At 70.2% G+C, this 112366-nt stretch carries 93 protein-coding genes and 5 pseudogenes; 50 read left to right on the forward strand and 48 right to left on the reverse strand.

Annotated features, from left to right (window positions below):
- Positions 1-348: 348 nt before the first annotated feature.
- The 7 genes from ACWCPM_RS18225 to ACWCPM_RS18255 all read left to right on the forward strand — a co-directional run bounded on the left by ACWCPM_RS18225 (position 349) and on the right by ACWCPM_RS18255 (position 9548).
- A complete protein-coding gene (locus tag ACWCPM_RS18225) occupies positions 349-1356 on the forward strand; it encodes a LacI family DNA-binding transcriptional regulator (protein ID WP_450977205.1) in 1008 nt (335 codons plus the stop codon).
- Between the two features lie 200 nt (positions 1357-1556).
- Positions 1557-2651, forward strand: coding sequence for an ABC transporter substrate-binding protein (locus ACWCPM_RS18230; RefSeq protein ID WP_450977206.1), 1095 nt, complete (start codon positions 1557-1559; stop codon positions 2649-2651).
- 71 nt (positions 2652-2722) lie between these two features.
- A complete protein-coding gene (locus tag ACWCPM_RS18235; protein WP_450977207.1) occupies positions 2723-4285 on the forward strand; it encodes a sugar ABC transporter ATP-binding protein in 1563 nt (520 codons plus the stop codon).
- Positions 4278-5240 carry an ABC transporter permease gene (locus ACWCPM_RS18240; protein ID WP_450977208.1) on the forward strand — a complete coding sequence of 321 codons (963 nt, stop codon included), beginning with the start codon at positions 4278-4280 and terminating at the stop codon, positions 5238-5240. The genes ACWCPM_RS18235 and ACWCPM_RS18240 overlap by 8 nt, the downstream gene beginning before the upstream one ends.
- A gap of 52 nt (positions 5241-5292) precedes the next feature.
- On the forward strand, positions 5293-6327 hold the full coding sequence (locus tag ACWCPM_RS18245) for an ABC transporter permease (protein ID WP_450977209.1): 1035 nt from the start codon (positions 5293-5295) through the stop codon (positions 6325-6327).
- 135 nt (positions 6328-6462) lie between these two features.
- A complete protein-coding gene (locus ACWCPM_RS18250) occupies positions 6463-8829 on the forward strand; it encodes an AbfB domain-containing protein (RefSeq protein WP_450977210.1) in 2367 nt (788 codons plus the stop codon).
- Between the two features lie 140 nt (positions 8830-8969).
- Complete coding sequence (locus tag ACWCPM_RS18255; protein ID WP_450977211.1) at positions 8970-9548, forward strand: peroxiredoxin; 579 nt, start codon at positions 8970-8972, stop codon at positions 9546-9548.
- 271 nt (positions 9549-9819) lie between these two features.
- Here the strand turns inward: ACWCPM_RS18255 and ACWCPM_RS18260 are convergent, their stop codons facing one another.
- Positions 9820-13110, reverse strand: a complete 3291-nt coding sequence (locus ACWCPM_RS18260; protein ID WP_450977212.1) for a LamG-like jellyroll fold domain-containing protein — start codon at positions 13108-13110, stop codon at positions 9820-9822.
- Positions 13111-13568: 458 nt separating this feature from the next.
- On the opposite strand from ACWCPM_RS18260, the gene ACWCPM_RS18265 reads away from it, so the two are divergent.
- Positions 13569-13997 carry a VOC family protein gene (locus ACWCPM_RS18265; RefSeq protein WP_450977213.1) on the forward strand — a complete coding sequence of 143 codons (429 nt, stop codon included), beginning with the start codon at positions 13569-13571 and terminating at the stop codon, positions 13995-13997.
- A 25-nt stretch (positions 13998-14022) separates the two neighbouring features.
- On the opposite strand, the gene ACWCPM_RS18270 is transcribed toward ACWCPM_RS18265, so the two are convergent.
- The gene (locus ACWCPM_RS18270; RefSeq protein WP_450977214.1) at positions 14023-14646 is read right to left on the reverse strand and encodes a LysE family translocator; all 624 of its coding nucleotides are present in this window, start codon (positions 14644-14646) and stop codon (positions 14023-14025) included.
- A 188-nt stretch (positions 14647-14834) separates the two neighbouring features.
- Here ACWCPM_RS18270 and ACWCPM_RS18275 point away from each other — a divergent pair, with 188 nt between their 5' ends.
- Positions 14835-16061: a cytochrome P450 gene (locus tag ACWCPM_RS18275; protein ID WP_450977215.1), complete on the forward strand. Its 1227-nt coding sequence runs from the start codon at positions 14835-14837 to the stop codon at positions 16059-16061.
- A 79-nt stretch (positions 16062-16140) separates the two neighbouring features.
- Here ACWCPM_RS18275 and ACWCPM_RS18280 read toward each other — a convergent pair whose 3' ends face one another.
- The 5 genes from ACWCPM_RS18280 to ACWCPM_RS18300 form a co-directional block, all read right to left on the reverse strand.
- Complete coding sequence (locus ACWCPM_RS18280; protein ID WP_450977216.1) at positions 16141-17403, reverse strand: cytochrome P450; 1263 nt, start codon at positions 17401-17403, stop codon at positions 16141-16143.
- The gene (locus ACWCPM_RS18285) at positions 17400-18017 is read right to left on the reverse strand and encodes a GTP-binding protein (protein ID WP_450977217.1); all 618 of its coding nucleotides are present in this window, start codon (positions 18015-18017) and stop codon (positions 17400-17402) included. Before ACWCPM_RS18285 ends, ACWCPM_RS18280 begins: the two co-directional genes overlap by 4 nt.
- Positions 17998-18354 (reverse strand): DUF742 domain-containing protein, encoded by a 357-nt coding sequence (locus ACWCPM_RS18290; protein ID WP_450977218.1) that lies wholly within the window; start codon positions 18352-18354, stop codon positions 17998-18000. Before ACWCPM_RS18290 ends, ACWCPM_RS18285 begins: the two co-directional genes overlap by 20 nt.
- The gene (locus tag ACWCPM_RS18295; RefSeq protein WP_450977219.1) at positions 18351-18770 is read right to left on the reverse strand and encodes a roadblock/LC7 domain-containing protein; all 420 of its coding nucleotides are present in this window, start codon (positions 18768-18770) and stop codon (positions 18351-18353) included. The genes ACWCPM_RS18290 and ACWCPM_RS18295 overlap by 4 nt, the downstream gene beginning before the upstream one ends.
- Before the next feature lie 123 nt (positions 18771-18893).
- A complete protein-coding gene (locus ACWCPM_RS18300) occupies positions 18894-20630 on the reverse strand; it encodes a sensor histidine kinase (protein ID WP_450977220.1) in 1737 nt (578 codons plus the stop codon).
- A gap of 960 nt (positions 20631-21590) precedes the next feature.
- Here ACWCPM_RS18300 and ACWCPM_RS18305 point away from each other — a divergent pair.
- Positions 21591-22070, forward strand: coding sequence for a lamin tail domain-containing protein (locus ACWCPM_RS18305; protein WP_450977221.1), 480 nt, complete (start codon positions 21591-21593; stop codon positions 22068-22070).
- A gap of 85 nt (positions 22071-22155) precedes the next feature.
- Here ACWCPM_RS18305 and ACWCPM_RS18310 read toward each other — a convergent pair whose 3' ends face one another.
- On the reverse strand, positions 22156-24261 hold the full coding sequence (locus ACWCPM_RS18310; protein ID WP_450977222.1) for a SpoIIE family protein phosphatase: 2106 nt from the start codon (positions 24259-24261) through the stop codon (positions 22156-22158).
- Between the two features lie 483 nt (positions 24262-24744).
- Between ACWCPM_RS18310 and ACWCPM_RS18315 the strand changes: the two genes are divergently transcribed.
- Complete coding sequence (locus tag ACWCPM_RS18315) at positions 24745-25338, forward strand: hypothetical protein (protein WP_450977223.1); 594 nt, start codon at positions 24745-24747, stop codon at positions 25336-25338.
- A gap of 60 nt (positions 25339-25398) precedes the next feature.
- Here ACWCPM_RS18315 and ACWCPM_RS18320 read toward each other — a convergent pair whose 3' ends face one another.
- The gene (locus ACWCPM_RS18320) at positions 25399-26028 is read right to left on the reverse strand and encodes a hypothetical protein (RefSeq protein ID WP_450977224.1); all 630 of its coding nucleotides are present in this window, start codon (positions 26026-26028) and stop codon (positions 25399-25401) included.
- A 412-nt stretch (positions 26029-26440) separates the two neighbouring features.
- Here ACWCPM_RS18320 and ACWCPM_RS18325 point away from each other — a divergent pair, with 412 nt between their 5' ends.
- Positions 26441-26923 carry an N-acetyltransferase family protein gene (locus tag ACWCPM_RS18325; RefSeq protein WP_450977225.1) on the forward strand — a complete coding sequence of 161 codons (483 nt, stop codon included), beginning with the start codon at positions 26441-26443 and terminating at the stop codon, positions 26921-26923.
- Positions 26924-27257: 334 nt separating this feature from the next.
- Here the strand turns inward: ACWCPM_RS18325 and ACWCPM_RS18330 are convergent, their stop codons facing one another.
- Both ACWCPM_RS18330 and ACWCPM_RS18335 read right to left on the reverse strand, forming a co-directional pair.
- Entirely contained in the window at positions 27258-27935 is a 678-nt protein-coding gene (locus ACWCPM_RS18330) for a type 1 glutamine amidotransferase (RefSeq protein WP_450977226.1), read from the reverse strand.
- 124 nt (positions 27936-28059) lie between these two features.
- A complete protein-coding gene (locus tag ACWCPM_RS18335; RefSeq protein ID WP_450977227.1) occupies positions 28060-28221 on the reverse strand; it encodes a hypothetical protein in 162 nt (53 codons plus the stop codon).
- 50 nt (positions 28222-28271) lie between these two features.
- Here ACWCPM_RS18335 and ACWCPM_RS18340 point away from each other — a divergent pair.
- Positions 28272-28709 (forward strand): annotated as a pseudogene (locus tag ACWCPM_RS18340) (MarR family winged helix-turn-helix transcriptional regulator); the annotation flags it as partial.
- Positions 28710-29107: 398 nt separating this feature from the next.
- Entirely contained in the window at positions 29108-29599 is a 492-nt protein-coding gene (locus ACWCPM_RS18345; RefSeq protein WP_450977228.1) for a TIGR04222 domain-containing membrane protein, read from the forward strand.
- Positions 29600-30488: 889 nt separating this feature from the next.
- On the opposite strand, the pseudogene ACWCPM_RS18350 reads toward ACWCPM_RS18345, so the two are convergent.
- The 3 genes and pseudogenes from ACWCPM_RS18350 to ACWCPM_RS18360 form a co-directional block, all read right to left on the reverse strand.
- A pseudogene (locus tag ACWCPM_RS18350) lies at positions 30489-30848 on the reverse strand (S1 RNA-binding domain-containing protein); the annotation flags it as partial.
- Positions 30849-31329: 481 nt separating this feature from the next.
- Entirely contained in the window at positions 31330-31797 is a 468-nt protein-coding gene (locus tag ACWCPM_RS18355) for a hypothetical protein (RefSeq protein ID WP_450977229.1), read from the reverse strand.
- Between the two features lie 287 nt (positions 31798-32084).
- On the reverse strand, positions 32085-33062 hold the full coding sequence (locus ACWCPM_RS18360) for a helix-turn-helix transcriptional regulator (protein WP_450977230.1): 978 nt from the start codon (positions 33060-33062) through the stop codon (positions 32085-32087).
- Positions 33063-33181: 119 nt separating this feature from the next.
- Here ACWCPM_RS18360 and ACWCPM_RS18365 point away from each other — a divergent pair, with 119 nt between their 5' ends.
- Positions 33182-33922, forward strand: coding sequence for a putative quinol monooxygenase (locus ACWCPM_RS18365; RefSeq protein WP_450977231.1), 741 nt, complete (start codon positions 33182-33184; stop codon positions 33920-33922).
- An 8-nt stretch (positions 33923-33930) separates the two neighbouring features.
- On the opposite strand, the gene ACWCPM_RS18370 is transcribed toward ACWCPM_RS18365, so the two are convergent.
- Positions 33931-36321, reverse strand: coding sequence for an RICIN domain-containing protein (locus ACWCPM_RS18370; RefSeq protein ID WP_450977232.1), 2391 nt, complete (start codon positions 36319-36321; stop codon positions 33931-33933).
- Positions 36322-36511: 190 nt separating this feature from the next.
- Between ACWCPM_RS18370 and ACWCPM_RS18375 the strand changes: the two genes are divergently transcribed.
- The 6 genes from ACWCPM_RS18375 to ACWCPM_RS18400 all read left to right on the forward strand — a co-directional run bounded on the left by ACWCPM_RS18375 (position 36512) and on the right by ACWCPM_RS18400 (position 42428).
- Complete coding sequence (locus ACWCPM_RS18375; RefSeq protein WP_450977233.1) at positions 36512-37420, forward strand: LysR family transcriptional regulator; 909 nt, start codon at positions 36512-36514, stop codon at positions 37418-37420.
- A 133-nt stretch (positions 37421-37553) separates the two neighbouring features.
- Positions 37554-38714 (forward strand): CaiB/BaiF CoA transferase family protein, encoded by a 1161-nt coding sequence (locus ACWCPM_RS18380; RefSeq protein ID WP_450977234.1) that lies wholly within the window; start codon positions 37554-37556, stop codon positions 38712-38714.
- Between the two features lie 26 nt (positions 38715-38740).
- A complete protein-coding gene (locus tag ACWCPM_RS18385; RefSeq protein WP_450977235.1) occupies positions 38741-39508 on the forward strand; it encodes a crotonase/enoyl-CoA hydratase family protein in 768 nt (255 codons plus the stop codon).
- Between the two features lies 1 nt (position 39509).
- Positions 39510-40256: an acetoacetate decarboxylase gene (locus tag ACWCPM_RS18390; protein WP_450977236.1), complete on the forward strand. Its 747-nt coding sequence runs from the start codon at positions 39510-39512 to the stop codon at positions 40254-40256.
- Positions 40253-41224, forward strand: a complete 972-nt coding sequence (locus ACWCPM_RS18395) for a 3-hydroxyacyl-CoA dehydrogenase NAD-binding domain-containing protein (RefSeq protein WP_450977237.1) — start codon at positions 40253-40255, stop codon at positions 41222-41224. The genes ACWCPM_RS18390 and ACWCPM_RS18395 overlap by 4 nt, the downstream gene beginning before the upstream one ends.
- Position 41225: 1 nt before the next feature.
- Positions 41226-42428: an acyl-CoA dehydrogenase family protein gene (locus ACWCPM_RS18400; RefSeq protein WP_450977238.1), complete on the forward strand. Its 1203-nt coding sequence runs from the start codon at positions 41226-41228 to the stop codon at positions 42426-42428.
- Between the two features lie 94 nt (positions 42429-42522).
- Here the strand turns inward: ACWCPM_RS18400 and ACWCPM_RS18405 are convergent, their stop codons facing one another.
- Entirely contained in the window at positions 42523-43131 is a 609-nt protein-coding gene (locus ACWCPM_RS18405; protein ID WP_450977239.1) for a DJ-1/PfpI family protein, read from the reverse strand.
- Between the two features lie 122 nt (positions 43132-43253).
- Positions 43254-43655, reverse strand: coding sequence for a tautomerase family protein (locus tag ACWCPM_RS18410; protein WP_450977240.1), 402 nt, complete (start codon positions 43653-43655; stop codon positions 43254-43256).
- A gap of 264 nt (positions 43656-43919) precedes the next feature.
- Between ACWCPM_RS18410 and ACWCPM_RS18415 the strand changes: the two genes are divergently transcribed.
- Positions 43920-44810 carry an alpha/beta hydrolase gene (locus ACWCPM_RS18415; RefSeq protein ID WP_450977241.1) on the forward strand — a complete coding sequence of 297 codons (891 nt, stop codon included), beginning with the start codon at positions 43920-43922 and terminating at the stop codon, positions 44808-44810.
- A 30-nt stretch (positions 44811-44840) separates the two neighbouring features.
- Here ACWCPM_RS18415 and ACWCPM_RS18420 read toward each other — a convergent pair whose 3' ends face one another.
- A complete protein-coding gene (locus ACWCPM_RS18420; RefSeq protein ID WP_450977242.1) occupies positions 44841-45506 on the reverse strand; it encodes a CBS domain-containing protein in 666 nt (221 codons plus the stop codon).
- A 276-nt stretch (positions 45507-45782) separates the two neighbouring features.
- On the opposite strand from ACWCPM_RS18420, the gene ACWCPM_RS18425 reads away from it, so the two are divergent.
- Positions 45783-46007, forward strand: a complete 225-nt coding sequence (locus ACWCPM_RS18425; protein ID WP_450977243.1) for a hypothetical protein — start codon at positions 45783-45785, stop codon at positions 46005-46007.
- 126 nt (positions 46008-46133) lie between these two features.
- On the opposite strand, the gene ACWCPM_RS18430 is transcribed toward ACWCPM_RS18425, so the two are convergent.
- Entirely contained in the window at positions 46134-46835 is a 702-nt protein-coding gene (locus tag ACWCPM_RS18430) for a YoaK family protein (protein ID WP_450977244.1), read from the reverse strand.
- A gap of 51 nt (positions 46836-46886) precedes the next feature.
- A complete protein-coding gene (locus ACWCPM_RS18435) occupies positions 46887-48983 on the reverse strand; it encodes a SpoIIE family protein phosphatase (protein WP_450977245.1) in 2097 nt (698 codons plus the stop codon).
- 216 nt (positions 48984-49199) lie between these two features.
- On the opposite strand from ACWCPM_RS18435, the gene ACWCPM_RS18440 reads away from it, so the two are divergent.
- A complete protein-coding gene (locus ACWCPM_RS18440; protein ID WP_450977246.1) occupies positions 49200-50711 on the forward strand; it encodes a cryptochrome/photolyase family protein in 1512 nt (503 codons plus the stop codon).
- Positions 50712-50826: 115 nt separating this feature from the next.
- Positions 50827-51524: pseudogene (locus ACWCPM_RS18445) on the forward strand (ABC transporter ATP-binding protein).
- Positions 51525-51619: 95 nt separating this feature from the next.
- Here ACWCPM_RS18445 and ACWCPM_RS18450 read toward each other — a convergent pair.
- A complete protein-coding gene (locus ACWCPM_RS18450) occupies positions 51620-53986 on the reverse strand; it encodes a SpoIIE family protein phosphatase (RefSeq protein WP_450977247.1) in 2367 nt (788 codons plus the stop codon).
- A gap of 189 nt (positions 53987-54175) precedes the next feature.
- Between ACWCPM_RS18450 and ACWCPM_RS18455 the strand changes: the two genes are divergently transcribed.
- The gene (locus tag ACWCPM_RS18455) at positions 54176-54448 is read left to right on the forward strand and encodes a hypothetical protein (protein ID WP_450977248.1); all 273 of its coding nucleotides are present in this window, start codon (positions 54176-54178) and stop codon (positions 54446-54448) included.
- A gap of 62 nt (positions 54449-54510) precedes the next feature.
- Here ACWCPM_RS18455 and ACWCPM_RS18460 read toward each other — a convergent pair whose 3' ends face one another.
- The 5 genes from ACWCPM_RS18460 to ACWCPM_RS18480 form a co-directional block, all read right to left on the reverse strand.
- Positions 54511-55203 carry a hypothetical protein gene (locus tag ACWCPM_RS18460; protein ID WP_450977249.1) on the reverse strand — a complete coding sequence of 231 codons (693 nt, stop codon included), beginning with the start codon at positions 55201-55203 and terminating at the stop codon, positions 54511-54513.
- Positions 55196-55771 carry a SigE family RNA polymerase sigma factor gene (locus tag ACWCPM_RS18465; protein ID WP_450977250.1) on the reverse strand — a complete coding sequence of 192 codons (576 nt, stop codon included), beginning with the start codon at positions 55769-55771 and terminating at the stop codon, positions 55196-55198. The genes ACWCPM_RS18460 and ACWCPM_RS18465 overlap by 8 nt, the downstream gene beginning before the upstream one ends.
- Positions 55772-55878: 107 nt before the next feature.
- Positions 55879-56520, reverse strand: coding sequence for a hypothetical protein (locus tag ACWCPM_RS18470; protein ID WP_450977251.1), 642 nt, complete (start codon positions 56518-56520; stop codon positions 55879-55881).
- Between the two features lie 176 nt (positions 56521-56696).
- Entirely contained in the window at positions 56697-57230 is a 534-nt protein-coding gene (locus ACWCPM_RS18475) for a GNAT family N-acetyltransferase (protein ID WP_450977252.1), read from the reverse strand.
- 54 nt (positions 57231-57284) lie between these two features.
- On the reverse strand, positions 57285-57857 hold the full coding sequence (locus ACWCPM_RS18480; RefSeq protein ID WP_450977253.1) for a hypothetical protein: 573 nt from the start codon (positions 57855-57857) through the stop codon (positions 57285-57287).
- Between the two features lie 198 nt (positions 57858-58055).
- Between ACWCPM_RS18480 and ACWCPM_RS18485 the strand changes: the two genes are divergently transcribed.
- Both ACWCPM_RS18485 and ACWCPM_RS18490 read left to right on the forward strand, forming a co-directional pair.
- Positions 58056-58856: an SGNH/GDSL hydrolase family protein gene (locus ACWCPM_RS18485; protein ID WP_450977254.1), complete on the forward strand. Its 801-nt coding sequence runs from the start codon at positions 58056-58058 to the stop codon at positions 58854-58856.
- Between the two features lie 131 nt (positions 58857-58987).
- A pseudogene (locus tag ACWCPM_RS18490) lies at positions 58988-59815 on the forward strand (alpha/beta fold hydrolase); the annotation flags it as partial.
- 216 nt (positions 59816-60031) lie between these two features.
- On the opposite strand, the gene ACWCPM_RS18495 reads toward ACWCPM_RS18490, so the two are convergent.
- The 4 genes from ACWCPM_RS18495 to ACWCPM_RS18510 form a co-directional block, all read right to left on the reverse strand.
- A complete protein-coding gene (locus ACWCPM_RS18495; protein ID WP_450977255.1) occupies positions 60032-61237 on the reverse strand; it encodes a globin domain-containing protein in 1206 nt (401 codons plus the stop codon).
- A gap of 138 nt (positions 61238-61375) precedes the next feature.
- The gene (locus tag ACWCPM_RS18500; protein WP_450977256.1) at positions 61376-61816 is read right to left on the reverse strand and encodes an RrF2 family transcriptional regulator; all 441 of its coding nucleotides are present in this window, start codon (positions 61814-61816) and stop codon (positions 61376-61378) included.
- 131 nt (positions 61817-61947) lie between these two features.
- Positions 61948-62892 carry an ornithine cyclodeaminase family protein gene (locus ACWCPM_RS18505; protein ID WP_450977257.1) on the reverse strand — a complete coding sequence of 315 codons (945 nt, stop codon included), beginning with the start codon at positions 62890-62892 and terminating at the stop codon, positions 61948-61950.
- An 84-nt stretch (positions 62893-62976) separates the two neighbouring features.
- Positions 62977-63471 carry a MarR family winged helix-turn-helix transcriptional regulator gene (locus tag ACWCPM_RS18510; RefSeq protein ID WP_450977258.1) on the reverse strand — a complete coding sequence of 165 codons (495 nt, stop codon included), beginning with the start codon at positions 63469-63471 and terminating at the stop codon, positions 62977-62979.
- A gap of 139 nt (positions 63472-63610) precedes the next feature.
- Here ACWCPM_RS18510 and ACWCPM_RS18515 point away from each other — a divergent pair, with 139 nt between their 5' ends.
- From ACWCPM_RS18515 to ACWCPM_RS18530, 4 genes are all read left to right on the forward strand, one after another.
- Positions 63611-64174: an NADPH-dependent FMN reductase gene (locus ACWCPM_RS18515; protein ID WP_450977259.1), complete on the forward strand. Its 564-nt coding sequence runs from the start codon at positions 63611-63613 to the stop codon at positions 64172-64174.
- 369 nt (positions 64175-64543) lie between these two features.
- Entirely contained in the window at positions 64544-66073 is a 1530-nt protein-coding gene (locus ACWCPM_RS18520) for an MFS transporter (protein ID WP_450977260.1), read from the forward strand.
- A gap of 109 nt (positions 66074-66182) precedes the next feature.
- Positions 66183-67115 carry a mycothiol conjugate amidase Mca gene (gene mca / locus ACWCPM_RS18525; protein ID WP_450977261.1) on the forward strand — a complete coding sequence of 311 codons (933 nt, stop codon included), beginning with the start codon at positions 66183-66185 and terminating at the stop codon, positions 67113-67115.
- 150 nt (positions 67116-67265) lie between these two features.
- Positions 67266-70049, forward strand: coding sequence for a glycoside hydrolase family 2 protein (locus ACWCPM_RS18530; RefSeq protein WP_450977262.1), 2784 nt, complete (start codon positions 67266-67268; stop codon positions 70047-70049).
- 144 nt (positions 70050-70193) lie between these two features.
- Here ACWCPM_RS18530 and ACWCPM_RS18535 read toward each other — a convergent pair whose 3' ends face one another.
- Genes ACWCPM_RS18535 through ACWCPM_RS18550 form a run of 4 tightly spaced genes read right to left on the reverse strand, consistent with a single transcriptional unit; the run spans position 70194 to position 74333 of the window.
- On the reverse strand, positions 70194-71063 hold the full coding sequence (locus ACWCPM_RS18535; protein WP_450977263.1) for a carbohydrate ABC transporter permease: 870 nt from the start codon (positions 71061-71063) through the stop codon (positions 70194-70196).
- Positions 71060-72022, reverse strand: coding sequence for a carbohydrate ABC transporter permease (locus tag ACWCPM_RS18540; protein WP_450977264.1), 963 nt, complete (start codon positions 72020-72022; stop codon positions 71060-71062). Before ACWCPM_RS18540 ends, ACWCPM_RS18535 begins: the two co-directional genes overlap by 4 nt.
- Positions 72016-73356, reverse strand: a complete 1341-nt coding sequence (locus tag ACWCPM_RS18545) for an ABC transporter substrate-binding protein (protein ID WP_450977265.1) — start codon at positions 73354-73356, stop codon at positions 72016-72018. Before ACWCPM_RS18545 ends, ACWCPM_RS18540 begins: the two co-directional genes overlap by 7 nt.
- Positions 73353-74333: a GNAT family N-acetyltransferase gene (locus ACWCPM_RS18550; RefSeq protein WP_450977266.1), complete on the reverse strand. Its 981-nt coding sequence runs from the start codon at positions 74331-74333 to the stop codon at positions 73353-73355. The genes ACWCPM_RS18545 and ACWCPM_RS18550 overlap by 4 nt, the downstream gene beginning before the upstream one ends.
- Before the next feature lie 480 nt (positions 74334-74813).
- On the opposite strand from ACWCPM_RS18550, the gene ACWCPM_RS18555 reads away from it, so the two are divergent.
- A complete protein-coding gene (locus tag ACWCPM_RS18555; RefSeq protein WP_450977267.1) occupies positions 74814-75284 on the forward strand; it encodes a nuclear transport factor 2 family protein in 471 nt (156 codons plus the stop codon).
- A gap of 211 nt (positions 75285-75495) precedes the next feature.
- On the opposite strand, the gene ACWCPM_RS18560 is transcribed toward ACWCPM_RS18555, so the two are convergent.
- Both ACWCPM_RS18560 and ACWCPM_RS18565 read right to left on the reverse strand, forming a co-directional pair.
- Positions 75496-75822 (reverse strand): carboxymuconolactone decarboxylase family protein, encoded by a 327-nt coding sequence (locus tag ACWCPM_RS18560; RefSeq protein WP_450977268.1) that lies wholly within the window; start codon positions 75820-75822, stop codon positions 75496-75498.
- A 422-nt stretch (positions 75823-76244) separates the two neighbouring features.
- A complete protein-coding gene (locus tag ACWCPM_RS18565) occupies positions 76245-76874 on the reverse strand; it encodes a sigma-70 family RNA polymerase sigma factor (RefSeq protein ID WP_450977269.1) in 630 nt (209 codons plus the stop codon).
- A gap of 169 nt (positions 76875-77043) precedes the next feature.
- Between ACWCPM_RS18565 and ACWCPM_RS18570 the strand changes: the two genes are divergently transcribed.
- Positions 77044-78024 carry a MerR family transcriptional regulator gene (locus ACWCPM_RS18570; RefSeq protein WP_450977270.1) on the forward strand — a complete coding sequence of 327 codons (981 nt, stop codon included), beginning with the start codon at positions 77044-77046 and terminating at the stop codon, positions 78022-78024.
- A 74-nt stretch (positions 78025-78098) separates the two neighbouring features.
- Here ACWCPM_RS18570 and ACWCPM_RS18575 read toward each other — a convergent pair whose 3' ends face one another.
- Positions 78099-78779: a DUF4397 domain-containing protein gene (locus ACWCPM_RS18575; protein WP_450977271.1), complete on the reverse strand. Its 681-nt coding sequence runs from the start codon at positions 78777-78779 to the stop codon at positions 78099-78101.
- 121 nt (positions 78780-78900) lie between these two features.
- Between ACWCPM_RS18575 and ACWCPM_RS18580 the strand changes: the two genes are divergently transcribed.
- A complete protein-coding gene (locus ACWCPM_RS18580; RefSeq protein WP_450977272.1) occupies positions 78901-79236 on the forward strand; it encodes a UBP-type zinc finger domain-containing protein in 336 nt (111 codons plus the stop codon).
- 218 nt (positions 79237-79454) lie between these two features.
- Positions 79455-79634, forward strand: coding sequence for a DUF6480 family protein (locus ACWCPM_RS18585; RefSeq protein WP_450977273.1), 180 nt, complete (start codon positions 79455-79457; stop codon positions 79632-79634).
- An 80-nt stretch (positions 79635-79714) separates the two neighbouring features.
- Here ACWCPM_RS18585 and ACWCPM_RS18590 read toward each other — a convergent pair whose 3' ends face one another.
- Complete coding sequence (locus ACWCPM_RS18590; protein WP_450977274.1) at positions 79715-80446, reverse strand: MerR family transcriptional regulator; 732 nt, start codon at positions 80444-80446, stop codon at positions 79715-79717.
- A 54-nt stretch (positions 80447-80500) separates the two neighbouring features.
- Between ACWCPM_RS18590 and ACWCPM_RS18595 the strand changes: the two genes are divergently transcribed.
- Positions 80501-80803 carry a hypothetical protein gene (locus ACWCPM_RS18595; RefSeq protein ID WP_450977275.1) on the forward strand — a complete coding sequence of 101 codons (303 nt, stop codon included), beginning with the start codon at positions 80501-80503 and terminating at the stop codon, positions 80801-80803.
- A gap of 294 nt (positions 80804-81097) precedes the next feature.
- On the opposite strand, the gene ACWCPM_RS18600 is transcribed toward ACWCPM_RS18595, so the two are convergent.
- From ACWCPM_RS18600 to ACWCPM_RS18610, 3 genes and pseudogenes are all read right to left on the reverse strand, one after another.
- Positions 81098-81274, reverse strand: coding sequence for a hypothetical protein (locus ACWCPM_RS18600; protein WP_450977276.1), 177 nt, complete (start codon positions 81272-81274; stop codon positions 81098-81100).
- A 333-nt stretch (positions 81275-81607) separates the two neighbouring features.
- A complete protein-coding gene (locus ACWCPM_RS18605) occupies positions 81608-81811 on the reverse strand; it encodes a cold-shock protein (RefSeq protein WP_386644927.1) in 204 nt (67 codons plus the stop codon).
- Between the two features lie 194 nt (positions 81812-82005).
- Positions 82006-82159, reverse strand: a pseudogene (locus ACWCPM_RS18610) (tRNA (adenosine(37)-N6)-threonylcarbamoyltransferase complex transferase subunit TsaD); the annotation flags it as partial.
- Between the two features lie 81 nt (positions 82160-82240).
- Here ACWCPM_RS18610 and cbiE point away from each other — a divergent pair.
- Positions 82241-83515, forward strand: a complete 1275-nt coding sequence (gene cbiE, locus ACWCPM_RS18615; RefSeq protein WP_450977277.1) for a precorrin-6y C5,15-methyltransferase (decarboxylating) subunit CbiE — start codon at positions 82241-82243, stop codon at positions 83513-83515.
- Between the two features lie 131 nt (positions 83516-83646).
- Here cbiE and ACWCPM_RS18620 read toward each other — a convergent pair whose 3' ends face one another.
- Positions 83647-84120, reverse strand: a complete 474-nt coding sequence (locus ACWCPM_RS18620; RefSeq protein ID WP_450977278.1) for a nuclear transport factor 2 family protein — start codon at positions 84118-84120, stop codon at positions 83647-83649.
- A 136-nt stretch (positions 84121-84256) separates the two neighbouring features.
- Between ACWCPM_RS18620 and ACWCPM_RS18625 the strand changes: the two genes are divergently transcribed.
- Positions 84257-85024: a cobalt-precorrin-6A reductase gene (locus tag ACWCPM_RS18625; RefSeq protein ID WP_450977279.1), complete on the forward strand. Its 768-nt coding sequence runs from the start codon at positions 84257-84259 to the stop codon at positions 85022-85024.
- A gap of 253 nt (positions 85025-85277) precedes the next feature.
- On the opposite strand, the gene ACWCPM_RS18630 is transcribed toward ACWCPM_RS18625, so the two are convergent.
- Positions 85278-85910 carry a precorrin-8X methylmutase gene (locus ACWCPM_RS18630; RefSeq protein WP_450977280.1) on the reverse strand — a complete coding sequence of 211 codons (633 nt, stop codon included), beginning with the start codon at positions 85908-85910 and terminating at the stop codon, positions 85278-85280.
- 515 nt (positions 85911-86425) lie between these two features.
- Between ACWCPM_RS18630 and ACWCPM_RS18635 the strand changes: the two genes are divergently transcribed.
- Positions 86426-87067 (forward strand): superoxide dismutase, encoded by a 642-nt coding sequence (locus ACWCPM_RS18635; protein WP_450977281.1) that lies wholly within the window; start codon positions 86426-86428, stop codon positions 87065-87067.
- A 427-nt stretch (positions 87068-87494) separates the two neighbouring features.
- On the opposite strand, the gene ACWCPM_RS18640 is transcribed toward ACWCPM_RS18635, so the two are convergent.
- The 3 genes from ACWCPM_RS18640 to ACWCPM_RS18650 all read right to left on the reverse strand — a co-directional run bounded on the left by ACWCPM_RS18640 (position 87495) and on the right by ACWCPM_RS18650 (position 90121).
- The gene (locus tag ACWCPM_RS18640) at positions 87495-88037 is read right to left on the reverse strand and encodes a DUF1707 SHOCT-like domain-containing protein (RefSeq protein WP_450977282.1); all 543 of its coding nucleotides are present in this window, start codon (positions 88035-88037) and stop codon (positions 87495-87497) included.
- A 144-nt stretch (positions 88038-88181) separates the two neighbouring features.
- Positions 88182-88847 carry a maleylpyruvate isomerase family mycothiol-dependent enzyme gene (locus tag ACWCPM_RS18645; RefSeq protein ID WP_450977283.1) on the reverse strand — a complete coding sequence of 222 codons (666 nt, stop codon included), beginning with the start codon at positions 88845-88847 and terminating at the stop codon, positions 88182-88184.
- A 266-nt stretch (positions 88848-89113) separates the two neighbouring features.
- Entirely contained in the window at positions 89114-90121 is a 1008-nt protein-coding gene (locus ACWCPM_RS18650) for an ArsR/SmtB family transcription factor (protein WP_450977284.1), read from the reverse strand.
- 60 nt (positions 90122-90181) lie between these two features.
- Between ACWCPM_RS18650 and ACWCPM_RS18655 the strand changes: the two genes are divergently transcribed.
- The 3 genes from ACWCPM_RS18655 to ACWCPM_RS18665 all read left to right on the forward strand — a co-directional run bounded on the left by ACWCPM_RS18655 (position 90182) and on the right by ACWCPM_RS18665 (position 96710).
- On the forward strand, positions 90182-91360 hold the full coding sequence (locus tag ACWCPM_RS18655; protein WP_450977285.1) for an MFS transporter: 1179 nt from the start codon (positions 90182-90184) through the stop codon (positions 91358-91360).
- A 360-nt stretch (positions 91361-91720) separates the two neighbouring features.
- On the forward strand, positions 91721-94561 hold the full coding sequence (locus ACWCPM_RS18660; RefSeq protein ID WP_450977286.1) for a carbohydrate-binding protein: 2841 nt from the start codon (positions 91721-91723) through the stop codon (positions 94559-94561).
- Positions 94562-94565: 4 nt separating this feature from the next.
- A complete protein-coding gene (locus ACWCPM_RS18665) occupies positions 94566-96710 on the forward strand; it encodes a ThuA domain-containing protein (RefSeq protein WP_450977287.1) in 2145 nt (714 codons plus the stop codon).
- Positions 96711-96884: 174 nt separating this feature from the next.
- Here the strand turns inward: ACWCPM_RS18665 and ACWCPM_RS18670 are convergent, their stop codons facing one another.
- Positions 96885-97535 carry an FMN-dependent NADH-azoreductase gene (locus ACWCPM_RS18670; protein WP_450977288.1) on the reverse strand — a complete coding sequence of 217 codons (651 nt, stop codon included), beginning with the start codon at positions 97533-97535 and terminating at the stop codon, positions 96885-96887.
- Between the two features lie 144 nt (positions 97536-97679).
- Between ACWCPM_RS18670 and ACWCPM_RS18675 the strand changes: the two genes are divergently transcribed.
- The 5 genes from ACWCPM_RS18675 to ACWCPM_RS18695 all read left to right on the forward strand — a co-directional run bounded on the left by ACWCPM_RS18675 (position 97680) and on the right by ACWCPM_RS18695 (position 103928).
- Positions 97680-98348: a nitroreductase gene (locus tag ACWCPM_RS18675; protein ID WP_450977295.1), complete on the forward strand. Its 669-nt coding sequence runs from the start codon at positions 97680-97682 to the stop codon at positions 98346-98348.
- Between the two features lie 439 nt (positions 98349-98787).
- A complete protein-coding gene (locus ACWCPM_RS18680) occupies positions 98788-99561 on the forward strand; it encodes a hypothetical protein (protein WP_450977289.1) in 774 nt (257 codons plus the stop codon).
- Between the two features lie 801 nt (positions 99562-100362).
- Positions 100363-101445, forward strand: coding sequence for an alpha/beta hydrolase (locus ACWCPM_RS18685; RefSeq protein WP_450977290.1), 1083 nt, complete (start codon positions 100363-100365; stop codon positions 101443-101445).
- A 429-nt stretch (positions 101446-101874) separates the two neighbouring features.
- On the forward strand, positions 101875-102633 hold the full coding sequence (locus ACWCPM_RS18690) for a thioesterase II family protein (protein ID WP_450977296.1): 759 nt from the start codon (positions 101875-101877) through the stop codon (positions 102631-102633).
- A gap of 752 nt (positions 102634-103385) precedes the next feature.
- Entirely contained in the window at positions 103386-103928 is a 543-nt protein-coding gene (locus ACWCPM_RS18695) for an MOSC domain-containing protein (RefSeq protein ID WP_450977291.1), read from the forward strand.
- Between the two features lie 31 nt (positions 103929-103959).
- Here ACWCPM_RS18695 and snpA read toward each other — a convergent pair whose 3' ends face one another.
- Complete coding sequence (snpA, locus tag ACWCPM_RS18700) at positions 103960-104721, reverse strand: snapalysin (RefSeq protein WP_450977292.1); 762 nt, start codon at positions 104719-104721, stop codon at positions 103960-103962.
- Positions 104722-105338: 617 nt separating this feature from the next.
- Between snpA and ACWCPM_RS18705 the strand changes: the two genes are divergently transcribed.
- Both ACWCPM_RS18705 and ACWCPM_RS18710 read left to right on the forward strand, forming a co-directional pair.
- Positions 105339-105467, forward strand: a complete 129-nt coding sequence (locus ACWCPM_RS18705; protein WP_450977293.1) for a hypothetical protein — start codon at positions 105339-105341, stop codon at positions 105465-105467.
- Positions 105468-105869: 402 nt separating this feature from the next.
- Positions 105870-112366: amino acid adenylation domain-containing protein (locus ACWCPM_RS18710; RefSeq protein WP_450977294.1), on the forward strand; the 6497-nt coding region annotated here is incomplete at its 3' end.

Raw genomic sequence — 112366 nt, forward strand, 5'->3', positions numbered from 1 at the left:
CGCCACGCGCTGCACCGCCACGCGCTGCACCGCCACGCGCTGCACCGCCACGCGCTGCACCGCCACGCGCTGCACCGCCACGCGCTGCACCGCCACGCGCTGCACCGCCAAGCGACCGACGGTCGAGCGACAGACGGTCGAGCGCCGCACCGGCGACAGTGACGCCGCAAAGAGAGACACCGTCCCGGCCCGCCCCCTCCGGAAGGTGCCGTCCGCTGCCTTGTCAGTACGCCGATCCCGGATATATAACGTTGTAAAGATCACCCAAAGGGACTCGGCGCACGGCTCACGGTGGCGACACGGCACCCGCACCGACCACCCGAGTCGGGCCACTTCGAAGGGAATGCCGTGCGGGTCAGCCTCAAGGACGTCGCCGCGCACGCTGGGGTCTCCATCAAGACCGTCTCCAACGTGGTGAACAACTATCAGCACGTCACACCGGCCATGCGTGAGCGCGTCCAACGGTCCATCGATGCTCTCGGCTACCAGCCCAACCTGACCGCCCGGCATCTGCGCAAGGGCCGCACGGGCATCATCGCCCTCGCCCTGCCCGAGCTGGGCAACCCGTACTTCGCCGAGCTCACCGCCGCCGTCATCAACGCCGCCGCCGCGCACGACTACATCGTGCTGCTCGACCACACCGGCGGCCGCCGTGAACAGGAGGTGCTGGTCAGCCAGGGATTCCGGGCCCGTGTCATCGACGGTCTCATCCTCAGCCCCATCGAGCTGGAGACCGACGACCTGCGCGACCGCACGGAGCAGGTGCCGCTCGTACTGCTCGGCGAGCGGGAGTACGACCTGCCCTACGACCACATCGCCATCGACAACGTCGCCGCGGCCCGCGCCGCCGTCCGGCACCTGATCGGGCTCGGGCGCCGCGAGGTGGCCTTCATCGGCGCCCGGCGCGGGCGCAGCGAGCCGGCCCAACTGCGCGTACGCGGCTGGCGCGAGGAGCTCACCGCGGCCGGACTCCCGGCCGACGACGGGCTCGTGGCCGAGACCGTCGGCTGGGGGCACGCGGACGGCGCGGCGGCCCTGACCCGCATCCTGGACAGCGGGCGACGTCCCGACGCGGTGTTCGCCTACAACGACCCGATGGCCATCGGCGCCATGCGGGCCCTGCATGAGCGAGGGCTGCGGATTCCCGGCGACATCGCGGTCGTCGGCTTCGACGACGTCGTCGAGGGGCGATTCGGCGCGGTGACCCTCACCTCCGTGTCGCCCGACAAGGCGGCCATCGGCAGGCTCGCCGTCGAGTCGGTGCTCTCGCGGCTCAACGGCGCCGCTCCCGAACCACGGCGCATCTGGGCCGACCACAGCCTGGTGGAGCGGGAGAGCACCTTGGGGCGCCGGTAAGTCGGCCCTATATGCGGCGGGTTGCGCTTCCTCACCGTCCAAGTGCCCTCGTGCAGAGGGGGTTTACAGCATCCTTCCAACGATGTAAAAACCTCTTTGCGGCGGACCTGCCAACCAATTCCGCCGGAGGGGGAGCAGTGTTCGCGCACTGTGCCGCACCTCCCCAGTTCCCTTTCAGCGTCGCCCGGATCGGGGTCACCATGCAGCGCACAACTGACCGTCCTCGCCTCCTCGCCCGACCCACGGTCGTGGCCCTGGCCGCCGCGGTGGCCCTGACCGCCACCGCCTGCGCCAAGTCGGAGGACGACGCGTCGAAGGACACCAAGTCCCCGCCCGCCGCCGGTGCCGAGCAGAAGGTCGCCTCGCCCGAGCCGGGCGGCAAGACCTGCACCGTCGACGCCTACGGCGGCGAGAAGCTCGACCTCAAGAACGCGACCGTCGGCTTCTCCCAGTCGGAGAAGGAGGCCAACCCGTTCCGCATCGCGGAGACCCAGTCCATCAAGGACGAGGCGGAGAAGCGGGGCGTCAAGCTGCTGACGGCCAACGCCCAGTCCCAGTTCTCCAAGCAGATCAGCGACGTCCAGGACCTGCTCGCCAAGGGCGCCGACCTGCTGGTCATCGCCCCGCTCAACTCCGACGGCTGGGACCCGGTGCTGCAGGCCGCGGCGGCCAAGAAGGTCCCGATCGTCACCATCGACCGCAAGATCAACGCCACCGCCTGCGAGGACTATGTCTCCTTCATCGCCTCGGACTTCGTCGAGCAGGGCCGGCGCGCCGCCGACCAGATGATCGAGGCCACGGGCGGCAAGGGCGAGGTCGCGATCCTGCTCGGTTCTGCCGGCAACAACGTCACCACCGAACGCACCAAGGGCTTCAAGGACCAGATCGCCGCCGAAGCCCCCGGCCTGAAGGTGGTGTTCGAGCAGACCGGTGACTTCGCCCGGGAGAAGGGGCAGCAGGTCACCGAGCAGCTCATCCAGTCCAAGCCCGGCATCAAGGGCATCTACGCGGAGAACGACGAGATGGGCCTCGGCGCCGTGGCCGCGCTCAAGGGCGCCGGGAAGAAGCCGGGCGACGTCAAGATCGTCACCGTCGACGGCACCCGCAACGCCGTCCAGGGCATCGTCGACGGCTGGATCAGCGGCGTCATCGAGTCCAACCCGCGCTTCGGGCCGCTGGCGTTCCAGACGCTGGACACCTTCACCAAGGGCGAGGAAGTCGCGCAGGACATCGTCATCGAGGACGGTGCCTACACCGCTGACAACGCCAAGTCGGAGATCGGCAAGGCCTACTGATCCTCCCCGGGGCCCGGACGCGCCGTCCTGGCCCCATCGCACCTTCTCGATCACTTCTCCTGGAGGCACAGGTGGCGGCACCACCCGCCGAAGTCCTCGCCGTCCGCGGCCTGAGCAAGAGCTTCCCCGGCGTCCGGGCCCTGGACGACGTGGACCTCACCCTGCACGCGGGTGAGGTGCACGCCCTCATCGGCGAGAACGGCGCCGGCAAGTCGACCCTCATCAAGCTCCTGACCGGCGTGTACCGGGCCGACGCCGGCGAGATCACCTTCCAGGGCCGCAAAGTCTCCTTCGCCACCCCCCTGGAGGCGCAGAAGGCGGGGATCTCGACGATCTACCAAGAGGTCAACCTGATCCCGCTGCTCAGCGTGGCCCGCAACCTCTTCCTGGGCCGGGAGCCGCGCAACCGCCTCGGCGTGCTGGACATCGCCCGCATGAACCGCGAGGCCGAGGATGTCCTGCGCGCCTACGGCGTCCGGGTCGACGTCCGCCGGCCGCTGCGCACCCTCGGCGTCGGTGCCCAGCAGATGGTGGCCCTGGCCCGCGCCGTGGCCACCGACGCGCGGATCGTCGTCATGGACGAGCCGACCTCCTCGCTCGAACCGCGCGAGGTGGAGACCCTCTTCTCGGTGATCCGGCGCCTGCGCGACGCCGGCATCGCGGTCGTCTACGTCAGCCACCGCCTCGACGAGCTCTACGCCGTCTGCGGCACCGTCACCGTGCTGCGCGACGGCCGTCGGGTCCACCACGGCCGGCTGGCCGACCTGGACCGGCTCACCCTGGTGTCCACCATGCTCGGCAGGGACCTGGGCGAGGTCCGCGCCGAGGGACTGACGAAGTTCACCGGCGACCACGGTGCGATCGACACCCAACCGGTTCTGGAGGCACGGGAACTGACGGTCCCACACCAGCTGCACGGCGTCTCCCTGAGCATCCGGCCGGGTGAGGTAGTCGGCCTCGGCGGCCTGCTCGGCTCCGGACGCACCGAGACGGCGAAGGCCATCTCCGGTGCCCTGCAGCCGAGTTCCGGCCGTGTGACCGTGGCCGGAGTCCCCCTGCGCGGCGGCTCGACGCCGGCCGCCATCCGGGCGGGCGTCAGCCTGCTGCCCGAGGACCGCAAGAGCGAGGGCATCGTCCCCGGTCTCTCGGTCCGCGAGAACATCGCGCTCGCCGTCCTGCCCCGCCTGTCGCGCTTCGGCCTGGTCTCCGAGTCCCGCGTCGACGGCATCGTCGACACCTTCATGAAGCGGCTGCGCATCAAGGCGTCCTCGCCGCAGCAGAAGGTCGGCGAACTGTCCGGCGGCAACCAGCAGAAGGTGCTGCTCGCCCGCTGGCTGGCGATGAACCCCAAGGTGCTGCTCCTGGACGAGCCCACCCGTGGCATCGACGTCGGCGCCAAGGCCGAGGTGCAGAAACTGGTCGACGAACTCGCCGCCGACGGCCTGGGCGTCCTGCTCATCTCCTCCGACCTGGAGGAACTGATCGAAGGGTCCGACCGCGTGGTCGTACTGAAGGACGGCGCCGTCGTCGGCGAGCTGAACGGCGACGACGTCACCGAGGACAAGCTGATGCGGACCATCGCCGGGGACGCCCCCGCGCCGGACCTGGCGAAGGAGGCGGCGACCGATGGCTGAGGCCGCCCTGCGCACCGTCCCCTTGGACAAGGCCCGCGTCCTGCAATGGCTGCAGACCTACGGCGTCTACGCCGGAGTGGCCGTCCTGCTCGTCGTCAACATCGTCATCACCCCGTACTTCCTGTCCGCGGAGAACTTCCGCACCCAGGCCGTGCAGGTCGCGCCGGTCATCATCGTCGCCCTCGGCATGGCACTGGTCATCGGCACCGAGGGCGTCGACCTGTCGGTCGGCGCCGTGATGGCGCTGGCGGCCTCCGTCACCGCCCTCTACCTCGGCTACGGCCTGCTGCCCGCGCTGCTGGTGGTGGCCGTCTTCGCCGCTGCCGTCGGTCTGGCCAACGGCGCGCTGGTCGCGTTCGTCGGGGTGCAGCCGATCGTCGCCACCCTGGCGCTCATGGTCGGCGGCCGGGGCCTGGCGCTGGTCCTGCTGCCGCAGCTGGAGGACCTGCGCAACCCCGCACTGGCCTCCCTCGGCTCCGGCGACCTCCTCGGCATCCCGTATCTGATCCTGATCGCTGCCGGCCTGGCACTGCTGCTGGCCTTCGTGGTCCGCCGCACCACCTTCGGCCGCCAACTTCTCGCGATCGGCGACAGCCGCCCCGCGGCACAGCTCGCCGGACTGCCCGTACGCCGCGTACTGATCATCGTGTACGTCGTCTGCGCCCTGCTCGCCGCAGTCGCCGGAGTGCTCGCCACCGCGCGCCTCCAGGCCAGCGACCCGACCTCCCTCGGCAACCTGATGGAGCTCTCCGCCATCACCGCGGTCGTCGTCGGCGGCACCCCGCTGACCGGCGGCCGGGTCAACATCGCCGGCACCGTGGCGGGCGCCGTCCTGATCCAGCTGCTGACGGCCACCCTCATCAAGCACGATCTGCCGCCCTCCTGGACCCAGATCGCCCAGGCCATAGTGATCGTCGCCGCCGTGTACGCGGCACGGGGACGGGGGAAGCGATGACGACCACGGGAACGGGCGCGTCCGTGACCATGGCGAGCGAGCGGGGGAAGCGATGACCGCCACGAGGACGGAGGCACCCGTGACCACCGCGAGCAAGCAGCCGTCGGGGGAGACCGAACCGGTCGGCTCCGCCCGCTCCGAACGGCTCAGCGCCCTGATCCAGCAGCACGGCGCACTGGCCGTGCTGGTGCTCGTCTGCCTGGTGGCGTCGTTCAGCTTCGACTCCTTCGCCACCGGCGACAACATCGGCAACATGGCCACCAGTTCGGCGTTCCTCGCGATCGTCGCCCTCGGCATGACCTTCGTGATCATCACCGGTGGCATCGACCTCTCGGTCGGGTCCCTGTTCGCGCTCGGCGGGGTCCTGGCCGCCTGGGGATCACGCCACGGCACCCTGGTCGCCCTGTTGCTGCCCCTCGCGGTCTGCGGCCTGATCGGCGTGGTCAACGGGCTGCTCGTGGCCCGCTCCCGGCTGGCCCCCTTCATCGTCACCCTGGCCGCGATGCTCGGCGCGCGCGGCCTGATGCTGGCCATCACGGACGAGGGCGCGGACACCTTCCTGATCGGCAAGGGCTCCTTCCTCGCAGAACTGGGCCAGGGCACCACCCTCGGCCTCGGAAACCCCGTGTGGATCACGCTCGGCCTGTTCGCCGCCGGAGCGGTGGTGCTGCGCCGCACCCGCTTCGGGCAGCACGTCTACGCCGTCGGCGGCAACGAGGACGCGGCAGCCCTGATGGGAGCCCCGGTCGCCCGGACCAAGATCCTCGTCTACACCCTGTCCGGACTGCTGGCCGGGCTGGCCGGAGCCCTCAACGCCGCCTGGCTCGCCTCCGGCGTGACCATCCTCGGCAACGGCATGGAACTCGAGGCCATCTCCGCCGTGGTCATCGGCGGCACCCTGCTCACCGGCGGCCTCGGCTACGTCAGCGGCTCGCTGGTCGGCGTCCTGCTGCTCAAGGTCATCCAGAACGTCATCAACCAGATCGGCTCCCTCGACTCCTCGTATCAGCAGGTCGTCAGCGGCGCCTTCCTGGCGGTGGTCGTCGTCGCCCAGACCTGGCTGGGCCGACGAAGGCAACTCATGTGAGAACGCCGGACGTGGCGGCCGCGCGACACGCGATCCCGGCCGCCTCGTCCGGATCCAGGCAGGCCGGGGTGTCTCAGCGCCCGGCCGCCGTCCGCACACGCACGTCTCCGCATCCCCACCAGCGAAGGAGTCACGATGCGTCCCACGTCACCCGCACCGCGCCGCCCGAGTGCCTGGCTCAGACGGACGGCGCGGTGGGCCACCACCGCGCTGGCCGCGCTGACCCTCGTCGGCGGTACGGGCCTCACGGCCACCGGCACCGCCACCGCCGCGCCCCGGGCGTGGACCCCCAAACCGTCCCCCATGACCACCCCCTGGACGAACCAGGTGCCCACCGACACGCCCCTGCCGGAGTACCCGCGCCCCCAGCTCGCCCGGCCCGACTGGGCCAACCTCAACGGCATCTGGGACTTCGCCGTCACCGCCGCGAACGCCGGCCAGCCCGCGTCCTTCGCCGAGCAGATCCGCGTCCCGTTCGCCGCCGAGTCCGCCCTCTCCGGCATCCAGCGCCGCATCACCCAGAACGACAAGCTCTGGTACAAGCGCACCTTCACGGTCCCGGCCGGCTGGAACGGCCGCCGCGTCCAGCTCCACTTCGGCGCCAGCGACTGGCGCACCACCGTGTGGGTCAACGGCCGCCAGGCGGGAGCCGTCCACAGCGGAGGCTTCGACGCCTTCACCCACGACATCACCGACCTCCTCAACGGCGGCACCAATACCCTCGTCGTCTCCGTGTGGGACCCCAGCGAGACCGGCAGCCAGGCGGTCGGCAAGCAGCGCATCCGTGACGTCGCCCCACACCCCGGCGGCGGCATCTTCTACACCGCCGCGTCCGGCATCTGGCAGACGGTCTGGCTCGAACCCACGGCGCCCGCGCACATCGCGCGCCTCGACATGGTCCCGGACCTGGCGAACAACCGCCTCAAGGTCACCGTCCGCGGCGCCGGCACCAGCGGCCACCAGGCCCGTGTCACCGTCTCCACCGGCGGTACCACCATCGGCACGGCCACCGGCCCTGTCGGCACCGAGTTCACCGTCCCGGTCCCCAGCCCCCGCCTGTGGACCCCCGAGGACCCGTTCCTCTACGACGTGAAGGCCGACCTGCTCTCCGGCGGCACGACCGTCGACTCCGTCGGCAGCTACACCGGCATGCGCTCCGTCGGCCTCGCCCGCGTCGACGGCCTGCTGCGGCCCGTCCTCAACGGGCGGTTCGTCTTCCAGACCGGCACGCTGGACCAGGGCTACTGGCCCGACGGCATCTACACCGCGCCCACCGACGCGGCCCTGCGCCACGACCTCCAGAAACACAAGGACCTCGGCTTCAACATGGTCCGCAAGCACATCAAGGTCGAACCTCAACGCTGGTTCCACTGGGCCGACCGGCTCGGCCTGCTGGTCTGGCAGGACATGCCCTCCATGGACCTGCGCACCCCCGACGCCGCCGCCCGCACCCAGTGGGAGGCCGAGTACGACCGCGTCATCGACCAGCACCGCAGCTCACCCTCACTGGTCATGTGGGTCAACCAGAACGAGGGCTGGGGCCAGTACGACCAGGCCCGTATCGCCACCGAGGTGAAGGCGTACGACCCCTCCCGCCTGGTGAACAACATGAGCGGCGTCAACTGCTGCGGTGCCGTCGACGGCGGCAACGGCGACGTCGTCGACCACCACGTCTACGTCGGGCCGGGCACCACCGTGCCCAGCGCCACCCGGGCGGCCGTGCTCGGCGAGTTCGGCGGCCTCGGCTTCAAGGTCGCGGGCCACGAGTGGTACCCCGGCGGCGGCTTCAGCTACGAGGACCAGCCGAGCCTCGCCCACCTGAACAACCGCTTCACCGGCCTGATCGACGCCATCCGCGAGGTGCGCATGCCGCGCGGCCTGTCCGCCTCGGTCTACACCGAGATCACCGACGTCGAGAACGAGGCCAACGGCCTGCTCACCTACGACCGCCAGGTCGTCAAGGTCGACGAGGCCAGGATCAGGGCCGCCAACCGCGCGCTCATCGACGCCTCCCGCGGCTCCACCACCCCGCTCACCCTGCCCGCCGGCCAGTACAGGTCACTGCGCGTGACCACACCCGGCCACACCGACCGCTACGTGCGCCACAAGGATGGCGCGGCCTTCACGGAGGTCGTCGGCAGCGGCAGCGACGCCCTGCTGAAGAACGACGCCACCTGGAAGATCGTCCCCGGCCTCGCCGACAACACCTGCTACAGCTTCGAGTCGCGCAACTACCCCGGCGAGTACCTGCGGCACCGCGAGTACCGCGTGTACAAGGAGGCGGGCAGCGGCGATCTCTTCCGGGCCGACGCCACCTTCTGCCCGGTCCGGGGTGCGAACGGGGGAGTGCGGCTGTCGGCGTACAACTTCCCGGAGCAGTATCTGCGCCACTACGACGCCCAGTTGTGGCTCGCCACCCCGGGCGGCACGCACACCTGGGACAACCCCGCGCTGTTCACGGAGGACACCACGTGGACGGTGGAGGCACCGTGGGCCCCGTGATCCGGGCGTAGGGCACAGGGCCGAGCGGGCGGCGGCGCGTCGTGGAACGCGCCGCCGCTTCGGCACGCCCCGCCCCGTGCACCAGGAGCGTGGGTCGGCATCGGTCGGCGGGACGGCCGGGTCGTGTATAGCATCGGCATATGCCTCATGATCCGACTGTTCTTCCCCCGGATCTGCCTGTGCCGGTCGACGACGGGGCGTGCGCGGGTCTGCCGGGTACCGCGATGCCCGAGCTGAGCCTGATGTCGACGGACGGGCGGCCGGTCAGGGTCGATCGGGCGAGGGGGCAGAGTGAGCGCCTTGTCCTCTTCGCCTATCCGCGGACCGGACGTCCGGACAGAGATCCGCTTGTTCCGCACTGGGACCTCATCCCGGGCGCCCGTGGCTGCACACCGGAGTCCTGCGCCTTCCGTGACCTTGCCGAAGACCTGCGAGCGGCCGGCGCCGAGGTCATGGGCCTGTCCACTCAGGACAGCGCCTACCAGCGGGAAGCCGTTCAGCGGCTCCACCTGCCCTACCCGCTGCTCAGCGACGCGGACCTGGAACTGACCCGGACTCTTCGTCTGCCCACCTTCGAAGCCGCCGGACAGACCCTGCTGCGCCGCTTCACGCTCGTGATCCGCGACGGATCGATCGAGCACTGCTTCTACCCGGTCTTCCCGCCTGACCGGCACCCCGAGGAAGTCCTCGCCTGGCTGCGAGCGCACAGCGTGGGATGACTCCGGTCCGGGTGATCGGGGGAATCTTCGCATCAGAGGTCCGGGAATGTGGTGCCTGGCCCATCGCCATCGCCATCGCCGGCGCCGGCGGCAGGCAAGGGGCGTGGGCGTGCCGGAGTGCGCCGACGGCGGCTGGACCAAGCCGGGTACACGCCAACCGGCCATCAGGACATGCTCGTTCGCCGAGGTCGCGGTCTCGCCCCGGCGCCACGACAACGCGAAGGGCCCCGGCGCGGGTGCTTCCCGCCGGGGCCCTCGCCTCACCGCTCCGCTACGGCTTCTCGTCCGTGTGGAGCGCGCTCACCTCCTCGGCGGTGAGCGCCTTGTCGAAGGCGTGTACCTCGTCGACAGAGCCGTTCCAGTAGTCCGTCCTGTTCCCGTCCCACTGGGCGCGGCCCAGCGTCAGGGCACCGGTGCTGGGGTAGACCGCACCGCCGGTGACGGTCGCCGCCGGCTTCCCGTCGACGTACAGCGTGATGGTGTCGTCCGTGCCGTCGCGGACGCCGACGAGGTGGTACCAGCGCCCCTTGTCCGGGGTGGTCACCAGCCGGGCCCGGTTGCCTCCCGGGGTGCTGAAGGCGAACGCGCCCTGCCCGTACTGGAGGTAGAACGGGCTGGCCTGGCGCCGGGTGTCCTGGCTGACCGCGGTCGCGTAGTTGCCCGGCAGCTCGTCCAGCCGCACCCAGGCGGACACCGAGTAGCTCCCGGTGGTGTCGAGCACCGGCCCGTCCGTCTCGGCGTATTGGCCCTGGCCGTCGAACTTCAGCGCGCTGCCGCTGACGCCCGGTGTCCAGGCGGTGCCCTCGGTGAGGGTCAGGGACCTCGCGTTAGGGCCGTCGTCCTTCGCGGTGGTCCCGGTGCCCTCGTCGAGAGCCCAGTGCCCGCCGCCCGTCAGTGGCTGCCGCTCGCCCGCGGCGGCGCCGGCGGCGACGACCTCACGGTTGATCTCACGGACCCTGACCGGGTCGACCTTGATCTCCCGGCGGTCGTACGTGTACAGGCCGTTGAGCTCGTTCTCCAGGTCGGTGATCTGGGTGTAGACCGAGCCGGACAGCTCGGCCCCGGCCTGGTCGAGATAGAACTCCTCGGTGTTCTCGACGTACTTGCGCGTCAGCGCCTCCTTGTCGGCGACACCGCTGTAGATCACCGTCGGAGCGCCGGGCCACATGTGTCCCGGGGTGCGCAGGACGAAGCCGCCGTGCTCGCCGTCCATCGCGGCCCGGTGGTCGGGGAACGGCGGGTCCTCGTTGTTGTAGTCGTGGTGGTCGATGATGTCGCCCTTGCCCGAATCGCCCTTCGAGTTGCAGCAGTTGACACCGCTGTGGGCGTTCACGACGCGGGAGGGGTCGGCCTGCTTCACGGACTCGGCGATCCGGCCGGTCTCCGCGCGATCCCACTCGCCCCAGCCCTCGTTGAAGACGATCCAGCTGATCACGGAGGGCGAGTTGTGGTGCTCCCGCATCACCTCCCTGCCCTGGTCGACGAAGGCGCGCCGCCCGGTCTCGTTGGTGATGTTGCCGGAGACGAAGTCCTGCCAGACCAGCAGACCGAGCCGGTCCGCGTGGTAGAACCAGCGCGGCGACTCCACCTTGATGTGCTTGCGGACGGCGTTGAAGCCCAGCCGCTTGTGCGCCTCGAGGTCGAACGCGAGGGCCTCGTCGCTCGGCGCCGTGTACAGACCGTCCGGCCAGAAACCCTGGTCGAGCGTCGCCAGCGAGAAGATCGGCTTCCCGTTCAGCACCAGCTTCTGGAACCCGCCGACCTTCTCGACCCCTATCTCGCGCATCCCGAAGTAGCTGCCGACCCTGTCGCTCGACCTGCCGTCGGTGAGCCTGACGTCGAGGTCGTAGAGGTAGGGGTCGTCCGGGCTCCACAGGTGCCGGCCGGCCACCGGCAGCCGCAGCCGCTCGTTGGCCGGCCCGCTGACCTTGCCGACCACCTTGCCGCGCCTGTCGCGGGCGACGGCCTCCACCCGGGCGCCCGCGGACGCCTTGTCCGACTCCACCGTCACGGCGAGGCTGCTCGTGTCGATGTCCGGGGTGGTGACAACGTTATCGATGGCAGTCGTGGCCACCGGTTCCATCCAGACGGTCTGCCAGATGCCCGACGACTGGGTGTAGAAGATGCCGCCGGGGTTGACCGACTGCTTGCCCATCGGCTGGTCGGCGCCGCCGGTGTCGGTGACGGCGACGACGACCTCCTGCGGGCCGGTGCCCTTGAGCGCGTCCGTGATGTCGGCGCTGAAGGCGTCGTAACCGCCGGTGTGCCGGGCGACCTGTGTGCCGTTGACCCAGACCCGCGCGTGGTAGTCGACGGCGCCGAAGTTGAGCTTCAGCCGGTTGCCGTCGCCCGCCTTGCCGACCTTCCAGTCCTTTGGCACGTTCACCAGCTTGCGGTAGAACATGTGGTCCTCGTGCCGCTCCAGCCCGGAGAGCTGCGACTCGACCGGGAACGGCACGACGATCTTCTCGTCGAGGTCCTTGCCGAACACGGGCTGTTCGCCGGCCGTGGCGCCGCTGAACTGCCAGGAGCCGTTCAGGTTCTTCCACTTGGCGCGCACCTGCTGAGGGCGCGGGTACTCCGGCAGCGGGTTCTTCTCGTCGAGCCGGTCGCCCCAGGTCGTGGTGAGCCGGTGCGTGGAGGCGTTCTCGGCGTAGCGGATGACCTTCGGCACGGTCTCGCCGCCGGCCGTCAGGCCGCCCTCGCCGTCGTAGGTGACCCGCACCTGCTGGTTCTTCTGGATGGGCTCGGCCAGCGTCACGAGCAGCGAGTCGCGGTCACCGGGAGCGGCGGTCACCGACTTCAGGGGCATCGCGGTGGTGTCCACCTCGACCTTCAGGTGGTCCTTCACCGAGCGCAGATCACCGACCCGGCCCTCGAACCGGGCCCGCAGCCGGCGTCCGTCCGCCCCGACGGACATCTCCACCGGGTAGACCTCGAAGCCCTCCGGCGGGGTGAACGCGGACATGGGCACGAGCTGCTTGGGCTGGTCCGGGGTCGACCAGCGCAGGAACATGTTGGCGCCGCCGAAGTCCTGGAACATCTCCAGCCGGAAGTCGTGCTTCTCTCCGGCCGTCAGTCTGATCGGCGCGCTCGTCTGTTCCCGGTCCCAGTCCGGTTCCCAGTGGTCGATGACCGGCTCGCCGTCGAGGAAGAGACGGAAGCCGTTGTCGCCGATGGCGTGGAAGGTGTAGTCACCGGTGGCCGGTGCCTCGATCCGCCCTGTCCAGCGGGCCGTCGTGTGTTCCGTCCTGCCGTTCAGCTCCTGGAACGTGCCGGTCAGGCCGGAGAAGTTGATCTGCGGCTCGAGCAGCGTGCCCCCGAGCTGGGCGAAGTCCCGGGCGCCGGGCGCGGACATGCTGAAGTACTCGCCCTTCAGACCGTGCACCTCGACGTCGGACTGTCCGGCGGCGGACTGTCCGGCGGCGGGGGGCGCCGACGTGGGGCCGGCCGGCTGCGCGGCGGTGGCGGTGGCGGCCAGGCCGCCGGGAGGCAGCACCAGGGCCGCCGCGGTCAGCAGCGCCCACATTCCGGCTCGCGGGCGGATGTGTTGTCTTGTCATCGAACCTTTCCTCGCACGAAGGCCCTCGACCTCGACCGGTCACAGGCGAACGCCGGTACGGGTGCGGTCAGACGGCTCTTTCAACGTTGGAAATCCTGCGACAGCGGAATGACAACACGCTCTCGGGTGGCTGTCCAGACCTCGCGCGTCCCGGGGCCGACATGACGTCACGGGCAGTCGGAAGCAGAGGAGTTGGGCGCGGCGCGCCCGTCTGCGGAAGAGGAGGAGGTCAACGAGGGGTGGGACATGAGGATTTCATCCGATGTACCGCAGGAACGCCCCGGTCGGCCCGCCGGCCCTCGCACTGCGCCCGTGTGGTGCGAGGGAGAGGCGCACCCTCGTCCTGTGCACAGCGCTGCTGATCGGGATCGGCCCGCGCCTGACCTGAGCCCTCAAGCAGCGATTCCGTGGCGAAAACACCGCCGCCGCGGAGTGGCTGCTCCTGTTATGGTGCGCCGATGTCCTCGATCAAGCAGGTCCAAGTCACCTTCGACTGCGCGGAACCCGAGCGCGTCGCGCGATTCTGGTGCGAGGTGCTGGGGTACGTCGTACCGCCACCGCCGGAAGGGTTCGCCACATGGGACGACTTCGACCGCTCCCAGGCTCCCGACGAGCGTGGCGCGTGGTTCGCCTGCGTCGATCCCTCGGGTGCGGACCCGCGCCTGTTCTTCCAGCGTGTCCCCGAAGGCAAGGTCGTCAAGAATCGGGTGCACCTCGATGTGAGGGTCGGTACCGGCCTGGTGGGTGAGGAGCGCCTCGCCAAGCTCGAGGCCGAGTGCACACGACTGGTCGCGCTCGGCGCGGTACGCGTGCGGCTCCTGTACGACGGCCATGACGCGTGCATCGTCATGCAGGACATCGAGGGCAACGAGTTCTGTCTCGACTGAGCGTTCGGCGGTCGAGAGGGTTGTTTCAGGACTCGACGGCCAGACGCGCCCCGATCCCGACCAGCAACGCCCCGGAGAGCTGTTCCGTCCGGCGGCGGACGGACTGCCGCTGGAGCACCCCCGCGGCACGTCCGGCGAGCCACACCAAGGGGAGGTACCAGAGCAGATCGACCACGGCCCAGATCACGGAGAGGGCGAGCAGCGTCGGAAGCACCGGCGCGCCGTGCGGCACGAACTGCGGCAGGAAGGAGACGGCGAACACGCCGGCCTTCGGATTGGCGCAGTTGGTGACCAGCCCCTGCCTGTACGCCTTCCCCAGCGACACCGCGGCTGTCTCCGCGGGCCCGCCGTCCGCCCTGCGGGTCCGCCTCGCCTGCCACAGGGCACGCGCGCCCATCCACACGAGCACCCCGGCACCGGTGATCCGGATGACGTCGTAGGCGACCTGCGAGGCCAGCAGCAGGGCGGAGAGCCCGAAGGCCGCGGCGAGGCCCCACAGCAGGACGCCGCACTCGTTGCCCCCGACCGTGGCCATCCCGCTCCTTCGGCCGTTCAGCACCGTTCTGCGCAGGATCACGACCGTGCTCGGCCCGGGGACCATGGCGATCAGGAGCGCGGCACCCGCGAACGCAACGACGGAAGTCATCATCCGCTCAGCATCCCCAGGCGTGCCGACGTTCCACAAGGCCGCAGGACGCCCGGCTTCGGCCGCCGGACCCGGCAGCCACTGCTCCAAGATCGATAACGTTTTCAACTATGACCAGGAGTAACCTGTTTGAGCCAGGGAAAGATCATTAACCTGCTGTGCGACGGCATGCGTCCATTCAGAGGAGTTCCGTGTCCACTGCCCAGCAAGCCCCCGACATCCTGTCCCCCGAGTTCGCCGCGAACCCCTATCCCGCGTACGCGGTGATGCGCGAGAAAGAACCGCTGATCTGGCACGAAGCCACCCAGAGCTACATCATCTCCCGCTACGAGGACGTCGAACGTGTCTTCAAGGACAAGCAGTCCGAGTTCACGACCGACAACTACAACTGGCAGCTGGAGCCCGTCCACGGTAAGACGATCCTCCAGCTCAGTGGCCGGGAACATGCGGTGCGGCGCGCCCTCGTCGCCCCCGCGTTCCGGGGCAGCGACCTCCAGGAGAAGTTCCTGCCCGTGATCGAGCGGAACTCCCGTGAACTCATCGACGCCTTCCGGCAGTCCGGCTCCGCGGACATCGTCAGCGACTACGCCACCCGGTTCCCGGTCAATGTGATCGCGGACATGCTCGGCCTGGACAAGGCCGACCACGCCCGCTTCCACCGCTGGTACACCGCGGTGATCGCGTTCCTCGGCAACCTGTCCGGCGACGCCGAGGTGACCGCCGCCGGCGAGCGCACGCGGGTGGAGTTCGCCGAGTACATGATTCCGATCATCCAGGAGCGGCGCGACAACCTCGGCGACGACCTGCTGTCCGCCCTGTGCGCCGCCGAGGTCGACGGTGTGCGGATGAGCGACGAGGACATCAAGGCGTTCTGCAGCCTCCTGCTGGCCGCCGGCGGCGAGACCACCGACAAGGCGATAGCGAGCATCCTCGCCAACCTGCTGATGAACCCGGACCAGTTGGCCGCCGTCCGTGAGGACCGCAGCCTCATATCGGCCGCCTTCGCCGAGACGCTGCGCTTCACCCCGCCGGTGCACATGATCATGCGGCAGGCGGCCACCGACGTCGAGGTCTCCGGCGGCACCATCCCGAAGGGCTCCACGGTGACCTGCCTGATCGGGTCGGCGAACCGGGACGAGCGTCGTTACCGCGAGCCGGACCGGTTCGACATCTTCCGTGACGACCTCTCCACGACGTCCGCGTTCTCGGCCGCGGCCGACCACCTGGCCTTCGCGCTCGGCCGGCACTTCTGCGTCGGTGCGCTGCTGGCCAAGGCGGAGGTCGAGACCGGCGTGAACCAACTGCTCGACGCCATGCCCGACCTCCGCCTCGCCGACGGGTTCGACCCGGCCGAGCAGGGAGTATTCACCCGCGGACCACAGTCGCTGCCGGTGCGCTTCACCCCGGTCGCGGGCTGATCGCGGGCCCGACAACCGCACGCGTGCCCTCCGCGGGCCGGGGATCGTCCAGGATCACGCCGGCCCGCGGAGGGTGCGGTCACAGCGCCGGCGTGAACTGCACCGGCAGGGACGCCAGGCCGCGCATCCAGATGGACGGCCGCCAGGTCAACTGCTCCGGATCCACGCCCAGCACCAGGTCCGGCAGGCGTTCCAGCAGCGTCTCCACCGCCGTACGGGCCATCACGTCCGCCAGGAGCGGCGCCGGATAGGGGCAGCGGTGCTCACCGTTGCTGAAGGACAGATGCGCGGAGTTCTCGGCACCGACGTGCGCCTCGGGCCAGATCTGCGGGTCCGTGTTGGCCGCCGCGAGCCCGAGGACGAGGCAGTCGCCCTCACGGATGAGCCGTCCGCCGAGCTGCGTGTCGCGTACCGCCCAGCGGCCGATGAAATTCTGTGTCGGGGTGTCCAGCCACAGCACCTCGTTGAGCGCGTCACCGACGCTGACCCGGCCTCCGGAGACGTTGACCGCGAAGCGCTCGTCGGTCAGCAGCAGTCGCAGGGTGTTGCAGATCCAGTTGGCCGTCGGCTGCTGCGCCGCCGCGATGACGGAGATCAGGTCCTGGACGATCTCCTCGTCGGTGAGACCGGCGGGGTCGAGGATCATCCGCGACGTGACGTCGGGGCCGGGGCTCTCCCGCTTCTCCTTGACCAACTGCGCGATCCGGGCCCCGACGCGCATGTACGCCGCCACCGGGTCGTCGCCCTCACCGGCGTCGAGTGAGATCCGTAGATCGTCGATGAGCTTCTCGGTGTCCGCGCTGCCCTGCGGCACGCCGCACATCCACAGCACCGCGCGAGCGGGCAGGGCGTGCGCGTACGCGCTCATCAGCTCGGCCTGCCCGCTGCCGGCGAACTCCGTGATCAAGTGCTCGGCGATCGCCTGGCACTCGCGGGCCAGTTCGAACTGGTCGATGCCCTCGAGCGCATGGGTGATCACACCGGCCCGGCGCTGGTGCTCCTGGCCCTCGGTGAACAGCACCGACGGCTGGTGGCCGACGAACGGCAGCAGGGGCCAGTCCTCGGGGATGTGCGGCCACTGGTTCCAGCGCCGGGAGTCCCGGGCGAACAGCTCGTCGTGGCTGGTGACATAGCTGACCTCGGGATACCCGAGGACGAGCCAAGCGGGGATGCCGCCGTCCAGGAGCACCGGCGCGACCGCCCCGTGCTCCGTGCGCATGGCGCGATACAGCTGAGAGGGCGTCTGCTGGTATTCCAGACCGCCCAGTTGAACGGCGGAGGCATGCGCCGGGCAGCCCGGTGGCGGTGTGTTCGTGGACGGGGCGCCGGTGTCGTCGCTCACGATGTCCCCTCACGGGAGAGTGCCAGTGTGTAGAGGTGGTCGACGAGGGTGATCAGCACTTCCTTGCCCGAGGATCTGACCCGTGCGTCGCAGTCGACCATGGGCACGTGGTCACCGAGGGCGAGGGCTTGGCGTATCTCGTCCAGCGAGAACCGGCTCGCGTCGTTGTCGAACCTGTTGACGGCCACCACGAAGGGCGTCTTGTGGTGCTCCAGCCGGTCGATCGCGTACCAGGAGTCCGCCATGCGCCGGGTGTCGACCAGGACCACCGCGCCCAGCGTGCCGGAGAACAGCCGGTCCCACAGGAACCAGAAGCGTTCCTGGCCCGGCGCGCCGAACAGGTACAGCACCATCCGCTCGTTGAGTGTGATGCGCCCGAAGTCGAACGCGACGGTCGTCGTGGTCTTGCGCTCCACCCCGGCCGTCTCGTCCACGCCCTCACCCGCCTGCGTCATCACCTCCTCGGTGTTCAGCGGCCGGATCTCGCTCACGGAGCGGACCAGGGTCGTCTTCCCGACGCCGAAACCACCCACGACGACGATCTTCAAACCGGTCTCGGCGGCATCGGCCAGCGGCGTGCGCTGCGAGGGCAGCTCAGAGGTTGCGGAGCCCATGGAGCACCTCCTGGAGCAGGGCGGTTTCGGGGAGAGCCGCGACGGACTCGGCCGCGCGGGGGTGACGAGCACTCACCTTGCCCATGTCGTGCAGGTCACCGAGGAGGATCCGCACGACCGTGATGGGCAGCTTCAGCTCGGCGGAGAGCTCGACCAGCGCCGTCGGATGCCGGCACAGCTCGAGAATCCGCACGTGCTCGGACTGCATTCCCGGTGTGGGCTCGCACTCACTGACGATCAGCGTCACCAGGTCGAACGAGTCGTCGGCCTCGCTACGACCGCCCGTGACCGTGTGGAGCCGGTCCGGGACGCCGATGTCCACGGGCTTGCGGGTCACGCGGAGGCGCCCCGTGCGACGGTCGTGCGCGGCTCGGCCCGCAGGTGGTCGCCGATCTGGTCCACGAGCTCCGTCATCTGATGGCCGACCACCCCCGGGTCCGCGCTGTCTTCGGCGAGGACGGCGAGGTGCGCGCCGTCACCGGCCCCCACGATGAAGAGCAGCCCGCCGTGGAACTCGGTCATGGAGTGCCGGACGCCGCCCGATCCGTCGCCGAACTCCACGGAGGCGCCTTGGGCGAGCGCCTGCATGCCGGAGCAGATCGCGGCCAGTTGGTCGGCCTGGTCCAGGGTCAGATGTTCCGTCCAGCACAGTTTCAGACCGTCCCGGGACAGCACGAGGGCGTGACGGGTGCCCGGCGTGCGCTCCAAGAGGTTCATCAAGAGCCAGGTCAGGCTGTTGTCGGTGGTCTCCATGACGGGCGGGGCGGGACATGACCGATTGACGGTCACCCGACCCGTTCCTCCATTCAAAAGGGGTGCGGCGAATCAGTGGGGAGAAGTCGGGCTGAAGTGCCCTGGGGGTGCGATGGGCCGGGACTAGTCCTCCGCCCGGGGAAGCGGGTCGGGCCCGGAGGGGGCGGTGGCCGGGTCCTGAGCGGTGTCTCCCGTCCGGCCGCGGTGGAAGGCGCCGAACCGGCTCCCTGCGTCGCGCCCCGGACCGGCCTCTGCGGACTCCGGGCGGTTCGGCTCGGCCGCCGGCCGCGGCCGCGCCCGGTCCGCCTCGGCCATGGTGCGGCCGGGGGCGCGGACCGGCAGCCCGTTCGGGGTGGCGTCGTCGCGGATGCGCGAAATCTCGGCCTCGGGCGCCACGTCCGCCGGCGCGACCACGTGCGGGCGCTGCGCCGGCACCTCCGGGGCCGGGGCGGGCGGGGCGGCCACGGCCGCGGAAGCGGCGTCGCGACGGGGCTGCTCCACGGCGACCGGCTCACGCTGCTGTGCCACCAGCTGGGGCGGCAGCAGGACGACGACACCGGTGCCCCCGCGGGAGGAGGGACGGTAGTTGACGCTTATGCCGTGCTTGGCGGCGAGCCGCCCCACGACCCCCAGACCCAGCCGGGTGCCCTGGAGCGAGGCCAGGTCGGTGATCCGGCCCGAGACCGACTCCTCCGCACGGCGCATGGCGGCGTCGGACATCTTCAGACCGCTGTCCTCGATGGTGACGACGAGACCGGCGCTGCGCTCCTCCACGTACACATGGACTTCATCGATGGGCGGCGAGAAGTTGGCAGCGTTGTCAATCAGTTCCGCCAGCAGATGCATGACGCCCTCCGCCGCGAAGCCCACGAGGGCGGCGTTGCTGGAGTTGTGCAGCCGTACCCGCTGGTAGGCCGCGATCCGGCCGACCGCGCCGCGCAGGATGCTCTCCATGACGATCGGCTTGTTCCACACGCGACTGGGGCGGCCGCCCATCAGCAGCGCCAGCCGGTCCGTCATCAGACCGAGCTGGGAGGTGCTGTGGTCCAGGCGCAGCAGGTCGCCGAAGACGTCCGCGCCATGCCGCTCCTGCATGTCACGCAGGTCGGCGAGCATGCTGACGGTCTTGGCCTGGACCCGGCTGAGAGCCTTGGCGGAAGCGGCCTGGGCGGCCGCGGAACGGCGCTCGCTGTAGGCGAGTTCACGGACGAACGACTCGGCGGGCGCCCGCAGCAACGGATCGACCGGCCACTCCAGCTTGGCGAGGACGGTCTCGGCGGAGCTGCCCTCGCGCAGCAGGGCCACCGCGGCGGGCAGGGTCCTGCCGGTGACGTGCTCGAGTTCCCGTTTCCACGCGGCCACTTCACTCCGCAGCGCCTCGACTTCCGACCGCGCGTCCCCGGCCCGCCGGACCGACGCGGAGAGTTCGGTGGCGTAGAGGTGCAGCATCCGCCGCATGTACGGGTCGGAAGGCGTGGGCGAACCGGACAGCGCCTCGTCGACACCGGCGCCGCTCATCAGCTGGCGGGCGATCGTCGGCAGCGTCGTGTTGACCAGCTGATCCGTTTCGGCGCCGTCCCGCATCCAGCCGCTCCTGGCCGTCTCCAACTCTCCGGCGAGGGCGTCGGTCCGGCGCTGCGCGCGGCGCATCCCCAGGGAGGTCGTGACGCAGACGACCGCGAGACAGACCCAGGCGACGACGACGGTTCCCGCCACCCACGTGCGCGCTCTCTCGGGAGCCAGGACGGCGGCCGCGGCAGCCCCGGCGGCCGTGACGGCCAGGACCGCGGGCACCACGGCCCGTGAGGAGCGCTTCGCCGGCGCGGAGGCGCGCTGGCGGGGGCGAGCAGGCACTGACATTCCGCGATCCCTCGGTCCGTGAGAGCAGGAGTACGTCCACGACTGGCGCGTCACCGAGAACGTGGAAGGTGGTAGAGCGCCTTCCGGTTCAAGCGCGCGCCTCATGCTAGCCATCGCGCCTGGCGTGATGACCCCGGCAAGGGGACCAGCCCACGGGCAAGTTCACTTCGTCGAGAAATGAACACCGCGCCATACGGATGTGATAGATGCTCTCATGCGGTGTACAACCACTTGGCCGCGGTTCGGGGATGACTCTTTCGAACGATTTGTGGCCCACGCACCGTCACGCGGTGCTTCTCGGCCGGGAGGTGAGGGTCTATTTCCGGCCAACCGTAGACGGTCAAGGCCGGTTGACGGCACCCGCGCGAGGGCGGAAGGGGCGCCGGAGCGTGGCGGGCGTGGCGTGCGCGAGTGGGTGGAAGAGGCGACGGAGGACGGTCCGGTTCTGTTCGCGATCGCCCTGACAGGCGGATCCGTCTCCTCCGGGAGGGCGCGGGCGGCTGCGTGGAGTTGGCGCCGGGCGGCGCGCATCGCCCGTACACGGAGGCCGGCGCGCGTCTGCGTGCGCGGGAACGCCCCGGGGGTGACTCGTCGTATCGGCTGCGACCCGTGGGTGGTGGGCCCGGCGTCCCTGCTGTTGCTCACTTTCGGGTGAGTTCGCACTGCGGAGCGCTCGCGGGGTGCGGGTGCGGAGCGGTGAGCGACGCGCCCCGGACCGGGCGGCACAACGCTGGGTGCAGGGGCCACGGATGCGCGCGGAGGATTCGCTCGGATACATGTATAAAACAATAGACTGTTACCGAATTGTCCATGTTTGGCAACACGGGTTGGCGTTTCACGGGCCGGGCATGTGCTCGCGGCAGTGTGTGGGTCCTCGGCCGACGCCGGCCGAGAAGCTCGCACCCAGGCCTTTCCCGGATCACCGGAGAGGGCCACGGGTCCTGATCCGAAAGGGATCTCGTGTCTGCTTCCTTGACCGCTCGCGGTCTGACCGCCGCCACTCTCGCCGCCGGGGCCATCGCGGCACTGACCGCGCTGCCGGCCTCCGCCGACCACGGTGATCGCCGCCACGACCGTCACCAGGTCGTCATCAGTGCCGTGCAGTACGACTCGCCGGGACGTGAGGACCGCTCCCACCGCGCTCTGAACCGCGAGTGGGTGGAGATCACCAACACCGGTCGGCGCACTGTGAACCTGGACGGCTGGACGCTGTCCGACCGGGACGGTCAGACCTATGTCTTCGACCGTTTCCGTCTGGACGGCCGTTCCACCGTCCGTGTCCACACCGGCTTCGGCCGCGACAGCCGTACCGACGTCTACCAGGACCGTCACCGCCCCATGTGGGACGACCGCTCCGACAGGGCCACCCTGGCCGACGACCGCGGCCGCGAGATCGACAGCGAGTCCTGGGGCGGTCGCGGATACCGCCACCACCGCTGACCCGCCACCCGGACGAGGGGCGACCGAAGAATGACCGGGGGTCCTGCCGCGGCTCCGTGGCGGGACCCCCGTAGACCGCCCGGGCCTACACCGGGCGTGACGGGCCCGGGCCGGTGTTCGTCAGCGACTGGGTGCGGGCGATCAGCAGGGCGACGTCGTCATGGCTGGCGGGGGCCCGGAGCTGTCGGAGCAGCCGGTCGCAGGTCTCCTCGATGGAGTGGTCCGGCGAGGACAGCAGGTCCACGAGGTCGTCGAGGCGGTCGTCGATGGAGTCGTCACGCGTTTCCACCAGGCCGTCGGTGTAGAGGATCAGCTGATCGCCGGGACGCAGATCGTGCGTGGTGGTCTCGAACGGGACGCCGCCGACTCCCAGCGGGGTGCCCGTGGGCAGGTCCAGCAGTGCGGGTGGCTCGCCGGCGCGCATCAGCACCGGGGGGAGATGCCCGGCGGAGGCGACGTGCAGGCGGCAGCCCTGCGGGTCGTAGATCGCGTAGACGCAGGTGGCGAGGTACGGGTCCAGCCCCTGAATGATCTTGTCGAGATGGGTGAGGATCAGGGCGGGGTCGAGGTCGAGGTCCGCGAGCGTCGAGGTGGCGGTGCGCAGCCGGCCCATGGTGGTGGCTGCCGGGATACCGCTGCCCATGACGTCGCCCACCACGAGAGCCGTGCGGTCACCGTCCAGAGGGATGACGTCGAACCAGTCGCCGCCCACCTCACTGAAGGCCTGTGCGGGCCGGTACCGCGCGGCCACCTCCAGACCCGGATGGCGCGGCGAGAGCCGGGGCAGCAGGCTGCGCTGCAATGTCTCGGCGGCACTGCGGATGTGCTGGTGCAGGATGGCGTTGTCGATGCTGAGGGCGGCGGCCGAGGCCAGCTCGCAGGCGAGGGTGAGATCGTCCTCGTCGAAGTGCTGCGGATTGCGCGCACGGGCCATGCCCATGACGCCGATGATCTGCCCCCGGGCGATGAGGGGGACCGCCATGTCGGTATGGACGCCCGCTTGGGCGAGCAGCCGCGCGGCATGGTCGTTCTCGGCGATGCGGGTGACATCGCCACTGCGCAGATGAGTGATCAGTACCGGCTTACGGGTGCGGACACAGTGCGCCGCCGGATGGTCGGTGTGGTACGTGGTGAGGCGGCCGGGCGCCACGATCGCGTCGGAGGCTCCGGTGGGGTAGGCGGTCTTCACCGCCAGCGCCCGGAAGAGGGCCGGACCTCCCCCGAAATCCGTACGACCCGTCTGCAGGACGGAATCCAGCAGGTCCACCGCGACCATGTCGGCCAGGTCGGGGACCACGACGTCGGCCAGTTCCTGTGCCGTCCGTTCCACCTCCAGGGTGGTGCCGATGCGAGCCGAGCCGCTGGCCATCAGCCGCAGACGCTGCTGCGCCCGTTCGGCCTGTCGCGCGGCCTGATACCGGTCGGTGATGTCCACCACCACGTCGGCGATGCCGAGGACGTGCCCGCAGTGGTCCTCCAGCCGGTACCACGACATGGTCCAGGCACGGTCCTGCTCCAGGTCGGCGCGGGTGCGGCCCACCACCTGCCGGTCGACCACCGGGACACCGGTCGCCAGGACCTCCCGCATGCAGTTCTCCGCGTCGAGGAACTGATCGTCGGGCAGAACCTCCCGGAACCGCCGGCCGAGGTGTTCGGTCTCCGGCACGCCGTGCATCGACGCGAGGGCCGGGTTCACGGCCAGGAACCGCAGGTCGGTGTCCAGGACGGACAGCCCGATCGGCGCCTGGGTGACCAGCCGGTCGGACAGGGCCAGCTTGCGCTCCACGTGCAGCAGCGTCGACCGGTCGGCGGCGAGCCCCAGGGCGTAGTGATCGCCCAGGTTGTCCGTCAGCCGCATGTTGCGGAACTCCACCAGCCGGGTGCTGCCGTCCTTGTGCCGGACCGGGAACGGCCCGGCCCATGCCTTGCCCGTCACCATCACCCCGGCGAACAGTTCCAGCGCCGCCTCCCGGTGCTCGGGACGGAGGAGCAGTTGCGCGGCGTACTGTCCCACCGCCTCGCCCCGGGTGTAGCCGAACAGTTCGTCGGCCTGCGGGCTCCACATGTCGATCCGGCCGTCGGCCTCCACCAGCACCGCCGCGACACCCAGCAGATCCATCAGCGCACTCGGGTCCGACGTCCCGTCCTGCGGACGATCGGCGTGCTGAGGTCGCTGTCGCGCTGGGCTCATCGCACCCGTTCCTTCCGCCCGCCGACTCGCTTCCACGGGCCTACCCACGGCACCGTTCCAGGGCGGCGGTCCTGGAGCAGGGCGGCAGACCCGTCCACGGTGCGGCACGCACCCGAGAAGGTCAGGGGAACCCGCCGAGGCGCGCCGGGGAAGGCGATCCCTGGTCTCGGGCGACCCGCACTAGAGCCATACTGTGCCCCCGGCGCTGGTCTGGCCATCGTTGCGCGCCCGGCCCCGGGTGTCCCGACGCCGCCGGCCCGCCGGAACATCGGCCGGGAACGGGCACCGCTGCTCGTCCTGGGCCACCTCGTCGGCCCGGCGCATCAGGGCGGAGGGAGACGGACGCGGGCAGCGCGTCCTTGACCTCCCGGCGCTCCGGGCACCTACGCGGCAGAGGCGTCGGCGTGGCTGCCCTTCGACACCTCCTACGACATCCTGATCACCGGCGACTCCGCACGCGGCGCCGTCGGCGACACGGTGACGGTGGACGTCGGTTTCCGCAATCTCGGCCCCGCCTGGGTGCGGGGGCTGGAACCGCCGGACGACGATCCGATGCTCACGTACGTCACCGTCCCGCCGGGTGCCACGGCGACGGGGATTCCCGAGGACTGCTGGCCCGACTCCCACACCGGGGGCCTGTACGGATGCTGGGCGCACGCGCCGGTCCTGGAGGACGCGAACCTCACCTTCCCGTTCGAGTTGCGCATCGACAAGGTCGTGAAGAACGCCAAGGGCAAGATCCAGATGCAGCCCTTCGACTACCCGGACGAACCCGACCAGGAGAACAACTCGGCGTGGATCGTCCTGAACCCCACCGATGACGGCGGGAGCACGCAGGGAGCTTCGGGTGGCCCTTCTTCCAGCCCGAGCCCCGGCGACCCCGGTGGCGGCGGTACGACCGGCTCGACCGGCACTGCTACCGGTGGCAGCGGCTCGTCGTCCTCCGCCGGCTCCTCCGGCGGCGGGCTCGCCTCGACGGGTGTCCAAGGCGCGCCGCTCGTCGGGGGCGGTGCGCTCCTGGCACTCGGACTCGGGACGGTGATCGTCGTGGTCATCCGCCGCCGGTCCGTGGCCTAGCGACCTCTGCCGCCCGCGACGGCGCGTCCGACGGGCCGTGACGGCCGCACCGCGTCCGGCTCACGGCAGGCGGAGGCTGTCCACGGCGTGCTCATGTGTCGCCGTGACGGACTTCTGGCCCGTCCGGGAGCCGGCGGTCAGGACCTGGACGATGTGGTCCTCGGTGACGGTCTGCGTGGCGCTGACGGTGAGATCGTTCTTCGTGTTGGTCAGACGCGCGTCCAGGCGAGGGCGGCTGTCCATGGTGCCGCCCCGCTGACTGGTGATGGTGCCGTCGCCGAATTCCTCGGCGAGCCCCTCGCGGGTGCCTTCGACCAGTTCCTTGAGTTCTGCCTGCCCGGCGCCCTTCATGTCGATGACCAGGAGGTACACGAACCCGTCGGAGGTCCGCACGGCGTAGAGACGCCCTTGCAGTCCGTCGGATTCCAGCTTCTCGGGTGCGGACTTTCCGGGCAGTGCGAAGGTGATGCCACTGGCGGGGTCGACGGAGCTCACCCAGTTCACCGCGGAGGTCGTGGTGCCGTGGGAGTCGTCGTCGCCGTGCGGGGCCACGGTCGCGGTCGTCGCCGTTTCGACGGGCGCCCTGGCCGGAGCGGCGAGGGCGCTGCCTGGCAGCAGCACGCCTCCGGCGACCAGAGCGGTGGGGGCGAGAATCATCGCAAGGCGCTGGGTCAGTGAACGGCGAGCCATGGAAATCAGATCCTTCGTAGGGGGAATTTCGCTGGGGCACCCGCGAGACGCAGGCGCCGGGACGGGTTCCGGATGCACGCGCGACCGGGGAATTCCGGGCGGTGCGGACGGGTCGTGCGTTCGACGTGTGCCCTGTCTCGATTAAGCCCGGCGGGGCCTACAGGCGTCATGCCCCTGCATCACGTGGCACGGGAACTCGGGACTTGACGAGCCGCTGCGAGCCACTGCGCCGCGTCCTCCGCAGGCCGCGGACGCCCGACCACTTCGCCCCGTTGTCGCCGGAGAGTCATCGATCTGCACATACGGCGCAGCCGTCGCGGTCTGCCGATGCCGGTCATGACGTCTCGATCGGGGAGCGGCCGTGCGGCTAGAGTCGGGGGGCTCACCGCTCACTGCAGAAGTTGGAATCACCGTGACGACCGGACAGCACCACCCCGCCATCCGCCCCGCGACCGCGGAAGATCTTGGTGAACTCCAGGTTCTCGCGCGCCGGACGATCGACACCTGTTACCGCGGGTTCCTCGGCGACGAGGCAGTGGACTGGTTCATCGGCAGTGGTGCTTCCGACGCGCATGTGAAGAGTCACCTGCAGCGGGGTGGTGTGCACTGCCTCACTCAGGACGGCCGGATCATCGGCCTGTCCATCCTCGACGGCTCCACGGTCGACCTGATGATGGTCGACCCGGATCATCACCGTCGAGGTCTGGGGCGCTTTCTGCTTCGGCATGCGGAACAGACGCTTCTTGCCCAGTACCCGGTCATCCGGCTGGAGACCTTCCCGGAGAACGCCAGGGCCGTGTCGTTCTATGAGGCGTGTGGCTGGATGCTCGGGGGGCCACTGGAGGGCGAGGGGCCAACGCGGCTGGAATACACCAAGAGCGGCACGGGGGGCTGAACCCGACGGCTGCCCAGGCCGGATCAGGCAACGTTCACTCTGGCGACGACGGCGCGTAGGACGCGGTCCTCGGCGTGGCTGGATTCGCCGCCGGTATCCCCTGCGCGGACAGCAGGACTTTCTGGGTCCGCCGCCAGATCACCACCGACCCGGTTCCCCGAGGGATGATCCGCGGCAGCCGTCCGCCCTCGTCGTCATCGCTCTCACGGACACGTGATCGTTCAACCGCGCGGACAGCAGGCCGTGTTCGTATCGTCCGAGCGACGTGCCACAGCAGGGCGAGCGTTGCCTGATGTGGCACTCGGTGATGGTGGCGACGTCGGGGGCCCGTCGGTCACGTCGGCTCGGTCGTTCGGAAGAGCCGGGGCAGTACCGCTCGGCCGACGGCGGCGATCGCGTCGGTCTCCTCCTCGGACGGGCGGGCGTGTTCCGGCAACTCGGGACCGAAGCCCTCGACGGCCGCCGCGTCCACCTCGATGTGGAACTGCAAGCCCCATGCCCGGGGTCCGAGCCGGAACGCCTGATGCGGGTACCGGTCGCTGGAGGCGAGGAGGAACGCGCCCTCGGGGAGGGTGAAGGTGTCCTGGTGCCAGTGGAGCACCGGCATCTCGCGGCCGACCCCGTGGAGCAGAGGGTCGTCCTCGGCGGCCGTCCGCAGAGTCACGCTTCCAGGGCCGATCTCCGGCTCGGGCCCACGTGTCACGTCCGCGCCCGCCGCAGCGGCCAGCAACTGGGCTCCCAGACACACACCGAGTACGGGTACCCCCTCGTGCACAGCCTGCCGCAGCAGGCGGCGTTCGGCGGCGAGGTGCGGGTGGCGGCCGTCGTCCAAGGCGTTCATCGGACCGCCGAGGACGACGAGTCCACCGGTCTCGCGCAGACCGGGCACGCGGTCGCCGTCCCACAGGTGACGCACCCGCAATTCCACACCGGCCGAGGCGGCGGCGCCGGAGAGAAGGCCGGGGCCCTCGAACGGAACGTGCTGCAGGACGTGCCACGGACGGTCGGACATGCGTATCGCCTCCAGTGGGTCGCCGGGGCCCGATCGGGCCGCCGGGGTCCGGGAGCGGCACCCGGACGGTTCGCGTGACGAGGGGCCGGATGCCGCTCGATCCGGGGTGGCCGGACCGCCCGCGCTACTTCACGGGCAGGGGGACCGGCGGGAAGTCGACCTCTGTCCGGCCGACGGAGTTGAAGTAGTTGGTGAACACGTTCAGAGCCACATTGGCGACGATCTCACCGATCTCCCCGTCGCCGAGCCCGGCGGCGCGGACCGTGTCGAGGTCCTCATCGCTCACGAGACCACGGGTCTCCAGGGCCGTCCGACCCCAGGCCCCGCCGCCCGAGTGAACTGACCCACACCCTGGCCTCCACGGCCCCCACGATCAGCGACGCGGTGAAGACGCTCACCGCGAAGGAACTCGTGGAACGCCGACGCGACCCGGCCGACGCCCGAGCCGTGTTCCTGACCCTGACCGACACCGGGCGCGCCGAGGCCGAGCGGCTCGTCCGTCTGCCCGAGGAGTTCGCCGAGGCCATGGACACCCTGACCGAGGACGACCTCGCCGCCATGCTGCGCGGCGCCGCCAGCATGATCAGGTCGCTGCAGGACCACAAGGCGATCCCCGTGTCGAGGATGTGTCTGACCTGCGACCACTTCCGGCCCGACGCCCACCCCGGCACGGACCGCCCCCACCACTGCGCCTTCGTCGACAACGCCTTCGGCGACGCGGAGCTGCGCCTCGACTGCCCCGACCACGCCGAGGCCGCCGGACCGGGGCGATGATGGCGGTCGGACCCTCACGGACCTGAGCGTCCGTACGGCGGCGGCCGTACACGGCGTACGGCATCCTCGAACGTGGCCCTGAAGGCGGGCGCGAAGGCTTCGAGGACCCCCGACGGCGGGCACACTCCCGGCACACGGGGTCCGCCGGCACGGGGGTGGTGGCGGGCGTCGGCTGAGGGGGTGTCATGGCATGACGAGAGCCGGGAGCGTGCGGGAGACGCCGCACGAGATCGCGCTGCTGTCCGGCGGCCCGCGCGCCGCGGTCACGGTGGCCGTCGTCGCCCTGTATCTGAGGGGCGCCGTCGAGGCGGGGGCACCGGGCACCATCCGGGCGGCCGGGCGAGGCGGGCCGGGACCTGCCCGCGCTTCCGCCGCCGGGCGTGCCGCTGGACGCGCTGATGGACTCCGTCGCGGGCCGGGCGGCGGCCGTCACGGGAGCGATCCGGGCGTCGTACCTGGAGAGCGCGGTCCACCACTGCCTGGACGAACCCCGCGAGACGGGGGAGCTGGTCCGGCACGCGGACGTCCGGTGGGCGCTGGCGGAGGTGCGGGTCGGTCTCGCCGAGGCGGGGCTCCTGCGGTATCCGCTGTTCGGACCCACCAGGGCCGCCCGGCGGCGGCTGAAGCTGCTGCGGAGCACGTACCCGCCACCGGCGAGCCGACGCGGTGTGCCGGACCGGGAAAAGCTGCTGGCCGTCGCCCTGCACGGTGAGCCGGCCCTGCGCGTTCTGGTGCCGCGTTTCGCCCTCCGCGCCGGTCTCACGGACCGGGTCAGGATCACCGACAAGGCCTTCTTCCGGGGCTCGCCGCGCAGGGGCACCCACGGCGGCAACGGCGGCTACCTCTACTGCGGAAGCGGTGGGGGCGGTGGCGGTGGCGGCGGGGACTGAGCCCGCCGGCGCGGGTTCTGGTGGGGTGTGGGAAGAGCAGTGAACTCTTCAGCGGCTCTGTCGCAGGTCGGAGGCCAGGCGAGTCGGTTCCGGCCGCCGGTCGGGCGTGGCCGAGACCGGAAGGTGGTCGGCGTCACCGCGTTGTCGTCGACCGGGTGAACGACAGAGCGCCGGACACGCTCCGGCTCCCCGGCGGCGGGTACCGGGCGATGTGGGCGGGCCAGCGATCCGGGCCGCTCGTGGACGCCATCACCGCCGATCTGCGGAACTACTCCGGGGGCGGCTGGTGGACGACATGGCGCTCGTCGTGGCCGAGCGGGGTACCGGGCCGGGCGCCGGCTGACCCGGGACAGGTGACGCCCACGCGGTGACAGCTCCGTCGTACGGGCGTCACCGCGCAGGCATCACCAGGCAGGCGGCACCGCGTTGGCGTCACCAAGCGGGCGTCGGTGGCGTCCGGCTGAGGCGGGCGATCTCGGGCAGACAGCCCGTCCTCGCCGGCGATCTTCGCAAGCACGGTCAGGGCGGCCGCTCGCAGCCGCCCTGGTCCCATGCGGCGGATCTCCCGCAGCAACGGCACGATGGCGCCGCTCGCAGCCGCCCTGGCCCCACGCGGCGTATCTCCCGCAGCAACGGCACGATGGACGGGCCCCATGAGGCCAGGACCAACCGAGCCAGTCTCCCGGTCCTGGGATCGGGGTCACGAAGGAGGGGAAGCAGGGCCGCCACGGCCCGGGGATCTCCCGCCCCGTGCGACTCGATGCCGCTCACAGCATCCCTTCGAACGGTTGCCTCGGGATGGGACAAGGAGACCATGTGCCGGGTCAACTCATCCGACTCGGCACCGGACTTGTACCTGTTGACCTCGCGTGTACGGGCAGCAGTTTCGTCAGGAATGGCGATCTCCCTCGTGGCGCGGTGTACGGGCCTGCGTCTGAGACAGGGTGATGCGACGCCGGGTGAGATCGACATCGGTGATCTTCACGGTGAGCATGTCGCCGACCTCCACCACGTCTCCGGTCGGTTCGTCCAGCTCGCTGGTGTGCACGAGCCCTTCGAAGCCGTCCTTGCGTTCTTCGATGCGCACGAAGACACCGAACGGCACGATCTCGGTGACTGGTCCGGTGACCACCTGCCCTGTCCGCTGCGCGATCTGCGGCCACGGGTCTTCCTGCACTGCTCGGAGCGACAGTGGAACCCGTTCCCCGACCATGTCGACATCGAGGACCTCGGCCGTGATCTCCTGGCCGCGCGGTGAGGCCCCGCTTGTCCAGACTGCGTCTCGCGTGGCCGGCGCGGTCGCTCATGTCGGGCAGCGTACGGTAAGCTGGCATAGGGGGATGGTCCTGCGCGGTACGGCATTGCCTGCGCGGCTTCGTGGATGGCGAGACAGACCTGTCCGTAGGCACGCTGGATCGGTGGAAGTCGGGTGGAACTCGGTGCGGGTGTCGATGGCGAGACGGCGCCAACAATTGATCGGAGATCAACCATGAGCCTGTGCCAACCTGGCTGACAGCGGTGTGAGTTGGTGTGGGGCCGCGTGTAGGAAGGGCGGGCCCCGGCCCAGCACGTCATCGCCTTCATCAAGGACGACAAGGTCGCCTCCCTGGGCACGACGCTGCTGGACCCCGAGCAGTATCCGTCGCCGTGCCGGAAGACCGGCCCTGAAGGGTACGTAAGCGTTGCCGCTGCTGCCTTCGGCCTGTCTGAACGCCCGTAGGCGCCTCAGCTCAGTTGGCGCGCTTGAACCTGTTGACGTCGCAGGCGTCTGGGTCGCCCCGGTACTCATAGAGGCGAGGGACCTGCCGGCTTCCGTCGACGAACAGCCCCGTGCCGTAGTAGCCACCCTTCTCCGAACTGTTCCGGTAGTCACTGATCCTGTGGAACGTCAGCGAGAGGAATGCGGCGCTGTCAGTACTGGTCAGCTCCCACGTGCCGTTGCCGTCTCGCTTCTCTGGTGGGCCCTCGGCATCCTCAAGGTCCGTCGGCCACCCCGTCGTCGTGAACGTCCCATCCCCCTTGAGGGCTACGGAACGGCCTGCCGCATCTCGATAGGTGCCGACCAGATCCCGACTGGCCAGTCCGTCCGGCTGTGGGCCCTCCCCTGGACAAGGTGAGTATCGGGCGAAGCACCCTGTCGCGGTCGAAACAGCGGCCAAAATGAGCGCCCCTGCAAGGCCGCCGAGTCTTCGGTTCATGTTCCCCCCACACCTTCGGGAATGTCCTGAGGCTGCACCAGAGCAGCAGATACCACCGGCTGGACTGCGGCTTGTTCGGCACTCCCCGCTCCATTGTCGCGGTTGCGGCCGCCGGCACAGTGAGCGGGCCAGTCGAGGCGACTTCTTACTCCTCGACCTCAGCGGCATGGTCGTCAAGGCAACTGAATCGACCTGGACGAGGCAGCGCAGCGACCGGGTGGCGATGTCGGCCCGGACACGCCAGTTGACGTCCACCCATGACGCCGGGCACGGCCGCGACTTGACGGTCAGGCGATTCCGTAGGTCCTCGCGAGGACACCTACCGTCTCGGCCATGCTGTCGCGCAGTTCCGCCGGGCCGACGACCTCGACGTCGGCACCGAGCCGCAGCAGCTCGCCGCAGGCGTGCGCGGTGCTCTCCGTCGGGATGACCGCCTCGACCCATCCGTCGTCGCCGACGGCCCTCGCGGTGGACTCGACCGCCCGCACCACCTCCGGGGGCAGGTTGTCGGGCAGGCGCCGGCGCCCCCGTGGGGACAGGCGGACGGTCGCCGTGCCGGTGTACCGGCGCGCCTGGAACTCGTCCAGGTACGAGGTCCAGTGCGCGGACAGGTCGAAGTCCCGGGGCCGGTCGAACCGCTCGTCGGTCGGCGTCGCGTCGAGCACCTGAGTGACCCGGTAGGTGGCGATCCGGGTCCGCGCCGCTGCCACCAGGTACCAGACACCGGACTTGAGCACCAGGCCGTAGGGACGAAGGCGGCGGTCCACCTCTTGCGGCGCGCGCCAGCGCCGGTAGCGCACGTCCACCGCGCGCCGGGTGAGCAGGGCGTCGACGAACAGGGGCAGGAACGGCGTCGGTTCGGGCTCCCGGTACCAGGCCGGGGCGTCCAGATGGAACACCGCCGCGGTCCGCGCCGCCTCGGCACGCAGTCCCGTCGGCAGCGCGGCGAGCAGCTTCAGCCGAGCCGCCGTCACCTCCGCCGACAGCCCCAGGTCGGCGGCGGGGCCGGGCAGCCCGGCGAGGAACAGCGCGCGTGCCTCTCCCTGGCTCAGCCCCGTCAGACGGGTGCGGTAGCCGTCGAGGAGCCGGTACCCGCCCGCGCGGCCCGGCTCCGCGTAGACCGGAACCCCGGAAGCCTGCAGACGCGCCAGGTCCCGATAGGCGGTGCGGACCGACACCCCCAGTTCGTCCGCGATCCCTCGGGCTGAGACGCGGCCACGGGATTGCAGCAACAGCAGCACCGACAACAACCGACCGGCAGACATGCGCGCATTCTCCCCGGAAACACTGACAGCCCCTGGCACACCGCGGCTCTACCGTCTGTTCACGCCCGCTCCGGCAAGGCCGGAACCGGGCTCGGAAGAGCAACGAACAGGAGCCCGAGGTGTCTTCCCACGATCCCGCCGACCGTCCCGCCGTGATCGAGCTGCGCCAGTACACGCTGCGTCCCGGCCGCCGGGACGAACTCGTCGAGCTGTTCGACAAGGAGTTCGTCGAAACCCAGGAGGAGGCCGGGATGCTGGTGCTCGGCCAGTTCCGCGATCTCGACGACCCGGACCGCTTCGTCTGGCTGCGCGGGTTCCGGGACATGGCGGCACGGCACAGCGCCCTGTCCGTCTTCTACGGCGGCCCGGTCTGGGCCGAGCACGGCCCGCGGGCCAACGCGACCATGCTCGACTCGGACGACGTCCTGCTGCTGCGACCCCTGTCGGACCGGACGGACCTCGCCCCCTCGCGGTCCGCGCGTCCGCGGGTCGGCGCACCCGCACCGGACCGGTGCGTCGCCGTCACCGTCTGGTCCTTCCCTCCCGGACGGTCCGACGGCGTGACCCTGATCCGGGACGGGCTCCTTCCCGTCCTCCAGGAGACGGGCCCCGCGCCGCTCGCGGTGCTCATCACCGAGCCGGCTCGGAACACGTTCCCCGGGCTGCCCGTCCGCGCCGGGGAGAACGTCGTCGCCGTCATCACGTCGTACCCCGGCGAGAGCGCCCGCCTACGGCACCTCGCCGACGCACACGCCCGTCCGCGCGTCCGGGACGAGGTCCTGCCGGGCATCGCGCGCGAGCAGACGGCGCCGCCCCGGACGCTGCGGCTGGCGCCCACCGGCCGCTCGTTCCTCTCCTGACGCACGGCTCAGACGAGCCGCCAGAGGTGGTCCGCCGTGCCGTTGTCCGTGAACTGGACCACCTGGGCGCTGTCGGCGGTGGACATGCGGTCCACTCCGAGGACCTTGCCGCTGTGCCGGTTGCGGAGCCTGAACCAGCCGTCGGCGTCCTCGACGCGGGTCCACAGGTGGTCGGCGGTGCCGTTGTCCTCGAACTGGACGACGATCGCACTGTCGGCGGTGGACATCCGGTCGACGCCGAGGACCTTGCCGCTGTTCCCGTTGCGGACGAGGAACCAGCCGTCGCCGCGGTCCACGAACTGCCAGGCGTGATCGGCGGTTCCGGTGTTCGAGAACTGCACGACGCGGGCGCTGTCGGCGAGCGACATGCCGTCCACGGCGAGGACCTTGCCGCTGTGCTTGTTCTGGACGCGCCGGAACGGCGGCTCCGGAGTCCACGGGCGGCCCTGTGGGGACGCCACGGGGAAGGCGGTGATCCGTAGCCGGGCGGCGCCCATGGGGATGAGGGTGACCCGTTCCGCGGCGGCGGTCGAGCGGGCGGGGCCGTCCTGGAGCGGGGCGACGACGTTCTCGCTGTCGGCGGTCCATTCCGGGATCCGGCGGGCGTCCGCGGTGATCCGTACGGGCACCGTCTCGTCGGTGAAGGGGTTGTCGGGGACGGGTCCGCCGGTTCGGGTCACGACCGGCCGTATGTCGGGGGCCAGACCGTAGTTCCACGGGGTGGTGGCGTGCACCTCGTACTCGGGGAAGGCTTCGGTGCCCGCGTACCGTACGTACCGCTCGCCGATCCGCAGCGAGTACGTCAGCGGTCCGTGGTCGACACTGACCGCGCCGTGGTTGCCCGGCCAGGTCCGCAGCGTGGTGCGCTGGGGGAGCTGAAGGGTGACGGTGTCGCCGTCGCGCCAGGTCCGGTCCACGCGGGCGAAGGCCGGTCCGTCGGGGGAGGCGACCGGCTGTCCGTTCACCGTGAGCCGTGGGCCTCGGCACCAGCCGGGCACCCGCAGCCGCAGCGGGAAGGCGACGGGTGTCGGGGTGGCGACGGTGATCGTGACGGTCTCGCCGAAGGGGTAGTCCGTCGCGGTGGTGAGCACGACGGCAGTACGGGACGCCCCGACGGTGGCGCGCACCTGACTGGGCGCGTACATGGCGGCGACCAGACCGTCGTCGGGGCTGCCCAGCCACAGTTCCTCGGTGAAGTAGGGCCAGCCCATTCCATAGTTGTGCGGGCAGCAGCGGTAGTTGTCGACGCCCGGCTGGAACGCCTGCATGGCGAAGCCGTTCTGGAACTGCCCCTGGGTCTTGGCCCGGTTGTCGAGGCCGACGTTGTTGGCGCTCGTGACGTAGTGGACGGCCTTGCCCTGCGGGTCGAGTGCGGCGGGCAGCATGTTGAACGCGAGATCCTCGCACCGGTCGGCCCACACCGGGTCTCCGGTGATACGGGTCAGCAGCTCATGGCCGGCCATGAACTCGACGATGCCGCAGGTCTCGAAGCCCTGCCGGGGGTCCCCGAAGCCGGGCCGGAGGTTCTCGTCGCCGGCGAATCCGCCTCCCGGGAACTGGCCGTAGGCGCGCATCACGTCCTCGTAGGCCCGGTAGGTGGCGCGGGTGAGGTCGGCGGAGCCGTCGAACTGGGCGTACTGGGCGGGCTCACGGAAGCCCTGGGCGATGTTGACGTTGTGCGGACTGGGACTCGGCCCTGTCCAGTTCGCGCCCCAGGTGTGCATCTTGGCGGCCAGTTCCACCAGGAAGGCGTCTCCGGTGCGCCCGTGCAGCCAGTGCGCGACGTCCAGCCCGTCGCCCCAGCGGAAGGAGACCCAGCTGGAGTCGAACGCCGACTTGCCTTGCGCGTTCATGAAGCGCAGGAACCGGGTGAGGAAGGGCACGATCCGGCCGTCGCCCGAGTACTCCTCCCAGGTGCGCAGTGCCATCAGAAGCGGCAGGAACGGCCAGAAGTCGGGGCCGCCGTTGAGTGAGGTGCGCAGGGCGCGCGGGCCGAAGAACCCGTCGCTCGCCTGCGTGGCCACGATCGCGTCGACCCAGCGACGGGCGTTCGCCAGGGCGGCGGAGTCCCGGGTCGCCACCGCGAGCGGGACGTAGCCGCGTAACCAGTAGGTGACCTCCTCCCAGCCCTGCTTGTCGGGGTTCACCCAGCCGGTGTCGGCGAAGTCCAGGAAGTGCGATCGCTGTTCGAACTGGCCGAACAGGCCCGCCAGCAGCAGCCGGAGCTGGCCGGCGAGCCAGCCGCGTGCGCTGACGCTGCCGGCGGGCAGCTTGCGGAAGGCGTCCTCGGCGACGGGCGGCACGGCGGCCGAAGCCGTCCGCGGGAAGCGGACGCCGAGTGTGACGGCACCCAGTGCGAGGGCGCTCGCGGTGAGGAAGGCGCGGCGGTCGACGGTCATGCGGGGGCTCCTGTCCGTGCGGGGAGAGGGGAGCGTGCCACGGTCGTTCCCGGAACCGTCCCCGAGGGGACGTGGATGCCGCACATGTGGGGCACGTGCGGTCACCCGGATCTGTATATCGTTGTAAAGAGTCGTTGGTGACATGACAACATCCGGGGCGGGGTCACGTCCAGACGGTTAACCTGACGATGTGGAACTGCTCCATTTGCGCTATTTCGTGGCGGTTGCGGAGGAACTGAACTTCTCGGCTGCGGCCCGGAGAATGCACATGGCCACTTCGCCCTTGAGTCAACGGATAAGGGACCTGGAGCGGGAACTCGACCACCGACTGTTCGAACGCGACACCCACAGTGTGGCGCTCACGCCCGCCGGGGAGGCACTGCTTCCCCTCGCGCGGGAGGTGCTGGACCAGATGAACGCCATACCGTGCCGGCTGCGCGAGGTGGCCCGGCCGGCGCGCAGCAGCATGTTCGTGGGAGTGCCCACCGGGTTGCATCCGAGGCTGCGGGATCTGGTCAACGTGCTCGCCGAGCGCGTCGCGGAGGATTGCGAGCTGCTGCGCTGGCCCGGTACCTCCAAGGCGCTGATCACCGGGGTGGGCGAGAGGCGGCTCGCCCTCGCCCTCGCGCGGCCACCGGTCGGGGATCCCGCGCTGGACATGCTGACCGTGATGACGGAACGGCTCGGGGTGGTGGTGCCGGCCGACCGGTTCGCGGGGCGGGAGCGCGTTTCGCTGGACGAACTGGGTGACCTCTCCCTCGTCGTCGCACCCCATGAGATCAGATCAGCCTATTTCGACCAGCTGGACCGGGAAATGTTCGAGCGGGGCATCAAGAAACGCATCAAGCTGACGGACGCCGGTTACGGCGGAATCGCGGAAATAGTCTCCAGCGGAATGGCCTTCTATTTCGCCATACTCAATCCCGACAGCCCCATGCACGGCTATGCGGTCGAGAACACGGCGGTCCTTCCGTTCACCGATTTCGAAGCTGAACTGGAGACCGCCCTCGTCTGGCGCCGCGACCGCGCTTCGGGCGGCGACCTGGAAGAACTCGTCGAAGCGGCCCGCACGGTCTTTGCCGAACCCCTTCACATCTGATGTCCCGGCACGCCCCGAATCCGGTGTGACCGCTGTGGTCACACCGGCGTTAGTGAAACGATAATTCCGTTGCCGCCGCGTCGCCATTAACGTCGTTGTCATCACCGGGCAAGGCGACGAAAGGAAGCGAACAATGGCGGCGAACCTGACCACCGGACCTCTTGAGGGCGTGCGGGTGATCGACCTTTCCACCGTGGTCATGGGCCCTTACGCGGCCCAGATCCTCGGGGACCTGGGTGCCGACGTCATCAAGATCGAGTCACCGGGGGACGGCCTGCGCGTCGGGGAGTACCGGAACACGCCCGGTATGACGCCGCTCCACCTCAACGTCAACCGCAACAAGCGCAGCGTGGCCCTGGACCTGAAGGACGACGAGGGGCACGCGCAGGCCCTGCGGCTCATCCGGAGCGCCGATGTGCTCATCACCAACATGCGCCCCCGCGCGCTGGCCCGCCTGGGCCTGACGTACGACGACCTCGCGGCCGACAACCCGGGCCTCGTCTACGCGCACGCCGCCGGCTTCCGCGGCGACTCCGACCGGGCCGACGCCGCCGCCTACGACGAGACCGTGCAGGCCGCGTCAGGGCTGGTCGACATCGCCCACCGCGCGCTGGGTGAGCCCGTCTATCTGCCGACCATCCTCGCCGACAAGGTCTCCGGACTGACCATCCTCTACAGCGTGCTCGCCGCTCTGGTGCACCGGAACAACACCGGGCAGGGCCAGCAGGTGGAGATCCCGATGGCCGACACGCTGATCACGTTCAACCTGGTCGAGCACCTCGCGGGGCACACCTTCGAGCAGGCGACGGGACCCACGGGCTACGCCCGGTCGCTGTCGCCGCACCACAAGGCGCGGCGCACCAAGGACGGCATGGCCGCGGTGATCCCCTACAACCCGCAGAACTACCGTGACTTCTTCGCCGCCGCCGGCCGTCCCGACCTGGCCGCGGATCCGCGCGTCAACGGCCCGTCCCTCGACCTGGCCGACGTCGACGACCTGTCCGACCTGGTCGACGAGTGCGCGCCCGCGCTGACCACCGCCGAGTGGGCCGAGGTGTGCGTGAAGCACAGCATCCCGATCGGCCCCGTGCTGGAGCTGGACCACGCGCACGAGGACTCCTACGTCCGCGAGGGCCACCTGCTGGAGACGGTCGAGCACCCCACCGAGGGGCCGGTGCGCACGATCGGCATCCCGGTCAGGTTCTCGGCGACCCCCGGCTCGATCCGCCGCCTGGCCCCGGTTCCCGGACAGGACACCGCGGAGATCCTCGCCGAACTCGCCGCCGCCCGCTGAGCGCGCACAGCACCGCAGGAGAAGCGATGACCACCGATGACGTGCGTGTGCAGCGGGTCTGCTCGACCCTGCTGATCACGATCGACCGCCCGGAGGCCCGTAACGCGGTGAACGCGGCGGTCGCCGCCGGACTGGCCGCGGCGCTGGACGAACTGGAGGCCGACAGCGGGCTCCGTGCCGGTGTCCTGACCGGAGCCGGCGGCAGCTTCAGCGCCGGCATGGACCTCAAGGCCGCTCTGCGGGGCGAGTCGCCCTTGGTTCCGGGCCGTGGATTCGGCGGACTGACGGAGGCCGAGCGCGGTAAGCCGCTGATCGCGGCCGTGGAGGGCTTCGCCCTGGGCGGTGGCTTCGAACTCGCCCTCGGCTGCGACCTGATCGTCGCGGCCGAGGACGCGACGTTCGGTCTGCCCGAGGTCACACGCGGTCTGGTCGCCGCCGCGGGCGGCGTGATCCGGCTGCCCCGGCGCATCCCGTACCACCTGGCGATGGAGTTCCTGCTCACCGGTGAGCCCGTCAGCGGCTCCCGTGCCGGGGAACTGGGACTGGCCAACCGTGTCACACCGTCCGGGGAGGCGGTCGCCGTCGCCCTCGGGCTCGCCGAGCGGCTCGCGCACAACGCCCCGCTCGCGCTGGCCGCGGTGAAGAGGCTCGTACGGGCCGCCGACGGTGTCCCGGAGACCGCCGTCTTCCCCGCGCAGGTCGAGGAACAAGGCGCCTTGATGGCCTCGGCCGACGCGCGTGAGGGCATGACCGCCTTCACCGAGCGCCGCGCCCCTCGATGGACGGGGCGGTGACATGAGGATCGAGGACGTGCGGCGTCATGCCGCCACCCCGCTCGGCAGCCCCGCGTTTCCGCCCGTGGTCCCGTGGTTCATCGACCGCGAGTACCTCAACGTCGTCTACCGGACCGACCCCGACGCCCTGCGCGCGGTCGTCCCGGAGCCCCTGCGCGTCGAGGAGCCGCTGGTGCGGTTCGAGATCATGAAGATGAACGACGTCACCGGGTACGGCCCCTACACCGAGGGCGGCCAGGCGATCCAGGTCAGCTTCGAGGGCGAGCGGGGCGAGTACCTGCACGCGATGTACCTCGACAACTTCCCGGCGACCGCCGCCGGGCGCGAGGTCAGCGCCTATCCCAAGGTCATCGCCGCACCGAGTCTCTATGTCGACCACGGAGTGCTCGTCGGGACGCTGGACTACGGCACCCTGCGGGTCGCCACCGCCACCATGGGCTACAAGCACCACGCGCTCGACACGTGCGAGGCCGAGGCGCAGATCAGCGTGCCGACCTTCATGCTCAAGACCATCCCGGGCTACGACGGCGCCCCGCGCGTCCAGGAACTGGTCCGCACCGAGATCACCGACGTCGTGGTCAAGGCCGCGTACACGGGCCCCGCGCGACTGCAGCTGTTCCAGCACGTCCTCGCGCCGCTGGCCGACCTGCCCGTCCTGGAAGTCGTCTCCGCCAGCCACGTCCTCACCGACCTGACCCTCGCTCCGGTCAAGCCCGTCTTCGACTACCTCAAGGCCGACACACCATGACCCACCACTTCCGCACCGCCGCGGTGATCGGCGCGGGCACGATCGGACTGTCGTGGGCGGCGCTGTTCGCCGGTCACGGTCTGACCGTGCGCGTGAGTGACCCGCGCCCGGACCTCGACGAGGCGATCGCCACCGCGCTGGCCGAGTTCACGCCCCACCTGGCCGCGCTCGGCCTGAACGTCGAGGGACTGGCCGACCGGGTCGGTGTCGCGGCCGATGTCACCGAAGCCGTCCGCGACGCCGACGTCGTACAGGAGAGCGGCCCGGAGAACGTCGCGTTCAAGAAGGAACTGTTCGCCACGCTGGTCCGCGAAGCCCCGTCGCACGCGCTCCTGCTGAGCTCGTCCTCGGCGATCCCGGCCACGGACTTCACCGGGGAACTCGAGGACGCCGGCCGGATTCTGATCGGGCATCCGTTCAACCCGCCCCACGTGATCCCGCTCGTCGAGGTCGTGCCCGGGGAACGCACAGCACAGGACGCCGTCCAGGACGCCGTCGACTTCTACACCTTCGTCGGCCGCACCCCCGTCGTCGAACGCAAGGAGATCCCGGGCTTCGTCGGCAACAGGCTGCAGCACGCCATCAGCCGCGAGGCCACCTACCTCGTCCAGCAGGGCGTGGTCACTCCGGACGAACTGGACGAGGTGCTGACCACCTCGCTCGGTATCCGCTGGTCGACGGTGGGCCTCTTCCTCGGCCAGCACCTCGGCGGCGGCCCCGGAGGCTACCGCCACCTGGTCGGGCACCTCGGTGGATCGATGGGCCAACTGGACCCGGGACGGCCGGAGATGAGCGCCGAAGCCCGTGAACAGGTCATCGAGGCCGTGGAGAAGGCATACGGCTCCCGCACCTACGCGGAACTCGCCCAGGAGCGGGACCGCAGGCAACTGGCGGTGCTCTCCGCGCTGAACGGCACGACCGCCGACACCTCCAGGACCGTCAGGAACGTCAACACAAGGGACAACTGAGATGAGCACCACGACGATGCCGCTGGAGGACCAGCTGGCCGCCGACTTCTACGGCTACGAGTCACTGCTCGCGGACGAGGAACGCAAGATCCTGCTGAAGGCCCGCACCTTCATGCGCAACGAGATCAGGCCGCTCGTGGACGAGAGCTGGGCCAAGGGCGAACTCCCCGACGAACTGATCGACAGGTGCCGGGAGAGCGGTCTGTCCGCGCTGGCCTACGAAGGCTACGGGGAGCACCAGCCCGCGATCAGCCATCTGCTGGGCGGCATGCTGGCGATGGAACTCGCCCGCACCGACTCCTCGGTCGCCACGTTCTTCGGCGTCCACAACGGCCTCGCCTTCTACTCCGTCTACGCGGGCGGGAACCAGGAACAGCGGGACCGATGGCTGCCGCGGATGGCCACGATGGAGAAGATCGGCGCGTTCGCCCTCACCGAACCCCTGGGGGGCTCCGACGTCTCGGGCGGCATGCGGACCACCGCCCGGCGCGAGGGAGACACCTGGGTGCTCAACGGCGCCAAGAAGTGGATAGGCAACGCCACCTTCGCCGACTACGTCGTGGTGTGGGCACGCGACGTCGACGACAACCGTGTGAAGGGATTCGTCGTGGAGAAGGGTACGCCGGGCTTCCGCGCGGAGAAGATCGAGGGCAAGATCGCGTTGCGGATCGTGCAGAACGCCGAGATCACGCTGACGGACGTCCAGGTGCCCGAGGCGAACCGGTTGCAGAACATCCACTCGTTCCGGGACGTCGCCGAGATCCTGCGCTTCACCCGCGGCGGAGTCGCCTGGCAGTCGCTGGGTCTCATGATCGGCGCCTATGAACTGGCCCTGGACTACGCCAAGGAGCGCGTGGCGTTCGGCCGCCCGATCGCGAAGTTCCAGATGGTGCAGGACCTCCTCGTCAAGAGCCTGGGCAACATCACCGCGTCCTGGGGCATGCTGGTGCAGCTCGCGCGCCTGCAGGACGCCGGTGTCTTCCGGGACGAACACTCCTCGCTGGCCAAGGGGTTCGTCGCCTCACGGATGCGGGAGGTCGTCGCCTGGAGCCGCGAGATCTTCGGGGGCAACGGCATCCTGCTCGACTACGGCGTCGCCCGCTTCTTCGCCGACGCCGAGGCCCTCTACTCCTACGAGGGCACACGCGAGATGCAGACCCTCATCGTCGGCAAGTCGATCACCGGACAGAGCGCCTTCGTCTGAGAGCCGGTCGCTGTGCCGCGTCAGGCCCTCTCCCACAGCTCCAGCGACGCGCGGGGCTGCGGGAGAGGGCCTGACTGCGCCGACGGCGGTCCCGTCAGCGCAGTGCGGCCTCGCCCGCGTGGACGGCGTGCAGGGCGCGCTCGACGGTCTGCCGGTTCTCGCCCACCGGGGCGACGTAGTCGAGGACGGCGCGCGCGGCGTCGTCTCCGAGCGTGCGGGTGATCACCCAGGTGGCCAGGTACTGCGAGGCCAGGCAGCCACCGGCCGTGGCGATGTTGCCCTGGCTGTGGAAGGGCGTGTCCAGCACGGTGACGCCACGGGCCTCGACGAAGGGCCGGGTCTTGATGTCCGTGCAGGCGGGCATGGACTCCAGGAACCCGAGCCGGGCGAGCACCAGCGCACCCGAGCACTGGGCGCCGACGAGCTGGCGCGCGGGGTCGAGCCGCAGCCTGGCGACGAGCCGGTCGTCGGCGACCACGTCACGCGCCTTGACACCGCTGCCGATCAGCACCACGTCGGCCTCGGGGAGGAACTCCATCGGGCGCTGACCCGTCACCTCGACGCCGTTCATCGACGTGACCACCGGCGTCGGGGTGGTGATGAAGGCTTCCAGGCCGTCGCCGCGGCACCGGTTGATCAAGGCGGAAGCGATGAAACTGTCGAGTTCGTTGAACCCGTCGAAGGTGACCACGGCTACCTGCACCACAACTCCCTCGCATCCGTATGTCTCCGTCGACGAGCCTGACCCTTTCACTTGCAAAAAGCAAGAGGCTTTGCTGACTCCTGAGTCCTGGCTTCGGGTGAAGGGGCCCAGGTCGCGGCGGCTCACCAGGGCGGGGTCTCTCCGGCGAGCTGCAGTTCGCCCCTGCCGAAGGAGAAGTTCTCGTTCGGCACGGGGATCAGTGCGATGAAGACGTCGTCGGGGGAGACCTCGAGTGCTTCGACGGCCAGTTCGTTTATGGCCGCGGCCACCGCCCGTTTGTCGTCCAGGGGGCGGTGGGCCCCGAGGAGCAGGGTGATGATCATGGCGTCGCCGCTGCGCCGCATGCCCATGAACGTCGGATCCAGGGACAGCTCGCTCTCCCCGTGCTCGCTGATCATGATGAAACGGTCACCCTCGGGGATGCCCAGGGCCTGGACCAAGGACTGGTTGAGGGCGTCGGCGAGTGCGCGCTTCTGTTCCGGTGTGAAGCGGTCGGCCGGTATGTGGGCATGGAAGACAGGCATCGGATCGCTCCTCCCTCCGCGGCGGGTGTCGTGGGTGTCTGTCCACTCGGTACTGCGCGGCGCGCCCTGCGCCGGGACGGGAAATGGTGCTGTTCTTCCCAGTTCCTCGGTCGCGGTGAAAGATGCGTCGTGATGGTCTCCCCCGCGCGTTCTTAGAGGATTCCTCCGTTTTCTGCTCCTCTGCGCCTTCTGGGAGGATGGTGTGTGGCCTTCGCCTTCCCTTCCGCCGGGTCGAGCCCCGCCTTCTCCAGGAGGTTCTTCAGGATGGAACGCAAGGACGTCGAGTTCGGAGCCGACGGCGGTGTCACGCTCCGCGGTTGGCTCTTCCTGCCGGACGGACCGGGTCCGCATCCGGCGATCACCATGGCCCATGGATACGCGGGCGTCAGGGACCACGGGCTGGAGCCCTTCGCCCGCACCTTCGCCGGGAACGGGTTCGCCGTCCTGCTCCACGACCACCGCACCTTCGGAGCCAGCGACGGTGAGCCGCGGCAGGACGTGGACCCCTGGCAGCAGATCGCCGACTGGCGACGGGCCGTCTCCTGCCTGGAGAGCCGACCGGAGGTCGACGCCCGCCGCATCGGTCTGTGGGGCACCAGCTACGCCGGCGGCCACGCGATCGTGCTGGGCGCGACCGACCGCCGGCTGCGGGCCGTCGTCGCGCAGGTCCCGACGATCAGCGGCTACGAGCAGGGGCTGCGCCGCGTCGATCCCGATGCCCGCGCCGGCCTCGAGGAGTCCTTCGACGAGGACGAGCGGGCACGCTTCCGCGGTGAGGCCCCGCGCACGGTGGCCGTCGTCAGCGGTGATCCCGCGGTGCCGGCGTCGTACCGGTCGCGACAGGCCGTCGACTTCTATCTGCAGCCGATCCCCGAGGGCGTGTGGGAGAACAAGGTCACGGTCCGCTCGACCAGGGCGGCCCGGATGTACGAGCCGGGAATCTGGGTCACCAGGGTCTCGCCGACACCGCTGCTGATGCTGGTCGCTCTCGACGACACGGTCACTGTCACCGACCTGGCGCTCGCCGCCTACGAACGGGCGCTGGAACCGAAGCGGTTGCACCTGCTCGAGGGCGGCCACTTCGACCCGTACACCACCGAGTTCGACCAGGCGAGCGCCGCCGCCCTCGCCTGGTTCCGCGAACACCTCACATGACGGGCGAGCCCGCCGCTCGGACCGGCATGATCAGGCACGCAGCTGCGGCGCCTGGTCGGCGCCGGCCTCTCGCACGGGTCTGAACTCCACGGCCACCACGCCGTCGACGGCGCGGCACAGGTCCTCCAGTTCGGGGATCGCGAGTGGCGAGGAGAGCCGTCCGCTCAGGACGACGTGCCCGTGCGTCACGTCCACCTGGACCGCCGAGGGGGCCTGGCCCAGGGCTTTCACCAGGACCTCCTCGACGATCTCCGTACGGATCGCCTGGTCCTTCCGGAGGAAGACCCGCAGCAGATCGCTCCGGCTCACCACGCCGATCAGCCGCCGATCGTCGTCGACGACCAGGAGCCGCTTGATCCCGTGCCGGGCCATCACCCGGGCGGCCTCGACGACGCTCCAGTCCTCGCGCGCGCAGACGGCGGGCGAGGTCATGAGGCCCGCCGCGTCGGTGGCCAGGGCCTTGCTCTGCAGCAGGCGCGCGTCGGGAGAGTCCATGTCGTCGTCCTGTCCGCCCCATATCTTGTGCAGGAGGTCCGCCTCCGAGACCACTCCCACCGGAGAGTCCCGGTCGTCCACCACGGGCACCGCGGTGATGTCGTACTCCTGCAGCAGATGGGCGATCTCCTTGAACGGCGTTCCGCCCTGTACGCGCACGACGGCGTCGCTCATGAGGTCGCGGACCTTCAGGTGGTTCATCCGGTCCCGTCCTTCTTCCGGCCACCGGAGCGAGCGCCCCGTGGCCACTGGGTGATGCGTCCGACTTGCATATCTCCACTGTGCCGGACGCGCGGTCGACAGGCGACGAGAGCATTTGGGGCCTCGGCCTGGCCCCGGCGGTGCCGTTTACGGTGCCTGTTTTCGACGACGACGCGACACTTGCGGCATAGATCCCGGATTGTCGCACATCGTGTGTATATATTCACATCGTGTAGTCGAGCCAGGTGTCCAGCCTGGACAAGAAAGGGTTGTCACATGTTCCAGTTCAAGCGTGCCGCGGTCGTCGCCGTGGCGGTCGCGGGGCTCTCCACCTTCGGTGCCGGCGTCAGCTTCGCCGGTGAGGAGGAGGGCGCTCCCCCGGTCATCGCGGAGGCCCACTCGAAGGCCGACGCCACGGCCGTCGGTGGCGACTTCGTCATCCAGCCCGAGCAGGAGCACGAGGAGTACCACGGCGAGCACCACGGCGGCGAAGACGAGTGACGACGGGCTGAGGGCTCGTCCCCTCGGTGGCGCCCACGGCGCCGAACCCTCCGACGATCTCGGCCCCGCACGCACGCCCCCACAGGGCGCCACGCGCGGGGCCGGCGTCGGAGGACGCACGACAGCTCAAGGAGCCCGACCGCCCCGCGCGTGACGTCCTGACCGGCGCACGACCAGCAGAAGGGCCGCCGTGGCCAGCAGGGCGGCGATGCCCGGCGCCGCGAGGCGGGCCCACCGGACGGCCACGCCGCCGAGAGCGGCGCCGACCGGCATGCACACGATGACCAGGGCGACCTTTCCGTCGAACCTTCGGTTCCGCACCAGCTCCGCGATCACCCCGGTCATCGCTCCGGTCAGGTAGGAGGTGCTCGCCGTCCCGCTGGTCGCCACGCGGACCCCACCGCCCTGGCAGCCCATGGCCGCGGCGCCCGCCGCCAGCAGGACCGCCTGCTGGACGCTCCCCGGCCTGGCGTCCGCGACGATCCAGGCCACGGACACCGCCCAGAGGACCAGCGTCTCCACAGCCAGCGCGCCCTTCAGGCCGACCGGGTGACGGCGCAGCGAACCGAGGGCCACCCTGCTGCCGACGGCCGCCCCCGCCCAGTAGGCGAGGATCGCCACGGCCGCGAGCCGCGCGACGGCAGGCGCGCCGACGCCCCCGGCGAGACCCAGCAGGGCCAGATTCGCGGTCATCACACTGACGAAGACGCCCCCGAGAGCGAGATACCCGACGGCGTTGACACATCCGGCCGTCATGGTGAGCAGCGCCTGACCCGTGAGGTCCAGCCCAGGGCCCGGCGCGGGGTCGCGGGGCGTCTTCACCGGCATGCTCGGGCGCGCCCGGTCATGGCTCGTCCTCGGCGTCCGGCCGCGCGCACGCTAGGGCTCCACCAGTTGCTGCTCGGCCCAGATCGTCTTGCCGCTGTCCCCGTAGCGCGTGCCCCAGCGGCCCGCGAGGGAGGCGACGAGGAACAGTCCCCGTCCCCCTTCGTCCTGCAGCCGCGCATGCCTCAGGTGCGGCGCGGTGTCCGCGTCGTCGGACACCTCGATGGTCAGCGTCCGGTCGAGGATCAGCCGCAGCCGGATCGGTCCCTGGGCATGGGTGACGACGTTGGTCGTCAGTTCGCTGACGACCAGTTCCATCACCTCGGCCTGCTCGTCCAGCCCCCAGCCCGCCAGCCACTTCCGCGCCGCGCGCCGCGCCTCACCCACGGAGGCGGGCCGCGCGGGGAAGGTCCAGTACGCGATATGTCCGGGATCCAGGCGCCGGGTCCTGGCCACGAGGAGCGCCGCTCCGTCCTGCGGGATCGTGCGGAGCACCTTGTAGGCCGCCGAGTCGCAGATCTGCGCGGGGCGCTTCGCGACGTCCGCCACCGCCTCCCACAGTCTGCGCAGCCGGTCCCGCGCCTCAGCCGGGTGGCGGTCCGCGCTGCCGTCGGAGTACAGGGAGATCAGGCTGCCGACCCCGATGTCGGTGGTCGAGGACTCGTAGGGGGTCCCGCGCCCGAGCGCCGGACCGACCGGCACGTCGAGCCGGCTCACGACGCCCTCGGGGTTGGTGATCAGCGGGGTCGGGTGGCCCGCCGACGCCGCCGCGCACCGCTGGGTGACCGGGTCGTAGACCAGGTACGCGCAGGTGGCGCTGAAGGGGGCCCGCGCCTGGTGGAGCGTGACCGGGTCGTCGTCCTGTTCGCGGCCCAGCCGCTGGGCGGCGTCGTCGAGGTGCGCCAGCAGTTCGTCCGGGGGCAGGTCCATCTCGGCCAGCGTGGAGACCGCGGTACGCAGGCGGCCCATCGCGGCCGAGGCGTAGAGGTCCTCGCCGGGGACGTAGCCGATGACCAGGCCCACGCGGCAGCTGGAGAGGTCGAGGACGTCGTACCAGTGCGCCCCGTAGCGTCCGGGCACGTAGCAGTGCGCGGGGTCCACCGCCGTCACCTCGGGCGGGGTGCGCGGCAGCAGGCTCCGCTGCAGCGCCGTGTTGACCGTGCGCTCGCGCGTGAAGCGACGGGCGTTGTCGACGCACAGCGCGGTGCACGCCGTGAGCTGGCTCGCCAGCGACAGGTCCTCCTCGTCGAAGATCTCGGAACGGGACCCCTCCCGGTAGTAGCTGACCAGGCCGAGCAGCAGCCCGTGGACGGTGAGCGGCGCCACGATCAGCGAGTGCACACCCGCGCGCGTGAGGAACTCGGCCCGCAGCCGGTCGTGGTCCAGCCAGCTGTCGGCCGAGTGGACCGAGTCCACCAGCCGCGGACGCAGATCGGCGAGCGCCTGCGTGTAGGGCGTGGGGAACGCGAAGGAGCTGGCACTGCCCACGGGGTAGGCGCCGTACCCGCCGTCCTTGGCGCGGAACGCCGCCCGTCGCATCGGCAGCCGGGTGCTCACCGGACCGATCGGCGCGTCGCCGGTCAGAACCGATTCCAGCAGGTCGACCGCCACGGCGTCCGCGAAGCGGGGGACGGCCATGTCGGCGAGCTCCTGGGCGGTCCGCAGCGCGTCGAGGGAGGTGCCGATCTGGGACCGGGCGACGTTCAGGAGATCGAGTTCGTTCTGCTTGCGGACCGTTTCGGTGATGTCGTGGACGATGGCCGCCGCGCCGATCGCCCGGTCCTCGTCGCGCAGCAGGAAGCCGGTGACGGCGTACACGTGCCGGTGGTGGGGGTCGTCGCTCGGGCGGGCCGGGACCCGCTGGTCGAGCGCCGGCCGGCCGTCCCGCACGACCTGGCTCATGATCGGCCAGAGGGGGATGCCGGTGTCCAGGCTCCTCAACTCCGCGCCGAGCACCTTCTCCTCGGGCTGGCCCCGCATGGCCAGCGCCGCGGGGTTCGAACGCAGCACGCGCAGGTCCAGGTCGTACACCTCGAGACCCGCCCGGGCCTGCCGGAACAGGGCCACCTCGAAGATCTCGGCCGCGTCGGGCGCGTCGGTGCCGGTCATGGTGCGGCCCGACGAAGTCGTCGCGCATGAGGCATGATCCACCTCATTTCTCCTCGACATAGGCCAGTTAACCCGCCGACCACGCCGCCGCGCCACCGGGGCGCGCTCGCGGTGGCCTCGCCGTCGGCGGCACCCGGTGTGCGGCTTCCGGCGTGTACCGCGCACCGCCCGTTCACCGGTGCGCTTTGATCTGCGCAGGAGACGCCGCGCCGGGCAACGGCGCGGGCGAGGCGGCGGAACGTCGACGGAGCGCTCGGCATGTCTGAGGAAGAGCCCGGTATCCCCCACTGGCTGTTCGGCGATCAGCTCGGCCCCCATTTCCTCGGTCCCGCGCGAGGCGTGCCGCACCGCGACGCGCCGGTACTGATCATCGAGGCGCGCAGCGTCCTGCGCCGGCGACGCTTCCATCGCGCCAAGGCCCATCTGATCCTCTCCGCGATGCGTCATCGCGCGGCCGAGCTCGGGGACCGGGTGCGGTACGTCAAGGCGGACACCTACCGCGAGGGTCTGCGCGAGGCGGTGGGGGACGGCAGGGTGACCGTGCACCACCCCACGTCCCACGCGGCCCTCGCCTTCGTCCGCGCGCTGCCCTCGGTACGTGTGCTGCCGGCCCGCGGATTCCTCGTGACGCACGACGACTTCAGGGGCTGGGCGGACGACCGCGGTACGCGGCATCTTCGCCAGGAGGACTTCTACCGCTGGGTCCGCCGGAGGCACGACCTGCTGATGCAGGGCGACCGTCCCGCCGGCGGCCGCTGGAACCTGGACCACGACAACCGGCAGCCGCCACCGCGCGGTGCGGGCGAACTGGGCGTCCCGGCGCCCTACCGCCCTCGGGAGGACGACATCGACGCCGAGGTGCGCGCCGATCTCGACCGCTGGGCGCGTGACGGGGACGTCGAGTTCGTCGGAGAGGACGCGCCCCGCGTCTTTCCCGCCACACGCCGGGAGGCTCTCGCCGCGCTCCGCCGCTTCGTCGACCACCGGCTCGTCACGTTCGGCCCCTACGAGGACGCCGTCCTCGCCGGCGACGCGACCATGAGCCACAGCCTGCTGTCCTCGTCGCTCAACCTCGGGCTGCTGGACCCCGCCGAGTGCGTCGCACGCGCCGAGGCCCGATGGCGGTCGGGCGGGGTGCCGCTCAGCAGCGCCGAGGGATTCGTCCGGCAGATCGCCGGATGGCGTGAGTTCGTGTGGCACGTCTACTGGTACTTCGGCGCGCGGTACCGCGCGAGCAACGCGCTGCGCCACCAGGAACCCCTGCCGGACTGGTTCGCGGAGTTGTCCCCCGACGGCACGGCGGCGAACTGCCTCGCCCATGTCCTGGGGCAGGTCAGGGCGACAGGCTGGACGCACCACATTCCCCGTTTGATGATCCTCGGCAGCTTTGCCCTGCAGCGAGGGTGGAACCCCCAGGCCGTCACCGACTGGTTCCACCGCAGCTTCGTCGACGGCTACGACTGGGTCATGGTGCCGAACGTGGTCGGAATGTCGCAGTACGCCGACGACGGCCGCATGACCACCAAGCCCTACACATCCGGCGGCGCGTACATCCACCGCATGAGCGACCTCTGCGGCCCCTGCCGGTACAAGCCGTCCGTGAGGGTCGGCGAGGACGCCTGCCCCTTCACCGCCGGGTACTGGAACCTTCTGCACCGGCACCGCGAACGGTTCTCCCACAACGCGCGGATGACGCGGGTGGTGCGGGGACTGGATCGCCTCGACGATCTCGAAGCGCTGCTGGAGCAGGAGCGCGACCGCCGGTACTGAGGGATCTGGCCTTGCCGCGTTCCAGCAGCTACCGGGCAGGTGAGGTGTTCCAGGACGTCGGCCGGGCGTGGGATAGTCGCGCGCCGCGGAAACACGGGAGCAGACGAGGGGTGCGATGGGGCAGGCGGTGGCGGGAGCCATGTTGCAGGTGGCTGACGTGCACAAGTCGTACGGCCGGGGAGCGGGCGCCGTTCGCGCGCTGCGCGGTGTCTCCTTCGAGGTCCCCCCGGGCGAACTCGTCGCTCTGAAGGGACGCTCGGGCTCGGGAAAGACCACCCTGCTGAACATCGTCGGCGGCCTGGACGAGCCGGACAGCGGACGTGTGACTGTCGACGGACTCCACCTGCGGGACCTCGGCGAGGACGCTCTCCTCGGGCTGCGCCGGGAGCGCATCGGCTTCGTCTTCCAGTCCTTCGGACTCATCCCCGTCCTCACCGCTGCCGAGAACGTGGGCGTGCCGCTGCGGTAGCGCAGGGCCGATCCGCGCGAGCGGCGGGAACGCGTCGACCTGCTGCTGTCTCTCGTGGGGCTCGCCGACCATGCCGCGCAGCGTCCCGGCGAGTTGTCGGGCGGGCAGCGTCAACGTGTCGCCATCACCCGTGCCCTGGCCAACAGCCCCCGATCCTCATCGCCGACGAGCCGACCGGCCAGCTCGACGCGGAGACCGGGCACTCCGTGATGGAACTGCTGCGGGCGGTCGTCCGCAGCGAGCGGATCACGGCACTGGTGGCCACCCACGACACGACCCTCCTGGATCTCGCCGACCGGGTGGTGCAGGAGGGCAATGTAGAACGGACTGTGACCGTCCACTGATCGCATACCGACGGGTCGTGGGAGGTCGGTGTGTGAGCCATGGCCCTCGTGCCGAGGTGCCGGGGGTGCGACCGGGCCGGGGACCGCGTCCGCGCTCACGCCGGCGTCGCGAGGGGCTGCTCGGCCCAGATGGTCTTGCCGATCTCCTCCTGGCGGGTGCCCCAGCGCTCGGCGAACTGTGAGACCAGCAGGAGGCCGCGCCCGCCCTCGTCGGAAGCCCTGGCGTGCCGCAGATGCGGTGCGGCGCTGCTGCCGTCGAACACCTCACACGTCAGTCGCCGGTCATGGATCAGCCGCAGGCGAATGGGCGGCCGGGCGTACCGGATGGCGTTGGTGACCAGTTCACTGACGATCAGTTCCGTGGCGAACGCCTCGTCCTGCAGAGCCCAGGTGCGGAGCTTGTCGGAGGCGACGGAGCGCGCGGTGGCGACGGCCGCGGGGTCGGGCGGCAACTCCCACTCCGCGACCCGGGTGGGGTCCATGGCCCGGGTGTCGGCCACCAGGACCGCGGCGTCCTCGGGGGGATCGACCGGCACCAATGTCTCGGTGAGACGGAGGCACAGATCCTCGGGGGAGTCGGTCGAGGACGCCAGGAGTCGCGCGAGCGTGGCCCGGGCGACCTCGTCGGGGAACGACTGCAGCAGGCCCGGCGTGTAGAGAACCAGCCGGCTCCCGTCCGGCAGGTCCGTCCTGCTTTTGGCGAAGGGCGGTCCCGGCCTGCCGAGCGGTGCTCCGGGGACGAGGTCGGGGAAGGAGACGCCGCCGTCGGGGAGGACCAACGCCAGCCCCGCCGGTCCCGCGGCCGCCGCCGTGCACCGGCCGTGCAAGGGTTCGTGCACGACGTAGAGACACGTCGTTCCGGCAAGGCCGTCGGCTCCCGGGTTCTCCGCGTCCGTCTGCCGTACGAGGTCGTCGAGACGGGCCATGATCTCGTCCGGGGCCAGGTCCAGATCGGCCAGTGCCCTCACGGCGGTGCGCAGACGTCCCATGGCGGCCGCCGTCTGCATGCCCCGCCCCGGAGTGCGTCCCGCCACGAGGGCCGCGCGTGCCCCCGGGAGGGGGAGGACGTCCGTCCAGTCCCCTCCCGCGCCGGACAGCACCAGATGATGAGACGCGTGGATCGTGCTGGGAGGGGTGAGCGCGCGCGGCAGGAGGCCGCGTTGCAGGGAGACCACGGCGTTGTGCTCGCGGACGTAGCGGCGTGCGTTGTCCAGAGCCACGGCCGTTCGTCCGGCCAGGTCCTGCGCCAGGGCGAGGTCGTTCTCGTCGAAGGGCGCCCGCGATCCCCACCGGTGGAAGGCGGCCAGGCCGAGGACGCGATCGCGGACGTTGAGAGGCACCACCATCAGGGAGTGCACGCCTTCTTCCAGCATGCGTCGGCCGCGGACAGGATCAGCCGTCACCCATGCGCTGTCGGCGTCGAGTTCCCTCACGAGGCGAGGACGGCGGTCGCCGAGGACCTCGACGGCGGGCGCGGACCGGGGGTAGCCGCTCGTCTCACCGACGGCGTACACGCCGGACTCGGCGTCGGACCGGATCGATCGTGATGCCGCGCGCAGCAGATCCTCCCCGCCCGGTGCGCGCGGTGGCTCCTCACCGCTCAGTACGGGCGCCAGAAGGTCCACGGCGATGCTGTCCGCCAGCCGCGGCACGACCAGTTCGGCCAGTTCCCCGGCGGTGCGCAGGACGTCCAGTGTGGTGCCGACACGTGTCCCGGCCTCGGCGGCGAGAGCCAGCCGCTGCTGGGCGGCATGCCGGTCGGTGACGTCGACCACGGTGTCGGCCACCCCGAGCACACGGCCGTTCTCGTCCTCGAGCCGGAACATGGCCGCCGAGTACACATGTTCGTGTTCCGGGTCGCCGGGCGGCCGGCCACGCTTCTCGAATCCGATGACGGGCTCGCCGGTCCGCAGGACCTCGGCCATCACCTGTTCGGCGGCGTGGGCAGCGAGGTCGGGCCATGCCTGACGGGGAGTCAGCCCCAGTGCCTGCCTCGTCCCGAGTCCCGGCATCCCTTCGGCGGCGGCGTTGTACCGCACCAGCCGCAGTTCGGGGTCGAGCACGAACAGTCCGATCGGGGATCGCGTGAACAGCGCGTCGAGCAGGGCTTGCTCCAGGGCCGGGGAGCCGCCCTCCGCGCTCGGCGCGAACTCCACCCGCCAGACGGTGCCGGTGCCGTGTTCCGGCACGGCGTGGGCGCGGATCCTGCAGCCGATCGTGCCTCCGTCCGCGTGCTCGACCAGGACCTCGGCCGCGAGCGGCACCCCGGACGCGGAGTCGGGCAGGAGGTCGAGGAGGGGCCGGTTCACGATGTCGCGTGCCCGGTGTCCCAGCAACCGTTCGGCGCCCTCACTCCATTCGATCACCCGGCTGGTGCCGTCCACCAGGAGCGATGCCCAGCCCACCGCCTCCGGGGCTCCCGCGTCCACGACGCCGTCGTGGTCAGCCGATCGATCGGTCATGGCCCGTCCGCTCCTGCGTCGTTCCTGTCCGGCCACGCTCTCAGTCTCACGTGGCTGTCGACGCCTCGCGCGGTGAGCCGGTCCTGACCCGCTCCGAGAGCGAGGCTCAGGAGAGAGGGGAACTTTTCGTGGTCGCGATGTCACGCTCTGCCGGCGGAGCTTCTGTCAGGGGTCCACCGGAACCGCGGTGTGCCGACCGGGCCGAGACCTCCCCCGCTCGAGGAGGCGGCTCACCCGGGCACGGGATACGGCCCGTGCCCGCCCGTCGATGTACTGGTCGCGGTCGACGACGTTCCCGCCCGCCGCCCGCCGCCCGCCGCCCGCCGCCCGCCGCCCGCCGCCCGCGACTCGCGGGTGCTGTGGGTGCCGGGCGCCGGCCACCACGTCACGCTGGACGCCCTCCCCGCCGAGGACCGCGCCACGGCCGTCGGCATGGTCACTCGCCGGGCGGCCGGGAGGTGACGACGACGCCCCGGTGCCCGTGGCGATCGGCGAGTGGCGGCCCGGCGGCCGCGCGTCGGTGGTCAGGGCCCGATGACCTCCTCGAAGCGCTGTTCCAGGAGCATTTCACCGTCCTCGCCGTACGCCCTGACCGTGTAGTCGGTGTCCACCGTGGACGCGTCGGTGAAGGCGTAGTACGTGCCCCATCCCGGATTTCCGGGCAGTGCCAGCGCGGTGGCCGTCCGGTGAAGTCCGGAGTCGAAGACGAGCTCGATCCTGGAGGGGGGAGTCCTGGCGCGGAAGGCCCCGAAGTACAGAAGCCTCCCCGCCTCGAGGCTGCAGCCCGAACTCAGGCTGTCGGGGCGGAGGCTGTCACCGACGGAGTCCTTGGCCTGTTCGATCGCCGCACCGATGTCGCCGTCGCCCAGCACGTAGTTCTGCCGGCCCTCCGGGAGCAGCGCCATCCGTCGGCCGTGGCCGATGTCCACCGGCGTGTACGGGGAGACGGTGCGAAGGCCCTGGTGCTGGGGCGACGGCGCCGGGCGGGGGGTGGTCGTGACGGTGGCCGCCGGGGGCGCCGGCCGCGTCTCGGCCAGGTCCGTCAGGCCCACGGCTGCCAGCGCGACCACCGCGGTGACGGCGCCGGCCGCGACGACCGTGCGGCGCCGGCGTGCCACGCGGCCCCGGCGCACGACGTGGTCGACCGGGGCCGGGCCGGTGGGGTACCGGTCCGCCTCCTCGCGGAGGAGTTCGCCGAGTCGCAGGTCGTCAGTCACGGCCGCTCCCTCCCGTGCCGCGGGTGCGGCCCAGTGCGGCGGGTTCGTTCGGGATCGTGGGTCCGTTCGGGATCGCGTGGTCGTTCGGGATCGCGTGTTCGCGAAGCTTCTTCAGCGCGCGGGCCGCGTGGCTGCGCACCGTGCCGACGCTGGTGCCGAGCAGTCGCGCGACCTCGCTCTCGCTGCGGTCCTCCAGATACCGCAGCACGGCGACCGCTCGCTGTTTCGGCGGGAGCCGGGAGAGCGCGTCGCGTATCGCGCTGCGCTCGGCGAGGCCCTCGATGTGGTCCGGGGCCTGCGGCTCCGGGAAGCGCGTGGTCAGCCATTCACGGCCCTTCATCCGGCGCAGTCGGTCGACATTGATGTTGATCATGATGCGCCATACGTAGGCGTCGGGATCGTCCGTGCGCCGGATGCGTTCCCACTTCACGTAGGCCTTGGCGAGGGCCGTCTGGACCAGGTCCTCGGCGTCGTGGTGCTGCCCCGTCAGCAGGTGCGCGGTGCGCAGCATACGGGGCCACCGGCTGACCACGAACTCCCGGAACTCCGCCTCCGTGCTCGTTTTCACTCGAGTCCTCGGGTTGGCCGCCACAGGGCCGGGTCACGCCGTCGCGCCGCCCGCGACGCGGGACGGCACGACGGCGTGACCTCGGCTCCAGGTGGGCGGATCGGGCGTCAGCGGCTTGCGGGAGAGGCGTCGTACGTCAGGCCGGCGAGGACCGAACCGTCCGCACCGTACGCGGTGACCGTGACCGTCCCGCTCGGGCGGCCGGTGCCGGCCGCGTCGTAGTAGTACGTGCCCCAGCCGGACCTGCCGGGCAGTCTCAGCATGCCGGCCTCCACCTCGGCACCGGTGCCCGGACGCAGGGTGATGCGCGCCGGCACCTTGTCCGTGCGGAAGGCGCCGGTGAACAGGACGTCGTCCCCGTCGACGCCCATCCCGCCACTGAGGCTGTCGGGGCGGATGTCGTCACCGACGTAGTTCTTGGCCTGCTCGACGGCCTCCTCGAAGTCGCCGTACGCCACCACGTAGTTCTGCTTGCCCTCGGGCAGGAGGCCCATCTTCGCCCCTTGGCCGATCTCCACGGGCTGGTACGGGCGTACGACCCGCGGGCCGGTGGAGGCGGCGTCGGCTCGCGCCGGCGTCGGCGCCCCCGTCCGCTCCGGGCCGCCCGCCGCCTCGTCGGCCGCCGTGACGGTCGGCCCCTCCGCGTCGGGACCGCCGGATGCCTGACCGCCCCCGGCGAGTGCTGTCCCCGTCCCGGCAGCCAAGGCCGCCGTCACGACTGCCGTCATGACGACCCTGTTCAACTTCATCGTTCCTCCGGTGTCCGTCCGCTCGGTGATGGGCTACACGTCTCAGACGGCACACGACCCCGGCACCTATGTCGCGACGGGAGGAATATTTTTTCCACGGAGCCGGCGCCGGAGCCGGGCGTGCTGTCGTCGGGCCGCCCCGGAGCAGGGCCTGCCGCTCCCGGGGCTCGACCGGCTCACCCCTGGAACTCGGTGAGGTCGATGCGGTGGATGTGCAGGGGGAAGCCGTGCTCCGGGTGTGTCGTCTCGCGGTCGGGGGTCATGCCGAGTTTGCGCAGGACGTTCTCGGAGGCTTCGTCGCCGACCCGGTTGATGCCGACGACATGGTCGAGGCCGCGGTCCTGGAGGGCGAACTCCAGTGTGGCGTGGGCGGCTTCGGAGGCGTATCCCTGGCCCCAGAACTGCGAGCCGAGCTGCCAGCTGATCGCCACGGCGGGCAGTACCTCGGGCAGGAACTCGGGCACGGACAGCCCCGTGAGCCCGGCCAGTTCACCAGAGGCCAGCAGTTCGACGGCGAAGAGGCCGAAGCCTTCCTCGTCCCATTCCTCCTCCCACCGCTCGATGTCCTCGGCCGTGCGCTCCAGGTCGCGCGTCGAGCCGTCGCCGATCCAGCGCATGACGCGTGGGTCCGCGTTGATGTCGGCCATGGGCACGAGGTCGTCGTCGTGCCAGCGGCGGAGGAGGAGGCGGGGGGTCCGGATCTCGGTCATGACGCCCATCCTGCCGAAGGAGGGGGAACATGGGTAATCGGCGATGTCCGCACGTCAGGGAGTCCGGTCCTTCGCGGGTACGGGGCGATCGGGTGCCTCGGGGAAGAACCTCCGGGACGTGGCGTACATCCCGTAGTAGGGGTAGAGGCGCGGCACATCGGCACCGCCGTCGCGGGCGATCGCGACGACCCGTCGGTAGAGGCGGACCCGGCATCGCGTGTTGCGCAGGGTCTTGTCGCGCAGATCCCGCAGCCTCCACAGCAGGATCAGCCCGGCCAGGACGAGCAGCAGCAGCGCGTCCGTTACGACGAAGGCGATCTGGAACTCCAGGGACTTCTGGGACGCCACCAGATCCCAGAAGGGCCAGGCGCCGAAGCCGAGGAGGAAGACGGGGAGGACCAGGAGGCAGCCCTGCGCGCCGGCCTTCGACGTCTCCTCGCGACGCTGGAACAGCAGCCAGTGCACTGCCCGGTCGTCGAGGAAGTCGAAGCGCACCTCAGGCCCGAAACGTTCGGCCGCCGCCCTTGCCGCGGGCACGGCGGCGATCGTCGAGGAGGGGACCATGTCGTGGACGGTCCCCTGGTCGTCGACGAACTTTCCGCATTCCAGGGCGTGGTAGTCGCCCATCGGTCGGCGCTCCTGGGGTCGGTGGCCTCATCAGGCGGACGGACGTCGGGTACATCATCGCCTTCCGCGTCTGCCGTCCGTGCCCTGGCCGGACGGGGCGTCGGCACCGCTATCCTCATACTCAACAATGCACATAGGTGCTGTGTTGAGTATGAGAGGCCGCCGCTTCGGGTGGTGGCGGAAGGCGGTCGGTCTGTGATGAGTGGGTACCTGCGCTACGTCGCCCTGGGGGACAGCCAGACCGAGGGTCTCGGAGACGGTGACGACGCCGGTGGCCATCGCGGATGGGCGGACCGGCTCGCCGAGCACATCGCTCGCCACAGCCCCGGTCTGCTCTACGCCAACCTGGCCGTGCGCGGCCGTCGAGCCGCTCAGGTGCACGATGAGCAACTGGCCGTGGCCCTGGAGATGAGGCCCGACCTCGCGACAGTGGTCGCGGGTGTCAATGATGTGCTTCGGCCGAGGTTCGACCTCGACGAGGTGGCCGCGCATCTGGAGACGATGTTCGCCGAACTCACCGCGCAGGGCGCTTCCGTCGCCACCGTCACCTTTCCCGACGTCGCCCGCGTCACGCCACTGGCCCGTCCGCTCGCGCACCGCATACACGGCCTCAACGAGCGCATCAGGCAGAGCGCCGAACGCCACGGGGTCACGGTCGCGGACACCGCGGCGCACCCGCTCGCGACCGACCCCCGGTTCTGGAGCCCTGACAGGTTGCACGCCAGTCCCCTCGGGCACGCCCGGATCGCGGCCGCCGTCGCGCACGCGCTCGACCTGCCGGACAGCGACGACTCCTGGACGGGGCCCCTGCCGGCCGGCGGCGAGCGGCCTTCGGGACTGCGCGCCGTGGGCGGCGAGTTGCGGTGGGCGGCCACGTTCCTCGGCCCCTGGACCGTTCGCAGGCTGCGTGGCCGCTCCTCCGGTGACGGCCGCCGGCCCAAGCGGCCGTCCTTGCTGCGCGTGGCCCCGATCGCGGAGCACCCCGCCTCGGCACCGTGAGCCACACCTCTCGCCGGCGCGATTACACCGACCGCTCTGCCGGGTTCACCCGATTGCATCGGATGAGATGGCTCGGCGTCACGGACGCGTGAAGCCTGGTGCCGTACAGCCCGACGGAAGGTGAGAACGGCATGAATGCGGTCCCTGGCATACGACGCAACTCACGGCGTCTTCACGGCGCGGCGGCCGCATGCGCCGTCGCCGTCCTGTGCGCGGCCCCGGCGGCACCGGCCGCGGCGGACGGTGGCGCGGGCGGCGTCAGACCCACCATCGTGCTGGTCCACGGCGCCTTCGCCGACGGGTCCAGCTGGAACGGCGTGATCGGGCGACTCCAGCAGGCCGGGTACTCCGCCATGGCCCCGGCGAATCCGCTGCGCGGGCTGGCCGGTGACGCCGAGTACCTTCGCAGTGTCCTGGAGAGCGTACGGGGACCGATCGTGCTCGTCGGTCACTCCTACGGAGGGGCCGTGATCAGCGAGGCCGCCGGTGGTGACCGCGACGTCAAGGCGCTGGTGTTCGTCGCGGCGTTCAGCCCGGCGGCCGGGGAGAGTGCTCTGGATCTGTCCGGAAAGTACCCCGGGAGCACCCTCGGCAGTGCGCTGAGGAGCGTGCCGTTCCCCCTTCCAGGCGGTGGCACCGGCACCGACCAGTACATCAAGGCCGACAGGTTCCACGACCAGTTCGCCGCCGACGTGCCCAGGTCGGTGACCGACCTGATGGCCGCGGCACAGCGTCCCGTCGCCGCCTCGGCCCTGCAGGCGAAGGCCACCGAGGCCGCCTGGAAGACGGTCCCCGCCTGGGCCCTGGTCACCACCGAGGACCGCAACATCCCGGCGGCCGCACAGCGCTTCATGGCCCGGCGCGCCCATGCGCGCACTGTCGAGGTCCAGGCGTCCCACGCCGTCGCGGTGTCCCAGCCGGGCGCGGTCACCCGTCTGATCGAGCAGGCCGCGCAGGCCGCGACGACCCCGCCGGGGACCGCCGACGATCCCGTCGGCAGGTCCCTCGCCGACACCGGCTCGGAGCGGCAGACCATGCACGCCGTCCTTCTCGGTGTCTCGGCCGCGGTGTGCGTGACCTCGGGTGCGGCCGCCGTCGCCCTCGGCCGGCGGTGGCGATCGCAGACGGATCAGGATCGCTGAGGCTCGTGCCGCGCCTGAGGCGTCCCGGCGTCCTTACCGGCTGATCCAGAGGTCCGGACCGAAGACCTCGTAGTGGATGGCGGAGGGGTGCATCCCCTTGGCCAGCAGTTCGCCGCGTACCGCGCGCATGAAGGGCAGCGGCCCGCAGAGGTAGGCGGTCGTGCCGGAGGCGGGCGTGAGGTGGTCGAGGGAGGCCCGGCCGGCGAAGACGTTGGCCGCGGGGGAGTGGTGGTGGTCGTTCTCGTACCACAGGTGCAGATCGGCGTTGGGCAGGCGGTCGACGAGTTCCGCCTGCTCGTCGCGGTGGACATGGTCGCGCGGCGTGCGGTCGGCGTGGACGACGGTGACGGGGCGCGCGGACGAGGTGAGACCGAGGTGGTCGAGCATCGACAGCATCGGGGTGATGCCGATGCCCGCGGACGCGAGGAAGAGCGGGGAGTCCGACTCGGGCAGGACGAGGTCACCGGACGGCAGGGAGACGTCGAGGTGGTCACCGACCTCGGCGTGGGCGTGCAGCCACGACGAGACCTCGCCGTCGGGGACGGTGCCCGCGGCGTCGCGCTCGCGCTTGACGGTGATCCGCCAGGTCTTCTGGCCGGGGGCGGTGGACAGGCTGTACTGGCGGATCTGGCGCGCCCCGTCGGGCAGGGGGACACGCACGCTGACGTACTGACCGGGCCGGAAGGGCGCCGCGGGAAGGCCGTCGGTCCGGCGCAGGACCAGGGACATCGCGTCCTCGGACTCCTGATACCGCTCGGCGATCTCCATCCGCTGCCACACGTCACCGTTGTCGACACCGGCCTCGGCGTACAGCCGGGACTCGATGGCGATCAGAGCGTTGGCCATCAGCCAGTAGACCTCGTCCCAGGCGGCGCCCACCTCGGGGGTGACGGCCTCGCCGAGGACCTCGACGACCGCCCCGAGCAGATGGCGTCCGACGAGGGTGTACTGGTCGCCGGTGATACCCAGCGAGACGTGCTTGTGGGCGATGCGCGACAGGATGGCGTCCGGGCGCTCGTCGGGCCGTTCCACCAGGAGGGTCGCGAAGGCCGCCACCGAGCCGGCCAGCGCCTCGCGCTGGGCGCCGGTGACCTGGTTGGTGCGGTTGAAGAGGTTCTGCAGCAGCTCGGGGCGCTCTTCGAACAGGCGCTCGTAGAACCGCGCCGTGATCGTGGTCAGTGAGGCTCCCACCGCGGGAAGCGTCGCTCGGACGACGGGGACCGACTGGGCAGAAAGCATCAGACACACTCCTGGTTCGATGAAGCAAATAATTGGTATTTTGAATGCGTATTTTTGGTCGCGGAGCGCCCATGGTGGTTGTTGTCGCGGGGTGGCGCGGGAGGCGGGGGTCCGTTCGGCCCCCGGCCGCCGTGCCGGTCAGTCCGGAGGGGCGCCCAGTGACAGCAGCAGGGGTCCCGTCGGCGCCGTCACCAGATCGGCCACGGTCACGCCGTTCAGTGCGGAGTAGAACGCCTCCTGCGCGTCCCGCAGCGCCCGTCGCAGACGGCAGGCGCCCGCGAGGGGGCAGGGGGTGTCGCCCTCGCACACCACGGCTTCCCGGTCCCCCTCCAGCGTCCTGACCAGGTCACCCACCGGCGTTCGGCGGCCCGCGTCGGTGACCGAAAGCCCGCCGTTGCGTCCGCGACGCGCCTCGATCACTCCCAGCCTCTGCAACTGGGCGACGGCCTTGGCCATGTGCGTGTAGGGGACGTTCATCGAGGCGGCGAGTTGTCGCGTGGTCAGCAACTCCTCGTCGTCCACGACGGCGAGGCGCATCATCGCCCGGAGTGCGAGGTCCGTGTACCTGGTCAGTCTCACGAGTCCCACGCTAGCAATGTTGCAGCGCAGATGCATATTTCAGGAGGGTGACCCGCGTCTCTCCCGGGTCGGGCCGGACGGCGGAGCGCAGTCCGGCGCGCCGCCGCGGACACCAGGGGCCGGGAGGGCCGTCAGGACAGCAGGTCGATCACCTGGCCGACGTCGTGCTGCTCCGCCTGCTGGTAGGCGACCCAGGCCAGGGCCAGGTCCTGCCAGGGAAGTCCGACGGGGGCGTAGACAGAGCGATCCGTCGCGCCCGTGCGTCCTGGATGCCCGCCCCGCAGGACCTCGCCGAGCGTGGTCCGGGCGGCGGACGCGGGAAGGCCGGCGGCCGACAGGGCGCCCGTGGCCGCGGCGAGTTCTCGGTCGTCGACGACCAGGAACGCCGACTCCAGCAGATCGGCGGCGAGTTCCTGTTTGCCGGGCTCGTCGGCTCCCAGGCTCGTGAGGTGCTGTCCCGGCCGGGTGTCGGCCAGCCGGAGCAGCGGTGTGCGTGACCAGGTGGCGAGCAGGACGACGTCGGCCACCGCGGCGACCTCCGTGGCCGATGCCAGGACGCGGCCGTCGTGGCGCGCGGCGAAGGCGTCGGCCCTGTCCGGATCCGAGTCGTGAACGACGATCTCGCGATGCCGCCGCAAGGCGCTCAGGCCCCGCACCATGAGCTCGGCCTGCGCGCCCGCGCCGATCACTCCGAGGACCGAGCCGCCCGCCGGGGCGGGGGCGGCCAGGACGTGGGTTCCCAGGGCCGCGGCCAGCCCGGTGCGCCATGCGGTGAGGGTGGCGGAATCGATCAGCGCGAGGAGCTCGCCGTCCTCGCCGCTGTGGAGGCAGACGACTCCGCGCAGGGCCGGCCTGGCGCCGGGGAACTTGGCGTTGACCTTCACCGTGTAGGCGTCGATGCCGGGCAGTACTCCGGGAATCAGGGCCGTGGCCGTTCCGGGGAAGGGCAGGTCGGTACGGACTCTCATCCCGGACACCGGGGAGGCGGGGGCGCGGAAGCCGTCGCGCAGCGCGGCTGTGCACGACGCCGGGTCCAGAACGGCGCGCAGGTCGCTTCGGGTCAGCAGGCGGGTCATGCACTCACGATCTCTCTGGGCTCCATACCTCGGACCGCTCTTCGGCCCGGGCCGGGCGATGCGGTGTATCGCCCCTGCATGCGGTCAGGCCCGCCGTTGTCGGCGGTCGATGGTCTCGTTGATCTTCTGAGCCGCGGTCCGGAGGATGTGCAGCTCGGCGTCCGTGAGCACGTCGAAGACCAGCTCACGGACACGGGCGACGTGTCCTGGGGCTGCTTCGGTGAGATGGGTGTGGCCGGCCTCGGTCAAGATGGCCTGCGTGTAGCGGCCGTTGGCGGGGTCGGGTTCGCGGCGGACGAGACCTCGGCGCTCCAGTCTGCTGATCAGGTGGGACAGACGGGACTGCTCGGCGTTGGCGCGGACGGCGAGGTCGCTCATCCGCATGCGGCGTCCGGGTTGTTCGGACAGCCCCGCGAGGACGTAGTACTCGATGTAGCTGAGCCCCGCGTCCCGCTGGAGCTGCCCTTCCAGGGCCGCGGGCAATCTGTCCGTCATCAGGCCGAGTTGCTGCCATGTCTCCAGCTCCGTGGGGGTCAGCCAGCGGGGCTGATCGGTCGGACGCGGAGGCTTTTCAGGCATGGCCGGAGTCTATCCGGCGTGAACATTCATGGTTCACGACCCACGCTTGAACATTCATGAGTCGATGCGTAGGGTCTCTCATGAATGTTCAAGTGAGCGGACCGGCCTCGCCCGGCGGTCCCGTCAAGGAGTAGACCTCATGAGTGACCTGAAGATCGCAGTCATCCTCGGCAGCACCCGGCCCGGCCGTAACGGCAAGGTCGTCGCGGACTGGGTGGTGGACCGGTCCGGGGCACGCACCGGTGTCGAGTACGAACTGGTCGACCTCGCCGACTACCCGCTGCCCCACCTGGACGAGGCCGTTCCGCCGGCCATGGGTCAGTACCAGGGTGAGCACACCAAGGCGTGGGCAGCCAAGATCGCCGAATTCGACGGGTACGTCTTCGTGACCCCCGAGTACAACCACTCCACCTCCGGCGTGCTCAAGAACGCGATCGACTACCTGTACGGCGAGTGGAACAACAAGGCTGCGGCCTTCGTCTCCTACGGTTCTCTCGGCGGTGCTCGGGCCGTCGAGCATCTGCGGGCCGTGGCGAGCGAACTGCAGATGGCCCATGTGCGTCAGCAGCTGTCCTTCTCGCTGTTGAGCGACTTCGAGAACTTCTCCGTCTTCAAGCCCGGCGAGCAGCACGACGCCGCCGCGACCGCCCTGTTCGACCAGCTCGAGTCCTGGGCCCGCGCCCTGTCGACGGTCCGGGCCTGACGCCGTCGCCCGTCGCGAGGCGGGCGACGGGGAAGCCCCCCTCTCCTCAGGCAGGTCTCGGCACGAACCGTGCCGCCCGTTCCGGGGCCTGCACCTGGATGCAGCCTCATCCCCGCCACCGGCCCACGTGCCCTGAGACGTCGTCGACCGCGCGGGCAAGCCCCCGGACGCGTCATGACGCGAAGCACCACGTCTGTGCTCCTTCACCGCCCCGGCCCCGTCCTCGTGAGCGCGGCCGCGTCAACTCCCGGCGGAGGAAGGCCCACCCGGCAAATGGCCGTCGGCCGTCCGCGGAGCGGTGACGCCTTCGCGCGACGCCCTGACGTTCGACACGCCCGTTCCTCACGCAGCTCCGAAGTGGATACCCCCATGTCTCGAACAGCCGTCAAGGCTCCCGGCGACGCCTACGCCGACCGATGGAAGGCGCTCGTCTTCATCTCACTGGCCCAGCTGATGGTCGTCCTCGACAGCACCATCGTGAACACGGCCCTTCCTTCCGTCCAGCAGGACCTGGGCATCTCCGACGGCGACCGGCAGTGGGTCGTCACGGCCTACGCCCTGTCCTTCGGCGCTCTGCTCCTGTTCGGCGGCAGGGTGGGCGACCTGTGGGGTCGCAAGCGCGCCTTCGTCACAGGCCTGATCGGATTCGCCGCCGCCTCCGCGCTCGGCGGCGCGGCCACCACCGGCGCGACGATGTTCGGCGCCCGCGCCCTCCAGGGCGTGTTCGGTGCCCTGCTGGCTCCGGCGGCGCTCTCGCTGCTCGCGGTGCTGTTCACGGATGCCAAGGAGCGAGCCAAGGCGTTCGGCATCTACGGTGCGATCGCCGGTGGCGGCAGCGCGGTCGGGTTCGTGCTCGGAGGTGCGCTCACCGAATACCTGGACTGGCGCTGGACGTTCTTCGTCAACATTCCGTTCGCGATCGTCGCGGCGGCCGGCGCCTGCGCGGTCGTCCACGAGTCCGAGGGCGACCGCAACCGCTCCCCGCTCGACATCCCCGGCGTCGTCCTGTCCACACTGGGCCTGGCCTCGCTGGTCCAAGGCTTCACCCGTGCCGAGTCGGACGGCTGGGGCGACGGCACGACCGTGCTCCTCTTCGTCGTGGCGGCGCTCCTGCTGAGCGCCTTCGTGCGCACCGAGGCCAAGGCCGAGGCCCCACTGCTGCCCCTGCGTGTGGTGACCGACCGCAACCGCGGAGGCGTCTATCTCTCCCTCGGTATCGCGGTCATCGCCATGTTCGGTTCGTTCTTGTTCCTGACCTACTACCTCCAGGTGGTGAAGGGCTTTTCACCGATCGAGAGCGGGTTCTCCTTCCTGCCGATGGTGGCCGGCATGATGATCGGTTCGACCCAGGTCGGCACACGTCTGATGACCCGCGTCGCGCCCCGCTACCTGATGGGCGGCGGCTTCCTGGTGGCCGCGAGCGCCATGGTCCTGCTGGCGCAGCTGGAGGTCGACTCCTCGTACACCACGACCGTCCTGCCGGCGCTGGTCCTGCTCGGCCTCGGCATGGGGACGACGTTCAATCCCGCCATGTCCCTGCCCACCCAAGGTATCGAGCCGCGGGACGCCGGTGTCGCCTCCGCGATGGTCAACGCCTCGCAGCAGGTGGGCGGCGCGATCGGCACGGCCCTGCTGAACACCGTCGCCGCGTCCATGACGACCGCCTACGTCAAGGACCACGCCGCCGACGCGGCGACGCGGCCGGAGCGGCAACTGGTGCAGCTGCAGGGTGTGGTGCACGGCTACGCCAACGCGCTGTGGGTCGCCGCGGGCATGCTGGTGATCGCCACGCTGGTCGTCCTGGCCCTGGTCGACGCCGGCCGCGCGGGCAGCGGGGGCGTCGAGGACGAGGCGGCGGTGCCCGCGTCCGAGCCGGGACGGTGGGCGCGGCGCCGGTGAAATGCGGAGGCCGAACGACCCTCGAAGCAGCCCACGGCGTCCGGACGCCGGTCGCACGGAGCATGACGTGGGCTCAGATATGCGAAGCGGAAGCTGAAGGGAGAAAGTGGTGACGGAGCAGTTGCGGCTGATGGCGGTCCACGCCCACCCGGACGACGAGTCGAGCAAGGGCGCGGCCAGCATGGCGAAGTACGTCGCCCAGGGCGTGGATGTCCTGGTGGCCACCTGCACCGGGGGAGAGCGAGGTTCCGTTCTCAACCCCAGGCTCCAGGGCGACCCGGAGATCGAGGCCGACATCCACCAGGTCCGGCGCAAGGAGATGGATGCCGCGCGGGACATACTCGGCGTCCGGCAGGCCTGGCTGGGCTTCGTCGACTCGGGAATGCCGGACGGCGACCCGCTGCCCGAGGGCTGCTTCGCCCTGGAGCCGCCCGGGAAGGCAGCGGAACGGCTGGTGCGGCTCGTGCGCGAGTTCCGTCCCCACGTGATCACCACGTACGACGAGACGGGCGGCTATCCGCACCCCGACCACATCATGACCCACACGATCACGATGGCGGCCTTCGAGGCGGCCGGGGACCCCGACGCCTACCCGGAGTCCGGTTCGCCGTGGCAGCCGCTGAAGCTGTACTACAACCACGGCATGTCGATGGCGAGGATCCGGGCCCTCCACGCCTATCTGGTCGGGCACGGCCACGAGTCCCCCTACGGCGAGTGGATCGCCGTCTGGGAGAAGGAGGGCCGCAGGGAGCGTGAATTCACCACCCGGGTGCAGTGCGCCGACTGGTTCGCCGTGCGCGACCGGGCGCTGCTCGCCCACGCCACCCAGATCGACCCGGACGGCCCGTGGTTCCGTGTGCCGCTCGACGTCCAGCGCGAGGTCTGGCCGACCGAGGAGTACGAGCTGGTCTGCTCGCTGGTCGACACCTCGCTCCCCGAGGACGACCTGTTCGACGGCGTGACCGCGGACGCCCCTGTCGCGCCGATGTGCTCGGTGGGCCGGCACCGGCAGCACCCCGCGTGGGCCCGCCGCCGGGCTTGACGCGGCGTGCCGTCCGCCCGTTCGAGTCCCCGCCGGCGGTGCAGTGCCTCTTCGGAACTACTCCTCCCCGCGCGCTCCCGTTGCTGCGATCGGGCGACGCGCGGCATGTGGAGCATGGGGCGGCAACGCTTCGGGACCATGCTGAACCGCATGTCTGAACAGCTGGGCCCGGTGTCGCCGCGCGGCCCTGGTCTCCCGTTCCCCTCCGCCCCCGCCGAGCGCCCGGCACGCCGCCGGGCGCGGGTGCCCGGTCGGCCCCTCCTGACCGCCGCCCTCGGACTGCTCGTGTTCCTCGCCCCCGCCCTCACGCCGGTCGGGTTCACCGGCCAGGCGGCGACCGGTCCGCCGGCGGCCACCGTCGGCGAGGACTCCGCCACAGCGCTGTCCGAGTTCATGATCCGGTCGACGGCACAGGTGAAGGACCCGGCGGCCGAGGTGTCGAGCCCCGGCTATCCGACCAAGGGCTGGCACAGGGCGGGGCCGCGCTCCACGGTCCTCGCCGCCCTGCTGGCGGCCGGCAAGTACCCCGACCCGTTCCACTCCACCAACCAGAAGCTCATCCCCGCCGCCGACTTCACCGTCCCGTGGTGGTTCCGGTCCGACTTCACCGTCGACGACCGGGGAACCCGCACGTACCTCGACTTCAGCGGAGTGACCTCCGCGGCCGACGTGTTCGTCAACGGCCGTCGCGTCTCGACGGCGAGCGCGGTCGCGGGCACCTATACCCGGCACGAACTGGACATCACCGATCTGGTCGAGCCCGGCACCAACACGGTCGCCTTCCGCGTCCAGCCCAACGACCCGCGCAAGCACCTCACCGTGGGCTGGCTCGACTGGCTGCAGCCGCCACCGGACCGGAACATGGGCCTCGTCCGCGACGTCGTCGTACGTCGCGGTGGCCCGGTGGCCCTGCGTGACGCGCACGTCGTCACCGACCTGGCGGTGCCGTCGCTGGACTCCGCCGACCTGACCGTGAAGGCCTGGCTGCGCAACGACTCCGAGGACACCGTCACGGCGAGCCTCACCGGAACGGCCGGCCCCGCCGCACTCGCCCGGCAGGTGACGCTAGCGCCGGGGGAGAGCCGGACCGTGGTGTTCTCCCCGGCCGACCACCCCGCGCTCCACGTGACCTCACCACGTGTGTGGTGGCCCGCCGGGATGGGCGAGCAGCCGCTGTACGACCTCGACATCGCCGTGTCGGTCGACGGAGTCACCTCCGACAGCGCGGACAGCACGTTCGGCATCCGCGACGTGCGGGCTCCGATCAACGCCGACGGCGCACGCCAGTACCGGATCAACGGCCGCCCGCTGCTGATCAAGGGCGCCGGCTGGTCCCCCGACGAGTTCCTGCGCTGGGACCCGACCTACGTCGAGGACCGTCTGCGGTACGTGCGCGACCTGGGACTGAACACGCTCCGCCTGGAAGGCCACCTGGAGCCCGACGAGTTCTTCGAGCTCACCGACCGGTACGGGATCCTCGCCATCGCCGGCTGGGAGTGCTGCAACAAGTGGGAGGGCGAGGTCAACCCCGCGGAGTCCGGGGAGAAGTGGAACGCCGCCGACCACGCGGTCGCCCAGGCGTCGATGGCCGCGGAGGCGGCCCGGCTGCGTGACCACCCCAGCGTGATCTCGTTCCTGATCGGCAGCGACGCCGCACCCGACGCGAAGATCGAGGCGGGATACCTCAAGGCACTGCGGGCCGCCGACTGGAAGGTCCCCGTGATCCCCTCGGCCTCCGGGAAGCCGACTCCCGTCACGGGCCGTTCCGGGATGCGGATGACCGGCCCGTACGACTGGGTGCCGCCCGGCTACTGGTACGACAAGCGTGAGGGCGGGGCCACCGGCTTCAACTCCGAGACCAGCGCCGGCCCCAGCATCCCCACTCTCGACACCCTGCGGCGGATGATGACCCCGGCCGAGCTGGAGACCCTCTGGAAGCAGCCGTCCGCTCCCCAGTACCACCGCTCGCCCTCGGCCACGTTCTCGACACTCAAGCTGTACAACGCCGCCCTGGCGGGCCGCTACGGACGACCGAAGGACCTCGGTGACTACGTCCGCAAAGCCCAGCTCGCCCAGTACGAGAACGTCCGGGCGCAGTTCGAGGCGTACTCCCGCAACGCCAAGGACACCACCGCCCCGGCGACCGGCGTCATCTACTGGATGCTCAACAGCGGCTGGACCTCCCTCCACTGGCAGCTCATCGACCGCTATCTCGACCAGAACGGCGCCTATTTCGGTGCGAAGAAGGCCAACGAGCTCCTCCACATCCAGTACGGCTACGACAAGCGCACGGTGAGCGTCGTCAACGACCGCGCGACCGCCGCCTCCGGGCTGAACGCCCGCGTCACGCTCTTCAACACCGACGGGACCGAGAAGTACGACCGCACGGTGACCGGTGTGGACGTCGCCGCCCGCGGCGTGACCACCACCTCGCTCACCCTGCCGGAGACGGTCCCCGGCCTGTCGAGGACGTACCTGGCCCGGCTGCTGCTCACCGACTCCACCGGGCGCGAGGTGGGCCGCAACGTCTACTGGCTGTCCACCCGCAAGGACGTCCTCGACTACGCCCGTACCGACTGGTACTACACGCCCACCACGTCCTACGCCGACCTGACCGGACTGAGCGCGATGCCGCAGGTCGCCCTGGACGTGACAGCCGCCACGGCGGCGACTGGGGCCGGGACGTCGAAGACGACCGTGACCCTGCGCCACCCGGGCACCACCAAGGCCCCCGTCCTGCTCGCGGACGTGGACCTGGTGTCCGCGGACGGGAGGCCCGTGCTGCCCGTCCACTGGAACGACAACCAGGTCAGCCTGTGGCCGGGCGAGTCGGTCGCCTTGGAGGCCACCTACCGTACGGCCGACCCGGACCACACCCCACAGGTGCGTGTCTCCGGGTGGAACACCCGGCACGCCACCGTCCCGGCCGACTGACGAAGCGGCGTCACCGGCCGGCCGGGGCGCCGCCACCCGACGACCGACGACAACCCGCACCTCGCTTCTCGCGCCGGGTGTGGGTTGTCGGCGTGGACGGGACCTCCGCGCAGGCATGACCCGCACGGAGACCTGCCTGTCGTCTCACTTGAGGCCGCTGAGCATCACGCCGCGGATGTAGTACTTCTGCAGCAGCAGGAAGAGCATCAGGACCGGCAGGACGCTCAGGACGAGACCGGCCATGACGATGGGCATCGTGCGCGTCGGGTCCACGTAGTCCTGAAGGAACTGGATGCCGACGGGCATGGTCATCACGTCCGGGTTGGCGGTCGAGACGAGCAGCGCCCAGAGGTACTCGTTCCACGCCTGGACGAACGTCAGCAGGCCGAGCGTCAGCACGACGGGCATCGTCTGCGGGACGACGATCCGCCACCACACGCCGAACTCGCCGGCACCGTCGATCCGCGCGGCCTCCAGGACCTCGTCCGGGATCGAGACCATGAACTGGCGCATCAGGAAGATGCCGAAGCCGTTGACGAGGAACGGCATGGTGAGCGCCGCGACGCTGACCGTCAGGCCCGCGCCTCCGCGCCCGAACAGGTCGTTGCCGCCCGCGAGAGGCCAGTGCACCAGGATCAGGAAGTGCGGGATGAAGAAGAGGAACGGCGGGAACATCATCGTCGACAGCACGATCCGGAAGATCAAGTCCCGGCCGGGGAAGCGGAGTTTGGCCAACGCGTAGCCGGCGAGCGACGACGTGATCAGCACCGATCCGGTGATCACGGCGGTCGCGACGACGCTGTTGCGGAAGAGCACCGGGAGATCCAACTGATCGATCGCCGCCCGGTAGTTCGACGTGTCGAACGCCTCGGGCAGGAACCGGAACGGCAGCGTGCCCGCTTCACCCGCCCCCTTGAACGACGTCATCACCATGTCGAGGAACGGCACCACCGTGAGCACGGCACCGGTCACGACCACCAGATACGAAAGCCACGGGAAACGGCGGCGGATCATACGTCCTCCTCCTTCCGCCGGAAGATCCACAACTGCCCCAGGGTGACCACCAGGACCACCGCGAAGAGCACGAAGGCGGCGGCGCTCGCAGGGCCCCACTGGCCGTACGAGAAGGCCTGCCGGTACATCTCCAGGGCGGCGACGTCGGTCGCGTCACCCGGCCCGCCCTTGGTCATCACGGTGATCAGCGCGAACGACTGCAGCCCGCTGATGAACTGGGTGACGCACACGAGCAGCAGGGACGGCCGCAGCAGAGGGAGTGTGATCTTCCAGAAGACGGTGACCTGCCCGGCGCCGTCGAGCGCCGCGGCCTCGTAGTACGACTCGGGGATGGACTTCAGTCCGGCGGTCAGGACGAGGATCGCGGAGCCGACCGAGGCCCACGCGTGGACGACGACGACCGAGGGCAGAGCGGTGTCCGGATCCTGGAGGAAGGCCACGGAGCCGAACCCCAGGGAGTTCAGGACGCCGTTGACGAGGCCGCCGGGCTCGTACATGTACTTCCACACGTTGCCGACGGCGACGACGGTCGTCACGATCGGCAGGAAGTACAGCGTGCGCCACAGCCCCTGGAACCGCAGGTTGTCGATGCACGTGGCGACGATCACGGAGCCGGCGAGCGAGAGGACCACGGTGCCGAGGGCGAACAGCATCGTGTTGGTGAGGATCGGCGTCAGGAACGTCGACCCCCGCGCGAACAGGCCCGTGAAGTTGTCCGTGCCGATCGGCTGGATGCCGCCGAGGTCGAAACCTGCCCAGCGGGACATCGACAGCAGCAGCGCGAAACCGAGCGGCAGGAACAGGAAGACGGCGAAGAACAGCAGCGTCGGCGCCAGGAAGAGATAGGCGACCACGGCCTGGCGGCGCCGGGCCCGGGAACGGCCGTCGACGGCGGGCGCCGCGGAGCGCGTGCCGGGTGCCGCCCGCTCGGCCGTGGCCGGCGTGAGTGTGTTCACCATGAGCGCGACACCTCCCGGTCGACCTGACGGCGGGTGCTGCGCAACGCCTGGTCGACCGACTGCTGACCGGTCCACAGCGCCTCGATGTTCTTGCGCAGCAGGGATTTGGCCTGCTGCGCGCCGGGCACGTTCGGTTCCGCCACCGAGTACGCCAGCGCGTCCAGGAAGGGGCGCAGGTTCGCGTCGCTGTGGGCGCCCAGGAGCGCGCGCATGTCGTCGGCGCGGCCGGTCAGGGAGCCGGCCGAGACCTGGAGGGAGCTCATCCGGGTCGCCTTCCCGCCCTCTCCTGCGCCCCGGACGTCCACCTTCTCGGTGTTCAGCCAGCGCAGGAACTCCCAGGCCGCGCGCGGATGCCTGGCGGCCGCGTTGACCCCGAGCATGAAGCCGGTGGAGAGCGTGGCGCGTCTGCCGTCCGCCTCGGGGAGGGGCAGCGGTGCGACGCCGACGTCGCGGTAGTCCTCGCCCATCAGGGCCTTCAGGCTCCCCGTCCACCAGCCGGCGCTGACGACCATGGCCACCTGACCGGACCGGAACGCCTTGTAGACGTTGACACCGGGGGCGCTCGCACCGCCCGCGACCAGGCGGTGCTGCAGATCGAACACGGCCCGGCCGGAGGGCGAGTCGATGGCGGTGCTCCGCCCGTCCGGGGAGACGAACATGCCGCCGGCGGCGTTGAGCAGGGCGAGTGTCTGGCCGACGGTGGTGGAGTCGTCGGCGGTCGAGAGCCCGAACCCCTGGACCAACGTGTTGCCGTACCGGTCGCGCCTGGCGGTGCGGTAGGCGGTCTCCTCCAGCTCCCGCCAGGTGCGCGGTGGGCTGTCGAAGCCGGCTTCGCGCAGCAGCCGCTTGTTGTAGTAGAGGGCGTACGTCTGCACCTCGGTGGGGTAGCCGTAGATCCGGCCGCCGACCGAGGCGGAGTCGACCGCGGCTTCGCTGTAGCCGTGTGCGATCTCCTCGGCGTGCTCCCGCGGAGCGGGCCGCAGCACGCCGGCCTGGACCAGCTGGCCGTTCCACAAGCAGTACGGGTGGAGGAGGTCGGCGCCCTGGCCGGCGGCCTGCCGGACCATGACAGTGGTCAGCAGATCCGTGAACTCGACCGCCTTGGTGCGCACTTTGACGCGTTCGTGGCCGGCGTTCCACTCGTCGACCGGGCCCTGGAGGGCTTCCTCGAGCACCCCGCTCGCGTAGTGGGTGAGCAGGGTGAGGACGATCGGGTCGCCGGGCCGCCCGGTGCCCCGGGGCGGTGACGCGCATCCGGAGACCAGCAGTGCCGAGGGGAGCGCCAGCGCGAAGTGGCGGCGGCTCGGGCCGCGGGTGCGGCGTGCCGGCGTCATCGAGCGCCCTCGCGGCGCATCACGCGGAACACGCGGGTCGTGGTGAAGCCGGTCTTGCGGTACATATGGCCTGCCGGGGACTGCGCGCCGGTCCACAGGAACCACGCGGAGTGCGCGCGACGGGCCCGCATCCGCTCCAGGACGAGGTGCAGGAGGATCTCGCCCAGTCCGGTGCCGCGCAACTCCTCCAGCACGCCGATCGGGCCGAACCGCTCGTCCACCGCGTCGAACGCGCCGTGCATCGCCCAGCCGACCAGGCGTCCCGAGGGGTCCCGGGCGACGACGATCCGGTCGAGCGGCGTGCCCGCGGCCAGACATGCCCGGATCGTGCACGCCCAGTCCGGCCCGAAGTGGTTCCCGGCGAGCGCGAAGAGGTCGACCAGGTCGTCGTCGGACGGTGTGACGAACCGGTAGCCCCGCGCCCTCAGTTGCTCCACGCGGCCCGCGACATCCGGGGGGAAGCGGTACCCCACCAGGCCGCGGTCCATCGCCTCCGCCTCGTACAGTGTGCGAAAGCCCAGGGACTCCAGGAGCCGCGCGGCTTCGGGATACGCCTCGGCGTCCAGGCCGGGCAGCACGTAGTTCGGCGTGTACGAGGAGAAGTCCACCCGGGTGCGGCCGTGGCCGTGCAGCCATTCCAGGGCCTCGGCGAGCAGCCGGCGGCCGAGGCCGCGCCGGCGGGCGCCCGGGTCGACGAAGAAGAACGGGATCCAGCCCTGCTCGGGTTCCAGGTCGGTGCCGGTCATCGGGGTCAGGCGCCGCACCGCCCAGGCCGCACCGACGACACGGTCGCCCTCGACGGCCACGCGAAGACCCTCCGGATCGAAGTTGACGTCGAGCAGCACCAGGGAACGGAAGCGGTCCGCGGTGACGGCGTCGGCGGGCGCGCTGCGCCGCCACACCTCCACCACCTGCGGGCCGTCGCCCGTGCGAAACCCACGGAGGTCGGCTCGGGACGTGGTTGTGCGATCGGTCATCGGCGGGGTTGTCCTTCCATACTCCGGTAAAGGGCGGCGTCGAAGTTCGCCCGCCGTGGAGCGGCGGCCCCTGTGGCAGCTCTGGAAGTCCAGGCCGGGCGGGCCCAGTTCAGGACCTGACGGTCTGTCGAGACGGTGTAGGACCTCAACGGTGCGCTCCGGACGGGGAGTCGTCGACGAACGGGGGAGTCCCAGCCGACGAGGGGGACGTCTGCCATGGGTGACATCTCAAAGCCACGGCGAGAATCTACTGGTATGTCCCACAATCGGTCGCCTACGGCCGTGCCGTGCTGTGCCGTGTCGGCCTGGACGGGATCACGGAACCGCCGGCTGCCGAGTGCCGCCGCGCGGCGAACGCTGACGGAATGTGAGCGACACACCGGCGGCGGTCGAGGGGGATGCCGCGCGCGATCGGCATAGTGCCGCGGAGGAATCCCGCTGAGACGCGGCTGACCAGGAACGGCAGAGGGAGCGCGACGCATGGATCATCCGACGCCGGACGCCTTCGACGTGATCAACGTGGTCGGCAGGTACTTCCAGCTCTGCGACGCCAAGGATTTCGACGGGATGCGCTCGCTGTGGACGGACGTGGTGACCGTCGACTACGGGGGCGTCTTCCCGCTGGCCGGCGAGGTCGAGGCCGACACCTTGAAACGCACCATGAGCGAGTTTGTCGGTGCGATCCCGCTGACCCAGCACATGATCACCACGCCTTGCGCGGACGTCGACGGGGACTCGGCCACGGTCCGGTTGCACCTGGAGGCCCTGCACCACCACCCGGGCCTGGGCACGGACCGGTCGGCCACCGACTGGACCCTGTACGCCCGCAATGTGATCGGCCTGCGGAGGACGTCGCACGGCTGGAAGGTGTCCTCGGAGGAGCTGACCGTCGTGCATCAGACCGGGAACACGGATTTCGTGTCCGACCTGGCACGCCTCGCCTCCGGCTGAGCGGTCCGCGCCCACCGGGTGCGCGGGCCGGTGGGCTGAGCGGCGGCGGCAACGCCGGGGCCTGGAGCGCGGTCGCGGTACCACCGGTGCCGCCGGGACCGTTCTGGGCCGACGCGGGGGCCGCGGCGTACTTACGCGAACACGTCACATCGACTCGGACGTCCTCTGCGCGTCCGTCGGCGGGCCGCTTCACCTGACGGCCCGCCATGCGTCAGGAGGAGGCCGCCCGTTCTTCCACGGCCTTCTTCAGGAGGGTGATCGCGGAGATGGCATTCGGCCAGCCGGCGTAGAAGGCGAGGTGCGTGATCGCCTCGGACAGCTCCTCCACCGTCAGTCCGTTGTTCAGGGCGAGGCGGAGATGGTGGCCGAGTGGCTCGCCGAGGTGGAGCGCGGCGAGCACGCCCACGGTGACCAGGCTGCGGTCGCGGGGAGAGAGCCCGGGTCGCTCCCAGATGTCGCCGAGGAGGACCTCGGTGGTGACCTCGACGAGCTTGGGCGCGATCCCGGAGAGTTCCTGGAGTGCGGATTGCTGCGGCACGGGGGTGGCTCCTTGAGACGGACAGAGGCGGGGCGGACCGCCGTTACCACTGTGTGGCCGCGGTGCCTGCCCGGCAGCCGCCGCACCGCACGGCCGGGCCGGCAAGGAGGACGCCAGCCGCATCCGAAACCGGGGAAACCACAGGTCAGTCGGGTGGCTGAAGGGCCGCCTCCATGGGAACGCGCACCAACCGCTGCCGTGCGCCGTCCGGCTTAGCGCGGCACGCGCGAACCCCAGGAGCGGACGCCGCCAGGCTCCCGGCCCGCAGGGAGATCCGAGGGAAGTTCCGTGAACCGCGACGAGTGCCGTAGGACCGGCTCGCGTGCGGTGGCCGTCCGCCTGGGAAAGCCGCGGGCGGACGGCGGTGCGGTCCCGGAGACACAACGGTCCCGGAGGTCTCGGAGGCCCGGGGCCTCTGACCGCTACGCGGCGTGCTCGTCCGTCCCGGTCAGTTCGATCGCCTCCCGCAACCGGTGCAGGCCGCGTCGGGAGTGGCTCTTGACCGTGCCCAAGGGCAATCCGGTCCGCTGCGCGATCTGGGTTTGCGTCAGCTCCCCGTAGAAGGCCATGCACAGCACCTCACGCTGGCGGCGCGGCAGCCGGGACATGGCGTCGATCACGAGCACGCGGTCCAGGACGTCGCGTTCCGCCCCTTCCCCGGACTGCCGTACGACCGTGTCGCCGGCTACCGAGTCGATCAGTGTCAGGCGTCGTGTCCTGGCCGCCAGGGCATCGATGATCTTCCGGCGGGTGATGCCGACGAGCCAGGCGCCCAGCGACCCCCGCTCCGGACGGAATCCCGCCCGTCCGCGCCAGGCGCCGATGAACACCTGCTGGGTGACGTCCTCGGCCTCGTGCGCGTCGCCGAGTGAGCGGGTGGCCATGGTGTGCACCAGCGGGCCCCAGCGCAGGTAGAGCGCCACGAATGCGCTCTCGTCGGCCGCGCGCAGCCCGCTGGCCACCGCGTTCTCGTCCAGGTATTCCTCGTTCTCGTCGGGATGTGCCTCGGCGAACGGGGAGCGGGCGCCTGCGGTACGCGTGTGCGTGGTCATGGCCCTGCCTCCTCCTGCTGCCGTGCGTCCCGTGCTGGCGCTGAGAGCTCTCGGCCGAACAATCAGGCGATATGTCCTCTTGTGTGAAGGGGTGTATATCAGTGTTATGGGCGAGAACGACGCACACAACATGCGTCGTTCATGCGTCGTATCGCGGGAGCGTGAGGTGATGGGGAACGACGATGGAGTGCCGCGCGGGAGCCGGCTGACCACGGGTGAGGTGGCGAGGCGCCTGGGGGTCGCGCCCACCACGGTCCGCTCATGGGACCGCCGCTATGCTCTCGGCCCCGCCGCGCGCACCGGGGGCCGTCATCGCCGCTGGGCCACGGCCGACGTCGCCCGGCTGGAACGGATGTGCGATCTGACGGCGACCGGGCTGCCACCCGCCGAGGCCGCCCGACTGGCGCTCGGCGAGACCCGTCCGGACGCGCCACTGTCTCGGAAGGGCACCGCTCCCTCCCGCCGGCCCGCGACTCGTGAACGCGGCAGGGCGGGCTCGGGACTACGGCTCGGTGACGTGCGTCAGGAGTGCAAGGGAGTGGCCCGCGCCGCTCTGCGCCTCGACGCGGCGGCTCTCGACAGGCTGCTGGGCGCGGCGATCGAGGAACACGGCCTGATCCTCGCCTGGACGGAGGTGATCATGCCGACGCTGCAGGCGGTCGGGCGCAAATGGGAGAGCTCCGGGGAAAGGTACGTGGAGGTCGAGCACTTTCTGTCCTGGCACGTCTCCGGCGCCTTGCGACGCCACGCTGCGCCCGCTGCCGCTCAGCGGGACGGCCGGACCACGGTGCTCGCCTGCGTGCCGGCGGAGGGCCACACTCTGCCGCTGGAGGTACTGGCCGCCGCGCTGGCCGAACGGGAACTCCCGATCCGCATGTTCGGGGGCGCTCTTCCCTACGAGCCGCTCGTGGCCGCCGTGCGCAGGACAGGGCCGGTCGCGGTGGGCCTCTGGGCGCAGTCCCGCAGCACCGCCAGCCGGCCGCTCGCGCAGCATGTCGCCGCGATCGAGTGGGGGGTGCGAGGAGCACGCCGGAAACCGGTCGTTCTCATGCTCGGTCCGGGATGGGCGGGTCAGACCGTCCCGGGGCTGCCGCATCCGCCGGGGCTGGCGGAGGCCGTCACGGTGGTGGAGCGTCTCGCGCGCAGGTGAAGCCGGGGCGTGGTGTCCGGTTGCCGGGCATGCCCGTCCTCACCGGCCGAGATGTCTCCAGGGGCGGAGTGTGTTCAGGGCACCGTCTGTGTCTTCAGCGCCAGGTTCTCGTCCTGGGCGCTGCCCCAGGCGTACACCACGGTGTTGCTGCCTTCGGGCAGGTTCAGCTCAGCCGGGCCGAGCGCGACCGTATCGGCGCCGGCCAGCACGACGTCTGCGGAGACCTTGCCCGCGGGAACCTCACCCGTGGCCTGCTCGGGGTTCTCCAGTTCCTTGAACACCGGTGTTCCGTCGGCGCGGACGTCGACGGCGGGTGCGGCGGCGACATGGCGCACGGTCAGCCGGGCCTCGCCGGCGGGCACCTCGGACGTGTCGTTGACGAAAGCGTCCAGAGCGGGCTTCCCGTCGGCCGTCAGATGAGCGACCAAGGTCGCGTTCGCCCCGGCAGGCACGTCCACGGTCTTCTCGATGGCCGGCGTGCCCTCAGGTCCCTTGCCGTCTTCGAAGATCTTGATGTCGTAGGAGCCGGCGGGCAGTTTCATCGGGTCGGTGAGAGTTCCGGGTTCGAAGTCGGGGATCAGTTCCTTGTCCCCGGCGTAGACGTCCACCGTCAAGTCGGGGACGCCGTGCAGGACGGACACGGTGGCTTGATCGTCCTGGGCCTGCGTCTGGGCGAGGGAGGGGGCGCCGGCGGTGACGGTCAGGACGACGGCGGCAGCGCAGGCCAGGGCGGCGCCCGCAACACGAGCGGTCATGGGAATCATCCCTTCGCTGGTAGTGCTTGGTGCTGTAATGACGTATTCCGCCTCCTGTGAGGCATTGGTTTCACTTGTGGCCGGATGAGGTTCCGCGGCGTCCGCCGTCGGAGGGAGGTCCATGGGCTCTTGGGTGGTTCGACGGGACGGGGGGCGGCCTGAGGGTCGCAGTTGCCGGCACGTCGGGACGTTGCGGCAGGCGCCCGCGCCGCGGGGTGCGGTGTGCCCGGAGTGCGTCTCCCGCGGACTGGACTGGGTGCACCTTCGGCAGTGTCTGTCCTGCGGCCGCGTCGGCTGCTGCGACAGTTCACCCGGCAAGCATGCCGCCGCCCACTTCGAGTCCAGTCGGCATCCCGTCATGCGTTCCGTGGAGCCGGGGGAGTCGTGGGCGTGGTGCTGCGTCGACGAGGTCTACCTCGACCCTCTCGGCCCAGACCCTCTCGGCCCTGACGTGTGAGGCGGACGCCGGCGGCTGCAGCGCGCCCGCTCTTGATGCCGCGGACCCTGTGCGGTGTCAAGAACCGGCGTCACGGTGCATCGGGGCTGGTCTGTGCGTCCTCCATGGCATCCAGCCGTGCCGGCGGATCCGAATTATCCTGTGTGTGTCAGTTCATCCCGAGTGTGGAGTTCGACGACGGCCCCATCCCACCGCTTTCGACGACCCGAGGTGTGACCATGACCGAGTCATTGCAGCCTCCCGGTGAGACGCCTCCCGCGGAGGGATCGACAGCCGAGGCCCACCCCGAGCGGCCCGACGGGGGGATCTGGGAGCATCCTTGGCTCTGGATGTCCCTGATCGTGATCGGCTGCCTGGTCGTCGCCGGGTATTTCGTCGCACGAGTGATAGATCTCTGACCGGGCTTTCGAGCCGCGAGGCGCTCTCCGGCGGCCGAGTGGTGCTCGGCCGGGCGGGACCCCGTGGGTCAGCACCCGGGTCAGGCGTCGAGTTCCGCGCGAATCAGCGAGTCGAGGCGTTGCCAGGCCGGGGAGGAGGCGTTGATCGTTCCCTGGATGAGCGCGGGGATGTCGGACACGCCCTTCAGTTCGGGCACCTCGCCGTCCCTGTAGCGCCTTCGCGTTTCCGAGACGATCCCGTCGGCGAGGTCGTTGAGCGAAGGGTCGTCGGCGTCGAGGTCGTATGCCTGGTCGTAGGCGAGGAAGACCTGCCGTAGCGCGGGGTCGGCCAGGATGTCGGCTTGGTCGGCCAACAGTGAGCCGGCGCCGTCGGGATGGGTGGCGAACACGAGAATCCACAGGTCGCGTTGCAGGTCCACCCATCGAGGCGTGAATCCCCAGCGAGTCAGGTTCTCCAGCAGTGCGACGGCCTCGGAGGGCAGTGGTGCCAGATGTCCGGCCGCGAGCTGACGCAGTCGGCTTTGCGTCGACCTCAAGTCGCTGATGCGAGTGGTGAGCTGGGCGTCGATCTCGCCCAGAGCCTGCTGGAACTCCTCGGCGTTCGCTGACCTCAGTTCCCGGATACGGGCCAGGGGGACGCCGGCCTCGGCGAGCGTCCGGATCTTGATCAGGTCGATGGCGTCCTGCGCCCCGTACCGCCGGTAGCCGGATGCGTCGCGCTCGGGCTCCGGGAGCAGGCCCTTGTCGTGATAGACGCGGACGGTCTTGATCGACACGCCCGCGTACCGTGCCAGCTGACCGATGGTGATCACCCGGCCATTGTCCCACTTGACCTTTCCCCAGGGGCGGGGTTGCAGGATGGCGCCATGACGAACACGAGTATCGATCGGGACACCCTCCGCGATCTTGCCGACGAGGGCAACGAGGCCGCCCTGGACCGGCTGGCCGATCTTGCCGACGAAGCCGGCGAGGTCGAGGAGCTGAGCGAACTGCTGGACGAGGGGTCCCCGCGCGCCGGGCTGCTGCTCACGCGGCGCGCGGTGGCGGCGGGAGACCTGCGCGAGCTCCAGCGGATCGCGGACGCCGGGTACGAGGAGGCCGGGAACGAGCTGGACCGTCTGCTGCGGGCACCGTCGGACGGACATCGGGGTGTGGCGCACGAGTCCTAGCCGAGACGTCGTCCGCGCGGCGCATGCCGTGGACGGCCGACCGCCAAGCTCGGGGGAAGGGCCCGGAACGCCCGATGGCGGCGCGGGATCCGGTCCCCGCCCGGGCGTCCCGCTGGGCCGACCTGAGATCACTGACGATCTGATGTCGTTGACGACCTGAGGTCGCTCACGACCGGTCAAGGGCCGGGAGCCCGCTGATCGGAACGAGTCCGGACCCTCCGCCGGCGCAGCCGCGAGTACCGCCGGAACCGGCCGACCTGCCGAGCGATCCACCGAAGCCGGGCGGCCGGAGGGTCAACGCCTGCGGCCGCGGGCAGCCCAGCCGTTGCCGATCCCCGCGACGTGCAGGGCGAGCACCGTGAGCCCGATCAGCATGACGTTGGTCGAGGCGAAGGCGTCGTTCGTGGAGATTTCCGCCGCGTTGATGAGGAAGGCGATGAAGAACAGGACCGCCGCGATGATGCCCAGCACGGTGAGCCTCCTTGAGAGGGGAGTCGGCCAGTAGCTGTCGTCACGCGTATGCCCGCGATGGACCGCCTCACGCGGGGTCCTCGGTGGAAAGCGAAGCGTTTTCAGAAGCGTGGCGAGTCCACGACAGCCCTTGAGGCTGCGGAAGGAGCCGAAGGAGCTCAAGGAGCCGAAGCAGCCCAAGGAGCCGCAGGCCCGTCCCCTTGGAACCGGCCGAGGGTGAAGCGTGCAGCTCGACATGCGTGCGAGTGATGCGCGGGCCGGCGGTGCAGGAACACCGATCGTCCAGTGGGCTACCCAATCCGTAACCCACTGGACGTTACCGCGTGTCGCGTGTCAGCCGCGGACGATGTTCTGGGCCTGCGGGCCCTTCTGTCCTTGGCCGATCTCGAAGGTGACGTGCTCGCCTTCCGTGAGCTCCCGGTAGCCGTTGCCCTGGATCTCGGAGTAGTGGGCGAAGACGTCCGGGCCCCCGCCGTCCTGGGCGATGAACCCGAATCCCTTCTCGGAGTTGAACCACTTCACGGTGCCGCTGGCCATCTGCAAGTCCTCTGTCATGCCCGGGAACAGCCCCACACGGGCATGCTCCGGCTCTCGACGATCGAGTGCCGAGATTCGTTCTACCCCAGACCACCCCGATCATCCGACCAGCGACGCGGACCTTCTCGCAATCGAGACGCGATCATCGCGCCGCAGTCCCCCCACAGCCTCGGCTACGGGCCTGAAGCCCGGGGGGAGAAGGCGTACGGATCATCGCGCGGAGCGGTCAGCGGGCGCGGGAGGGCGACGGCACGCGGAGCTCCCGAGCTCGCGGTCCGGTCGCCGGGCCGGACCGCCCGGGTACGGCGGCCCGAAGACCCGCGCGACCTTGTCGAAGCATCGCCCTGCCCGAGGACGCGCTGATCGTCGCCCAGTAGAGTGCGCCGGAGTCGCCCCGCCAACCGCCCCCGGATCCCGAGGTGTCGAGCTGTGACCTCCGCACGTCCAGCACTCCCCGGTGCCGCCGTGACCGCCGTCGGTATCGGGGCCGACGGCTGGGACGGCATAGCGGACGTTTCGCGCACCGCCCTCCGCGAGGCTGAGGTCTTGATCGGCGGTCCACGTCAGCTGGACCTGCTGCCACCGCAGTGCGGCGGGGAGCGGATCGTCTGGCCTTCGCCCCTACGCCCCGCGGTCGCCGGCCTCCTCGCGGCGCACGCCGGCCGCCGGATCGCGGTACTGGCGAGCGGGGACCCCATGTTCTACGGCATCGGGCGCGCGCTCGCCGAGGAGGTCCAGGAGGCGGGCACCCTGCGAATCCTGCCTCACCCTTCCTCCGTCTCCTACGCAGCCGCCCGCCTCGGCTGGCCACTGGAGGACGTCGAAGTAGTCACGCTCGTCGGCCGCCCCACCGCCCGCCTCGCGGCGGCCCTGCACGACGGCCGGAGACTGCTCGTCCTCAGCGCCGACGCGACCACGCCCGGCGACGTCGCCCGCTTGCTGCGGGACCGGGGCTTCGGCCCGAGCCGGATGCGGATCCTGGAACAACTCGGCGGTCCCGGGGAACGCACACTGCGGGAGACCACGGCCGACGAGTGGCCGGACGCGCGGCAGCCCGGCGACCCGCTCAACATCGTCGCCGTCGACTGCCGTCGCGCCCCCGACACGCTCCGCCTCGGCGCGGTGCCCGGCCTCCCGGACCAGTCGTACGAGCACGACGGCCAGCTCACGAAGCGACACGTCCGCGCCGCCACGCTCGGCCTCCTGGCGCCCGGTCCCGGTGAACTCCTGTGGGACATCGGCGGCGGGTCCGGCTCGATCGCCATCGAGTGGATGCGCGCCCATCCGTCGTGCCGCGCGGTCGCCGTCGAGCGCGACCCGGTCCGCTCCGCACGCATCACCGCCAACGCCGATCGGCTCGGTGTTCCGGGTCTGCGGGTCGTCACGGGTTCCGCGCCCGCCGTGCTGGCCGAACTGTCCTCACCCGACGCCGTGTTCGTCGGCGGCGGGCTCACCGCGCCTGGTCTCCTCGACGCCTGCTGGGAGGCGCTTCCCGCCGGTGGGCGGCTGGTCGCCAACACCGTGACGCTGGAGTCCGAGGCGCTGCTCGCGGACGCCTACCACCGCCGCGGCGGCGAGCTGATGCGGCTCGCCGTCGCGCATGCCGTGCCCGTGGGGGGCTTCACCGGGTGGCGACAGGCCATGCCGGTCACCCAGTGGGCCGTGCAGAAGTCCTTCAACACCTCTGCGCGAGCAGGCGGATGACGTGTCGAGGTGCTGTCGCCGGACGGACTTCTGTACTGCGGCAGCTTTGACGGGCTCCCGCAGTACGGATCACTCCAGAATGCCCCGCCCACGTCGCTCTCCTGTGCCTCGCGCCAGAGCTGGGGGCGGGCTCACGTCTCGGCTGCTCCCTCGAGCCGCTCGGTCGGTCCGGCGAAGGCCAGATACAACGAGCGCGAACTGAGCAGCCAACGACCGTCCACCTCGCGGAACGAGTCCTCGTAGTGGCCGACCTGCGTCGGGGCACGAGGCGGCACGAGACCGCCGTGATGTCCGTCGACACGGTAGGTCGTGAAGTACGTGGTCGCGGAGGCTGTCGCCTCGGACGTGACGGTGACCAGGATGTTCGTGCATATCCGGCGAGAGAGCCGGTCCGCCGGCCGACCGGCGAAATACGAACGCAGCGCGTCACGGCCCTGGATCCGACGGTCGCCCTCCGCCCACTCCCAGAACCCGTCGTCCGTGAAGAGATCGGCCACGTCGCCAGGGTCACCGAGATCGAGCTTGTGCACGAACTCGACGATGAGGCGTTCGCATGCCCGCTCGGCAAGCAGAAGGTCTGTGCGATCCCATGCTTCAGTGTCCATCCCCATGTCGTATCAGGACGATCAAGTACACGGCGACAGCTTTCTCCACGCCGAGTCCTCCGGTGTGCTTGCCTTGGACCCCGCGGCACCCTGCGGCACCCTGCGTCTCGCTGCTCATGATCGGATCCGGACCCTCATGCACGTACTGATACTCGGAGGCACCGCGGAAGCCCGCCGTCTGGCCGAACTGCTCCACCCCCGGACCCCCGGCCTGGAGTTGACAACCTCTCTCGCCGGGCGGGTGAGCCATCCCCGGCTTCCTCCGGGCGGGACCAGGATCGGCGGATTCGGCGGGGTGGCGGCTCTGACCGCGTGGCTGGGCGACCACCGGGTGGACGCCCTCATCGACGCCACCCACCCCTTCGCCGGGAGGATGAGCTTCCACGCGGCCCGCGCCGCTGCCACCGCCCAGGTGCCCCTGCTCGCGCTGCGGCGCCCCGGCTGGGTTCCGGTGCCGGGCGACGTCTGGCACGAGACCGGCTCCCTGGAGGAAGCCGCGGCACTGCTCCCCGCGGTCGGCCGACGCGTCTTCCTCACCACGGGCAGCCTGGGCCTGGCCGCCTTCGCCGACCTGGACGAACTGTGGTTCCTCGTACGGGCCGTGGACGCGCCCCGGACCCGTTGCCCGGCAAGTGCGGAGGTGCTCCTCGACCGTGGCCCCTTCACCCTCGACGGCGAGCGTGAACTGCTGCGCCGCCACCGCATCGACGTACTCGTGACCAAGGACAGCGGCGGGGCCGCGACGGCACCGAAGCTCACAGCGGCGCGGGAAGCGGGGCTGCCGGTGGTCGTGGTCCGTCGACCGCCGGTTCCCCAGGGGGTACGGGTGGTGGGCGAGCCGGAAGAAGCGGCCCGGTGGACAGAGGAACTGCTCCACTCCCGTGGGTTCCCGGACGGCGGTTGAAGGCCGGCACGCCGAGGGGGAAGGCCGGCCTCTCCGGGGGCCGCGCTGGTCCCGCGCCACCCTGACCGGCGTGACCGGCGTGACCGGCGTGACCGGCGTGACCCGTGATCGGTGTCGGTCAGGGCGTGGCGCTGTCATGCCCGAGCAGGGCGCCCATTCGGGTCGCGGGCGGGCGGCGCGCCGCCCGCGGCGAACGCGCGTCGCGTCCCGAGCGTCAGCCGTTACCGTCACCCCGCAGGTGACTTCGCCTCGTTCACTCCTTCTCGTCGGCGATCGCGTTGAGCGCCGCGGCGGCGATGGCACTGCCGCCCCGGCGGCCCCGTACCACCAGATACTCCAGGCCGGATGTGTTCGCGGCCAGGGCCTCCTTCGACTCGGCAGCACCGACGAATCCGACCGGGACACCGATGACGGCAGCCGGCCGTGGCGCGCCCCCCTGGATCATCTCCAGCAACCGGAACAGAGCGGTGGGCGCGTTGCCGACGGCGACGACCGAACCCTCCAGGCGATCGCGCCACAACTCCATCGCTGCGGCGCTGCGCGTGGTCCCGAGCTTCGCGGCCAGCTCGGGAACAGCGGGGTCGGACAGCGTGCAGATCACGTCGTTGTCGGCGGGCAGCCGCTTGCGTGTCACTCCGCTCGCCACCATCCGCACGTCGGTGAAGACAGGAGCGCCCGCGCGCAGGGCCTCACGGGCGCGGGTCACGACGGCGGGCGAGTAGGCAAGGTCCTGTACGAGGTCGACCATCCCGCAGGCGTGGATCATCCGTACCGCGACCTGACTGACGTCGGGCGGCAGGCCCGTGAGGTTTGCCTCCGCGCGAATGGTGGCGAAGGACTGGCGGTAGATGGCCGCGCCGTCCTTCTCGTAGGCGTACGTGGTCACAGGTGTTCTCGCTGCTCTTGGTCGGGACAGGGCCCGTGCGGCTCCTGTCGTGATCGCCGACAGGGGGTGGCCGGTGGGGAAGGGCCGCGCGGAGGTGTCGGAATCGGGCCCGGTGACAGAGAGGAGCGGAGGACGGCCGACGGCATGGCGGTGAGCATACCCACGAGCTCACCTGCCGTATTACCCACCCATGTTCAGCGCCCCTTACCAGGCGCGGGAACTCCTGCCCTCCGACACCGACCTGCTGAGGGCGCCCCGTCCTCCGGCCGAAGGCCCGTCGGTCCCCGCGTTCCCCTGGGGTGATGCCCCGTCACGGCAGCGCCAGGGAAGCCGCCGCACCCAGGGCGTCACCCACGGCCCGCCCCCTCGCCATCCGCGGCCCGCCACCTGCGGCTGACCACCCTGGCCTGCGACACGACAGAGGACCTGGGCCCCATGCCTGATCGAAAACCCCTCGCTCTTGCTGTTAGCGTGCAGCTGCACATCATTCGCATGAACGTCGGAGGACGTTGGACATGGCGGTTTACACGCTCCCGGAACTTCCGTACGACTACTCGTCGCTCGCTCCCGTGATCAGCCCCGAGATCATCGAGCTGCACCACGACAAGCACCACGCGGCATACGTGAAGGGCGCGAACGACACGCTCGAGCAGCTCGCCGAGGCGCGGGACAAGGAGTCGTGGGGCTCGATCAACGGCTTGGAGAAGAACCTGGCCTTCCACCTCTCCGGCCACATCCTGCACTCCATCTACTGGCACAACATGACCGGGGACGGCGGCGGCGAGCCCCTGGAGAACGACGGCGTCGGTGAACTGGCGGGCGCGATCGCCGAGTCCTTCGGTTCCTTCGCCGCCTTCAAGGCGCAGCTGACCAAGGCGTCCGCCACGACGCAGGGGTCCGGCTGGGGCGTTCTCGCCTACGAGCCGCTGAGCGGCCGACTGATCGTCGAGCAGGTCTACGACCACCAGGGCAACGTCGGCCAGGGCTCCACCCCGATCCTCGTCTTCGACGCCTGGGAGCACGCCTTCTACCTCCAGTACAAGAACCAGAAGGTCGACTTCATCGAGGCCATGTGGCAGGTCGTCAACTGGCAGGACGTCGCCAGGCGCTACGCCGCGGCCAAGGAGCGCGGCGACAGCCTTCTGCTCGCACCGTGACGGCGTAACAGGCCGTGGATGTCCTGCTCGTGACCGTCTTCTCCACGTTCACCGGCAGGCGGCTGGACGAAGGGCTCCCGCAAGGACGTGACGTGCGGGGGCCCTTCGGTGTGCGATGCGCTCCGCCTGGACGACCGCGACGGTCGCCGGTGAATCCGGACAGACCGACTGGTCGACTCGTGTGCGGCCGGTGAGGCCACCCCGGCAACGCACCGATGGTGAATCAGGCGACGCTCACCCATGCGGTTGTTGGGCAGCCTGTTCATCACTGTCCAGCCTGTGTGCGGATCGGCAAGGGGCCGACCGCGGCAAATGACCTCGACTTGCTCATGTACTGATGCCGCCCGACGCGTGACAACCCGGCGCCGGCTTCCGAGCGACGACGAAGGAGCGCCGGAGGCAGCTGCTGCTGGTGGCGGGCGGAGCCTCAGCGCCGCGCGTGGCGGATCTTCAACCGCCCGAACCCCATGGTTCCGGAAATCCGCACCCTCGGGCCGTCCGCGCGGGAGCGCCGGGAAGGCTTGTAGAGCGTGTCCTTCCACCCGGTGTGCAGGGCCTCGACGTCGACGATCGCGTCGCGCGGCACCGTGATCTTGGCGTTGCCGGTGCCGAGTTGCAGCTCGATGTCCACCACCGGATGCTCGATGACGGCCCGTGACAGATCGAGATGCACCCTTCCGAACGCGGACGCCACCTTGAGGCTCCGAGGTACCCGCCACCTGCCGCGCCGCCGGATCCGTCCGCCGGCGGCGCCGATCGTGGTGGTGGCGGCAGCCTTCTCCTCCGGAAGCGAGGCCATGGCCGACGCGAGTTCGCCGTGTGTCCTGACGGTGAGCGCCTGGTGGAGGCGTTCGTCCAGATCCTCGTGCGAGATGTGCCCTTCGGCGTAGGCCTCCTGCAAGCGTCGCACGGCCGTGTCGCGGTCGGCTTCGCTGAGCAGCGGCGGCCGGTCGTCCGGCAGAGCGGTCACCGCTTCATACTGCCATGTCCACGATCCGACCGCGCCGAACTCCGCAGCGGGCATCCCCTGCCACGTGGCGACCGACCAGGGGGCGGCCTCGCCCGATCGAGGTCCGCGACCGGACAAGGCCGTTCAGCCCGGCGCTCAGCACGGTCACGCCGCCGCGCAGCGTCCGCGGAGGAGTTCCACTCCGTCCCCCCGGAGATCGTCGCAGGAGGTCGCGCGCCCGGTCATCGCCATCACCAGGGCCAAGGTGGGACCGGAGACGAGTGGCCCGGAACCGGTCGTGAACGGGCCGTCGTCCGCCACGAGTCGCAACCCGCCGATACGTCCCTTCGCGAGGACCACGAGGTCCGAACCGCGGTAGTACTCAGCCACCAGCGTGACCACTTCGATCGGGTAGGCGCGACGGATGCCCAGCGGACGCCGGATGTCTTCTCCGTGCACGACGGCCTCGCCCAGCATGGCGACGGCGGGCAAGGGCGGCTTGGTCGTGCTGGGGACCGTGCGGCGGAATCGCTCCAGCGTCTCGGCCGGGGTCGCGCCGAGCTGCTCCGCCAGCCGCATGGCCACCTGTCTGTCGAAGTCGAACCGGCAGCGGAACACACCGGCCATCCACCGCAGGGCGTTGAGGTTCGCAGCGGCGGTGAGGTGCGCCAGCACCTCGCGCACCGTCAACCCGGAGCACAGCGACGACGTCGCCCACTGCTCGTCGGTCAGGTCCGCGAGATCGGTCGCGAGCGCCGTTCGCTCGGCGTGGACCAGGGGCCACACCTCTGGGCCGCGACTGCGCTTGCCGGTCGGTTCAGGATCAGTCATGCGGGAGATTCTCCTGTCAGGGACGGCGCTGCCCGGGCCGCAACGCGTGACGTCCGCCACGGGCGCTCAAGGAGAAGACCGTGTCCGTGGAGCAAAGTCATCGTCCCTGACCGCACTTTGTGCTTCTGGGCGTCATCGCAGATCCGGCCGTGCAGGGCAAGGACCGCCGCGCGCTCTCCTGCAGCAGGGCACACGCGCCGGGGGAGGGGCATGGCAGTGATCGTCCCAGGGGAAGGTGGCCGCGGGACGGTGCCCCGCGCGGCGCGTCACTCCGCGGTGACCGAGGCAGGAAGCCCTGACCGGCCGTGCCGGACCGCCTCGACCAGCGAGTCGCCCGTCTCGCTGCGGTAGTACAGCACCGACCGCCCCGCGCGTCGCCGCCGGACCAGTTCCGCGTCCAGCAGCACCTTCAGGTGTCGTCCCACCGAGCCCAGTGCCAGCCCGGTCAGGGCCACCAGCTGCGAGGTGCTCATCGGGGTGCCCAGGAGTACGAGGATCCGGGCCCGTCCCGCACCGAGCAGGGCGCGCAGCGCCTGGGGTGCCGGACGGGCCTCCTCCCCGGTCAGCACGCCCGAGCACGGATACATCACGGCGTACCGGTGGGGCTCGTCCCAGGTCACCCAGCCGCGGCGTGGGGTGACGGGGACGAACAGGAGTTGTGCGCCGGAGATGTCGCGGGGCGGATTGTCGTGGGCGTTGATCTGCAGTCGGCCCTCACCCAGCCAGCGGGTGCGGGGGCGCAGGGCGTCGAGTGCGGTGGCCCACCCGCCGTCGCCCAACTGCCTGGTGCGGGCGACGACATCGGCCTCGAGGACGCGCCGGCGCCTTTCCCAGTCCGGAAGCACCGTCCGGGTCCACACCCACTCCAGCACGGCGGCCGAGCGTTCGGGGAGGTCGTCGCGGCGCAGCGCGTGGGGAAGGGAGCCGCTGCCCAGGGCGGTCCTCAGGTCCGCGCGGGCGGTCGCGGGCGAGACGGTCCGGATGCGGTGCAGTTCCTCGTCGATGAGCGGGACGCCGTCGCCCACCGGAGCGGGGATCAGGAAGTCGGCGATCCAGCTGTACCGGAACCCGGCCCGCACCACGGCCGCCGCGACCGGGTCCCGTGCCAGTCGTTCGCGATAGGCCGGCAGATGGGCCGTCAACCACTTCTCCTGCACAGGGTGGGAGGCCACTGCCTCCTCCAGGTCGACCAGGGCGGCAACCGCCTCGGCCAAGGGGGAGATCACGAATCGACTGCGCGCCAGGGTGTCCGCATCGAGCAGCCACAGTCCCATTGTTTCGCCTCCCTGCGAAACATTAGCGCCGCCCCAGCGGCCCTTCGGACACTTCCCGTCATGCGCACCTACCAAGAGCTCTTCCGCACACCGGAGTTCACCTCGCTCTTCGCCACCAGCGCCTTGTCGGTGGCTGCCTCGACGGTGAGCGGGTTGGCCCTGGGCACCCTGGTCCACTCCGCCACCGGGTCCCCGCTGCTGTCCGCCCTCGCCATGTTCGGGCCCTCCCTTGCCCAGGTCGTCGGCGCGGCCACGCTGCTGTCGGCCGCGGACCGGCTCCGCCCGCGCGCCGCCATGACCGGCCTCGCTCTGATCTTCGCGGTGGCCACCGGCGTCCAGGCCGTTCCGGGGCTGCCGGTGTGGGCCGTCTTCGCGGTCCTGGCGGCCGAAGGTCTGATCGCCTCGGTGGGCGGGGGAGTCCGCTTCGGCCTGCTCAACGAGATCCTCACCAAGGACGGCTTTCTGCTGGGCCGCTCGGTGCTCAACATGGCCGTGGGCACCCTTCAGATCTGCGGCTACGCCCTCGGCGGGGTCCTCGTCGCCCTGCTGTCGCCGCGGGGCGCGCTGCTCGTCGGCGCGCTGCTCCATGTGGCCGCCGCTGCCGCCACCCGGCTCGGGCTCACCGACCGCCCGCCCCGCGCCGTCGGCCGTCCGTCGGCCGCCGCCACCTGGCGCGTCAACGCCCGTCTGTGGTCGTCCACGCCCCGCCGCTACGTCTACCTGGCGCTGTGGGTCCCGAACGGACTCGTCGTGGGCTGCGAGTCGCTGTACGTCTCCTATGCTCCCGGGTACGCGGGGCTGCTCTTCGCCTGCGCCGCCCTCGGCATGCTCGTCGGCGACACGCTCGCCGGACGCTTTCTCCCGCCGCGGTGGCGTGAGCGCCTCGGCGCCCCGCTGCGGTTGCTGCTCGCCGCCCCTTACCTGGTGTTCTTCCTGGAGCCGGGACCGTCCGTCGCGCTGGTCGCCGTGACCCTGGCCTCCGTCGGCTTCGCGGCGAGCCTCCTGCTCCAGGAGCGCCTGATGCGGCTGACCCCCGACGAGCTGAGCGGCCAGGCCCTCGGCCTGCACTCCTCCGGCATGCTCACCCTGCAGGGCGTCGGTGCCCTGCTCGCGGGCACGATCGCCGAACTCACCACACCCGGGACGGCGATGACGGTCATGGCTGCGGCTTCCGTCGCCGTGACCCTGGTGCTCGCGCCAGGGCTACGGGGACACCCGCCGGTCGTCGCCACCGCATGAGACCCGGGGCGTCAGCCGGACGACGGCGTCCTCGGGCACCGGGGCGGCCGGCGTGTCCGCGTCCATTGCCGTCAGCCCCGTCAGCCCCGTCAGCTCCGTCAGCTCCGTCAGCCCCGTCGGCACCGCTCCGAGGCGATGCGGAACGGGACATGCCGGAGAGCCACCGCTGACCCCCGAATATTGACAGAGCCTTGACAAATACAGCGCGTGCCGCCACTGTGCAAATAACTCGCAGAGCAGCACAATCTTTCGTACGAGCCGCGCAATATCTCTGCAGAAGAGCACCGCTGATCCATGCGGCAAGCGCGGCCGGCGCGCGCCTGCCTGACTTCCCCCACCGTCAGGAAGGAAAGCTCTGTCATGTCTCAGCGCCCTGGAGCGGGGCTACGATGGCTCACCGCACTGGCCTTGATCCTTGCCGCCGCCGTCACCGTGCCCCCACGTGCGGCAGCCGCCCCGGCGGACCTCCCGCCCTCCGACTACCAGCAGGTACAACTCGCCACGGGCGCCGCCGAACTGGGTGAACCCATGTCGCTGGCCGTGCTGCCCGACCGCTCCGTGCTGCACACGGCGCGCGACGGCACGATCCGCCTTACCGACGCCGCGGGCAACACCAAGCAGGCCGGGAAACTGGACGTCTACACACACGACGAGGAAGGACTCCAGGGCGTGGCGGTCGACCCCGCCTTCGCCACCAACCGCTACGTCTACCTCTACTACTCCCCGAAGCTGAACACTCCGGCGGGCGACGCCCCGACCACGGGCAGCGCCGCCGACTTCGAGGTCTGGAAGGGCCACCTCAACCTGTCGCGGTTCACGCTGCGCAGCGACGGCACCTTGGACCTGGCCGGGGAGAAGGTCGTCCTCGAAGTACCCAACGACCGCGGCCAGTGCTGCCACGTCGGCGGCGACATCGACTTCGACGCGGCCGGGAACCTCTACCTGAGCACCGGCGACGACACCAACCCGTTCGACTCCTCCGGATACGCGCCGATCGACGAACGCACCAACCGCAACCCGCAGTTCGACGCCCAGCGCAGCTCGGGCAACACCAACGACCTGCGCGGCAAGGTCCTGCGGATCAAGCCGACCGCCGCCGGGGGCTACACCGTCCCCGCCGGGAACCTCTTCGCCCCGGGCACCGCGAACACCCGGCCCGAGATCTACGCGATGGGCTTCCGCAACCCGTTCCGGCTCTCCGTCGACCGGCCCTCCGGCACGGTCTACCTCGGCGACTACGGTCCTGACGCCGGCGGCACCGACCCCAACCGGGGACCGGGCGGCCAGGTCGAGTTCAACCGCATCACCTCGCCCGGCAACTACGGCTGGCCGTACTGCACAGGGACGAACACCACGAACGAGGTCTACAACGAGTACACGTTCCCGAGCGGCCCGTCCGCCGGGAAGTACAATTGCGCGGGCGGCCCCACGAACAACTCGCTGCGCAACACCGGCCTCGCCCAGTTGCCGGCCGCCAAGCCCAGCTGGATCAAGTACGGTCTGGACGGCTCGCCGCCCGAGTTCGGCGGCGGCTCGGAGTCCCCGATGGGCGGCGAGGTCTACCGCTACGACCCGAACTCGACCTCCACCGTCAAGTTCCCCCAGTCCCTCGACGGCCGCTTCTTCGCCGCCGAGTACGGCCGCCAGTGGATCAAGGCGATCGAGGTCAAGAGCGACGGCTCGTACGGCACCATCGAGGACGTCCCCTGGAACGGCACCCAGGTGATGGACACCGACTTCGGCCCCGACGGTGCGCTGTACGTCCTGGACTACGGCACCGGCGGCAACAACGCGGGTCTGTACCGCATCGAGTACCTCGGCGGCAGCAACCGCAACCCGATCGCCCAGGCGTCCGCGGACCGCACCTCTGGCGCCCTGCCGCTGACCGTGCGGTTCTCCTCGCAGGGCAGCGCCGACCCCGAGGGCGGGGCGCTGAGCTACTCCTGGAACTTCGGTGACGGCGCGACGTCGACACAGGCCAACCCCAGCCACACGTACACCACCGCGGGCACCTATCGCCCCACTCTGACGGTCCGTGATCCACAGGGTCTGACGGGAACCGCCAGCCTGGTCGTCACCGCGGGCAACACCGCGCCGACGGTGACCCTGCAACAGCCGCTGGACGGGCAGTTGTTCTCCTTCGGGGACACCGTGCCCTTCAGGGTGCAGGTCAGCGACCCCGAGGACGGCACGATCGACTGCTCGAAGGTGAAGGTCACCTATCTCATCGGCCATGACAGCCACACCCACGCCATCACCTCCTCCAACGGCTGCCAGGGCAGCATCCTCGTCCCGGAGGACGGCGAGCACGACAGCGCCGCGAACCTCTACGGCGTCTTCGACGCCGAGTACACCGACAAGGACGGCCTGACCACGCACTCGGTGCGCACCCTGCAACCCCGCCATCGCCAGGGCGAGCACTACGGTGCCCAGTCCGGAATCCAGACCGCCGACCATGGCACCGCCGAGGGCGGCAGGACGGTCGGCTTCACCGACGACGGCGACTGGATCTCGTTCAAGCCCTATGTCCTCGCGGGCGCCACGAAGTTCACCGCCCGGGTGTCCTCCGGGGGAACGGGCGGGAGGATCGAGGTGCGCGCGGGTTCCGCCACCGGGAGCCTGCTCGGCACCGCGACCGTCCCGGTGACCGGGGGTTGGGACACCTTCACCGACGTCTCCGCCAACCTCTCCGGCCCGCCCTCCGGCACCAGCGAACTGTTCCTGGTCTTCCGCGGCCCCACCGGCCAGGGCAACCTGTTCGACGTCGACGCCTTCACCCTGGGCACCGGCTCCACCACGACCACGCCGTGGGAGGCGGAGTCGTACGGCACCGCCTCGGGTGTCCAGGCCGCCCCGCACGGCGCGGCCAGCGGCGGACTCACCCTGGGCTACATCGACAACGGCGACTGGGCGGGCTACGCCTCCGTCTCCACCGCGGGCGCCACCTCGGTCTCCGCCCGTGTCTCCTCCGCGGGCGCCGGCGGCACCCTCCAGTTCCGCTCCGGATCACAGAACGGACCGTTGCTCGGCTCGGTCACGGTGCCGGTGACCGGCAGCTGGGAGACGTTCACCACCGTCAACGCCACGCTCAACGGCACGGGAACGGGCCCGCTGTTCCTCACCTTCACCGGAGGTTCCGGCAGCCTCTTCGACGTCGACACCTTCACGCTCTCCTCCCCGACGACACGGAAGAAGGGGTGATGTCATGACCAGCTTCATACGGCGCTTACGCCTCGGCGGCGCGGTCCTGATCCTGGCCCTGCTGGGCGCCCTGATCGTCCCGGCGGGCACGGCGCACGCGGCCTCGTTCGAGATCCTGGTGTTCACCAGGACCGCCGGATTCCGGCACGACGCGATCCCGGCCGGCATCGACGCCCTGCGTACCCTCGGCCAGCAGAACGACTTCACGGTCACGGCCACCGAGGACGCCGGCGCCTTCACGGCCGGCAACCTCGCGAACTACGAGGCGGTGGTGTTCCTCAACACCACCGGTGACGTCCTCAACTCCGCCCAGCAGACCGCCCTGCAGTCCTACGTCGACTCCGGCGGCGGCTACCTCGGCGTGCACGCGGCGGCCGACACCGAGTACGACTGGCCCTACTACGGCCAGCTCGTCGGCGCCTGGTTCCAGAGTCACCCCGCCATCCAGCGGGCCGTGATCAGGAACGAGGACCGGAGCCACCCCGCCACCTCCCACCTCGGAGCCACCTGGACCCGGACCGACGAGTGGTACAACTACCGGGCCAACCCGCGTCCCAGGGTGCGTGTCCTGCAGACCCTGGACGAAAGCAGCTACAGCGGCGGTTCGATGGGCGCCGACCACCCCATCACCTGGTGCCACAGCCAGGGCCAGGGCCGGTCCTTCTACACCGGGCTCGGGCACACCGTCGAGTCCTACGCCGACCCGGCCTTCCGCTCCCTGCTGCTGGGCGGGGTGCGGTACGCGGCCGGGCAGGTCGCGGCGAACTGCTCGGTCCCGGCCGGCCCCGTACAGGTGGAGGCCGAGTCGTACACCTCCGGTTCCGGCGTCCAGGTGGCCGCGCACGCGCCCGCCAGCGGCGGCCGGACCCTCGGCTACATCGACAACGGCGACTGGGCCGGCTACTCGTCCGTCTCCACGGCCGGGGCGAGGACCTTCACGGCGAAGGTGTCGTCCGCGGGCGCGGGCGGCACCATCGAGGTCCGCTCCGGATCGGCCACGGGTACCGTGCTCGGCTCGGTGGCGGTGCCGGTGACCGGTGGCTGGGAGACCTTCACGACCGTCACGACGACCCTGACGGGCTCCGCCTCCGGACCGCTCTTCCTGAGATTCACCGGCGGCAGCGGTGCCCTGTTCGACATCGACACGTTCAGTCTCGGCGCCGAGCCCCACACCGCCCCCCTCTCCGACGACGTGCATCTCTTCTACTACCCGTGGTACGGAAGCCCGGCGGTCAACGGCGGCTGGCGGCACTGGCAGCAGGGCGGCCGTACCCCGCCCGACGACGTCGGCGCCGACTTCTACCCGGCACTCGGCCCGTACGACTCGGGTGACTACGAGGGCGCCGTCGCCCGGCACATGGAGTGGGTCGCCCGTTCGGGCGCCGGCGTGATCGTCTACAGCTGGTGGGGCCGGGACAGCTACGAGGACCGGCTCGTGAGGGGCGTGCTCGACGCGGCGCACGAGCAGGGCATCGAGGTGGCCTGGCACCTGGAGCCGTACGCGGGCCGCAGCGCTGCCTCGACGGTCGCCGACATCGAGTACATCAACCGCACCTACGGCGGCCACCCGGCCTTCCACCGCTCGTCGGAACACGGCGACAAGAGCGCCTTCTATGTGTTCCAGAGCCTGGACATCACCGACTGGGCGCCGCTGGACCAGGTCACCGACACCAGCATCGTCCTGGCCCAGACCACCGACACCAGCAAGATCGCCCACTTCTCCGGCATGTACACCTACGACGGCATCGCGGGGGCGACCGCGCCCGGCTGGAAGAACGCGGGCGACCACGCCCGTGCCAACGGCCTGATCTGGGCCCCGTCCGTCGCGCCCGGGTACCTCGACGACCGGGCGGTACCCGGCAACTCCACGCCCACCGTGGAGCGGGCGAACGGCGCGGCCTACGACAGGCAGTGGAACAACGCCCTCGACCCGGCGATCGGCGGTTCACCGACGTGGGTGTCGGTGACCTCCTTCAACGAGTGGCACGAGGGCAGTTCCATCGAGCCCGCCGACTCGGCACCGCCGGGCGGCTTCGGCTACCTGACGTACGCCGGGGCCTACGGCCTGCACGGACAGGCAGCGGAGACGGCCTACCTGGACCGAACGGCGTACTGGGCGAGTCGCTTCCGGACGGCTCCCTGGCGCTGAGCGGCCGAGTCCCTTGCACCCGTCAGGGCGTCCGACCGGCGTGTGCCGGTCGGATGCCCTGACCGCACCACCCGGCCCACGCCAGACCACGCACGACCCGTCCGGGACCACCTTGAGATGCTTCCGCCCGGTCGCTGGACCGACGTCGGTGGGTGGCCCCGCACGGTGCGTGGCCTACAGGGCCAGTTTGCCGGCGATTTCCTTGGCCTTCGCCGTCGCGTCTGCGAAGGCGCGTTCGCGGGAGGCCTCGTAGAGCGGGACCAGGTCGGACATGGCCGGGTTGCGCGGTGCCATGGTCAGCTCCGGGACGATGAAGTCGAGGTCCAGGCCCAGGGCGTTCTTGAGGACGGCCTCCAGGTAGTTCTGGACGAACTCGAACCCCTCGCGCGGCGTACCGGGCGCGTAGGAGCCGCCGCGGCTGGCGACGACGACCACCGGGGTGCCCTGGGCCGAGGGTGTGTCTCCGACGGTGCGGCCGAGCAGGTAGACGTTGTCGATCCAGGCTTTGAGGGTCGACGGGATGCCGAAGTTGTACATGGGCGCGCCGATCAGGACGGCGTCCGCCTGCTCCAACTCCTCGATGAGCGCGGCTCGTACGGCGTACGCGGCGGCCTGTTCCGCGCTGTGCCCGGACGGCGCGACGCTGCCGGCGGACCAGGCTTCGGCGGTGATGTGGGGCACGGGGTGGGCGGCCAGGTCGCGGTAGACGACCGTGCCGTTCGGGTGCTGCTCCTCCCATGCCTCGCGGAAGGCGGCCGTGACCGAACGGGACGTGGACATCTCGCCGGAGAACAGGGACGAGTCGATGTGCAGAAGGGTGGCCATGGACCTCTCCGAAGGTGGCGCCCTGGGCCGGTGCCGAGGGCTGCTCGGGCTCAACTGACAACAGTTATACATGAGATCGTCGCGAGTGATACGGTTGCAGTCGTAACGACGATGTCCGTGCGAGTCGAACGGGAGATGTTGTTCGTGGATGTCTATGAGGCGGTAGCGAGCCGACGGGCAGTACGCAGCTTCACTGATCGTCCCGTCTCCAGACAGACGCTGGAACGCGTGCTGTCGACCGCGGCCTGGGCGCCCTCCGGGTCGAACATCCAGCCGTGGAACGCCTATGTGCTCACCGACGGCCCACTGAAGGAACTCAAGCGGCGCGCCGGCGAACGCCTGGCGTCCGGCGACGCCTGGGACGAGCCGGAGTACGACCAATACCCGCCCGCGATGAAGTCGCCCTACACCGAACGCCGATCGGCCTTCGGTAATCAGCGCTACGGCGCGCTCGGGATCCCGCGCGAGGACCTGGAGGCGCGCCAGAGGGCCGCATCCGCGAACTGGGAGTGCTTCGGCGCTCCCGCGGCCCTGTTCTGCTACATCGACCGCACCCTCGGGCGACCGCAATGGTCCGATGTTGGCATGTTCCTGCAAAACGTCATGCTGTTGCTGCGCACCGAAGGGCTGCACAGCTGCACGCAGATGGCGTGGGCGAAGTTCCACAGGACCGTCGCGGAGATCGTGTCCCCACCGGACGAACTGATGCTCTTCTGCGGCATGTCGATCGGATTCGAGGACCCGTCGGCACGCGACGCCCGTACGGGGCGCGCGCCGCTCGGGGAGACGGTCACCTTCATCGACTGCCTCTGAGCCCGACCCTCGACACCGGGCCGCCGCCCGGCTGCGACGAGTGGGCAGGCCGGCTGACGGTCCTGCCCACGTCGTAGCGGGGCGAGCGAGCTCGCACAGACGAAGGTGATTCGGCCGTGCGGGAACTCCTCGACCTTGTCGATCCTGGGGAACAGCGTCCTTCAGATGGCGACGCGAAACCGTACGCCAGGCCCGCCACGAGTGCGACGCGGCGATCACGACGGCCAGGACGATGCCGGCCGTCAGACTGCCGAGCACCCCTTGGAGCAGCGCGGCTGCCCAGGCGCTCGCGTCCTCCGCCATGTCAGGGTTGCTCAGACCAGGTCCGGGCCCGGGCAGGTGGGGACAGGGCTCTTGGCTCGGTTGAACTCGATCCTCGCCCCTGCAACCAGTGCGGCATCGCGCGAGTCTCCTCTCATGACGGGGAGTGGAGGCGCAGGTGGATGAGCGCGAGTCCTTGCTGAACAGCGACCCGGACGAGCACAGGTCTCCTCTGGGTTGGAAGGCCCTGGCCGTCGTCATGTCCGCCGTGGTGTGGATGGCGTTCGGGCCGCTCGGCCCGCTCTGGGTCTATGTCCTCGGCTGGGCGCTGGCGCTCGCTGCGGCGGAGGCCGTCTTCCGGCTGGCACGCCGCCGAGGCCGGGCTTGGGTCGGTCGGCCGCCCACCCCGGGACGCCTCGCGGCGGCACTGCTGGGGCTCGGGCCGCAATCGCGGTTGCTGGACCCGCGTTGGGCCAGAACTCGGCTGGCTGCCGGGGGGTTTCTGCTGTTCGCCACCATTGCGGGGGCCATGGGATGGAATGCCGCGCAGGACTACCGGATGCTGGCGGCACTCCGCGATCACGGCCATAGGACCGACGCGACCGTGGTTGAGATCGTCAGCCGCTCGGACGGCGGCATGGCAACCACCGTGAACGCGCGTTTCGGCACACCCTCCGGCCCGGTTCGCGCGGATGTCGAGGTCGCGAGCGGTTCCGCGATCGACGCGGAGCCAGGGGCGCAGATACCCGTCGTGTACAACCCGGCGGCTCCCGCCGAAGTCATCCATGTCGAATATCTCGACGGACGCCAAGTCGACGGAATTCGGCAGGGTTCCATAGTGATAGGCCTGCTCGGGGTGGGCTTTCTGGTGGGGGCCGCTTGGGAGGCGGTGCGTGCCAGGCGGCAAAAGGATGGAGGCAGGGCGCCGGACGTCCGTCTTCCCAAGACCTGAACAGGCGCACTCGACGCGTCAGCCCTTTCCTGCGGGTCTGGCGATCTAGCGGTCTGCCGGACGCCAGTGCATTCCTGGGGCCTCGTACAAGGGGCGTGCTGCCTCTACTCGTACTCGCCCAGCAGGTCTTCGATCAGAGCTTTGGCGAGTTCCTGCCAACCGTCGAGACACGTCGGCCACCGGGAGGGCGAGGTGCCTCCGCCGGGCCGACCGCTTCAGCGTACGTGACCCCGGCCGCCGGCCGCCGAGGCGCAGCGCGGCGAAGAAGCCGACCAGGCGCCGACCGCGTGCTCGTAGGAAGCCGCCCACGCAGGAGACGGCGACGAGGAGATTCCGCGCCCTGCGTCAACCGTGACAGCGCCGTCACCAGCGACGATGCCCTGCACCTGGCGAACCGACTTCCCGGAAAGGAATCTTCCCCTGTCACAACTCGCCGAGGTGATTTGTCCATGCAGGTGAAAGAACCGTCACGGGGATAGGAGATCGATGTGCATTCCCGTCCTGACCTCGGGAAATTCCGCACGACCACATTCCTGAAGCCCATCCGTTCAGAGGCCGGGCTCGGCCCGGGATCGACGCTGTCGGCCGTATTACAGGAACTGGTGGAGATCCACGCCGGGTGAACCCGGCCTGCACCATTCCCCTCGTCGGCATCGTGGCGGTGTCCAGGACTCCACGCTGAATCCGCGGCTCTCCAGGCTGCCGACTCCGCCTGATATCGAAATCAGCGCTTCTTGACCTTCGGAACATTGCGGTGCCATCGACGCGCCGTGCCACCCAGAAACTGACCAGGAGACGCTCATGTACTCGATCGCCAAGCGCGGCATGAACCGGAAGACCGCCCTCGCTGTTGTCCTGCCCCTCGTCCTGGGGACGTTCGCCGCCACCGGCGCACCTGCCGCTCACGCCGAGTCGGACGATGCGCCGAAGTGGCCGCTGGTCCTGGAGCGTGACGCCAAGGTGTTCTCCGACGCCGCGGCCAAGACCCCGCCCATCTACACCCTGTCGCCCGCCGACGCCCGCAAGGCCCTGGCCGACGCGCAGTCCGGACCGATCGACAAGCTGCCGGCCGACATCAGCCATCGCACCCTCAAGGTCGGACCGACCGGCAAGGTCGACATCCGGATCGTCCGGCCCAAGGGGGTCACCGGCAAGCTCCCCGCGGTCATGTACGTGCACGGTGGCGGCTGGGTCCTGGGCGACGAGAACACGCACGACCGGCTGGTGCGGCAGATCGCGAACGGCGCCCGCGCAGCGGTGATCTTCGTCAACTACACCCCTTCGCCCGAAGCCCGCTTCCCCGTCGCGATAGAGCAGGCCTACGCCGCCACCAAGTGGGTGGCCAAGCACGGCAACAAGATCAATGTCGACGGCTCCCGGCTCGCCATCGCCGGCGACAGCGTCGGTGGCAACATGACCGCCGCCGTCACTCTCATGGCCAAGCGGCGCGGCGGCCCGGAGCTCGACTCGCAGGTGCTCATGTACCCGGTCACCAACGCCGACTTCAACACCGACTCGTACCGCACCTTCGCCAACGGCCCCTGGCTCACCCGCAAGGCGATGCAGTGGTTCTGGGACAACTACGCGCCGAACAAGAAGGACCGCAAGAACATCCTCGCGTCGCCGCTGCGGGCCAGTACGCATCAGCTCAAGGGCCTGCCCAAGGCGCTGCTCATCACGGACGAGGGCGACGTGCTGCGCGACGAGGGCGAGGCATACGCCGACAAGCTCCGTGCCGCCGGCAACGACATCACCACCGTCCGTTACCAGGGTGCCATCCATGACTTCGCCATGCTCAACGCCGTAGCCAAGACCAACGCCGCCAAGGCCGCCGTCAAGCAGGTCAACGAGTTCCTCTACAACGATCTGCACGGTCGTTCCTGAACCACTTCGGCGGCTCGGGAGAGCAGCGCGAGTGTGGGGGCGATCTGATCAGGTCGTGATCGATCCGATCAGATCGCCCCCCTACGCATGTACTGATGCCGGTCCTGGTCCCGGTCCTGTACGCATGGCAGTCCTCGGGATTCGGGGATCCCTCGAACCTGTCCGTGAATTCGTCGTGTACGGCATGGGTCTCCGCGGGGTCCGGTGGGCGACGGTGTTCGGTCGCGTGAGTGCGGGCACCGGCGAGGAGAGGCAGCGGCGCAGCGCCCCCGCACAGGGACCTGCCACGGCACCTGTACGGTCTGGGCTGTTGCCCCTTCTTGCGTCACGGGATCCGTGCCGGTGGTGCCCGAGCGGCCGACAGGCCGGTGCGCCGGTCTGCGTGAGTGCTTCAACACGATGAGGATGAGTAGAACAGTGATGAGCGGTATGGCCGGTGAAGCGCCGGCATCGCCATGGTTCCGCCGGATTCGCGGGGCCCGGACGCCGCGGTTGCGCATCGTCTGCTTCCCGCATGCCGGGGGCGCTGCCAGCTTCTTCCGGTCCTGGGCCTCGTTGGTGCCCGAGGACGTGGAAGTCCTGGCAGTGCGGTACCCGGGGCGGGAGGACCGGCTCTTCGAGACGCCGGCCGACCGTATGGAGGCGTTGGCGGATCCGCTCGCGGACGCGTGCGCGAGCCTGGCCGGCGGTCCGCTGGTGCTCTTCGGCCACAGCATGGGCGCCAGCGTGGCGTTCGAGGTGGCGGCGCGACTGGCGAGGGCGCCAGGCCCTGTCGGCCCCGCGGCGTTGTTCGTCTCCGGCAGGGCAGGACCGGGCCGGCAGAAGTCCCGGGGCCTCGCCGACGCCACCGACGCGGAACTGGTCGAGAACCTCGTCGCGATGAGGGGCATGACCGCACAGGCCCTCGCGGACGAGGAATTGCGCGACCTTCTGCTTCCGGCGGTACGTGCCGACTACCGTCTCATCGAGCGCTACACGACGTCCGTGGCGACGCCGGTCCTGGACGTCCCCGTCGTCGCCTACTACGGGGACGCGGACGAGGAGATCGGTGAGGGCGAGGTGAGCGCCTGGTCCTCGGTGACGCGGTCGGCCTTCACCGTCCGCGCCTTCCCGGGCGGCCACTTCTATCTCGAAGAGCAAGCGGCGTCCGTGGTCGCCGACCTGTTCGCTCAACTGGACCGTCGATGACGGTCATGTCGGGGCCTGCCGGACCGTAGGCCGGACCGGCCGCCGGCCGGCCGCGAGGGGGCTGGAGCGAGGTACGGGGGAGGGGTCCGGCCCGACAGCGCACCGTCGGGCCGGCCTTGTGCCAGCGCTCATGACCGGGCTCGTGGCTTGCCAAGCCGGTGGAAGTCCCGCAACCGGGCAGGCGGCGTGCGTGTCTTGGCGGCTTCGGGCCGACCCAGGGGCGCACGGGTATGCCCCGCCCGGCCCGCTGTCCGAGGCGGAGTCGCAGTCGCACGCCTGGGCCCTGGCAGTCAGCTCTGCCCAGCCCGTCGGTTGCGGCGGCCGGCACGGCTGGGATGCCGCGGCGCCGCACCAGCTCCGCGGCCACGAGTGGCGACTTCGCCGGGTCACCTTGGCAATGCTCGTGCGCGCTTCCTGGCTTTCCGACGCCGCCTCAAGCGTTCTCCGAGTTCCTGCGCCGCAATCAGAGCCACGGCGCCGACGGCGCAGGCCGAGAAGTCCATGGGCTCCCCGAGGACTTTGCCGAGGATCCAGAACCCTCCGGCTGTCAGGATCCACCATGTGGCATAGACGGCCGCGGCTTGTGCCCACGTGCGCTGACGACTCATGATCCAAAGCTAGCTTCCCAGTTCTGGCGCGGACACGCGGGGCGGCGCCGACGGCCCGACCGGCGAGTGGTCGTGGACGTTGTGCCTTGAGGGGCGGGGGCTAGGCTCATGGCTGATCAGGGTGACGACGAGGGGGTCCGAGGTATGAGCGGAACAGTGACGGCGGTCAGCAGCAACGGGCAGTACTCGTTCACCAAGCCGAACCGGGACAGCGTCACACTGCTGGCCGGGTTCGGCGTGGAGGGGGACGTGCATGCCGGGGTGACGGTCAAGCACCGCTCGCGTATCGCGCAGGATCCCACCCAGCCGAATCTGCGCCAGGTCCACCTCATTCACGAAGAGCTCTTCGCCGAGGTCGACGAACAGGGGTTCAAGGTGGCGCCCGGCGAACTCGGCGAGAACATCACCACGCGCGGCATCGATCTGCTCGGTCTGCCTGTCGGCACATTGCTACGCATCGGCGAGTCCGCGGTCCTGGAAGTCACCGGCCTGCGCAATCCCTGTGTGCAGATCGACAACTTCCAGGAGGGGCTGCTCAAGCAGGTCGTCGGCCGCGACCAGGCGGGGTCGATCGTGCGCAAAGCCGGAATCATGAGCATCGTGAGGGAAGGCGGCGTGGTGCGTCCTGGAGACGCGATCGAGAGAGAACTCCCCAGTGGTCCGCACCAACCCCTGGACCGGGTCTGACCACCTTCTCAGGGCCGCGATGCCCAACCGATCAGCGCCAGGACGGACCGTTGAGCGGATACCCCGGAACGTTCTCGGGCACTACGGGCCGTGCCTGCGGTGCAGAGCTCAGGGGGTCGGCGGGCTGGTTCACCGTACCCGGAGCCTGCGCGAGTCCAGTTCCCCACACCTGGTCGACACGCGCGCGCTCGGTGGCGTTCGGATAGCTGTTGGTGCAGGACGGGCCGGCGCTGCCGCCCGACATCAGCTCACTGCACGGCCCGCCGTAGTTGTCCTGGAGGCCCAGTACGTGCCCGGTCTCGTGGGTGACGATGCGGACCGAGTCGTACTGCTGGTTCTGGCCGTAGTCGAGGAAGATGTAGCCGCTTCCGTGGCCGTTGGTGGAGGCGTGCGATCCGCGCGAGTCGTTGCCCTCGTAGTAGGAGAAGTCGGCGCTGCCCGAGGCCTCCTCGAGCTTGACGTTCGCCTCGGAGCTGTTCCAGATCGAGGCGGCGCTCGATATCTGCGAACGGAAGCTAGGTGCCCGGGAGGCGTCGTAGTAGACGGTCACTGCCTGCGCGTAGGGCTGGGCGGCGCGCTTCTCGGCGACCGACGTGCGCACGGCCTCGAAGAACGCCTCGTTGTTCGCGGTCTCCTCAGACGACCCGACGTACCGCGCCACGGAGGTACCAGCGGCGGACGGGGTGTCGGCCGTGTGGGCGCTTGCCGGTACCGCCGTGCCCAGCGCGGTGGTGGCCAGACCCAGCCCGAGAGCGAGGGCGGGGAATCTCGCGGACGTTCGGGACGACTTCATGTGGTGGCTCCTAGTCACTCGGTGACGCCGAGCGTCCGGGTGTGCGGTCGACTCTGTGTGAACACCGGTTCTGAACTGCGGCGACGTCCTGTGGGTCGTCATTCTTAGAACGGCTCACAGGGAACGCAACGGGTCCCGCCACTACGTGACCTCGTAGGTCCCGGGACCTCACCGCGGGCAGTGCGGGCGTCTCCGGTCCGGACATGGCGGCGGGCGGGAGAGCTGTCGTTCCGTCAGAAGCCTTACGGCACAGAGCAACAGGTGTGCGGACAGACCGGGAGGAATCCTAGGTCGAGCGACGGGATCCACATCCGAGCTAAATCGGACAAATAATCTTATGTCCCCTACGCCGCATCTACTAAGCGCGCCGATTAGTCGGCCGAACGCTGTGACCGACGTCATAGAACACGAGCTTCAGTTGTTCGAGCAGGCGGGCCGGCGTCGGGTCCGTGGTTGGCCAGTGGCCGTTTCGCCGTACGGGAGCTGCTGCCCGCCAGGCGACGAACTGTCGGCCGCGGTCGAGGGCGCCGTTCCCCTGGCACGGTCGATCAGAGAGCCGCAGGCGTACTGGCTTGGTGTGGCCCACGGCGCACGCCGACCGGCGGCTGGAATGTGCGGTGGCGACGTCTCCGTCCGTGCTGCCGGATGCGGATCTGCGGACGATGGCCCAGGAGGACGCCGTCAGCCGGCTGCTGATGATCAAGACGCCTCAGGGTGCGGCGGGTCCGGAGTCGAGCATCCCCTAAAGGGCGATCAGGTGTGATTGTGATAGCGATTCGCTTTTGCGACTGAAATCCTTGGACTGATCCGCATCGTACGCACCTCTTCACAGCCTTCCGGGCGCGGAGTTCCGTGCCCGTTCGATCCGCTTCTCGGTGCTGGATTCCGTCTGGTTTATCGATGGGTGAAAATTCCCCTCAGGGACGAGGCTCCAGGTCCTTCGGTCCGGGGGTGCAGGAGGTAAACGCGACAAGGCGGTCCGAAGCGGCCGTGATAAATCAACCAAACACCCTCTAATTGCCCCTTTCGTCAGGGGCGTTGACAATGTTCAGTTCGGCTTGAGAAGGTGAAGTTGATCAACATTGCTGTCAAATTGCTTGAACTGGTTGCTCCGGGTATGGAGCGAGAGCGTTGACCGAGGTGCGGAGATGTCTGGATTGCGTGATGGCCGTCGCGAACTGATGGCTGGGCAGCTTGGCGTATGGCATGCACAGCAACTGAATCCAGATAATCCGATCTACAACATGGCTGAATACATCGAGATTCACGGCAAGGTGGACACAGACTTCTTCGAGGCTGCAGTGCGCAGAGTCGTCCAAGAGGTCGATTGCCTTCGTCTGCGTTTCGAGGGGGCCGCGGAGGAAGTCCCGCAGCAGTATGTTGAGCCGCGCAGCGATTGGCCGTTTCATGTGATCGACGTGAGCGGTGAAGAAGACCCCCGTGGCAGCGCGGAGAGCTGGATGCGGGCGGACATGCGACGTCCGGTGGATCTCCAAGGCGCTGAACTTTTCACCCATGCTGTGTTCAAGGTGACCGAAGATCTCTTCTTCTGGTACCAGCGCATACACCACATCATCGCCGACGGACTCGCAGGATCCGTGATAGCGGCCCGAGTGGCCTCGATTTACACGGCACTGCAGGCTGGTGAATCCGTCGAAGAAGGTGCGATTCCTTCGAGTTCCGCACTGATGGACGCCGATGCCCATTACCGGGTGTCAGCAGAATTCGACCGCGACCGGGAGTACTGGACGGAACGCTTTTCCGATCGCCCTCAAGCGGTCAGCCTGAGTGGCCGGGAACCTTCGACCACGCCCCATGAACTGACACGTCACACGCTCCACGTCCCTTCCGACGCCGCCGCGGAACTCAGAAGCTCCGCACGTCGGCTCGGAACGAGTCTCTCGGGTCTGGCCATAGCCGCCGGCGCCGCCCTCCTTCACCGTGCAACGGGACAAGAGGACGTCATTCTCGGCGTCCCGGTGATGGGCAGGTCGTCTGCGCTGCGGGACATCCCGGGAATGACGGCGAACATTGTTCCTCTGCGTCTCACCGTGCAGCCGAAGGCCACAGTGAGGGAACTCGTCAAGCAGGTGTCCCGTGGAGTGAGAGATGCCTTGCGGCATCAGCGATACCGCCAAGAGGACATCCTCAGGGACCTGAAACTCGTAGGGCGCAGTGGTCTATACCCTCTCGTGATGAACATCGTCTCCTTTGACTACGATGTGAAATTCGGAGACGCTCCCGCCAGCGCGCACAGCCTCGGTGGCATAAATTTCAATGACCTGTCGATCTCGGTGTACGACAGGTCGTCCGACGGACGCATATCCGTGGTTGTCGATGCCAACCCGGACCTGTACAGCCGGCGTGCGGTGCATGAACATGCTGCGAAATTCCTCGACGTGATGAACTGGATGGCGCGTTCCGCCGCGGACGAGCGCGTACACCGGATCACGTTGATGAGCCGCTCCGAGCAGCGTCGGGTTCTCGAGGAATGGAACGACACCGCCCGGGAGGTGCGCGCGGCGACGCTTCCGGATCTGTTCGAGACCCAGGCGGCCCGCACGCCGCATGCGGTCGCGGTGGTCTTCGAGGGTGTCGAGGTGACGTACGCGGACCTCAACGCACGGGCCAACCGCCTCGCCCGATTCCTGGTCGACCGGGGAGTCGGACCCGAGTCGCTGGTCGCGGTGATGATGCACCGCTCCGTCGACCTGGTCGTCGCCCTCCTCGCGGTGGTCAAGGCCGGCGGCGCGTACGTACCCGTCGACCCGGACCACCCCGTCGACCGCATCACTTACGTCCTCACCGACGCCCAGCCCGTCCTGGTGCTCACCAGCACGGACCTGGCCTCCGGCCTCACCGACAGCCACCCGCCGTACGTGGTCGTCGACGACCCCCGGACCGTCACCGCGCTCAACGACCTGTCCGACACCGACCCCACCGACACCGAGCGCTGCACCACCCTGCTGCCCGCCCACCCCGCCTACGTCATCTACACCTCCGGGTCCACCGGACGCCCGAAGGGCGTCGCCGTACCCCACGCGGGCATCGTCAACTGGCTGACCTGGATGCAGGGCGCCTACAACCTGACCGCCTCCGACCGGGTGCTGCAGAAGACCCCCTTCGGTTTCGACGTGTCAGTGCGGGAGTTCTTCTGGCCGTTGCTCCAGGGCGCGAGCTTGGTGGTCGCCAAGCCCTCGGGCCACCGCGACCCCGGGTACCTGGCCGACTTGATCCAACGCGAACGTGTCACGATCGCGCACTTCGTCCCGTCCCTGCTGCAGGTCTTCCTCCGCGAACCGGCCGCCGCCTCCTGCGGTGACCTGCGGGCTGTCTTCTGCAGCGGCGAAGCCCTCCCCGGCGACGTCGCCGCGCAGTTCCGGGACCTGCTGGACGTTCCGCTTCACAATCTCTACGGTCCCACCGAGGCTTCGGTCGAGGTCACCGCGTGGACGTGTGACAGCGACACCCCCAGCAGCGGTGTCCCCATCGGACGCCCGGTCTGGAACACGCGGGTGTATGTGCTGGACTCGGCGTTGCGGCCGGTGCCGCCTGGTGTGCCTGGTGAGTTGTATCTGGCCGGTGTGCAGTTGGCGCGGGGGTATCTGGGTCGGTCGGGGTTGACGGCGGAGCGGTTCGTCGCGAGTCCCTTCGGGGGTCCGGGTGAGCGGATGTATCGCACGGGCGACCTGGTGAAGTGGCGGCCGGACGGTGTTCTGGACTTCCTGGGTCGTACGGATGACCAGGTGAAGGTGCGTGGGTTCCGGATCGAGTTGGGTGAGGTGGAGGCCGCGCTGCTCGCCCTTCCGGGCGTGGTCCAGTCGGCGGTGGTGGTGCGTGAGGACCGTCCAGGGGACAGGCGTCTGGTCGGCTATCTCGTTTCCGACGGTGGTGTCACTGCTCAGGTGGACACTGCCGTGCTGCGTGTGCAGTTGGGTGCGGTGTTGCCGGAGTACATGGTGCCGTCGGCTTTGGTGGTGCTGGATGTGCTGCCGTTGACGGTGAACGGGAAGCTGGACCGCAAGGCTCTGCCCGTTCCGGATTATCAGGTGGCTGGGGGTGGCCGGGGGCCGGCGTCGGTGCAGGAGGAGCTTCTGTGCACGGTGTTCGCGGGGATTTTGGGGTTGCCCGCGGTCGGGGTGGAGGACAACTTCTTCGAGTTGGGTGGTCATTCGCTGCTGGCGACCCGGTTGGTGAGTCGGATCCGGTCGGTGTTCGGGGTCGAGGTGGCGATCCGGGCGCTGTTCGAGTCGCCTACTCCGGCTGGTCTGGCGGGCCAGTTGACGGGTTCTGGTGCGAGGCGTCTGCCGCTGGTGGGGCGGGAGCGGGTGGAGCGGGTGCCGTTGTCGTTCGCGCAGCAGCGGTTGTGGTTCCTGGGGGAGTTGGAGGGGCCGTCGGCGACGTACAACATTCCGGTGGCTCTGCGGTTGAGCGGTGATCTGGACGTCGAGGCGTTGCGGTTGGCGCTGGGTGATGTGGTGGGCCGGCATGAGGTGTTGCGGACGGTGTTCGCGGCCGATGAGGGCAGGCCGTATCAGCAGATCCTGCCGGCCGAGAGTGCCCTGGTCCCTCTCGTGGTCGAACGGGCAGTTGACATCGAAACCGTGATCACTGAGATCGCGGGTCATCACTTCGATCTGGCCGCCGAGATCCCGCTGAGGGTGTGGCTGTTCGAGACCGCATCTGACGAGCACCTCTTGATGATCATGGTGCATCACATTGCCGGTGACGGGTGGTCGATGGGGCCGCTGGCGCGGGATCTGTCGGTGGCGTATGCGGCGCGGTTCAAGGGCCAGGTGCCTGGGTGGGCGCCGCTGCCGGTGCAGTATGCCGATTACAGTCTGTGGCAGCGTGAGCTGCTGGGGGACGTGAACGATCCGGACAGCCTCCTGGCCGGGCAGTTGACTTACTGGCGCGAGGCACTGACCGGCCTGCCGGAGGAGCTGACGTTGCCGTTCGACCGGCCGCGGCCCCCGGTCGTCTCCCATCGGGGAGGCAGTGTCGGATTGACCATTGACGCGCAGTTGCACCGTGAGGTGGCTGAGCTGGCCCGGGTGCAGGGCGTGACGGTGTTCATGGTTGTGCAGGCCGCGTTGGCCGTGTTGCTGTCCCGGCTCGGGGCCGGCCAGGACATCCCCATCGGTACCTCCGTCGCCGGTCGCACCGACGAGGCACTCGACGATCTGGTGGGCTTCTTCGTCAACACCCTGGTCCTGCGGTCGGACCTCTCCGACGACCCGAACTTCTCGCAGTTGCTGGCCCGAACGCGGGAGACTGATCTTGGTGCATTCACCCATCAGGACGTCCCGTTCGAACGGCTGGTGGAAGAACTGGCCCCGGCCCGGTCCATGGCCCGTCACCCGCTGTTCCAGGTGATGCTCACCCTGCAGAACACCAGCCAGGCCCTGCTGGACCTGCCAGGTCTCGACGCCGAAGTGCTGCCCCCGGGCGCCCTCCCCGCCAAGTTCGACCTGGACTTCCAACTCGCCGAACACCACGCGGGTGACGGCACCCCGAGCGGCCTGGGCGGCACCATCACCTACGCTGCCGACCTGTTCGATCACGACACTGTCATCGCCATCGGTGAGCGGTTCACCCGTCTCCTGCGCGCGGTGACCACGGACCCGTCCATCAGCGTGGACCGGATCGACATCCTCAGCGAAGCAGAGCGCCACCACATCCTCTCCGAGTGGAACGACACTGCCCACGAGGTGCAGCGGGCGACGCTGGCCGAGCTGTTCGAAGCCCAGGTCGCGAGGACCCCCGATGCCACAGCGGTCGTGCTCGGCCAGGCCGGCCTCACGTACGCCGAGCTCAACGCCCGGGCCAACCGTTTGGCACGACTGCTGACCACCCACGGTGCGGGACCCGAGGGACTCGTCGCGGTGATGATGCACCGCTCCGTCGACCTGGTCGTCGCTCTCCTCGCGGTGGTCAAGACCGGAGCCGCCTACGTCCCGATCGACCCCGACTACCCCGCCGACCGCATCACCTACCTCCTCACCGACGCCGAACCGCTCCTGGTGCTCACCAGCGAGGCGACGCAGGCGGTGTTGCAGGACGAACAGACTCACCTCGTGGTCGACGCGCCGAGTACCGTGGCGACGCTCACCCGCCTTGCCGACACCGACGTGGCGGACTTCGAGCGAGGCACCCCCTTGCTGCCGCAGCACCCTGCCTACGTCATCTACACCTCCGGTTCGACCGGACGGCCCAAGGGCGTGGTGGTCAGCCACGAGGCCGTGTGCCACTACGTCACCTGGGCAACCGACGCTTACCCCGGGCTGAGCGACCGCACCGTGCTGCATTCGTCGGTCTCCTTCGACCTGACCGTCACGCCGCTGTACGGCACGCTGGTGGCTGGCGGCACCCTGCACCTCACCGACATCCGAGACGGTTTCCCCGAGGAACCCGCACCCACCTTCCTCAAGGTGACGCCCAGCCACCTGAGCGTGCTGGCCGAGCAGCCTGCCGGGACCTTCGCTAGCGGAGACCTCGTCGTCGGCGGCGAAAGCCTCTCGTGGGACCAGCTCACCAAGTGGCGGACCGCCCACCCCGGTGTCGCCGTCACCAACGAGTACGGTCCGACCGAGGCCGCCGTCGGATGCGTCGCTCTCGCGGTCGCTCCGGGCGAGCCGGACCTGCACGGTGACATCCCCATAGGCCGTCCGAGCCGGAACATGCGCGTGTTCGTGCTCGACACCGCGTTGCGGCCGGTGCCGCCCGGTGTGCCCGGTGAGTTGTATCTGGCCGGTGTGCAGTTGGCCCGCGGCTACCTCGACCGGCCGGGGCTGACCGCGCAGCGGTTCGTCGCGAGTCCCTTCGGGGGTCCGGGTGAGCGGATGTACCGCACGGGCGACCTGGCCCGGTGGAACGCCAACGGTCAGCTTGAATACCTCGGGCGCACCGACGATCAGGTGAAGGTGCGTGGGTTCCGTGTCGAGTTGGGTGAGGTGGAGGCCGCGCTGCTCGCCCTTCCGGGTGTGGTCCAGTCGGCGGTGGTGGTGCGTGAGGACCGTCCTGGTGACAGGCGTCTGGTCGGCTATCTCGTGCGCGGCGCCGGTCACAGGGGCGCTGTGGACGTCGCTGCCCTGCGTGCCCGTCTGGGTGCGGTGTTGCCGGAGTACATGGTGCCGTCGGCTTTGGTGGTGCTGGATGTGCTGCCGTTGACGGTGAACGGGAAGCTGGACCGCAAGGCTCTGCCTGTTCCGGATTATCAGGTGGCTGGGGGTGGCCGGGGGCCGGCGTCGGTGCAGGAGGAGCTTCTGTGCTCGGTGTTCGCGGGGATTTTGGGGTTGCCCGCGGTCGGGGTGGAGGACAACTTCTTCGAGTTGGGTGGTCATTCGCTGCTGGCGACCCGGTTGGTGAGTCGGATCCGGTCGGTGTTCGGGGTCGAGGTGGCGATCCGGGCGCTGTTCGAGTCGCCTACTCCGGCTGGTCTGGCGGGCCGGTTGACGGGTTCTGGTGTGAGGCGTCTGCCGCTGGTGGGGCGGGAGCGGGTGGAGCGGGTGCCGTTGTCGTTCGCGCAGCAGCGGTTGTGGTTCCTGGGTGAGTTGGAGGGGCCGTCGGCGACGTACAACATTCCGGTGGCTCTGCGGTTGAGTGGTGATCTGGACGTCGGGGCGTTGCGGTTGGCGCTGGGTGA

It is taken from the genome of Streptomyces sp. NPDC002309 (assembly GCF_053593375.1).

What these genes read in the sequence shown, in the direction of transcription:
- ACWCPM_RS18230 (WP_450977206.1), top strand. Translation starts at nt 1,557, where the DNA reads ATGCAGCGCACAACTGACCGTCCTCGCCTCCTCGCCCGACCCACGGTC.
- ACWCPM_RS18240 (WP_450977208.1), top strand. Translation starts at nt 4,278, where the DNA reads ATGGCTGAGGCCGCCCTGCGCACCGTCCCCTTGGACAAGGCCCGCGTC.
- ACWCPM_RS18245 (WP_450977209.1), top strand. Translation starts at nt 5,293, where the DNA reads ATGACCGCCACGAGGACGGAGGCACCCGTGACCACCGCGAGCAAGCAG.
- ACWCPM_RS18250 (WP_450977210.1), top strand. Translation starts at nt 6,463, where the DNA reads ATGCGTCCCACGTCACCCGCACCGCGCCGCCCGAGTGCCTGGCTCAGA.
- ACWCPM_RS18255 (WP_450977211.1), top strand. Translation starts at nt 8,970, where the DNA reads ATGCCTCATGATCCGACTGTTCTTCCCCCGGATCTGCCTGTGCCGGTC.
- ACWCPM_RS18260 (WP_450977212.1), bottom strand. Translation starts at nt 13,110, where the DNA reads ATGACAAGACAACACATCCGCCCGCGAGCCGGAATGTGGGCGCTGCTG.
- ACWCPM_RS18265 (WP_450977213.1), top strand. Translation starts at nt 13,569, where the DNA reads ATGTCCTCGATCAAGCAGGTCCAAGTCACCTTCGACTGCGCGGAACCC.
- ACWCPM_RS18270 (WP_450977214.1), bottom strand. Translation starts at nt 14,646, where the DNA reads ATGATGACTTCCGTCGTTGCGTTCGCGGGTGCCGCGCTCCTGATCGCC.
- ACWCPM_RS18285 (WP_450977217.1), bottom strand. Translation starts at nt 18,017, where the DNA reads ATGGGCTCCGCAACCTCTGAGCTGCCCTCGCAGCGCACGCCGCTGGCC.
- ACWCPM_RS18295 (WP_450977219.1), bottom strand. Translation starts at nt 18,770, where the DNA reads ATGGAGACCACCGACAACAGCCTGACCTGGCTCTTGATGAACCTCTTG.
- ACWCPM_RS18300 (WP_450977220.1), bottom strand. Translation starts at nt 20,630, where the DNA reads ATGTCAGTGCCTGCTCGCCCCCGCCAGCGCGCCTCCGCGCCGGCGAAG.
- ACWCPM_RS18310 (WP_450977222.1), bottom strand. Translation starts at nt 24,261, where the DNA reads ATGAGCCCAGCGCGACAGCGACCTCAGCACGCCGATCGTCCGCAGGAC.
- ACWCPM_RS18320 (WP_450977224.1), bottom strand. Translation starts at nt 26,028, where the DNA reads ATGGCTCGCCGTTCACTGACCCAGCGCCTTGCGATGATTCTCGCCCCC.
- ACWCPM_RS18330 (WP_450977226.1), bottom strand. Translation starts at nt 27,935, where the DNA reads ATGTCCGACCGTCCGTGGCACGTCCTGCAGCACGTTCCGTTCGAGGGC.
- ACWCPM_RS18345 (WP_450977228.1), top strand. Translation starts at nt 29,108, where the DNA reads ATGGACTCCGTCGCGGGCCGGGCGGCGGCCGTCACGGGAGCGATCCGG.
- ACWCPM_RS18355 (WP_450977229.1), bottom strand. Translation starts at nt 31,797, where the DNA reads ATGAACCGAAGACTCGGCGGCCTTGCAGGGGCGCTCATTTTGGCCGCT.
- ACWCPM_RS18360 (WP_450977230.1), bottom strand. Translation starts at nt 33,062, where the DNA reads ATGTCTGCCGGTCGGTTGTTGTCGGTGCTGCTGTTGCTGCAATCCCGT.
- ACWCPM_RS18370 (WP_450977232.1), bottom strand. Translation starts at nt 36,321, where the DNA reads ATGACCGTCGACCGCCGCGCCTTCCTCACCGCGAGCGCCCTCGCACTG.
- ACWCPM_RS18380 (WP_450977234.1), top strand. Translation starts at nt 37,554, where the DNA reads ATGGCGGCGAACCTGACCACCGGACCTCTTGAGGGCGTGCGGGTGATC.
- ACWCPM_RS18385 (WP_450977235.1), top strand. Translation starts at nt 38,741, where the DNA reads ATGACCACCGATGACGTGCGTGTGCAGCGGGTCTGCTCGACCCTGCTG.
- ACWCPM_RS18390 (WP_450977236.1), top strand. Translation starts at nt 39,510, where the DNA reads ATGAGGATCGAGGACGTGCGGCGTCATGCCGCCACCCCGCTCGGCAGC.
- ACWCPM_RS18395 (WP_450977237.1), top strand. Translation starts at nt 40,253, where the DNA reads ATGACCCACCACTTCCGCACCGCCGCGGTGATCGGCGCGGGCACGATC.
- ACWCPM_RS18400 (WP_450977238.1), top strand. Translation starts at nt 41,226, where the DNA reads ATGAGCACCACGACGATGCCGCTGGAGGACCAGCTGGCCGCCGACTTC.
- ACWCPM_RS18410 (WP_450977240.1), bottom strand. Translation starts at nt 43,655, where the DNA reads ATGCCTGTCTTCCATGCCCACATACCGGCCGACCGCTTCACACCGGAA.
- ACWCPM_RS18415 (WP_450977241.1), top strand. Translation starts at nt 43,920, where the DNA reads ATGGAACGCAAGGACGTCGAGTTCGGAGCCGACGGCGGTGTCACGCTC.
- ACWCPM_RS18420 (WP_450977242.1), bottom strand. Translation starts at nt 45,506, where the DNA reads ATGAACCACCTGAAGGTCCGCGACCTCATGAGCGACGCCGTCGTGCGC.
- ACWCPM_RS18425 (WP_450977243.1), top strand. Translation starts at nt 45,783, where the DNA reads ATGTTCCAGTTCAAGCGTGCCGCGGTCGTCGCCGTGGCGGTCGCGGGG.
- ACWCPM_RS18430 (WP_450977244.1), bottom strand. Translation starts at nt 46,835, where the DNA reads ATGCCGGTGAAGACGCCCCGCGACCCCGCGCCGGGCCCTGGGCTGGAC.
- ACWCPM_RS18440 (WP_450977246.1), top strand. Translation starts at nt 49,200, where the DNA reads ATGTCTGAGGAAGAGCCCGGTATCCCCCACTGGCTGTTCGGCGATCAG.
- ACWCPM_RS18450 (WP_450977247.1), bottom strand. Translation starts at nt 53,986, where the DNA reads ATGACCGATCGATCGGCTGACCACGACGGCGTCGTGGACGCGGGAGCC.
- ACWCPM_RS18470 (WP_450977251.1), bottom strand. Translation starts at nt 56,520, where the DNA reads ATGAAGTTGAACAGGGTCGTCATGACGGCAGTCGTGACGGCGGCCTTG.
- ACWCPM_RS18475 (WP_450977252.1), bottom strand. Translation starts at nt 57,230, where the DNA reads ATGACCGAGATCCGGACCCCCCGCCTCCTCCTCCGCCGCTGGCACGAC.
- ACWCPM_RS18480 (WP_450977253.1), bottom strand. Translation starts at nt 57,857, where the DNA reads ATGGGCGACTACCACGCCCTGGAATGCGGAAAGTTCGTCGACGACCAG.
- ACWCPM_RS18485 (WP_450977254.1), top strand. Translation starts at nt 58,056, where the DNA reads ATGAGTGGGTACCTGCGCTACGTCGCCCTGGGGGACAGCCAGACCGAG.
- ACWCPM_RS18495 (WP_450977255.1), bottom strand. Translation starts at nt 61,237, where the DNA reads ATGCTTTCTGCCCAGTCGGTCCCCGTCGTCCGAGCGACGCTTCCCGCG.
- ACWCPM_RS18505 (WP_450977257.1), bottom strand. Translation starts at nt 62,892, where the DNA reads ATGACCCGCCTGCTGACCCGAAGCGACCTGCGCGCCGTTCTGGACCCG.
- ACWCPM_RS18510 (WP_450977258.1), bottom strand. Translation starts at nt 63,471, where the DNA reads ATGCCTGAAAAGCCTCCGCGTCCGACCGATCAGCCCCGCTGGCTGACC.
- ACWCPM_RS18515 (WP_450977259.1), top strand. Translation starts at nt 63,611, where the DNA reads ATGAGTGACCTGAAGATCGCAGTCATCCTCGGCAGCACCCGGCCCGGC.
- ACWCPM_RS18520 (WP_450977260.1), top strand. Translation starts at nt 64,544, where the DNA reads ATGTCTCGAACAGCCGTCAAGGCTCCCGGCGACGCCTACGCCGACCGA.
- ACWCPM_RS18530 (WP_450977262.1), top strand. Translation starts at nt 67,266, where the DNA reads ATGTCTGAACAGCTGGGCCCGGTGTCGCCGCGCGGCCCTGGTCTCCCG.
- ACWCPM_RS18535 (WP_450977263.1), bottom strand. Translation starts at nt 71,063, where the DNA reads ATGATCCGCCGCCGTTTCCCGTGGCTTTCGTATCTGGTGGTCGTGACC.
- ACWCPM_RS18540 (WP_450977264.1), bottom strand. Translation starts at nt 72,022, where the DNA reads ATGGTGAACACACTCACGCCGGCCACGGCCGAGCGGGCGGCACCCGGC.
- ACWCPM_RS18545 (WP_450977265.1), bottom strand. Translation starts at nt 73,356, where the DNA reads ATGACGCCGGCACGCCGCACCCGCGGCCCGAGCCGCCGCCACTTCGCG.
- ACWCPM_RS18550 (WP_450977266.1), bottom strand. Translation starts at nt 74,333, where the DNA reads ATGACCGATCGCACAACCACGTCCCGAGCCGACCTCCGTGGGTTTCGC.
- ACWCPM_RS18555 (WP_450977267.1), top strand. Translation starts at nt 74,814, where the DNA reads ATGGATCATCCGACGCCGGACGCCTTCGACGTGATCAACGTGGTCGGC.
- ACWCPM_RS18565 (WP_450977269.1), bottom strand. Translation starts at nt 76,874, where the DNA reads ATGACCACGCACACGCGTACCGCAGGCGCCCGCTCCCCGTTCGCCGAG.
- ACWCPM_RS18570 (WP_450977270.1), top strand. Translation starts at nt 77,044, where the DNA reads ATGGGGAACGACGATGGAGTGCCGCGCGGGAGCCGGCTGACCACGGGT.
- ACWCPM_RS18575 (WP_450977271.1), bottom strand. Translation starts at nt 78,779, where the DNA reads ATGACCGCTCGTGTTGCGGGCGCCGCCCTGGCCTGCGCTGCCGCCGTC.
- ACWCPM_RS18580 (WP_450977272.1), top strand. Translation starts at nt 78,901, where the DNA reads ATGGGCTCTTGGGTGGTTCGACGGGACGGGGGGCGGCCTGAGGGTCGC.
- ACWCPM_RS18585 (WP_450977273.1), top strand. Translation starts at nt 79,455, where the DNA reads ATGACCGAGTCATTGCAGCCTCCCGGTGAGACGCCTCCCGCGGAGGGA.
- ACWCPM_RS18595 (WP_450977275.1), top strand. Translation starts at nt 80,501, where the DNA reads ATGACGAACACGAGTATCGATCGGGACACCCTCCGCGATCTTGCCGAC.
- ACWCPM_RS18605 (WP_386644927.1), bottom strand. Translation starts at nt 81,811, where the DNA reads ATGGCCAGCGGCACCGTGAAGTGGTTCAACTCCGAGAAGGGATTCGGG.
- ACWCPM_RS18620 (WP_450977278.1), bottom strand. Translation starts at nt 84,120, where the DNA reads ATGGACACTGAAGCATGGGATCGCACAGACCTTCTGCTTGCCGAGCGG.
- ACWCPM_RS18625 (WP_450977279.1), top strand. Translation starts at nt 84,257, where the DNA reads ATGCACGTACTGATACTCGGAGGCACCGCGGAAGCCCGCCGTCTGGCC.
- ACWCPM_RS18635 (WP_450977281.1), top strand. Translation starts at nt 86,426, where the DNA reads ATGGCGGTTTACACGCTCCCGGAACTTCCGTACGACTACTCGTCGCTC.
- ACWCPM_RS18645 (WP_450977283.1), bottom strand. Translation starts at nt 88,847, where the DNA reads ATGACTGATCCTGAACCGACCGGCAAGCGCAGTCGCGGCCCAGAGGTG.
- ACWCPM_RS18650 (WP_450977284.1), bottom strand. Translation starts at nt 90,121, where the DNA reads ATGGGACTGTGGCTGCTCGATGCGGACACCCTGGCGCGCAGTCGATTC.
- ACWCPM_RS18655 (WP_450977285.1), top strand. Translation starts at nt 90,182, where the DNA reads ATGCGCACCTACCAAGAGCTCTTCCGCACACCGGAGTTCACCTCGCTC.
- ACWCPM_RS18660 (WP_450977286.1), top strand. Translation starts at nt 91,721, where the DNA reads ATGTCTCAGCGCCCTGGAGCGGGGCTACGATGGCTCACCGCACTGGCC.
- ACWCPM_RS18665 (WP_450977287.1), top strand. Translation starts at nt 94,566, where the DNA reads ATGACCAGCTTCATACGGCGCTTACGCCTCGGCGGCGCGGTCCTGATC.
- ACWCPM_RS18670 (WP_450977288.1), bottom strand. Translation starts at nt 97,535, where the DNA reads ATGGCCACCCTTCTGCACATCGACTCGTCCCTGTTCTCCGGCGAGATG.
- ACWCPM_RS18685 (WP_450977290.1), top strand. Translation starts at nt 100,363, where the DNA reads ATGTACTCGATCGCCAAGCGCGGCATGAACCGGAAGACCGCCCTCGCT.
- ACWCPM_RS18690 (WP_450977296.1), top strand. Translation starts at nt 101,875, where the DNA reads ATGGCCGGTGAAGCGCCGGCATCGCCATGGTTCCGCCGGATTCGCGGG.
- ACWCPM_RS18695 (WP_450977291.1), top strand. Translation starts at nt 103,386, where the DNA reads ATGAGCGGAACAGTGACGGCGGTCAGCAGCAACGGGCAGTACTCGTTC.
- snpA (WP_450977292.1), bottom strand. Translation starts at nt 104,721, where the DNA reads ATGAAGTCGTCCCGAACGTCCGCGAGATTCCCCGCCCTCGCTCTCGGG.